108 protein-coding genes, 2 tRNA genes and 1 riboswitch (2 of these 111 only partly in view) are annotated in these 111705 nt (G+C 73.0%); of the genes, 56 read left to right on the top strand and 54 right to left on the bottom strand.

The window, feature by feature from the left end:
• The 3 genes in view from ACY0MR_RS13180 to nudC are tightly spaced (at most 35 nt apart) and all read left to right on the top strand, a layout consistent with a single transcriptional unit that may run on beyond the window.
• Positions 1–3321, top strand: partial view of a UvrD-helicase domain-containing protein gene (locus ACY0MR_RS13180; RefSeq protein ID WP_473560832.1) — the 3' portion only. It extends 144 nt beyond the left edge of the window; the window shows 3321 of its 3465 coding nt (coding positions 145–3465); its start codon lies beyond the left edge, outside the window; it ends in the stop codon at positions 3319–3321.
• A gap of 10 nt (positions 3322–3331) precedes the next feature.
• Positions 3332–4744, top strand: coding sequence for a dipeptidase (locus ACY0MR_RS13175; protein WP_473560830.1), 1413 nt, complete (start codon positions 3332–3334; stop codon positions 4742–4744).
• 35 nt (positions 4745–4779) lie between these two features.
• On the top strand, positions 4780–5727 hold the full coding sequence (nudC, locus tag ACY0MR_RS13170; RefSeq protein WP_361857573.1) for an NAD(+) diphosphatase: 948 nt from the start codon (positions 4780–4782) through the stop codon (positions 5725–5727).
• Positions 5728–5788: 61 nt separating this feature from the next.
• Here nudC and ACY0MR_RS13165 read toward each other — a convergent pair whose 3' ends face one another.
• Positions 5789–6865 (bottom strand): acyltransferase family protein, encoded by a 1077-nt coding sequence (locus tag ACY0MR_RS13165; RefSeq protein WP_473560828.1) that lies wholly within the window; start codon positions 6863–6865, stop codon positions 5789–5791.
• 457 nt (positions 6866–7322) lie between these two features.
• Complete coding sequence (locus ACY0MR_RS13160) at positions 7323–7565, bottom strand: mycoredoxin (RefSeq protein WP_073912119.1); 243 nt, start codon at positions 7563–7565, stop codon at positions 7323–7325.
• A gap of 148 nt (positions 7566–7713) precedes the next feature.
• On the opposite strand from ACY0MR_RS13160, the gene ACY0MR_RS13155 reads away from it, so the two are divergent.
• The 5 genes from ACY0MR_RS13155 (at position 7714) to ACY0MR_RS13135 (ending at position 11610) form a co-directional block, all read left to right on the top strand.
• Positions 7714–9891, top strand: a complete 2178-nt coding sequence (locus tag ACY0MR_RS13155) for an ATP-dependent DNA helicase UvrD2 (protein WP_473560826.1) — start codon at positions 7714–7716, stop codon at positions 9889–9891.
• A gap of 245 nt (positions 9892–10136) precedes the next feature.
• Positions 10137–10424, top strand: coding sequence for a hypothetical protein (locus ACY0MR_RS13150; RefSeq protein WP_473561785.1), 288 nt, complete (start codon positions 10137–10139; stop codon positions 10422–10424).
• Positions 10425–10597: 173 nt separating this feature from the next.
• The gene (locus tag ACY0MR_RS13145) at positions 10598–10969 is read left to right on the top strand and encodes a WhiB family transcriptional regulator (protein WP_361857582.1); all 372 of its coding nucleotides are present in this window, start codon (positions 10598–10600) and stop codon (positions 10967–10969) included.
• Complete coding sequence (locus ACY0MR_RS13140; protein ID WP_055600983.1) at positions 10966–11289, top strand: hypothetical protein; 324 nt, start codon at positions 10966–10968, stop codon at positions 11287–11289. The genes ACY0MR_RS13145 and ACY0MR_RS13140 overlap by 4 nt, the downstream gene beginning before the upstream one ends.
• A gap of 138 nt (positions 11290–11427) precedes the next feature.
• Positions 11428–11610, top strand: coding sequence for a hypothetical protein (locus ACY0MR_RS13135; RefSeq protein WP_473560824.1), 183 nt, complete (start codon positions 11428–11430; stop codon positions 11608–11610).
• A gap of 36 nt (positions 11611–11646) precedes the next feature.
• Here ACY0MR_RS13135 and ACY0MR_RS13130 read toward each other — a convergent pair whose 3' ends face one another.
• Together ACY0MR_RS13130 and ACY0MR_RS13125 are read right to left on the bottom strand one after the other, a co-directional pair.
• On the bottom strand, positions 11647–12990 hold the full coding sequence (locus ACY0MR_RS13130; RefSeq protein WP_404079093.1) for an ABC1 kinase family protein: 1344 nt from the start codon (positions 12988–12990) through the stop codon (positions 11647–11649).
• Positions 12991–13060: 70 nt separating this feature from the next.
• Positions 13061–14200 carry a TOMM precursor leader peptide-binding protein gene (locus ACY0MR_RS13125; protein WP_473560822.1) on the bottom strand — a complete coding sequence of 380 codons (1140 nt, stop codon included), beginning with the start codon at positions 14198–14200 and terminating at the stop codon, positions 13061–13063.
• A gap of 213 nt (positions 14201–14413) precedes the next feature.
• Between ACY0MR_RS13125 and ACY0MR_RS13120 the strand changes: the two genes are divergently transcribed.
• The 4 genes from ACY0MR_RS13120 to ACY0MR_RS13105 all read left to right on the top strand — a co-directional run bounded on the left by ACY0MR_RS13120 (position 14414) and on the right by ACY0MR_RS13105 (position 18285).
• Positions 14414–14989, top strand: a complete 576-nt coding sequence (locus ACY0MR_RS13120) for a M48 metallopeptidase family protein (RefSeq protein WP_361857594.1) — start codon at positions 14414–14416, stop codon at positions 14987–14989.
• A 179-nt stretch (positions 14990–15168) separates the two neighbouring features.
• Positions 15169–16815 (top strand): TerD family protein, encoded by a 1647-nt coding sequence (locus tag ACY0MR_RS13115; protein WP_473560820.1) that lies wholly within the window; start codon positions 15169–15171, stop codon positions 16813–16815.
• 14 nt (positions 16816–16829) lie between these two features.
• A complete protein-coding gene (locus ACY0MR_RS13110) occupies positions 16830–17510 on the top strand; it encodes an AIM24 family protein (RefSeq protein WP_361857939.1) in 681 nt (226 codons plus the stop codon).
• A 19-nt stretch (positions 17511–17529) separates the two neighbouring features.
• The gene (locus ACY0MR_RS13105) at positions 17530–18285 is read left to right on the top strand and encodes an AIM24 family protein (RefSeq protein WP_361857936.1); all 756 of its coding nucleotides are present in this window, start codon (positions 17530–17532) and stop codon (positions 18283–18285) included.
• A 53-nt stretch (positions 18286–18338) separates the two neighbouring features.
• Here the strand turns inward: ACY0MR_RS13105 and ACY0MR_RS13100 are convergent, their stop codons facing one another.
• Together ACY0MR_RS13100 and ACY0MR_RS13095 are read right to left on the bottom strand one after the other, a co-directional pair.
• Complete coding sequence (locus ACY0MR_RS13100; protein WP_388793297.1) at positions 18339–18860, bottom strand: NUDIX hydrolase; 522 nt, start codon at positions 18858–18860, stop codon at positions 18339–18341.
• Entirely contained in the window at positions 18857–20305 is a 1449-nt protein-coding gene (locus ACY0MR_RS13095) for a zinc-dependent metalloprotease (protein WP_361857930.1), read from the bottom strand. Before ACY0MR_RS13095 ends, ACY0MR_RS13100 begins: the two co-directional genes overlap by 4 nt.
• A 214-nt stretch (positions 20306–20519) precedes the next feature.
• Between ACY0MR_RS13095 and ACY0MR_RS13090 the strand changes: the two genes are divergently transcribed.
• The 4 genes from ACY0MR_RS13090 to ACY0MR_RS13075 all read left to right on the top strand — a co-directional run bounded on the left by ACY0MR_RS13090 (position 20520) and on the right by ACY0MR_RS13075 (position 23796).
• Complete coding sequence (locus ACY0MR_RS13090) at positions 20520–21629, top strand: SDR family oxidoreductase (RefSeq protein ID WP_361857927.1); 1110 nt, start codon at positions 20520–20522, stop codon at positions 21627–21629.
• Between the two features lie 103 nt (positions 21630–21732).
• The gene (locus tag ACY0MR_RS13085) at positions 21733–22194 is read left to right on the top strand and encodes a molybdenum cofactor biosynthesis protein MoaE (RefSeq protein WP_361857924.1); all 462 of its coding nucleotides are present in this window, start codon (positions 21733–21735) and stop codon (positions 22192–22194) included.
• Between the two features lie 216 nt (positions 22195–22410).
• A complete protein-coding gene (locus ACY0MR_RS13080) occupies positions 22411–22641 on the top strand; it encodes a hypothetical protein (RefSeq protein WP_388793299.1) in 231 nt (76 codons plus the stop codon).
• 66 nt (positions 22642–22707) lie between these two features.
• Complete coding sequence (locus ACY0MR_RS13075) at positions 22708–23796, top strand: YlbL family protein (RefSeq protein ID WP_388793301.1); 1089 nt, start codon at positions 22708–22710, stop codon at positions 23794–23796.
• An 85-nt stretch (positions 23797–23881) separates the two neighbouring features.
• On the opposite strand, the gene ACY0MR_RS13070 is transcribed toward ACY0MR_RS13075, so the two are convergent.
• On the bottom strand, positions 23882–24433 hold the full coding sequence (locus ACY0MR_RS13070; RefSeq protein ID WP_148006093.1) for a PPA1309 family protein: 552 nt from the start codon (positions 24431–24433) through the stop codon (positions 23882–23884).
• A gap of 135 nt (positions 24434–24568) precedes the next feature.
• Here ACY0MR_RS13070 and ACY0MR_RS13065 point away from each other — a divergent pair, with 135 nt between their 5' ends.
• From ACY0MR_RS13065 to ACY0MR_RS13050, 4 genes are all read left to right on the top strand, one after another.
• A complete protein-coding gene (locus tag ACY0MR_RS13065) occupies positions 24569–27472 on the top strand; it encodes a UPF0182 family membrane protein (protein WP_392862784.1) in 2904 nt (967 codons plus the stop codon).
• 45 nt (positions 27473–27517) lie between these two features.
• A tRNA-Met gene (locus ACY0MR_RS13060) sits at positions 27518–27591 on the top strand.
• A 204-nt stretch (positions 27592–27795) separates the two neighbouring features.
• A complete protein-coding gene (locus ACY0MR_RS13055; protein ID WP_388793303.1) occupies positions 27796–29763 on the top strand; it encodes an SEL1-like repeat protein in 1968 nt (655 codons plus the stop codon).
• Between the two features lie 63 nt (positions 29764–29826).
• Positions 29827–29900 (top strand) — tRNA-Met (locus ACY0MR_RS13050).
• 121 nt (positions 29901–30021) lie between these two features.
• On the opposite strand, the gene ACY0MR_RS13045 is transcribed toward ACY0MR_RS13050, so the two are convergent.
• The 3 genes from ACY0MR_RS13045 to hisN all read right to left on the bottom strand — a co-directional run bounded on the left by ACY0MR_RS13045 (position 30022) and on the right by hisN (position 32064).
• Positions 30022–30441 (bottom strand): Fur family transcriptional regulator, encoded by a 420-nt coding sequence (locus tag ACY0MR_RS13045; RefSeq protein WP_148006096.1) that lies wholly within the window; start codon positions 30439–30441, stop codon positions 30022–30024.
• A 243-nt stretch (positions 30442–30684) separates the two neighbouring features.
• On the bottom strand, positions 30685–31071 hold the full coding sequence (locus ACY0MR_RS13040; protein WP_388793307.1) for a CBS domain-containing protein: 387 nt from the start codon (positions 31069–31071) through the stop codon (positions 30685–30687).
• 183 nt (positions 31072–31254) lie between these two features.
• Entirely contained in the window at positions 31255–32064 is an 810-nt protein-coding gene (gene hisN, locus ACY0MR_RS13035) for a histidinol-phosphatase (RefSeq protein WP_361850247.1), read from the bottom strand.
• A gap of 121 nt (positions 32065–32185) precedes the next feature.
• Here hisN and ACY0MR_RS13030 point away from each other — a divergent pair, with 121 nt between their 5' ends.
• The gene (locus tag ACY0MR_RS13030) at positions 32186–32839 is read left to right on the top strand and encodes a TetR/AcrR family transcriptional regulator (RefSeq protein ID WP_388793309.1); all 654 of its coding nucleotides are present in this window, start codon (positions 32186–32188) and stop codon (positions 32837–32839) included.
• On the opposite strand, the gene ACY0MR_RS13025 is transcribed toward ACY0MR_RS13030, so the two are convergent.
• The 4 genes from ACY0MR_RS13025 to ACY0MR_RS13010 all read right to left on the bottom strand — a co-directional run bounded on the left by ACY0MR_RS13025 (position 32731) and on the right by ACY0MR_RS13010 (position 36236).
• On the bottom strand, positions 32731–33054 hold the full coding sequence (locus tag ACY0MR_RS13025) for a DMT family transporter (protein ID WP_266969090.1): 324 nt from the start codon (positions 33052–33054) through the stop codon (positions 32731–32733). The two genes, ACY0MR_RS13030 and ACY0MR_RS13025, sit on opposite strands and share 109 nt — an antisense overlap.
• A gap of 123 nt (positions 33055–33177) precedes the next feature.
• Positions 33178–34191 carry a ribosome small subunit-dependent GTPase A gene (gene rsgA / locus ACY0MR_RS13020; RefSeq protein ID WP_361850243.1) on the bottom strand — a complete coding sequence of 338 codons (1014 nt, stop codon included), beginning with the start codon at positions 34189–34191 and terminating at the stop codon, positions 33178–33180.
• A gap of 3 nt (positions 34192–34194) precedes the next feature.
• Positions 34195–35526: a 3-phosphoshikimate 1-carboxyvinyltransferase gene (aroA, locus tag ACY0MR_RS13015; RefSeq protein ID WP_392862128.1), complete on the bottom strand. Its 1332-nt coding sequence runs from the start codon at positions 35524–35526 to the stop codon at positions 34195–34197.
• Between the two features lie 20 nt (positions 35527–35546).
• On the bottom strand, positions 35547–36236 hold the full coding sequence (locus ACY0MR_RS13010) for a M50 family metallopeptidase (protein ID WP_388793314.1): 690 nt from the start codon (positions 36234–36236) through the stop codon (positions 35547–35549).
• Between the two features lie 49 nt (positions 36237–36285).
• Here ACY0MR_RS13010 and ACY0MR_RS13005 point away from each other — a divergent pair, with 49 nt between their 5' ends.
• From ACY0MR_RS13005 to def, 8 genes are all read left to right on the top strand, one after another.
• Entirely contained in the window at positions 36286–37101 is an 816-nt protein-coding gene (locus ACY0MR_RS13005; RefSeq protein WP_473561784.1) for an SOS response-associated peptidase, read from the top strand.
• 107 nt (positions 37102–37208) lie between these two features.
• Positions 37209–37841, top strand: coding sequence for an alpha/beta hydrolase family protein (locus ACY0MR_RS13000; RefSeq protein WP_392862785.1), 633 nt, complete (start codon positions 37209–37211; stop codon positions 37839–37841).
• A gap of 241 nt (positions 37842–38082) precedes the next feature.
• A complete protein-coding gene (locus tag ACY0MR_RS12995) occupies positions 38083–38739 on the top strand; it encodes a sigma-70 family RNA polymerase sigma factor (RefSeq protein WP_187282890.1) in 657 nt (218 codons plus the stop codon).
• The gene (rsrA, locus tag ACY0MR_RS12990; protein WP_361850237.1) at positions 38736–39053 is read left to right on the top strand and encodes a mycothiol system anti-sigma-R factor; all 318 of its coding nucleotides are present in this window, start codon (positions 38736–38738) and stop codon (positions 39051–39053) included. Before ACY0MR_RS12995 ends, rsrA begins: the two co-directional genes overlap by 4 nt.
• 144 nt (positions 39054–39197) lie before the next feature.
• Positions 39198–40616 (top strand): HD-GYP domain-containing protein, encoded by a 1419-nt coding sequence (locus ACY0MR_RS12985; RefSeq protein ID WP_473561781.1) that lies wholly within the window; start codon positions 39198–39200, stop codon positions 40614–40616.
• Positions 40613–41905 (top strand): HD domain-containing protein, encoded by a 1293-nt coding sequence (locus tag ACY0MR_RS12980; protein ID WP_361850235.1) that lies wholly within the window; start codon positions 40613–40615, stop codon positions 41903–41905. The genes ACY0MR_RS12985 and ACY0MR_RS12980 overlap by 4 nt, the downstream gene beginning before the upstream one ends.
• Positions 41906–41984: 79 nt before the next feature.
• A complete protein-coding gene (locus tag ACY0MR_RS12975; RefSeq protein WP_361850233.1) occupies positions 41985–42965 on the top strand; it encodes a tetratricopeptide repeat protein in 981 nt (326 codons plus the stop codon).
• A gap of 67 nt (positions 42966–43032) precedes the next feature.
• Positions 43033–43665 carry a peptide deformylase gene (def, locus tag ACY0MR_RS12970; protein ID WP_388793319.1) on the top strand — a complete coding sequence of 211 codons (633 nt, stop codon included), beginning with the start codon at positions 43033–43035 and terminating at the stop codon, positions 43663–43665.
• Positions 43666–43733: 68 nt separating this feature from the next.
• Here def and ACY0MR_RS12965 read toward each other — a convergent pair whose 3' ends face one another.
• From ACY0MR_RS12965 to ACY0MR_RS12875, 19 genes are all read right to left on the bottom strand, one after another.
• Entirely contained in the window at positions 43734–44750 is a 1017-nt protein-coding gene (locus ACY0MR_RS12965; protein ID WP_055600924.1) for a ribonucleotide-diphosphate reductase subunit beta, read from the bottom strand.
• The gene (locus ACY0MR_RS12960) at positions 44750–47128 is read right to left on the bottom strand and encodes a ribonucleoside-diphosphate reductase subunit alpha (RefSeq protein ID WP_388793325.1); all 2379 of its coding nucleotides are present in this window, start codon (positions 47126–47128) and stop codon (positions 44750–44752) included. Before ACY0MR_RS12960 ends, ACY0MR_RS12965 begins: the two co-directional genes overlap by 1 nt.
• Before the next feature lie 132 nt (positions 47129–47260).
• A riboswitch (cobalamin riboswitch) is annotated at positions 47261–47392 on the bottom strand.
• Positions 47393–47447: 55 nt separating this feature from the next.
• Entirely contained in the window at positions 47448–47948 is a 501-nt protein-coding gene (locus tag ACY0MR_RS12955) for a GNAT family N-acetyltransferase (protein WP_388793328.1), read from the bottom strand.
• A 121-nt stretch (positions 47949–48069) separates the two neighbouring features.
• Complete coding sequence (mctP, locus tag ACY0MR_RS12950) at positions 48070–49695, bottom strand: monocarboxylate uptake permease MctP (protein ID WP_388793330.1); 1626 nt, start codon at positions 49693–49695, stop codon at positions 48070–48072.
• Positions 49692–49946: a DUF3311 domain-containing protein gene (locus tag ACY0MR_RS12945; protein ID WP_361850221.1), complete on the bottom strand. Its 255-nt coding sequence runs from the start codon at positions 49944–49946 to the stop codon at positions 49692–49694. Before ACY0MR_RS12945 ends, mctP begins: the two co-directional genes overlap by 4 nt.
• A gap of 164 nt (positions 49947–50110) precedes the next feature.
• The gene (locus ACY0MR_RS12940) at positions 50111–51094 is read right to left on the bottom strand and encodes a LuxR C-terminal-related transcriptional regulator (RefSeq protein WP_361850219.1); all 984 of its coding nucleotides are present in this window, start codon (positions 51092–51094) and stop codon (positions 50111–50113) included.
• 91 nt (positions 51095–51185) lie between these two features.
• Complete coding sequence (locus ACY0MR_RS12935; RefSeq protein WP_473560810.1) at positions 51186–53165, bottom strand: MMPL family transporter; 1980 nt, start codon at positions 53163–53165, stop codon at positions 51186–51188.
• A complete protein-coding gene (locus ACY0MR_RS12930) occupies positions 53155–54120 on the bottom strand; it encodes an aldo/keto reductase (protein WP_388793334.1) in 966 nt (321 codons plus the stop codon). Before ACY0MR_RS12930 ends, ACY0MR_RS12935 begins: the two co-directional genes overlap by 11 nt.
• A 34-nt stretch (positions 54121–54154) precedes the next feature.
• Entirely contained in the window at positions 54155–55135 is a 981-nt protein-coding gene (locus ACY0MR_RS12925; RefSeq protein WP_388793336.1) for an endonuclease/exonuclease/phosphatase family protein, read from the bottom strand.
• Positions 55132–56256, bottom strand: a complete 1125-nt coding sequence (locus ACY0MR_RS12920) for an endonuclease/exonuclease/phosphatase family protein (RefSeq protein ID WP_473560808.1) — start codon at positions 56254–56256, stop codon at positions 55132–55134. The genes ACY0MR_RS12925 and ACY0MR_RS12920 overlap by 4 nt, the downstream gene beginning before the upstream one ends.
• Entirely contained in the window at positions 56249–57325 is a 1077-nt protein-coding gene (locus tag ACY0MR_RS12915) for a glycosyltransferase family 2 protein (protein ID WP_392862139.1), read from the bottom strand. The genes ACY0MR_RS12920 and ACY0MR_RS12915 overlap by 8 nt, the downstream gene beginning before the upstream one ends.
• Positions 57326–57337: 12 nt before the next feature.
• On the bottom strand, positions 57338–58393 hold the full coding sequence (locus ACY0MR_RS12910; protein WP_473561779.1) for an NAD-dependent epimerase/dehydratase family protein: 1056 nt from the start codon (positions 58391–58393) through the stop codon (positions 57338–57340).
• Between the two features lie 5 nt (positions 58394–58398).
• On the bottom strand, positions 58399–59829 hold the full coding sequence (locus ACY0MR_RS12905) for an aspartate aminotransferase family protein (protein WP_473560806.1): 1431 nt from the start codon (positions 59827–59829) through the stop codon (positions 58399–58401).
• Between the two features lie 2 nt (positions 59830–59831).
• Positions 59832–60830 carry a lysylphosphatidylglycerol synthase domain-containing protein gene (locus ACY0MR_RS12900; protein ID WP_473560804.1) on the bottom strand — a complete coding sequence of 333 codons (999 nt, stop codon included), beginning with the start codon at positions 60828–60830 and terminating at the stop codon, positions 59832–59834.
• Positions 60827–61789 (bottom strand): UbiA prenyltransferase family protein, encoded by a 963-nt coding sequence (locus ACY0MR_RS12895; protein WP_473560802.1) that lies wholly within the window; start codon positions 61787–61789, stop codon positions 60827–60829. The genes ACY0MR_RS12900 and ACY0MR_RS12895 overlap by 4 nt, the downstream gene beginning before the upstream one ends.
• Before the next feature lie 43 nt (positions 61790–61832).
• Positions 61833–62927, bottom strand: coding sequence for a glycosyltransferase family 2 protein (locus tag ACY0MR_RS12890; RefSeq protein WP_473560799.1), 1095 nt, complete (start codon positions 62925–62927; stop codon positions 61833–61835).
• A gap of 48 nt (positions 62928–62975) precedes the next feature.
• On the bottom strand, positions 62976–63254 hold the full coding sequence (locus ACY0MR_RS12885) for a hypothetical protein (RefSeq protein WP_361857430.1): 279 nt from the start codon (positions 63252–63254) through the stop codon (positions 62976–62978).
• Positions 63255–63280: 26 nt separating this feature from the next.
• Positions 63281–63487: a hypothetical protein gene (locus ACY0MR_RS12880; protein WP_388793352.1), complete on the bottom strand. Its 207-nt coding sequence runs from the start codon at positions 63485–63487 to the stop codon at positions 63281–63283.
• Positions 63488–63895: 408 nt separating this feature from the next.
• Positions 63896–64660: a GntR family transcriptional regulator gene (locus ACY0MR_RS12875; protein ID WP_361857445.1), complete on the bottom strand. Its 765-nt coding sequence runs from the start codon at positions 64658–64660 to the stop codon at positions 63896–63898.
• Positions 64661–64945: 285 nt separating this feature from the next.
• Between ACY0MR_RS12875 and ACY0MR_RS12870 the strand changes: the two genes are divergently transcribed.
• From ACY0MR_RS12870 to ACY0MR_RS12855, 4 genes are all read left to right on the top strand, one after another.
• Entirely contained in the window at positions 64946–66241 is a 1296-nt protein-coding gene (locus ACY0MR_RS12870) for an extracellular solute-binding protein (RefSeq protein WP_361857436.1), read from the top strand.
• A gap of 158 nt (positions 66242–66399) precedes the next feature.
• On the top strand, positions 66400–67422 hold the full coding sequence (locus tag ACY0MR_RS12865) for a carbohydrate ABC transporter permease (protein ID WP_361857439.1): 1023 nt from the start codon (positions 66400–66402) through the stop codon (positions 67420–67422).
• On the top strand, positions 67419–68285 hold the full coding sequence (locus tag ACY0MR_RS12860) for a carbohydrate ABC transporter permease (protein ID WP_388793355.1): 867 nt from the start codon (positions 67419–67421) through the stop codon (positions 68283–68285). Before ACY0MR_RS12865 ends, ACY0MR_RS12860 begins: the two co-directional genes overlap by 4 nt.
• Before the next feature lie 9 nt (positions 68286–68294).
• Positions 68295–69818, top strand: coding sequence for a glycoside hydrolase family 3 protein (locus ACY0MR_RS12855; RefSeq protein ID WP_388793357.1), 1524 nt, complete (start codon positions 68295–68297; stop codon positions 69816–69818).
• 85 nt (positions 69819–69903) lie between these two features.
• Here the strand turns inward: ACY0MR_RS12855 and nagB are convergent, their stop codons facing one another.
• On the bottom strand, positions 69904–70689 hold the full coding sequence (nagB, locus tag ACY0MR_RS12850; RefSeq protein WP_385867838.1) for a glucosamine-6-phosphate deaminase: 786 nt from the start codon (positions 70687–70689) through the stop codon (positions 69904–69906).
• Positions 70690–70873: 184 nt separating this feature from the next.
• Positions 70874–71668: an SDR family oxidoreductase gene (locus tag ACY0MR_RS12845; RefSeq protein WP_392040896.1), complete on the bottom strand. Its 795-nt coding sequence runs from the start codon at positions 71666–71668 to the stop codon at positions 70874–70876.
• Between the two features lie 84 nt (positions 71669–71752).
• Here ACY0MR_RS12845 and ACY0MR_RS12840 point away from each other — a divergent pair, with 84 nt between their 5' ends.
• Both ACY0MR_RS12840 and ACY0MR_RS12835 read left to right on the top strand, forming a co-directional pair.
• Entirely contained in the window at positions 71753–72406 is a 654-nt protein-coding gene (locus ACY0MR_RS12840) for a TetR/AcrR family transcriptional regulator (RefSeq protein WP_392862145.1), read from the top strand.
• Between the two features lie 398 nt (positions 72407–72804).
• Entirely contained in the window at positions 72805–74271 is a 1467-nt protein-coding gene (locus ACY0MR_RS12835) for a sensor histidine kinase (protein ID WP_361850830.1), read from the top strand.
• 204 nt (positions 74272–74475) lie between these two features.
• On the opposite strand, the gene ACY0MR_RS12830 is transcribed toward ACY0MR_RS12835, so the two are convergent.
• Together ACY0MR_RS12830 and ACY0MR_RS12825 are read right to left on the bottom strand one after the other, a co-directional pair.
• Positions 74476–74733, bottom strand: a complete 258-nt coding sequence (locus ACY0MR_RS12830) for a WhiB family transcriptional regulator (RefSeq protein ID WP_003953983.1) — start codon at positions 74731–74733, stop codon at positions 74476–74478.
• A 318-nt stretch (positions 74734–75051) separates the two neighbouring features.
• A complete protein-coding gene (locus ACY0MR_RS12825; protein ID WP_473560789.1) occupies positions 75052–76020 on the bottom strand; it encodes a diacylglycerol/lipid kinase family protein in 969 nt (322 codons plus the stop codon).
• A 381-nt stretch (positions 76021–76401) separates the two neighbouring features.
• On the opposite strand from ACY0MR_RS12825, the gene ACY0MR_RS12820 reads away from it, so the two are divergent.
• A complete protein-coding gene (locus ACY0MR_RS12820; protein ID WP_473560787.1) occupies positions 76402–76833 on the top strand; it encodes a hypothetical protein in 432 nt (143 codons plus the stop codon).
• A 77-nt stretch (positions 76834–76910) separates the two neighbouring features.
• Here the strand turns inward: ACY0MR_RS12820 and ACY0MR_RS12815 are convergent, their stop codons facing one another.
• The 3 genes from ACY0MR_RS12815 to ACY0MR_RS12805 all read right to left on the bottom strand — a co-directional run bounded on the left by ACY0MR_RS12815 (position 76911) and on the right by ACY0MR_RS12805 (position 78944).
• Positions 76911–77864 (bottom strand): RNA polymerase sigma factor SigF, encoded by a 954-nt coding sequence (locus ACY0MR_RS12815; RefSeq protein ID WP_473560785.1) that lies wholly within the window; start codon positions 77862–77864, stop codon positions 76911–76913.
• Positions 77865–77941: 77 nt separating this feature from the next.
• Positions 77942–78355, bottom strand: a complete 414-nt coding sequence (locus tag ACY0MR_RS12810; protein WP_019889334.1) for an ATP-binding protein — start codon at positions 78353–78355, stop codon at positions 77942–77944.
• A 328-nt stretch (positions 78356–78683) separates the two neighbouring features.
• Entirely contained in the window at positions 78684–78944 is a 261-nt protein-coding gene (locus ACY0MR_RS12805) for a UBP-type zinc finger domain-containing protein (RefSeq protein ID WP_392205975.1), read from the bottom strand.
• 39 nt (positions 78945–78983) lie between these two features.
• On the opposite strand from ACY0MR_RS12805, the gene ACY0MR_RS12800 reads away from it, so the two are divergent.
• Positions 78984–80579, top strand: a complete 1596-nt coding sequence (locus ACY0MR_RS12800; protein WP_361850822.1) for a Na+/H+ antiporter — start codon at positions 78984–78986, stop codon at positions 80577–80579.
• Here ACY0MR_RS12800 and ACY0MR_RS12795 read toward each other — a convergent pair.
• Positions 80555–81496, bottom strand: coding sequence for a 1-aminocyclopropane-1-carboxylate deaminase/D-cysteine desulfhydrase (locus tag ACY0MR_RS12795; RefSeq protein ID WP_473560782.1), 942 nt, complete (start codon positions 81494–81496; stop codon positions 80555–80557). The genes ACY0MR_RS12800 and ACY0MR_RS12795 overlap by 25 nt on opposite strands.
• Positions 81497–81542: 46 nt before the next feature.
• A complete protein-coding gene (locus tag ACY0MR_RS12790; RefSeq protein ID WP_361850818.1) occupies positions 81543–82133 on the bottom strand; it encodes an N-acetylmuramoyl-L-alanine amidase in 591 nt (196 codons plus the stop codon).
• Between the two features lie 295 nt (positions 82134–82428).
• Here ACY0MR_RS12790 and ACY0MR_RS12785 point away from each other — a divergent pair, with 295 nt between their 5' ends.
• Positions 82429–83847, top strand: a complete 1419-nt coding sequence (locus ACY0MR_RS12785) for a family 2B encapsulin nanocompartment shell protein (RefSeq protein WP_388793375.1) — start codon at positions 82429–82431, stop codon at positions 83845–83847.
• A 100-nt stretch (positions 83848–83947) separates the two neighbouring features.
• Positions 83948–84997: a family 2 encapsulin nanocompartment cargo protein polyprenyl transferase gene (locus tag ACY0MR_RS12780; RefSeq protein ID WP_473561777.1), complete on the top strand. Its 1050-nt coding sequence runs from the start codon at positions 83948–83950 to the stop codon at positions 84995–84997.
• A 15-nt stretch (positions 84998–85012) separates the two neighbouring features.
• Here the strand turns inward: ACY0MR_RS12780 and ACY0MR_RS12775 are convergent, their stop codons facing one another.
• Entirely contained in the window at positions 85013–85588 is a 576-nt protein-coding gene (locus tag ACY0MR_RS12775; RefSeq protein ID WP_451059384.1) for a TetR/AcrR family transcriptional regulator, read from the bottom strand.
• 122 nt (positions 85589–85710) lie between these two features.
• Here ACY0MR_RS12775 and ACY0MR_RS12770 point away from each other — a divergent pair, with 122 nt between their 5' ends.
• From ACY0MR_RS12770 to ACY0MR_RS12760, 3 genes are read left to right on the top strand one after another with little or no spacing between them, the layout of a single operon-like run.
• Positions 85711–86292: a dihydrofolate reductase family protein gene (locus tag ACY0MR_RS12770; RefSeq protein WP_473560779.1), complete on the top strand. Its 582-nt coding sequence runs from the start codon at positions 85711–85713 to the stop codon at positions 86290–86292.
• A gap of 43 nt (positions 86293–86335) precedes the next feature.
• Complete coding sequence (locus ACY0MR_RS12765; RefSeq protein WP_473560777.1) at positions 86336–86644, top strand: hypothetical protein; 309 nt, start codon at positions 86336–86338, stop codon at positions 86642–86644.
• 42 nt (positions 86645–86686) lie between these two features.
• Positions 86687–87106 carry a DUF6304 family protein gene (locus ACY0MR_RS12760; RefSeq protein WP_361850806.1) on the top strand — a complete coding sequence of 140 codons (420 nt, stop codon included), beginning with the start codon at positions 86687–86689 and terminating at the stop codon, positions 87104–87106.
• Positions 87107–87184: 78 nt separating this feature from the next.
• On the opposite strand, the gene snpA is transcribed toward ACY0MR_RS12760, so the two are convergent.
• Positions 87185–87841 carry a snapalysin gene (gene snpA, locus ACY0MR_RS12755; RefSeq protein ID WP_388793385.1) on the bottom strand — a complete coding sequence of 219 codons (657 nt, stop codon included), beginning with the start codon at positions 87839–87841 and terminating at the stop codon, positions 87185–87187.
• A 186-nt stretch (positions 87842–88027) separates the two neighbouring features.
• On the opposite strand from snpA, the gene ACY0MR_RS12750 reads away from it, so the two are divergent.
• Together ACY0MR_RS12750 and ACY0MR_RS12745 are read left to right on the top strand one after the other, a co-directional pair.
• Positions 88028–88996 carry a LysR family transcriptional regulator gene (locus ACY0MR_RS12750; protein ID WP_388793387.1) on the top strand — a complete coding sequence of 323 codons (969 nt, stop codon included), beginning with the start codon at positions 88028–88030 and terminating at the stop codon, positions 88994–88996.
• Positions 88993–89469 (top strand): GNAT family N-acetyltransferase, encoded by a 477-nt coding sequence (locus ACY0MR_RS12745; protein ID WP_388793389.1) that lies wholly within the window; start codon positions 88993–88995, stop codon positions 89467–89469. The genes ACY0MR_RS12750 and ACY0MR_RS12745 overlap by 4 nt, the downstream gene beginning before the upstream one ends.
• A gap of 50 nt (positions 89470–89519) precedes the next feature.
• Here ACY0MR_RS12745 and ACY0MR_RS12740 read toward each other — a convergent pair whose 3' ends face one another.
• The 3 genes from ACY0MR_RS12740 to sodN form a co-directional block, all read right to left on the bottom strand.
• Entirely contained in the window at positions 89520–90707 is a 1188-nt protein-coding gene (locus ACY0MR_RS12740; protein ID WP_473560773.1) for a hypothetical protein, read from the bottom strand.
• Positions 90708–90799: 92 nt separating this feature from the next.
• Positions 90800–91186: a VOC family protein gene (locus ACY0MR_RS12735; protein WP_388793393.1), complete on the bottom strand. Its 387-nt coding sequence runs from the start codon at positions 91184–91186 to the stop codon at positions 90800–90802.
• Positions 91187–91288: 102 nt separating this feature from the next.
• Positions 91289–91684, bottom strand: coding sequence for a superoxide dismutase, Ni (sodN, locus tag ACY0MR_RS12730; RefSeq protein WP_015036129.1), 396 nt, complete (start codon positions 91682–91684; stop codon positions 91289–91291).
• Positions 91685–91870: 186 nt separating this feature from the next.
• On the opposite strand from sodN, the gene sodX reads away from it, so the two are divergent.
• A complete protein-coding gene (gene sodX, locus ACY0MR_RS12725; RefSeq protein ID WP_388793395.1) occupies positions 91871–92296 on the top strand; it encodes a nickel-type superoxide dismutase maturation protease in 426 nt (141 codons plus the stop codon).
• Here sodX and ACY0MR_RS12720 read toward each other — a convergent pair.
• The gene (locus ACY0MR_RS12720) at positions 92209–92829 is read right to left on the bottom strand and encodes a CGNR zinc finger domain-containing protein (protein ID WP_361850790.1); all 621 of its coding nucleotides are present in this window, start codon (positions 92827–92829) and stop codon (positions 92209–92211) included. The genes sodX and ACY0MR_RS12720 overlap by 88 nt on opposite strands.
• Positions 92830–92923: 94 nt before the next feature.
• Between ACY0MR_RS12720 and ACY0MR_RS12715 the strand changes: the two genes are divergently transcribed.
• Entirely contained in the window at positions 92924–93673 is a 750-nt protein-coding gene (locus ACY0MR_RS12715; protein WP_404085525.1) for a class I SAM-dependent methyltransferase, read from the top strand.
• A gap of 17 nt (positions 93674–93690) precedes the next feature.
• On the opposite strand, the gene ACY0MR_RS12710 is transcribed toward ACY0MR_RS12715, so the two are convergent.
• Genes ACY0MR_RS12710 through ACY0MR_RS12700 form a run of 3 tightly spaced genes read right to left on the bottom strand, consistent with a single transcriptional unit; the run spans position 93691 to position 96423 of the window.
• Entirely contained in the window at positions 93691–94458 is a 768-nt protein-coding gene (locus tag ACY0MR_RS12710; RefSeq protein ID WP_388793399.1) for an amino acid ABC transporter ATP-binding protein, read from the bottom strand.
• Positions 94455–95402 (bottom strand): amino acid ABC transporter permease, encoded by a 948-nt coding sequence (locus ACY0MR_RS12705; RefSeq protein WP_361850784.1) that lies wholly within the window; start codon positions 95400–95402, stop codon positions 94455–94457. The genes ACY0MR_RS12710 and ACY0MR_RS12705 overlap by 4 nt, the downstream gene beginning before the upstream one ends.
• A gap of 55 nt (positions 95403–95457) precedes the next feature.
• Entirely contained in the window at positions 95458–96423 is a 966-nt protein-coding gene (locus ACY0MR_RS12700; protein ID WP_361850782.1) for an ABC transporter substrate-binding protein, read from the bottom strand.
• Between the two features lie 538 nt (positions 96424–96961).
• Between ACY0MR_RS12700 and ACY0MR_RS12695 the strand changes: the two genes are divergently transcribed.
• The 3 genes from ACY0MR_RS12695 to ACY0MR_RS12685 all read left to right on the top strand — a co-directional run bounded on the left by ACY0MR_RS12695 (position 96962) and on the right by ACY0MR_RS12685 (position 100975).
• A complete protein-coding gene (locus ACY0MR_RS12695; protein WP_388793401.1) occupies positions 96962–98173 on the top strand; it encodes an NAD(P)-dependent malic enzyme in 1212 nt (403 codons plus the stop codon).
• 321 nt (positions 98174–98494) lie between these two features.
• On the top strand, positions 98495–99460 hold the full coding sequence (locus ACY0MR_RS12690) for a zinc-binding dehydrogenase (RefSeq protein WP_361863696.1): 966 nt from the start codon (positions 98495–98497) through the stop codon (positions 99458–99460).
• Between the two features lie 90 nt (positions 99461–99550).
• Complete coding sequence (locus tag ACY0MR_RS12685) at positions 99551–100975, top strand: cellulase family glycosylhydrolase (RefSeq protein ID WP_392040843.1); 1425 nt, start codon at positions 99551–99553, stop codon at positions 100973–100975.
• Positions 100976–101170: 195 nt separating this feature from the next.
• On the opposite strand, the gene ACY0MR_RS12680 is transcribed toward ACY0MR_RS12685, so the two are convergent.
• Positions 101171–102070, bottom strand: a complete 900-nt coding sequence (locus ACY0MR_RS12680) for a PadR family transcriptional regulator (protein WP_361860410.1) — start codon at positions 102068–102070, stop codon at positions 101171–101173.
• 1 nt (position 102071) lies between these two features.
• The gene (locus ACY0MR_RS12675; protein ID WP_361860407.1) at positions 102072–102944 is read right to left on the bottom strand and encodes a DUF4097 family beta strand repeat-containing protein; all 873 of its coding nucleotides are present in this window, start codon (positions 102942–102944) and stop codon (positions 102072–102074) included.
• Positions 102945–103094: 150 nt separating this feature from the next.
• Between ACY0MR_RS12675 and ACY0MR_RS12670 the strand changes: the two genes are divergently transcribed.
• A complete protein-coding gene (locus tag ACY0MR_RS12670; protein ID WP_451060996.1) occupies positions 103095–103910 on the top strand; it encodes a hypothetical protein in 816 nt (271 codons plus the stop codon).
• An 84-nt stretch (positions 103911–103994) separates the two neighbouring features.
• Here the strand turns inward: ACY0MR_RS12670 and ACY0MR_RS12665 are convergent, their stop codons facing one another.
• On the bottom strand, positions 103995–104180 hold the full coding sequence (locus ACY0MR_RS12665) for a DUF6104 family protein (RefSeq protein ID WP_053640526.1): 186 nt from the start codon (positions 104178–104180) through the stop codon (positions 103995–103997).
• 94 nt (positions 104181–104274) lie between these two features.
• On the opposite strand from ACY0MR_RS12665, the gene ACY0MR_RS12660 reads away from it, so the two are divergent.
• The 6 genes from ACY0MR_RS12660 to ACY0MR_RS12635 all read left to right on the top strand — a co-directional run.
• Positions 104275–104799 (top strand): CU044_2847 family protein, encoded by a 525-nt coding sequence (locus ACY0MR_RS12660; protein ID WP_473560767.1) that lies wholly within the window; start codon positions 104275–104277, stop codon positions 104797–104799.
• A complete protein-coding gene (locus ACY0MR_RS12655) occupies positions 104796–106844 on the top strand; it encodes a VMAP-C domain-containing protein (protein WP_404085515.1) in 2049 nt (682 codons plus the stop codon). Before ACY0MR_RS12660 ends, ACY0MR_RS12655 begins: the two co-directional genes overlap by 4 nt.
• A 121-nt stretch (positions 106845–106965) precedes the next feature.
• Complete coding sequence (locus ACY0MR_RS12650) at positions 106966–107979, top strand: AAA family ATPase (RefSeq protein ID WP_361860394.1); 1014 nt, start codon at positions 106966–106968, stop codon at positions 107977–107979.
• 7 nt (positions 107980–107986) lie between these two features.
• Entirely contained in the window at positions 107987–111208 is a 3222-nt protein-coding gene (locus ACY0MR_RS12645) for an SAV_2336 N-terminal domain-related protein (RefSeq protein WP_473560764.1), read from the top strand.
• Between the two features lie 90 nt (positions 111209–111298).
• Positions 111299–111505 (top strand): hypothetical protein, encoded by a 207-nt coding sequence (locus tag ACY0MR_RS12640; protein ID WP_388793414.1) that lies wholly within the window; start codon positions 111299–111301, stop codon positions 111503–111505.
• A 90-nt stretch (positions 111506–111595) separates the two neighbouring features.
• Positions 111596–111705, top strand: partial view of an aKG-HExxH-type peptide beta-hydroxylase gene (locus tag ACY0MR_RS12635; RefSeq protein WP_473560762.1) — the start only. It continues 1168 nt past the right edge of the window; only the first 110 of its 1278 coding nucleotides appear in the window; it begins with the start codon at positions 111596–111598; the stop codon falls past the right edge of the window.

Below are 111705 nucleotides of genomic sequence, written 5' to 3'. Positions count from 1 at the left end.
GCCGCCCGAGTCGTCTGGCTGGTCGGCACCGGCCAGGTCGCACCCGAGCAGGTCCTCGGTCTCACCTTCACCAACAAGGCCGCCGGCGAGCTCGCCGAGCGCGTCCGCACCGCCCTCGTCCGCGCCGGTGTGACGGACCCCGACGTCATCGACCCGGACGACCCCCCGGGCGAGCCGCTGATCTCGACCTACCACGCGTTCGCCGGCCGGCTGCTCACCGACCACGGCCTCCGCATCGGCCTCGAACCCACCTCCCGGCTCCTCGCCGACGCCACCCGCTACCAGCTCGCCGCCCGCGTCCTGCGCGAGGCCCCCGGCCCGTACCCGTCGCTGACCCGGTCCTTCCCGACCCTCGTCACCGACCTGCTCGCCCTCGACGCCGAGCTCGCCGAGCACCTCGTCCCGCCGGCAGCCCTCCTCGCCCACGACTCCGCGCTGCTCACCGACCTCGCCGAGGCCAGGCTCAGCAACGCCGAACTGCGGAAGATCCCCGAGGCCGCCACCGCCCGCCGCGAACTCCTCGACCTCGTCGTCCGCTACCGGGCCGCCAAACGCTCCCGCGACCTGCTCGACTTCGGCGACCAGATCGCCCGCTCCGCCGAACTGGCCACCACCCGGCCCGAGGTCGGCGAGATCCTCCGCGACGAGTTCCGGGTCGTCCTCCTCGACGAGTACCAGGACACCTCCGTCGCCCAGCGGCTGCTGCTCTCCGGCCTCTTCGGCCAGGGCACCGGCCCGCACCCCACCGGGCACGCCGTGACCGCCGTCGGCGACCCCTGCCAGGCCATCTACGGCTGGCGCGGCGCCTCCGTCGCCAACCTCGACGACTTCCCCGAGCACTTCCCGCACGCCGACGGCAGCCCCGCCGACCGCTACTCGCTCTCCGAGAACCGGCGCAGCGGCGGCCGCCTCCTCGACCTCGCCAACGGACTCGCCGCCCCGCTCCGCGCCATGCACGCGGGCGTCGAGGCGCTGCGCCCCGCGCCCGGCGCCGAGGCCGCCGGCACCGTCCGCATCGCCCTCCTCCCCACCCACGCCGAGGAGATCGACTGGCTCGCCGACTCCCTCGCCCACCTGGTCCGCACCGGCCGGGAGCCCGGCGAGATGGCCGTCCTGTGCCGCACCGCCACCGACTTCCCCGCCCTCCACGCCGCCCTCGTCGCCCGGGACGTACCCGTCGAGGTCGTCGGCCTCTCCGGCCTCCTCCACCTCCCCGAGATCGCCGACCTGGTCGCCGTCTGCGAGGTCCTCCAGGACCCCGGGGCCAACGCCGCCCTGGTCCGCCTCCTCACCGGCCCCCGCTGGCGCATCGGCCCCCGCGACCTCGCCCTCCTCGGCCGCCGCGCCCGCCACCTCGTCCACCGCGGCGACGACCCCGACCCCGAGCAGCGGCTCGCCGCGGCCGTCGAGGGCGTCGACCCGGCCGAGGTCGTCTCCCTCGCCGACGCGCTCGACACCTTCCTCGACTCCGGCGGCGCGGTCGACGACGGCCTCGCCTTCTCCGCCGACGCCCGGGTCCGCTTCGCCCGGCTCGCCGCCGAGCTGCGCGCCCTGCGCGGCTCCCTCGCCGACCCCCTCATGGACGTCCTGCACCGGGTGCTCTCCGCGACCGGCCTCGAAGTCGAGCTCAGCGCCTCCCCGCACGCGCTGGCCGCCCGCCGCCGCGAGACCCTCGGCCACTTCCTCGACATCGCCGCCGGCTTCGCCTCCCTGGACGGCGAGGCCAGCCTGCTCGCCTTCCTCGGCTTCCTCCGCACGGCCGTCCAGTTCGAGAAGGGCCTCGACAACGCCCTGCCCGGCGGCGAGAACACCGTCAAGGTCCTCACCGCCCACAAGTCCAAGGGCCTCGAATGGGACGTCGTCGCCGTCCCCGGCCTCGTCACCGGACAGTTCCCCAGCAGCCGCGCCCGCGAGTCGTGGACCTCGCAGCCGCAGGTGCTGCCGCACGCCCTGCGCGGCGACGCGGCCACCCTGCCGGCCGTCGACACCTGGAACGCGAAGGCCCTCACCGCCTTCAAGAACGAGATGCGGGACCACCAGCACACCGAGGAACTCCGCCTCGGCTACGTCACCTTCACCCGCCCCCGCAGCCTCCTCCTCGGCTCCGCCCACTGGTGGGGCCCCTCCCAGAAGAAGCCGCGGGGCCCCTCGGACTTCCTCCACGCCCTGTACGACCACTGCGCCGCCGGCCACGGGGACATCGAGGAGTGGGCCGAGGAACCCGAGAAGGACGCGCAGAACCCGACGCTGACCGAGGACGAGGGCGACCGGGCCTGGCCGCTGCCGCTGGACGCCGACGCCCTGCGCCGGCGCAGGGACGCGGCCGAGGCCGTGAAGGCCCGCATGGCGGCCCTCGCCCCGCGGGACGAGGGCCGGCCCGCCGCGGCGCCGCCCGGCGCGGGGGACCCGCACCCGGAGGACCCCTGGCCGGACGAGGAGGAACCCGTCTGGGACGAGGACGAGGAGGCCCTCCCCGAGGACACCCACGCGGACGCGGTCCCCGCACCCCGGGAGCCCGAGGACGCCGCGGAACCGCACCACGGGCTCACCCCCGAGGACGCCCGTGCCGTCGCCTCCTGGGACCGCGACCTCACCGCCCTCACCGCCGAACTCCGCCGCGCCCGCGCCACCACCCGCGACGTGGTGCTCCCCGCGTACCTCTCCGCCTCCCAGGTCCTCCGCCTCGCCGCCGACCCCGACGGCTTCGCCCAGGAGCTGGCCCGGCCCATGCCGAAGGCCCCGCAGCCGGCGGCCCGCCGGGGCACCCGGTTCCACGCCTGGGTGGAGTCCCGCTTCGAGGAGCTGCCGCTGCCCTTCCTCGGCCCCGAGGACCTGCCCGGCGGGGAGGACTTCGCGGGCGAGCCGGAGATCCTCGACGAACACGACCTCGACGAGCTGAAGGAGGCCTTCGCCCGGACCGCGTACGCGCACCGCACCCCGTACCGCGTCGAGGTCCCCGTGCACCTCTCGCTCGGCGGCCGGGTCGTCCGGGGCCGCATCGACGCCGTCTACCGGGACCCGGAGACCGGCGCGTACGAGATCGTCGACTGGAAGACCAGCCGGGTGCGCAGCGCCGACCCGCTCCAGCTCGCCCTCTACCGGCTCGCCTGGGCCGAGCAGCACGGCCTCGCGCCCGAGGAGGTGGCCGCCGCCTTCGTCTACGTGCGGACGGGCGAGGTCGCCCGCCCCGCCCGGCTGCCCGGCCGCGCCGAGCTGGAGGCCCTGCTGCTGGGGGAGCCGGCGGCGGCCGAGGCCGGCGAGCCGCCGGGAGACCCCGGCCGGGCCCTCCTGCCGGGAGGGGCACCCCCGGGCGCCGGATAGGCTCGGGGGCATGAGCGAGACCCCGGACAGCGCCGTCCACGCCGTACGCACGTACATCGAGCAGCACCGTGCCGCCTTCCTCGACGACCTCGCGGAGTGGCTGCGCATCCCGTCCGTGTCGGCGCAGCCGGACCGGGCCGGGGACGTCCGGCGCAGCGCCGAGTGGCTCGCCGCCAAGCTCCGCGAGACCGGCTTCACCACGGTCGAGGTCTGGGAGACGCCCGGCGCCCCCGCCGTCTTCGCCGAGTGGCCCTCCGGCGACCCGGACGCGCCGACGGTCCTCGTCTACGGCCACCACGACGTGCAGCCCGCCGCCCGCGAGGACGGCTGGCGGACGGACCCGTTCGAGCCGACCGTGGTCGACGGCCGGATGTACGCGCGCGGGGCCGCCGACGACAAGGGCCAGGTCTTCTTCCACACCCTCGGCGTGCGCGCGCACCTCGCCGCCACCGGCCGCACCGCGCCCGCCGTCAACCTCAAGCTGATCGTCGAGGGCGAGGAGGAGTCCGGGTCCCCGCACTTCCGCGCGCTGGTCGAGGACCACGCCGGGCGCCTGGCCGCCGACGCCGTGCTCGTCTCCGACACGGGCATGTGGTCCGAGACCACGCCCACCGTCTGCACCGGCATGCGGGGCGTCGCCGACTGCGAGATCGAGCTGTACGGCCCCGACCAGGACATCCACTCCGGTTCCTTCGGCGGCGCCGTGCCCAACCCGGCCACCGTCGCCGGCCGGATCGTCGCCGCCCTCCACGACGCCGACGAGCACGTCGCCATCCCCGGCTTCTACGACGGGGTGACCGAACTCACCGACGCCGAGCGCGCCCTGGTCGCCGAGCTGCCCTTCGACGAGGCCGCCTGGCTGCGTACGGCGAAGTCCCACGGCACCCTCGGCGAAGCGGGCTTCTCCACCCTGGAGCGGGTCTGGGCCCGCCCCACCGCCGAGGTCAACGGCATCGGCGGCGGCTACCAGGGCCCCGGCGGCAAGACGATCGTCCCCGCCTCCGCCCAGCTCAAGCTGTCGTTCCGGCTGGTCGCGGGCCAGGACCCGGACAAGATCGAGCGCGCGGTCCGGGACTGGCTCGTCGGCCTCGTCCCCGCCGGCATCCGGTACGAGATCTCCTTCGGCGCCCCGACCCGCCCCTGCCTCACCCCGCTCGACCACCCGGCCCTCACGGCGGTCGCCGGGGCCATGAGCCGGGCCTTCGACGGCGCCAAGGTCCGCTACACCCGCGAGGGCGGCTCGGGACCGGCCGCCGACCTCCAGGACGTCCTGGAGGCACCCGTCCTGTTCCTCGGCATCTCCGTCCCGTCCGACGGCTGGCACGCCCCCGACGAGAAGATCGAACTCGATCTCCTCATGAAGGGCGTCGAGACCACCGCGTACCTGTGGGGCGACCTGTCCGCCCCTGCCGCCGAGCGCTGAACCCACACACCGAACCGGGGGAGTTGGAAGCACCTGTGAGCACCCTGAACAACGCGTCGCCGGACCGCCCGATCTCGCTGACCGCCCCGAGCGGGATCGACCGCGCCGCGCACCACCGCCTCGACGAGGCGTGGCTCGCCGCCGCCTGGAGCCACCCCACCACCCGGGTCTTCGTGGTCTCCGGCGGGCAGGTGCTGATCGACGACACCCCCGACGGACGCACCGAGCTCGTCATGACTCCGGCCTTCGAGGCCCCGGTCACCGAGACGCACCGCTACTTCCTGGGCACCGACGCCGACGGCGTCTCCTACTTCGCCCTCCAGAAGGACTCCCTGCCCGGCCGCATGGACCAGTCGGCGCGCCCCGCGGGCCTCCGCGAGGCCGGACTGCTGCTGTCGGACCGGGACGCGGCCCTCATGGTGCACGCGGTGGCCCTGGAGAACTGGCAGCGCCTCCACCGCTTCTGCTCGCGCTGCGGCGAACGCACGGTCATCGCCGCCGCCGGGCACATCCGCCGCTGCCAGGCCTGCGGCGCCGAGCACTACCCGCGGACCGACCCCGCGGTGATCATGCTGGTCACGGACGACGAGGACCGGGCACTGCTCGGCCGGCAGGTCCACTGGCCCGAAGGCCGCTTCTCGACCCTCGCCGGATTCGTCGAGCCCGGTGAGTCCATCGAGGCGTCGGTGGCCCGCGAGGTCTTCGAGGAGGCCGGTGTCACGGTGGGCGAGGTCGAGTACATCGCCAGCCAGCCGTGGCCGTTCCCGTCCAGCCTCATGCTGGGCTTCTTCGCCCACGCGACCTCCTCGGAGATCACCGTGGACGGCGAGGAGATACACGAGGCCCGCTGGTTCTCCCGCGACGACCTGGCCGCGGCCTTCGAGTCGGGCGAGGTGATCCCGCCGTACGGGATCTCGATCGCCTCCCGGCTGATCGAGCGCTGGTACGGCAAGCCCCTGCCGAAGCCGGGCGACGTGGTCTGAGACGGTCCCGCGTCCGCGGACCTCCTCGCCCGCGCGGCGGGCGGGGACGTCCGCGCGGTGCTCACCGACGGAGCAGGTGCCGCCTGAGGGTCCGGCCGAGCGGCCGCTCGACGAGACGGTGGACCAGGTACGACAGCACGAGCATCCCGAGCAGCACGGCGGTGAGCAGCACCCAGGGCGTGACCCGCCCCCCGAGGAGCGCGAAGAGCTCCCAGCCGATGACCTCGTGCAGCAGGTACAGGGGATAGGTCAGCGCCCCGGCCACCGGCAGCCACCGCCACCGGATGCCGGAGAGCCTGCCGGTCGCGACGAGCGCCATCAGCCCGAAGAAGACGGCGAGCACGACGACCATGGGCCACGTCGGGCGGTCGCCGAGGAAGGTGAGCTCCTTGGACCTCTCGACGGAGGGCGCGAGCGAGGCGCAGTAGCTGACCCCGACGACGCCGAAGAGCATCAGGTTCGGGCGGAACCGGTACATGAGGTAGAACGCCATGCCCGCGATGAAGAACCAGCTGTACCCGGGCATCAGCAGCAGCTTCAGGGGCCCCGGCTCGGCCGGGGACACCAGGACGCTCGCCGCCCCCCACACGCAGCAGAACAGCAGCACCCGGCGGTAGGTCAGGCCCCACCAGGCGAGCGCCGCGAACAGCAGGTAGAAGCGGAGCTCGGCGAAGAGGGTCCAGTAGACCGGATCGACGGACTCGGCGCCCAGCGGCTCCTGGAGCATCGTCAGATTGGTGAGGATGTCGTTCCAGGGCACGTGCTCGCGCCCGCCGGGGATCACCGCGACGGTGACGGAGGTCGCGACCACGGCGAACCAGTACGCCGGGTAGAGACGCGTCACACGGGAGACGAAGAACTCCTTCACCGGCCTTCCCCACCCGCTCATGCAGATGACGAAGCCGCTGATGAGGAAGAACAACTCCACGCCGAGGTAGCCGTACGAGGCCAGGTCGTAGGTGGCGGGGAAGAGTCGTTCGACCGGCTCGGGCCAGCCCTCCCCGAAGGCGAGGTAGTGGTAGCCGACCACCATGAGGGCGGCGACGAGCCGCAGGCCGTCGAGGACGTGGAGACGTCCGCGGCCTCGGCCCGCGGCGTCCGCCCCGGGGCCCGGCCCGCGGCTCAGGGAGACGGACACGGACACGGGAGGGGCGAGAGGGGCAGGGGCTGTCTGGTTGAGCACGAGGTATCCCACCTGGATATGCAGTCGCAAATCTCGGTCGGGAGGAGAGCATAGGTGCGCCGACGTAAGCCTTACAAAGACGGGGCGGCGTGTGACGCTCTTCACGGGCAGGGGCCGTTCATGGGGTTCGCGCAGGCGAAATCCCGGTCGTACGGTACCCCCCGACCGGTCCACGGTGCCGCCGATCCGCCCCTGTTCCTCGCGGTCTCCGCAAGGGCGTTTCGCGATCTTCACCCGAACCCCTCGGGACCTCCCCGCCGCGCCGGAGGCCCCGAACCCCTCGGGATCTCCCCGCAGCCCGGCCGCCCCCGCCCCCGGCGTCCCCTCGCCGCCCCGACGCCCCCCGGACGCACGGAACCCCCGACCGGTCGTGTCGCCGGTCGGGGGTTCCTCGTGCGCGGGGCCGGGAGGCTCAGACGCTGAGCGCCTGCTTCACCTGGGCGAGGCTCGGGTTCGTCAGGGTCGAGCCGTCCGGGAAGAGGACGGTCGGGACCGTCTGGTTTCCGCCATTCGCCTTCTCGACGAACGCCGCCGAGTCGGGGTCCTGCTCGATGTTGATCTCGGTGTACGCGATGCCCTCGCGGTCCATCTGGCTCTTCAGCCGACGGCAGTAGCCGCACCACGTGGTGCTGTACATCGTCACAGTGCCCTGCATGGCGAGGCGCTCCTTCTTGGTTCGCTGACGGGTGCCGAAGGCAAGAACGTACGTCCTGGTCCGGCCATTCCCGGAATTCGTATGACCGCGGCCACCGCCTGTGGACAAGCCTCCGCGGCGACTCCGGCGGACCTGGCAGCATTGGGGGGTGACAGCAGCAACGCACTCCACTCTCTTCCCGCAGGTCCCGGAGACGGCCGACGCGGTGCTCGACGGGCTCGACCCGGAGCAGCGCGAGGTCGCCCTGGCCCTGACCGGCCCGGTGTGCGTGCTGGCGGGTGCCGGCACGGGCAAGACGCGGGCGATCACCCACCGCATCGCCTACGGGGTGCGCTCGGGCAGACTCCAGCCCGCCAGCGTGCTGGCCGTCACCTTCACCAACCGCGCCGCGGGAGAGATGCGCGGCCGGCTGCGGCAGCTCGGCGCGGGCGGCGTCCAGGCCCGCACGTTCCACTCCGCGGCCCTCCGGCAGCTCCAGTTCTTCTGGCCGAAAGCAGTCGGTGGGGATCTCCCCCGGCTCCTGGAGCGGAAGATCCAGCTGGTCGCCGACGCCGCCGCGCGCTGCCGGATCCGGCTCGACCGCAACGAGCTGAGGGACGTCACGGGCGAGATCGAGTGGGCCAAGGTCACCCAGACCGTCCCCGCCGACTACCCGGCCGTCGTCGCCAAGTCCCACCGGGACGCCCCCCGCGACCCGGCGGAGATCAGCCAGATCTACGCGATGTACGAGCAGCTGAAGCGCGACCGCTCGGTGATCGACTTCGAGGACGTGCTGCTGCTCACCGTCGGCATCCTCCAGGACCGGCACGACATCGCCGACCAGATCCGGAGCCAGTACCAGCACTTCGTGGTGGACGAGTACCAGGACGTCTCGCCGCTCCAGCAGCGGCTGCTCGACCTGTGGCTCGGCGACCGGGACAACCTGTGCGTCGTCGGCGACGCCAGCCAGACCATCTACTCCTTCACCGGCGCCACCCCCGACCACCTGCTGAACTTCCGCACCCGCCACCCGGGGGCCACGGTCGTCAAACTGGTCCGCGACTACCGCTCGACCCCCCAGGTCGTCCACCTCGCCAACGGACTGCTCAGCCAGGCCCGCGGCCGGGCCGCCGAGCACCGGCTGGAGCTGGTCTCCCAGCGCGACCCCGGCCCCGACCCCGTCTACACGGAGTACGCGGACGAGCCGACCGAGGCCGAGGGCACCGCGCGCCGCATCAGGGACCTCATCGCCGCCGGCGTCCCGGCCGGCGAGATCGCCGTCCTCTACCGGATCAACGCCCAGTCCGAGGTGTACGAGCAGGCCCTGGCCGACGCCGGAGTGCCCTACCAGCTGCGCGGGGCCGAGCGCTTCTTCGAGCGCCAGGAGGTGCGGGAGGCCGGCGTCGCCCTGCGCGGCGCCGCCCGCGCCGGGGGCAACGACTCCCTCCTCGACGACGCCGAGGACCTGCCCGCACAGGTCAGGGCCGTCCTCTCGACCAAGGGCTGGACCCCGCAGCCGCCCGCCGGCTCCGGCGCCGTCCGGGACCGCTGGGAGTCGCTCGCCGCCCTCGTCCGGCTCGCCGAGGACTTCGCCCGCGCCAGGTCCGGAGCCACCCTCTCCGACCTGGTCGCCGAACTCGACGAGCGGGCCGCGGCGCAGCACGCGCCGACCGTGCAGGGCGTCACCCTCGCCTCCCTGCACTCCGCCAAGGGCCTCGAATGGGACGCCGTGTTCCTGGTCGGCCTCACCGAGGGCATGATGCCCATCACCTACGCCAAGACGGACGAGCAGATCGAGGAGGAGCGCCGCCTGCTGTACGTCGGCGTCACCCGCGCCCGGCTGCACCTCACGCTCTCCTGGGCGCTCGCCCGCTCCCCGGGCGGCCGGGCCTCCCGGCGTCCGAGCCGCTTCCTCAAGGGCCTGCGGCCCGGCTCGGGCTCCCTCGGCACCGTCGCCTCGGGCGCGTCCGGCTCGTTCGAGCGCGGCGCCGCCGCCGGACGGCGCAAGCCCCGCGGCCCCGTCCTCTGCCGGGTCTGCGGGACGACCCTCACCGAGGCCGGCGCCATGAAGCTGATGCGCTGCGAGGACTGCCCCTCGGACATGGACGAGGCGCTGTACGAGCGGCTCCGCGACTGGCGCGCCGACCAGGCCAGGGAGCTCGGCCAGCCGGCGTACTGCGTCTTCACCGACAAGACGCTCATGGCCATCGCCGAGCGGGTCCCCGGCAGCGGCGGGGAGCTCTCCTCGATCTCCGGCGTCGGCGCCCGCAAGCTGGACCGGTTCGGCGCCGACGTCCTGGCCATCTGCGCAGGTGAGGACCGAGGGACGGGCCTCGACGAGGACTGAGGAAAACTCGTCGGAAAAATAGTTTGCGCCTGCCCCGTCAAGCCCCATAGGTTCTTAACCACGGAAACAGCGGCTTCTGAGAAGCCCTGTCTCTGTGCTGTACTTGTCCAAATAAACATGAGGGTCCGGCTCGCACCCGAGCCCTCCGAGACGCCGAGAGGAGGCGATTCCACGTGATCAGCAACGTCATTCAGACCAGCACCGCCGGCTTCACCAGCCGCGCCGGCTTCGTCAGCACCGCCAAAATGACCGATCGCTCCGTCGTCTCCGCCTGCTCGCTCGGCCTCTCCGGCTCGGCGTTCATTGGCACCGGTCTGCCCGTCTCCGGCCTTGCCGGCGCCGGTCTGCGCCCTGCCGTGGAGCTTCGCAATGAGCGACCGACCAAGGCACTGGAAGCAGGAGCAGCAGGCAAGGCCAAGGCCAAGGCCTATGGCTTTGCGGCGACCGGTGCCGGAACCCAGCAGCAGACGACGACGCACCACCACATGATGTGGGCCTTCCGTGGGCTCGAACCCTGGAGTGATCCAGTCTGATCGATGATCAGACCGGCGCCTTCAGGGCCGCGGAACCCCACCCGGGATCCGCGGCCCTTTTGTTTGCCCCCGAACGGGGGCGACGACACGAGGACGCCTCGGGACAGACGCACCCCGGTACCAGCCGAAACCCCGGTCAACAGGCCGGAACGACCAGACGAGGAAAGACCACCGTGCAACTCGAAGCGCACGCCCCGTCCGTACCGCCTTCCGAAACGATCACCCAGCCCGGCCGCCCCACGGAGGACCCCGCTTTGACCCCCCTCAGCACGCTCACCGCGCTCGACGACGCCATCGAGAACCTCGGCGTCCCCGTCCCCTGTCGCGCCTACGACCCCGAGGTCTTCTTCGCGGAATCCCCGGCCGACGTCGAGTACGCGAAGTCCCTCTGCCGGACCTGCCCCCTCGTGGCCGCCTGCCTCGCCGGCGCCCAGGAGCGGCGCGAGCCGTGGGGCGTCTGGGGCGGCGAGCTCTTCGTCCAGGGCGTGGTCGTCGCCCGCAAGCGGCCCCGTGGCCGTCCGCGCAAGAACCCGGTCGCGGCATGAGCGCCACCGGAACCATCGACCGCCCCCTCACGCACGATCCCCAGAAGCAGGCCCCGATGACCTCTTCCACCAGCGAGCCCGCCGGCTCCGCGACCCCAGTCTTCTTCCCCTCCGCCGCGCCCACCGCGCGTCAGAACAGGACCCGTGAAATGCAACTCGCCCCAGAAGCCCTGGCCCGTGCCCATATGCACGAGCGACACCGCGAGGCCGACGCGGAACGCCAGGCCGTGCGCCTGGTCGCCGCCCGACGCATGCAGCGCCGCGCCGAGCGCGTCTCGCTGCGCGCCCGCCGCGCGCTGGCCATGGCCGTCATGCACTGACGACCTGCGCCGATGACAGCCACGCGCTGACCCCACCGCGCCCCCAGGGGCGCCCCCCGCGGGGGCCGGTCCGAACGGACCGGCCCCCGCGGTGCGTTGTCCGGACCGCGGACGCCGCACCGGGTTATCGTGACCAGGGTGAACGACGCCCGTACCCCCGAGGGGCCCCTGGTCTGCGATCGCTGCGGCAAGGCGGCCGACACCCTGCCGCTGACCTGGACCTGTTCGGTGGAGAACGGCCGGTGCTGCTACTACTGCGAGGACTGCGCCCGCGCCAACATCCGCGCGATCGAGGGCCGCCTCGACTCCTCCTGGTGGTGACCCCGCCCCGCGGCGGCCCCGTCCGGCGGGCCCCCGTCAGTCGACGGCCGTCGTGAAGCCCGGCAGCCACTCCTCCAGCTCGGCCCGCAGCCGCACCGTCGCGTTCAACTGGCACAGCACCCCGATGGTGCTCAGCGTCACCCGGTGTATCAGCAGGTACGACGGCGGCAGGTTGAGCTGCTTGCCCAACTGGTGGGCCGGCGAGCGCGGGTCCGCGATACGGGCCGCCTGGGTGCGCATCCAGCCGCGGGTGAACAGGAACGACTCCGCCTCGGCCGGCTCGATGATCGGCAGCAGGTACTCCAGGACCGCGTCGGGGTCGAGCACCACGCTCTTCCGCACGAAGCCGTCCGCCCGGAGCAGCTCGTACACGGTCTCCGCGTCCCCTTCGAGCGTCATCCGCAGACAGGTCCCGATCGTCTCCGGCAGCCCGCCCGGCAGCCGGTCGACCGTGCCGAAGTCGAGCACCCCGAGCCGCCAGCCCTGCGGCCCCTCGTCCCCGTCGCCCGGAAGCAGCCGGAAGTTCCCCGGGTGCGGATCGGCGTGCAGCAGCCCGGTGCGCGCGGGGCCCGAGAAGAGGAAGCGGGCCAGCAGCTGCCCCGCCCGGTCCCGCTGCTCCTCCGTACCGTCCGCGATCACCTCGGCGAGCGGGATGCCGTCCATCCACTCGGTCACCAGGACCTGGTCGCCCCGGTGGACCACGGCCGGCACCCGCACGTCGGGATCGTCCGCGAACTCCTCGGCGTGCTTCTGCTGGGCCGCCGCCTCCAGCCCGTAGTCCAGCTCCTCCGACACCCGGTCGCGCATCTCGGCGATCAGCGGCTTGATGTCCATGCCCGGAATCAGCGGCCCGAGGAGCCGCGCGAACCGGCTGAGCTGCGTCAGGTCGGAGAGCAGCGCCTCCCCGGCGCCCGGGTACTGCACCTTCACCGCGACCTCGCGCCCGTCGTGCCACACGGCCCGGTGCACCTGCCCGATCGAGGCGGCCGCCGCGGGCTTGTCCTCGAACTCCAGGAACAGCTCCCGCCACTCCGCGCCGAGCCGCTCCTCCAGGACGGCGTGCACGGTCCGCGTCGGCATGGGCGGCGCCGCGTCCTGAAGCCTGGTCAGGGCCGCCCGGTAGGGCCCGGCCACCTCCTCGGGGAGGGCCGACTCGAAGACGGACAGCGCCTGCCCGAACTTCATGGCCCCGCCCTTGAGCTCGCCGAGGACCTTGAACAGCTGCTCGGCCGTGCGCTGCTGGAGCTCGCGGGCGACGATCTCCGCCGATCTCCCGCCGATCCGCTTGCCCAGGCCCCAGGTGGCCCGGCCCGCGAAGCCCAGCGGCAACGCGGCCAACTTGGCGGTCCGGGTGACCGCCTTCCGGGGAAGATCAGACATGCGCGCCCCTCCAATGCCCAGACTGCCGAACCGCGCAGGGCGGTCGGCCCTGCCGTGCCGCGCAGGGCCGTTACCCCGCCATTGTGTCCTGCGCGCCTCCGGCCGCCGAGGCTCGCTCCCCCTCTCCTTCGCGGGCCGCCCCGCACGGGCAGGCCGGATGCGGTCTCAGCCGCTCCGCCCGCCACTCCGTCAACGGCAGTGACGCCTCCCACCGGGTGCCCGTGCTCGCCGGGAGGTCCCCGTCGAGGAAGGCCAGGGCATGGGCGGCGGCCAGCCCCGCCACCGCCGTCGCGAGCCCCAGGTCGCAGGCGGGCAGGGGGTGCGGGGCGCCGGAGCGCCACTGGACCAGCAACCGCGGCCAGTCCGGCTCGCGGTCCGTGCGCTCCTCCTGGAGACATCGCGCGCACGCCGTGCCGCCCGGCAGGACCAGCGGCCCGACGACCCCCGTCGCCTCCACGACCCCCGCGTACAGATGGGGGGTGCCCGTGGCGACCCAGCGCTGCGCCGGGAGCGGATCGGGGACGTACGCGCCGAGGCCGTCCCGCGGTGTCACCACCACGAGTGACAGCCCGAGTCCGCCCGAGCCCTCACCCGGGCCGCTCGGACAGCGCGATCTGCGCCACCGGCCGACCAGGCGGCGGGCCGCCGTCGCCCGCCGCTCGCCGACGGCCTCGGCCGACAGCCCGCCCGGCGCCGTCTCCCAGGGCTCCACCCGGCCCGAGTCGACGACCTCCACCCCGCCCACCCCCGCCGCCGTGAGCAGCGCGGCCACCGTCGCCCCCACCCGTCCCGCGCCCCGGACCTGCACGCGCGCCACCCGCCGGGCCGTCAGGGTCCGCAGCGCCCGGTCCGGCTCGGGGTGCACGACGGAGAGGGAGGCGAGGTCGGCGCGGAGCGGGTCGAGGGAGGCGTCCTCCGGGCCGCCCGCCGGTCCCGTCCTCCCCGGCCGCCCCGCCGAGGCGTCGACGAGCAGCCCCGCCGAACGGAGCCGTCCGAGCAGCCCTTCCAGGCGCCCCTGCGGCAGGCCGAGCCGGCCCGCCTCGGCGCGGAGCAGCTCGGTGCCGCGGGTCCCGTCGAGCAGTCCGAGCAGGGTGCCCGTCTCCTGGTCGACCGGATCGAGCACCACCGCGTGTGCCGGGGTCACCCCGAACTGCACGCGGCGCAGACTCCGCCAGGCGCGCCGCAGCGCCGGCTTCACCATCGGATGCATTTCCCCCGCCCCGCATTCATGATCGACAGTTCACGGTCGGCGACGGCCTTTCGCCGTCGCGGTTCGAGAATGCCCCGGCGCCGGGACGGCCGCCGAAAGTTGTCCACAGGCGGCGCGATTAGTCATTCGAATCGCGCGGGTCGTGAGCGGATCGTTGCCGAAACCACTCCGGAGGCGGGACTTCCCGTGCTGACAGCGGGTAACGTCGGGGCCGTGCCCGCCGACCCCCAGCGCAGCGTGACCGACACCCCGCACCGCGGTGCGGGGACGAGTGCGGTCGAGGTCCGCAGAAGTCCGCGGCGGCGGAGGACCGTCTCGGCGTACCGGGAGGGCGACCGGACGATCGTCCTCATCCCGGCCCGGATGTCCGAGGCCGAGGAGCGCCGCTGGGTCGGGGTGATGCTCGACAAGCTCGCCGCCCAGGAGAGCCGCGGCGTCCTCGGCGACCGCGAGCTGACCGACCGGGCGCTGCGGCTCTCCGAGCAGTACTTCGGCGGCCGGGCCCGCCCCGGATCGGTGCGCTGGGTCACCAACCAGAACACCCGCTGGGGCTCCTGCACCCCCTCGGAGGGCAGCATCCGCCTCTCCCACCGGCTCCAGGGCATGCCCGAGTACGTGGTGGACTACGTCCTCCTGCATGAGCTGGCCCATCTGCTGGTGCCCGGGCACGGCCCCGGCTTCTGGCGGCTCCTGGAGGCCTACCCCCGCACCGAGCGGGCCCGCGGTTACCTGGAGGGCGTGGTCGCCGCCGGCCGTCTCCCGCACCTCCCGGGGACCCGCGAGGACTGAGCGTCGCCGCTCGCTCGGAGTAACCCCTTCCGCTTGCGGGGAGTGACCCCCGGAGTGCGCTTGCGTGACCGGCGTTTCCCGATTCGGTACCGAAAACGACCTGCGCTGTCTCAATGTCGCACTCAGCGGCTAGCCTGGCGCGAGCATTCGCCATTCGGGATGGGGGACGGTCGTTACGCATGGCCAGGGAATTCCAACGCGGCCACAAGGCCAAGATCAGTGATCTCACCGCGGGTACCGATCTGTACGTCGGCGTGCAGATCGCGGCACCGGGACTGACCTTCGACATCAGCTGCTTCGGGCTGGACGCGGAGGAGCGTCTCTCCGACGACCGCTACTTCGTGTTCTTCAACCAGCCGACGACGCCGGAGGAGTCCGTCCAGCTGCTCGGGGCACAGTCCGGTGACACCGAGTCCTTCCGCGTGACTCTCGACCGCATCCCCGCGAACATCCACAAGCTGTCGTTCACCGCGACCATCGACGGCGCCGGCCAGATGTCGCAGATCGGCCCCGGCCACCTGCGGATCGTCGCGGGCGGCGAGGAGGTCGCGCGGTACGCCTTCACCGGCGCCGAGTTCACCACCGAGCGCGCCGTGATGCTCGGCGACTTCTACCTCAAGGACGTCTGGCGGTTCGCCGCGGTCGGCCAGGGCTTCGACGGCGGCCTCGACGCGCTCCTGCGGAACTTCGGCGGCGAGGTCGCCGAGGACGAGCCCGCCGCGCAGCAGCAGGCCGCTCCCGGCTTCGCCCCGCCGGCGCAGGCCGCGGCGCCCCCGGCGTTCGGAGCCCCCGCGGCCCCGGCGCCCGCGCCCGCCTTCGGCGCCCCTCCGGCACCGGCTCCCGCGCCCGCCCCGGCCCCCGCCTTCGGCGCGCCGCCGGCCCCGCCCGCGCCCGTGCCGCCGTCCCAGCCGGTGCACACGGCGCCGACGATGGTGGCCCCCATGGCCCCCGCCCCGGTCCCGCCGCCCGCCCCGGCCCCCGCGCCGTACGGGCAGCAGCCCCCGGCGTACGGCCAGGTCCCGGGACAGCCTCCGGGCCAGTACCCCGGCCAGGTCCCGCCGCAGGCGCCCGGCCCGTACGGCCAGCCGCCGCAGGCACCCGGATACGGCCAGCCCGCCCCCTACGGCCAGCAGCCCGGCGTCCCGCAGGGCGCGCCGGCGACCGGAGCCGGCCTCGACGCCGCGCTCGCGCCGTACAAGGAGACGCCCACCGGAGCCCGCTGGACCCCGCAGAACCAGCAGCTCATGCGGGTCGACCTGGCCATGGGCGCCACGCCCGTGCTCGCCCGCCAGGGCTCCATGGTCATGTACCAGGGCAAGGTCGACTTCTCCCACAAAGGCGCCGGCTTCACCGGCCGGATCGTCGGCAACGCCACCGGCCAGGAGATGCAGCTGATGCGCTGCACCGGCCGCGGCCAGGTCTTCCTCGCCGAGGAGGGCGCCCACCTGCACCCGATCGAGCTCCAGGGCGACGGCATCTGCGTCTCCGCGGAGAACGTCCTCGCGTTCGACGAGACCCTCCAGTACGAGGTCCGCCGCATCGAGGGCCACGGCATCCCCGGCGGCGCCCTGTTCACCATGCAGTTCCAGGGCACCGGCACCGTCGTCGTGAAGACGCACGGCGTGCCCGTCGTGCTGCCCGTCACGCCGACCACCTTCGCCGACTGCCAGGCCGTCGTCGCCTGGTCGTCCGCGTCCCAGGTCATCCTCTCCAGCCAGGTGCGGCTCCGCCGCAACGCCTACCCCGGCCACAGCGGGGAGACCGTGAACCTGCAGTTCCGGGGCGCCCCCGGCAACTTCATCGTCGTCCAGCCCTACGAGGTCTGAGGGAGCCCGAAGTCATGAACCAGCAACTCGCGGGCTACGCCCCGACCCCCGTCGCGGCCCGGATGGAGAACCACGGCCGCACCATGCTCAAGGTGGCCATGGCCTCCGGCCAGGACCTCTACGCCCGGACCGGCTCCATGGTCGCCTACGAGGGCTTCATCACCTACGAGCCCAACCCGCCCGCCGTCCGCCAGGTCGCCCAGCAGTGGGCCACCGGCGAGGGCGCGCCGATCATGAAGTGCTCCGGCGACGGACTGCTCTACCTCGCCGACTACGGCGCGGACGTCGTCGTGATCAACCTCCAGAACGACTCGATCTCGGTCAACGGCACCAACCTGCTCGCCTTCGACGCCCACCTCCAGTGGGGCGTCGAGCGGGTCAAGGGGCTCGCGAAGTTCGCCGGCCAGGGCCTGTTCAACGTCGAGATCGCCGGCACCGGCTGGGTCGCCCTGACCTCGCGCGGCACGCCGATCGTCGTCGACTGCGGCCGCGGCGACGACGAGACGTACGTCGACCCCGACGCGCTCGTCGCCTGGTCGCCGTCGCTCAAGGTCAAGGGCAAGCGCAGCTTCAAGGCCTCCTCCCTCATCGGGCGGGGCAGCGGCGAGGCCTTCCAGATGGCCTTCTCGGGCCAGGGCATCGTCGTCGTACAGCCGAGCGAGGACAGCACCGACCGCCTGCGGGTCCGGGGCTGAGGGGGAGCGAGAACACACCATGCAGAGCCCGCTTTTCAACCACGCCGAACAGCAGAGCCAGGAGCGGTACGTCATCCAGAACCCGCAGCTCCTGCGGGTCACCCTCACCGGGCAGGACGACATCCTGGCCCGCAAGGGCGCCATGGTCGCGTACCAGGGACTCGTCGACTTCGACGGCGAGTACAAGACCCCCGGCCAGCGGCGGGCCCAGGCCCGCACCGGTGAGGGCCTCGACCTCATGCGCTGCTCCGGCCAGGGCACGGTCTACTTCGCCAACCTCGCCCAGTACGTGCACATCGTGGACGTCGAGCAGGAGGGCCTGACCGTCGACAGCGCCTACGTCCTCGCGCTCGACTCGACCCTCCACACCGAGGTCATCGCCGTCGACAGCCAGTACGGCGTCTCCGGCACCGGCAAGTACCAGCTCAACATCTCCGGCCGCGGCCGGGTCGCCCTGATGACCTCGGGGCAGCCGCTGATGATGCACGTCACCCCCGAGAAGTACGTCAGCGTCGACGCGGACGCCATCGTGGCCTGGTCCACCGGTCTGCGCGTCCAGATGCAGGCGCAGACGCACAACTCGAACGTCCGCAGCCGCCGCGGCAACACCGGCGAGGGCTGGGAGCTCAGCTTCCTCGGCCAGGGCTTCGCGCTCGTCCAGCCCAGCGAGGTCATGCCCCCGCAGAACGCGGCCATCGGCCAGGGCCTCGCCGCGCAGTTCGGCGCCGGACAGCACGGATCCCACGCCCAGAACCAGAACAACGCCTGGAACTAGGCACGCGCACGGAAGAGGGGGCGGCCGCCGACCGCCCCCTCTCCCGCGTCGCGCTAGAGCCGCGCCAGCGCGCTCTCCACGAGGCGGACCACCGACGCGTCCGCCACGCCCGCCACCTCGTCGTAGGCGAACCAGCGCAGGTCCAGCGACTCCTCGCTGATCTGCTCCACCGCGCCGGCCGGGGCCAGCGCCGCGTACTGCACGTCCAGGTGCCAGTGGCAGGGCGCCGGGATCGCATGCCGGTCGAGCCGCACCGGGCCGCCCGGCAGCAGCGTCAGACCCGGGATCCCCGACTCCTCGGCGGCCTCCCGCAGCGCCGCCGCCTCGACCGTCGCGTCGCCCTCCTCGCAGTGGCCGCCCATCTGCAGCCACATGCCCAGCTTCCGGTGCAGCGTCAGCAGCACCCGCCCGCGCCCGGGATCGAGCACCAGCGCACTGGAGGTCAGGTGCCCGGCCCCGCAGGGCTTGTACATGCCGTCCGGGTGCGCGTCCAGGTGCTCCAGATAGAGGTCGCGCAGCTCCGGCTGGCCCTCGTACCCCTTGAGGACGAGGACCGCGTCGTCGTGCAGGGTCACTCCTTGCCGTCCCCGTCTTCCGGGGCGTCGCCCTTGGCGGCCTCGCCGAGCATCTTGTCGATCTCGGAGAAGTCCAGGTGCTCGCGGTGCACGAAACCGTCCGGGTCGTCCAGGTCGGTCGCCGTCGGCAGCATGTCCGGGTGCTCCCACAGACCGTCACGGCCGTCGACCCCGCGCGCGTCCGTCAGCGACGCCCACAGGCGCGCCGCGTCCCGCAGCCGCCGCGGCCGCAGCTCCAGACCGATCAGCGTGGCGAAGGTCTGCTCGGCCGGACCGCCCGAGGCCCGGCGCCGGCGCAGGGTCTCGCGCAGCGCGTCCGCCGACGTGAGGCGCGACTTCGCGGCCTCGTGGACCACCGCGTCCACCCAGCCCTCGACGAGGGCCAGGGCCGTCTCCAGACGGGCCAGGGCGGCCTTCTGCGCCGGCGTGTCCTCCGGCTGGAACATGCCCTGCTGAAGGGCCTCCTGAAGCTGCTCCGGGTGCGTCGGGTCGAGCTGCCCCACCGCCTCCTCCAGCTTCGAGGTGTCGACCTTGATCCCCCGCGCGTACCCCTCGACCGCGCCGAACAGGTGCGCGCGCAGCCACGGCACGTGGGCGAAGAGACGCTGGTGGGCGGCCTCGCGCAGCGCCAGGTAGAGCCGCACCTCGTCGGAGGGCACGCCCAGGTCCTTGCCGAAGGCCTCCACGTTCAGCGGCAGCAGCGCGGCCCGGCCCGCGGGCCCGAGCGGCAGGCCGACGTCGGTCGAGCCGACGACCTCGCCCGCGAGCGCGCCGACGGCCTGCCCGATCTGCTGGCCGAACATGGCGCCGCCCATGGAGCGCATCATGCCGATCAGCGGGCCGGCCATGGCCTGCATCTCCTCCGGCAGGACGTCGCCCATCGCCGTGCCGACCCGCTCGGCGACCGGGTCCACCAGCTGCTGCCAGGCCGGCAGCGTCGCCTCGACCCACTCCGCGCGGCTCCACGCCACGGCCGTGCTCGCCCCCGAGGGCAGCGAGGTCACGCCGTCCAGCCACAGGTCGGCCAGGCGCACGGCCTCCTCGACCGCGGACCGCTCCGCCGGGCCCACGCTGGAGTCCTTGGTGCCGTCGGCGGTGCCCTGGGCCACCACCTGCCGCGCGATCTGCTTGGCCATGTCCCAGTTCACGGGACCGCCCTCGTAGCTCAGCATCTGGCCGAGCTGCTGGAAGGCCGCCCCGAGGTCGTTGGGGTTCAGCGAGCCGAACATCGCCGCGAACGGATTGTCCGCACCGCCCTGACCGCCCGGCCCACCGAGTCCGCCCATGCCGGGCAGTCCGCCGAAGCCGAAGGGGTTCGCCCCGAAGGGGTTGCCGCCCTGGCCGCCGGACCCCTGGCCACCTCCGGCGGGGTCCTTCTTCTTGCCCTCGTCGCCGTTCTCCGGCTCCTCCGGCGGAAGGCCGAATCCGAATGGGGTGTCACTCACAGGTTTCCTCGGCTCGTAGGGCCGCCGGCCTCCTGCCGACGGCGACTGCCCGACCAGGGCCTGTCCAGACAGGCCCCGCACACCACCAGCGTAGACATCCGGGCCGGAAATGGGCTCGGTGCTCCGCCGGACCGTGCCCTGCGGCAGGATGGACGCCACCTGGTCCGTACGCGTCATCCGTGTACGTACTGAAGACAACCGCTGGAGACGCCCGGTGAGTTCCCCAGATCCACAGGTTCGCGGAGCGCGAAACCCCTCAACCCGGTCCGCCGGGCGCGGCCCCGTCGTCGCGGTCACCGGTGCCGCTTCCGGCGTCGGCGACCTGCTGACCAGGCGCCTCGCCGCGTCCGACGAGATCAAGAAGGTCGTCGCCCTCGACGAGCGACGGGGCGAGGTCGCCGAGGCCGAGTGGCACATCCTCGACGTGCGCGACCCGGCCATCGCCGAGAAGCTGCGCGGCGCGGACGTCGTCGTGCACCTCGCCGTCGACCTCGACCTGGAGACCGACCCCGCCGCCCGGACGGCCTACAACGTCCGGGGCACCCAGACCGTGCTGACCGCCGCGGCCGCGGCGGGGGTCCACCGGGTGGTGCTGTGCACCTCCGCCATGGTCTACGGGGCCCTGTCCGACAACGACATCCCGCTCTCCGAGGACGCCGAGCTCAGGGCCACGGCCGAGGCCACCGGCGTCGGGGACATGCTGGAGATCGAGCGGCTGGGCCGGCGGGCCCCCCGCGCGCACCCCGGCCTCAACGTCACCGTGGTCCGCCCCGCCGTCCTCGTCGGCGGCACGGACACGGCGCTGACCCGCTACTTCGAGTCGCCCCGGCTGCTCGTCGTCGCGGGCTCCCGGCCCACCTGGCAGTTCTGCCACGTCGACGACCTGGTCAGCGCCCTGGAGTACGCGGCCCTCGAAAAGGTCGAGGGCGAGTTCGCGGTCGGCTGCGACGGCTGGCTCGAACAGGAGGAGGTCGAGGAGCTCTCCGGGATCCGCCGCATGGAGCTGCCCTCCGCCGTCGCCCTCGGCGCCGCGGCCCGGCTCCACCGGATCGGGCTCACCCCGTCCCCGGCCGGCGACCTCGCGTACACGATGCACCCGTGGGTGGTCAGCGTCGGACGCCTGCACGACGCCGGCTGGCGGCCGAAGTGGACCAACGAGGAGGTCCTCGCGGCGCTCCTGGAGGAGGTCGAGGGCCGCCACACGGTCGCCGGCCGCCGGCTGGGCCGCAAGGACGCCACGGCGGCGGGCGCGGCCGGCGCGACGGTGGCCCTGCTGGGCACGGCGGCGCTGGTCCGGCAGATGCGGAAGCGGCGGGGCATCTGACCGGGGCGCGCACGGCGGCCTGTAGGACCCTCCTACGGGGGCCGCCGACGACCGGTCGAATCCGCTATTCCGGGATCTCGCGCGCGTACGGCACGATGGACGCATGGCACCGACGTCTGACCACCCCGGCGAGCAGGCCGCCGCCGACCCGATCAAGCTCCTCGCGATCCGGGACACCCCGCTCTCCCTCGACGAGGTCTTCCGGGCGGTCGGGGACGACGCCTCCGGCGGCACCACGCTCTTCGTGGGCACCGTGCGCAACCACGACGGCGGCGCCGACGTCGACCGTCTGGGCTACTCCAGCCATCCGACCGCCGAGGCCGAGCTGCGCCGGGTCGCCGAGAAGGTCGTCGCCGACTACCCGGTGCGCGCGCTGGCCGCCGTCCACCGGGTGGGGGACCTGGGCGTGGGCGACATCGCGGTCGTCGTGGCCGTCTCCTGCCCGCACCGCGGCGAGGCCTTCGAGGCCTGCCGCAAGCTCATCGACGACCTCAAGCACGAGGTCCCCATCTGGAAGCACCAGACCTTCTCGGACGGCACGGAGGAGTGGGTGGGGTCGTGCTGACGCCCGCCGCCCCCTGACCGGGGGCGCCCCCGGCCGCAGGCTCGGGGCCCGCTGACGCCCGCCCTTCCCGACCTGCCGGTTCTCCCCGGAGGGCAAGGCGACGCGCCGACGGCGCGTAGCCGAACGCCCGATTTGCGTAACCGCCCCCCACGCGCGAGCGTTGACCCCACGGATGACAGAGTCTGCTGATCAACTCACTGGGGATGGGAGGTCGGGATGGCAGCGCTGGCCTGGTTGCTGATTCCGCTTTTCGCAGTCGTCGGCGCGGCGATATGGGGAAGCTGGGCTTCGAGGAACAAGACGATAGGCGACGTGGCCGAGCTCGCCGGCTACGCCCGTTTCCGGGACGCGATGGAACGCGCCCACGCCACGCCCCCCGAATCCGTACGCCCCGAGCGCGAACCGGCCGCCGCCGCCGGTGGTGCCGCCGCCTCGCCGACGAGCTGACGCCGGGCCTCCTCGTACGGACCGCCCCGGGGGTGCACCCACAGGCGAGTCCCGTACTGTCGTTCCATGCCACGCCGCACCGCGACGATGCTCGCCTCCACCCTGGTCCTGATCTGCCTGCTGATCGCGGGCGTCCTGATCCCGGTGCCGTACGCGGAGATGAGCCCCGGCCCCACGGTCAACACCCTCGGCGAGGCCAGGGGAGAGCCCGTGCTGCACATCTCGGGACGCAAGACCTACCCGACCGACGGGCACCTCAACATGACGACGGTGCGGGTCACCAGCGCGGACTACAAGATGAACGCCGTCGAGGCCGTCTACGGCTGGCTGGCCCACGACAACGTGGTGGTGCCGCACGACACGCTCTACCCGGACGGCAAGACCGAGGAGGAGTCGACCCAGGAGAACGCCGAGGAGTTCAGCCAGTCCCAGGAGAGCGCCAAGGTGGCCGCCCTCAGGGAACTGGGCATCCCGGTCGTCTCCCGGGTCGTCGTCGGCAGCGTGATCAAGGGCTCGCCCTCCGAGGGCAAGCTGCACGCCGGTGACGTGATCAAGGCCGTGGACGGGGTGGCGATCACCGCGCAGGCGGACGTGGCCAAGCAGGTCGTCAAGCGGAAGCCCGGCCAGGACGTCGAGTTCACGATCGTCCCCGCCAAGGAGGCGGCCGCCGCCGAGAAGGCCCGCAAGGAGCCCACCGCCACCCGGAAGGTGGTCATCACGACCACCACCTCGGAGGAGGGGGACCGGGCCGTCGTCGGCATCCAGGCCGGCACCGATCACGTCTTCCCGTTCACCATCGACATCAACCTGGCCGACGTCGGCGGTCCCAGCGCCGGGCTGATGTTCGCGCTCGGCATCGTCGACAAGCTCACCCCGGAGAGCCTCACCGGCGGCCGCTTCATCGCCGGCACCGGCACCATCGACGACGACGGCAAGGTCGGCCCGATCGGCGGCATCGAGATGAAGCTGGTCGGCGCGCGGAACGCCGGAGCCCAGTACTTCCTCACCCCGGCCGACAACTGCGAGACGGCGGCGAGGGACATCCCGGACGGCCTCACCCTCGTCAAGGTGGACACCATCGAGGACGCCACGAAGTCCCTGGAGAAGCTCCGCGCGGGCGACACGAAGTCCCTGCCGAGCTGCTCGAAGAGCTAGCTCCGCCCCCCCGGGCACGACCCGGGAGCACGTGAGAAGGGGCGCCCGGTCACCGACCGGGCGCCCCTTCGCCGTCGTGCGGAGGTCAGCTCTCGAAGGTGGCCGTGAGTGCCTCGGCGAGGCCCGGCACCAGGTCGGGGCCGGTCAGGACCTCGGTGGCGGTGTCCTTCTCGCGCAGCCGGATGGCCGCCTCGCGGGCTCCGCCGCGCAGCACGGCCACCGTCATCCGGACCTCCTGGCGGTCCGGGTGGGCGGCCACCCACTTGGCGAGCTGCTTCTCGTTCAGTCCCTGCGGGACCTGCGCCTCGGCCGAGGGCGGCAGCATGAGCCGCTCCACCGTCATGGCGCAGCCGGCGACCCCGGCGGGCCAGGCGATCGTGCCGAGGAACTCGTCGAGGGGCTTCCCGCGCGGCAGCTTCTCCTGCTCGATCGGGGTGTAGGCGGTGGCGTCGTCGCCCAGGCCCAGCTGGGAGGCGAGCCTGGGCTCCTTGGCACGCAGCCGTGCGGTGTCGACCAGGGCGAAGAGGCGGGCCGGCTGGTCCCAGCCGAGGCCCGCCGCGTACTCGTCGATCTCGAGCACCGCGCGGGTGAGGGGGCTCGCGGCCATCGCCGGGCCGGAGGGGGAAACGTTGGACATGACCAATATCCTGCCTCCTCTTCCCCTGAATACGGGAACTAGGTAAAGCCTCAGTAAGTTGCACCATTGGGCTCTACGATCGCTGGGCCTGCTTTCAGACGCATCAACATCGAGGGGCGCACGTTGGCTTTCCAGATGCCGGACCGCGGCGGTAGCCCGTCCGGGCCGAGGATGAGAGTCGGCCGGCCGTCCCGGCGGGCCCGAACCCTGCTCATGACACTCGGGGTCCTGGCCGTGCTGGCCATGGCCTTCGTGATGTTCGCCGGGTTCTGGACGGACTGGCTCTGGTACCGCTCGGTCGACTACTCGTCCGTGTTCACCACCACCCTGTGGACGAAGATCGGCCTGTTCGCCGTCTTCGGCCTCCTGATGGGGCTCGCCGTCGGCCTGAACATCTGGCTGGCGTACCGGCTCCGGCCGCCGCTCAGCGCGATGTCGCTGGAGCAGCAGAGCCTCGACCGGTACCGGATGGGCCTCGCTCCGTTCAAGAAGTGGGTGCTGCTCGCGGTCACCGCCCTGGTGGCGCTGATCGCCGGCGCGTCCGCCTCGGGCCAGTGGCGCACCTGGCTGATGTGGGTCAACGGCGTGGAGTTCGGCCAGAAGGACCCGCAGTTCGGTCTCGACGTGTCGTTCTTCGCCTTCGACCTGCCCTGGTACCGCTTCCTGCTCGCCTTCGGCTTCGCCGCCGTCGTGCTGTCGCTGATCGCCGCCGCGCTGACGCACTACCTGTACGGCGGGCTGCGGATCACCAGCCCGGGCGCGCGGGCCACCGCCGCGGCCACCGGTCACCTCTCGGTGCTGCTCGGCGTCTTCGTGGCGCTGAAGGCCGTGGCGTACTGGCTCGACCGGTACGGCCTGGCCGTGAAGTCCAGCGACTTCAAGGCCACCGGCAACTGGACGGGCCTGCGGTACGTCGACGCCAACGCCTACCTGCCGGCGAAGACCATCCTGTTCTGCATCGCCGCGATCTGTGCCGTGCTGTTCTTCGCGACGCTGTGGCGCCGCACCTGGCAGCTGCCGGTGATCGGCTTCGGTCTGATGGTGCTCTCCGCGGTCCTGATCGGCGGCCTCTACCCGGCCATCGTGCAGAAGTTCCAGGTCCAGCCGAACGAGCAGGCCAAGGAAGCGGAGTACATCAAGAAGAACATCGACGCGACCCGCAAGGCGTACGCGATCGACGAGACGAAGCTGGAGAACTACTCGGGCAAGTCGACGGTGAAGGCGAAGGACCAGCTGCGCAGCGACGCCGACTCGGCGGCCAGCTACCGCGTCCTCGACCCGAACATCGTGTCGCCGACGTTCCAGCAACTGGAGCAGAAGCGGAAGTACTACCAGTTCCCGACCACCCTGGACGTCGACCGCTACCAGGGCAAGGACACGGTCGTCGGCCTCCGCGAGCTCAACATCAAGGGCATCCCGAAGCGGAACTGGATCAACGACCACTTCACCTACACCCACGGCTACGGCGCGATCATGGCCTCGGGCACCCAGACGGACGCCAACGGCTCGCCGGTCTTCACCGAGGCGGGACTGCCCACGAAGGGCATGCTCGGCAGCTACCAGCAGCGGATCTACTACGGCGAGAAGACCGACCAGTACTCGATCGTGGGCGGCCCGCAGAAGGAGCTGGACTACGAGGAGAACGGCGAGAAGACCACCAGCTACGAGGGCAAGAGCGGGGTCAACCTCTCCAGCACCTTCAACCGCGCGGCCTACGCCGTCGCGTTCAGCGAGCCGCAGATCCTCTACTCGGGAGCCATCGGCGAGGGCTCGCGGATCCTCTACAACCGCACGCCCAAGCAGCGCGTCGAGGCCGTCGCGCCCTGGCTGACCATCGACGGCGATGCCTACCCGGCGGTCGTCGACGGCCGGATCCAGTGGGTCATCGACGCGTACACGACGACGAACGGCTACCCGTACGCCTCGCGCACCACGCTCGGCGACACCACGGCCGACTCGCTGACCGTCGGCAACCAGCAGCGCGCCGTCGTCGCCCAGCAGAACCAGGTCAACTACATCCGCAACTCGGTCAAGGCCACCGTCGACGCCTACGACGGCACGGTGAACCTCTACCAGTGGGACACCCAGGACCCGGTCCTGAAGACCTGGATGAAGGCGTTCCCGGGCACGGTCAAGGCCAAGTCCGAGATCGGCGGCGACCTGATGCAGCACCTGCGGTACCCGCAGGACATGTTCAAGGTCCAGCGCGAGCTGCTGACCCGCTACCACGTCACCGACCCCGCGCAGTTCTACAGCGGCTCGGACGCCTGGCAGGTGCCGGACGACCCGACCAACAAGGACGGCAACGCGGTCCCGCCGTACTACCTGAGCATGAAGATGCCCGGGGACACGGCCCAGCGCTTCTCGCTGACGACGACGTTCACGCCGAACGGGCGGCCCAACCTGGGTGCCTTCATGGCGGTCGACGCCGACGCCACCAGCAAGGAGTACGGCCGGCTGAGACTGCTGCGGGTCACCGAGGACGTGCCGGGGCCGGCGCAGGTGCAGAGCAAGCTCAACGGTCTGCCCTCCGTCGCCACCTTCGTCCGGGACCTGAAGGGCGCCGACTCGGACATCCAGTACGGCAACCTGCTGACCGTCCCGCTCGACGGCGGATTCCTGTACGTGGAGCCGGTGTACGCCCAGGGACGCAACGCGCTCTACCCGCTCCTCAAGAAGGTCGCGGTGTCGTACGTGGACGCCGACCAGCCGGACGGTGACACGACCAAGGACACCACGGTGTTCGAGGACAACCTCACCAAGGCGCTGAACGCGGTCTTCGGGGTGGACGCGCCCACCACGCCGCCGCCGACCTCGCCGACGACCCCGCCGGGCACCGGCAACCCGCCGCCGGCGTCCAACGACGCCGCGCTCAAGCAGGCGATCGCCGACGCCCAGACGGCCTACGACGCGGGCGAGGCCGCCCTCGCGAAGGGCGACTGGACGGCCTACGGCCAGGCCCAGAAGGACCTCCAGGCGGCGCTCGACCGCGCCGCGGCGGCCGGGGCCAAGCTCAAGACGACGGGATCAAGCGGCTGACCTGAGGTTTTCCACCCCGCGTCCGTGATACGGTGGTTTCACCGACGCGGGGTGGAGCAGCTCGGTAGCTCGCTGGGCTCATAACCCAGAGGTCGCAGGTTCAAATCCTGTCCCCGCTACTCAGAGCACGAGGGCCCGGATCCATAAGGATCCGGGCCCTCGTCGTGTGTCGGCGTGCGCGGGGGGCCTGAAGAGCGGTAGGGAAGGGGCGAGTTGGCGTGAGTCGTGTTTGACTTGTCTCTCTGTGGGCATGTCGACAAAACGCTGAGTGACCTCACTGGCTGCGGTATACCAGGTGTGCTCGGGTTGCGGGTGGTGCGACGATGGTATTTATGGGGGACAGGGCAACTCTGTTGGAGACAGGGCGGTTTGTGCAGCGGCATGCCAGGAACGCCGCGGACGAGATCATCGAGGCAGTAGGGGCCGTCGATGCGGCCGTCGACACCGCCGCCGAGACCGATGCCGAGAACGAGACCGAGACCGAGGCCCGTCACCGGCGCGCCGCCGAGCGCGGCGACCTCGCCTCGATGAGCGCGCTCGGCGCGCTGCTGCTGCGCCGCGGCGACCTCGACGGCGCCGAGCCCTTCCTCCGCGCCGCCACCGCCGAGGGCGACCGGGCCGCCGCGAACAACCTCGGGGTCCTGCTCCACCAGCGCGGCTACGCCGACGAGGCCGCCGGCTGGTGGCGCGTCGCCGCCGTCGCCGGCTCCGCACCCGCCGCCCACGCCCTCGGCCGCCACCACCGCGAGCGCGGCGACGAGCCGGCCGCCGAGTACTGGCTCCGCCAGGCCGCCGAGCAGGGCCACGCCCTCGGCGCCTACGCCCTCGCCGACCTCCTGGAGCACCGCAGCGACGTCGGTGCCGAGCGCTGGCTCCGCGCCGCCGCCGAGCAGGGGCACCGCGAGGCCGCCTACCGCCTCGCCCTCGCCCTGGAGCGGCGCGCCACCGAGACCACCCGGGGCCCGCACGACACCGGCACCCGCCTCCGCGTCCCCGGCACCGGCGCCCTCGTGCCCACCGGCGCGCCCGCCGCCGCACCCGTCGGCGGCGCACCCGGACCGGCCGCCGGCGAGGGCGCCGGCGAGCCCTCCGAGGCCGAGCAGTGGTTCCGGCAGGCCGCCGCGCGGGGCCACCGGCGGGCCGCGCTCCACCTCGGCGCGATCCTGGAGCACCGCGGCGAGCTCAAAGAGGCCGGCCGCTGGTACCTCAGCTCCGCCAAGGAGGGCGAGGCCAAGGCGGCCTGCGCCCTCGGCTTCCTGCTCCGCGACGCGGGCGACGAGGAGAGCGCCGCCGTCTGGTGGCTGCGGGCCGCCCAGGACGGCGACGGCAACGCCGCCAACGCCCTCGGCGCGCTCCACGCGGCCCGCGGGGAGCAGCAGACCGCCGAGCGCTGGTACCGGGCGGCCATGGACGCGGGCGACGTGAACGGCGCCTACAACCTCGGGCTGCTGTGCGCCGCCCAGGACCGCATCCCGCAGGCCGAGCAGTGGTACCGCCGGGCCGCCTACGCGGGCCACCGCGAGGCCGCCAACGCCCTCGCCGTGCTCCTCCTCCAGGCCGGCGACGCCAACGGCGCCGAGCCCTGGTTCTCCAAGGCCGCCGAGGCCGGCAGCGTCGACGCCGCCTTCAACCTCGGCATCCTCCACGCCGGCCGGGACGACGACCGCACGGCCCTCGTCTGGTACGAGCGGGCCGCGGCCGCCGGGCACACCGAGGCCGCCCTCCAGGTCGGCATCGCCGCGCTCCGGGACGGCGACGAGCGCACCGCCGAGCGGCACCTGCGCTGTGCGGCCGGCGGCGGCAGCGCCGAGGCCGCCTTCCGGCTCGCCTCGGTGCTCGACGCCCGCCGCCCCGACCCGGGCCCGGCCGTCCTCGGCGCGCCCCGGGAGGAGAAGAGCGAGTGCGAGGAGTGGTACGAGCGGGCGGCCCAGCAGGGCCACCGGCGCGCCCAGGTGCGGGTGGGCATGCTCGCCGCCGGGCGCGGCGACCTGGCCGAGGCCGACCGCTGGTACCGCGAGGCGGCCGAGGCCGGCAGCCGCAACGGCGCCTTCAACCTCGGGCTGCTCCTCGCCCGCGAGGGCAGCGAGCGCGAGGCGTCGCTCTGGTGGACCCGGGCCGCCCGGGCCGGCCACGGCCGCGCCGCGCTCCGGCTCGCCCTGCTCGCGGCGCGCCGCGGCGAGCTGACCGAGGGGCGCCGCTGGTGCGCCCGCGCGGTGGAGCTGGGTCCGGCCGAGGTCGCGGAGCGGGCCGCGCGGCTCAGTGAGGCGCTCCACCAGGAGCTGACCGCGTGACGGTGGCGCCGTTCAATCGATTTGCACCGGCCGTGCGGCGTCCCGTAGAGTCGTGTCTACCGACGCGGGGTGGAGCAGCTCGGTAGCTCGCTGGGCTCATAACCCAGAGGTCGCAGGTTCAAATCCTGTCCCCGCTACTCAGTAGCACGAAGGCCCGGATCCAGTCACTGGATCCGGGCCTTCGTCGTGTGCGCGCGGGAGCCCGTGGCACGGGGAGAAGGCCCCCGCCGTGGCGGGGGCCTTCTCGGGGAGTCGTGCTCAGGCGGAGGTCGCGCAGCTCGGGCAGATGCCGCGGTACGTGACCTCGACGTTCGAGATCGTGAAGCCGAAGCGCTCGGTGTCGGGAAGGTCCGCCAGCGGGTCGCCCGCCGGATGGACGTCCCGGATCGCCCCGCAGCGGCCGCAGACCAGGTGCTGGTGCGGTCGGTGGGCGTTGGGGTCGTACCGCTTGGCGCGGCCGTCGGTCGCGACTTCGAGCACCTCGCCGAGGGTGACCATCTCGCCCAGCGTGTTGTAGACGGTCGCGCGCGAGATCTCGGGAAGCCGCGTCACGGCGCGGGCGTGGACCTCGTCGGCGGTCAGGTGTACGTGATCCCCGTCGAGGACCTCGGCCACGACGCGTCGCTGCGCGGTCATCCGCCAGCCGCGTCCGCGCAGTCGTTCCAACAGGTCGCTCATGGGGGCCAGGGTAACAGTCGGCGCCTCGGCTCCCCGAACGCGTGTGACTTTGGATGATCACTTGACCTGGACATTGTCCATTATAGGATCGTGTACGCCCACGGCGGTCATCGACGGCCTCCGAGGGCGGACGAGGACTTCGGCGGGCGGCTCGACGCCGCGATCCAGGCCCTGCGCGGCCGAGGGCGCCCGCCGAAAGAGGGGGCGGGCCGCGATCCGTACGGATCGCGGCCCGCCCCCGCGTCATCCCGCGACGCTGTGCAGCGGGACCCAGCAGCGGATGATGTCCCGGACCGAGACGATGCCGACGGGGCCGTGCCCGTCGAGCACCACGAGATGGCGGAAGCCGCCGTGCGTCATGGCCTCCGCCGCCTCCTCCAGGGTCCAGGTGGGGGCGGCGAAGACGACGTCGTGGGTGGTGTGGGAGTCGGCGGTCTCGGTGTCGGGGTTCTGGTCGCGGGCCAGCGACTTGAGGATGTCCCGTTCGGTGAGGATGCCGAGTCCGGCGTCCCCGTCCAGGACCACGGCCGCGCCGACGCGGCGCGCCGCCATCAGCCGGGCGGCCTGTCGAAGGGTGTGGGCGGGGCCGATGGTGAGGACCACGGTGCTCATGGCGTCACGGACGAGCATGGGCGGAGCCACCTCCTTGGTGAAGCGTTCCCGCCTTCAACGAGAACGGATTCACAAGTTCACAAGTGGGGGGACTCTCAGAGTGGCACCGGGGCAGGGGCTCGACAAGGGGGCGCGCGAGGCGCCCTCGGGGAGTGCCGAGGGCGCTCGAACGCCGAGGTTCCGGAGGCTCCGGCCGGGCGCTCAGCCCGCCGCGGCCTCCTGGTTGAGGTAGCTCAGCAGCTCGCCGTGGAGCAGGCCGTTCGACGCGGCCGCGTTCCCGCTGTGCGGACCGTGCCGGCCGTCCAGCCCCGTGTACGTACCGCCCGCCTCCTGCACCACGACCGCCACCGCGGCCATGTCCCACAGCGACAGCTCCGGCTCCGCGCAGATGTCCACCGAGCCCTCGGCGACCATCATGTACGGCCAGAAGTCGCCGTACGCCCGGGTCCGCCAGCACGCGCGCGTGAGGTCCAGGAAGCCGTCGAGGCGGCCCTGCTCCTCCCAGCCGTCCAGCGAGGAGTACGCGAAGGAGGCGTCCGCCAGGGAGGACACCTTCGAGACCCCGATCCGGGTCGCCGAGGCGAGACTGCGCCCGGTGTACGCGCCCAGGCCCTTCGCCGCCCACCAGCGCCGGCCGAGCGCCGGGGCCGACACCACGCCCACCACCGGCTGGAACCCGGTGTCCCCGGCCTCCATCAGGGCGATCAGGGTCGCCCAGACGGGTACCCCGCGCACGTAGTTCTTCGTACCGTCGATCGGGTCGATCACCCAGCGGCGCGGGCCGGAGCCCTCCACGCCGAACTCCTCGCCCAGGATCGCGTCGCGCGGCCTGGCCCGCTGGAGCTGCCCCCGGATCAGTTCCTCGGCTGCCTTGTCGGCCTCGCTCACCGGAGTCATGTCCGGCTTCGTCTCGACCTTGAGGTCGAGCGCCTGGAAACGGTCCATGGTGGCCGCGTCGGCGGCATCCGCGAGGACGTGGGCGAGACGCAGATCATCGTGGTAATCGGCCATGGTCGGCACTCTATCCCCGGGTGGTCCCGACGCGGCGAACCGTCCACGGGCGGCCCCTTGACAGTGCCCGGACGCCTGTCGACGCTGAGCACGGAGACGATTCCCCGGTCCGGAGGCGCCGATGCCGACTGCCCGCGAGGCCCTGCTCGACGCCGCGCTCGCCGCGCTCGCGCACCGGTCCTGGTCCACCGTGCGCATGGCGGACCTGGCCGTGGCCGCCCGGGTCTCCCGGCAGACCCTCTACAACGAGTTCGGCAGCAAGGAGGGCCTCGCCCGCGCCCTGGTGCACCGGGAGGCCGACAGCTATCTGCAGGGCGTCCGGCGGCTGCTCGCCGTGCCGGCCCCGCCCGAGCGGAACCTGGTCGCCGTCGCCGAGTGGATCGTCACCCGGGCCGCCGCCCGCCCCGTCCTGCGGTCCCTGCTCACCGGCGCCTGGGACGAGCGGCTGCCCGCACCCCGGCCCGCCCGGCCCGGCGCCCGCCCCGCGGCCGTCCCGGCCCAGCGCCGCGCCGACGAGGGCCCGCCCGCGCCCGGCGAGCTGGTCGCGGCGACCGCGGCCTGCGCGGGGGAGCGGTGGGCGGCGGGCTGCGAACTCGCCGTGCGGCTGGCCCTCAGCCATGTCGTGGCGCCCGCGGTCCCCACCGTCGACCAGGTGCGGGCGGGAGGTCAGTGCGCGGAGCCGGACAGCTGGAGTCCGATCACCCCGACGATGACCAGGCTGATCGAGATGATCTTGAGCGTCGAGACCACGTCGCCGAGGAAGATCATCCCGTAGATCGCCGTCCCCGCCGCCCCGATCCCGGTCCACACCGCGTACGCGGGACCCACGTCGAGCTTGCGCAGGGCGAGCGTGAGGAGGCCGAAGCTGCCCAGGGCGAAGGCGGCGAACGCGACCGTCGGCCACAGCCGGGTGAACCCGTGCGAGAGCTTCAGGCAGACCGCGAACCCCGTCTCCAGAAAGCCCGCCACCACCACCAGCAGCCACGCCATCGTCAGTGCCTCCCACGCCGTCGGTGACTGCTTCGTCGCACTTGGTGCGATTATGCCCTTACCGATCGTGGTCGTCCGTAAACGCGGACGGCGCGGCCGCCCGCAAACGCGGGCCGGCCGGGCTCAGTCGCCCTCGCGCCGCTCCCGGGTCGCGAGCAGCCGGCGCAGCGAGACGAGCCGCGCCGGATCGGCGTGTCCCTCAGCCACCCAGGCGTCCAGCGCGCAGTCCTGCTCGTCGTGGCTGCACGCGCGCGGGCAGTTCTCCGTCCCCGGCACCAGGTCGGGGAAGGCGAGGATGACCCGGGACGGGTCGACGTGGTGCAGGCCGAAGGAGCGGACGCCCGGGGTGTCGATGACCCAGCCGCCCTCCTTGTCGTTGAGCGGCAGGGCGAGCGCGGAGGTGGTGGTGTGCCGGCCGCGGCCCGTGACCGCGTTCACGACACCGGTGGTCCGCCGGCGCTCCGGCGGCACCAGGGCGTTCACCAGGGTCGTCTTGCCGACGCCGGAATGCCCGACGAAGGCGGTGGTCCGCCCCTTGAGGTGCTCGTGGACCCGCTCGGCGGCCACCCCGTCGACGAACTCGTCGCGGGTGGTGACCACGTGCGGCACGCCCAGCGCGCCGTACATCTCCAGGAGGGAGTCCGGCGGCGCCAGGTCGGACTTGGTGAGCACGAGCAGCGGGCTGAGACCGCCGTCGTACGCGGCGACCAGGCACCGGTCGATCAGCCGCGGGCGCGGCTCGGGGTCGGCGAGGGCGGTGACGATGGCCAGCTGGTCGGCGTTGGCCACGACCACCCGCTCGTACGGGTCGTCGTCGTCGGCCGTGCGCCGCAGCACCGAGCTGCGCTCCCCGATCCGCACGATCCGGGCCAGCGTGTCCTTCTCGCCGGACAGGTCGCCGACGAGCGACACGCGGTCGCCGACCACGGCCGCCTTGCGGCCCAGCTCGCGCGCCTTCATCGCGGTCACCGCCCGGTCGTCGACCAGGACGGTCAGCCGGCCGCGGTCGACGGTGAGGACCATCCCCTCCACGGCGTCCTCGTGCTTCGGACGGATCGTGGTGCGGGGGCGGGTGCCCTTGCGGTTGGGCCGCTGGCGGATGTCGTCCTCGTCGGTGTGCTTGCCGTAGCGCCGCATGGTTCAGGCCCCGAGCATTTCGGTCCACATCCTGGGGAAGTCGGGCAAGGTCTTCGCCGTCGTGGCCACGTCCTCGATCTCCACGCCCTCGACCGCCAGGCCGATGATCGCGCCCGCCGTCGCCATGCGGTGGTCGTGGTACGTGCGGAAGACGCCGCCGTGCAGCGGGCGCGGGCGGATGTGGAGACCGTCCTCGGTCTCGGTCACGTCGCCGCCCAGCTCGTTGATCTCCTTGGTGAGCGCCGCCAGCCGGTCCGTCTCGTGCAGCCGGAGGTGGGCGACCCCGCGCAGGGTCGACGGGGAGTCCGCGAGGGCCGCGACCGCCGCGATGCCGGGCGTCAGCTCGCCCACCTCGCCGAGGTCGACGTCGATGCCGTGGATCCGGCCCGTGCCGGTGAAGGTCAGACCGGCCTCGGTCAGCTCGCAGGATCCACCCATCTCGGTGAAGATCGTCCGCAGCGCGTCACCGGGCTGGGTGGTCCGCGCCGGCCAGTCCGGCACCGTCACCCGGCCGCCGGTGACCAGGGCCGCCGCCAGGAACGGCTGCGCGTTCGACAGGTCGGGCTCGACCACCAGGTCCCGGCCGCGCAGCGCGGAGGGCGCCACCCGCCACACGTTCGGGGCACCGCCGTGCTCCGGCTCGTCGACCTGCGCGCCGACCGCCCGCAGCATGTCGACGGTCATCCGGATGTGCGGCAGCGAGGGCAGCCGCGATCCCACGTGCCGCACCTCCACGCCCTGGTTGAAGCGGGGCGCGGAGAGCAGCAGGGCGCTCACGAACTGGGAGGACGAGGAGGCGTCGATCTCGACGGTGCCGCCGTCCAGGCCGCCGGCGCCGTGCACCGTCAGGGGGAGGGCGCCGCGCCCCTCGTCGTCGATGCGGGCGCCGAGCGCGCGCAGGGCGTCGATCACGCCGTGCAGCGGCCGCTCGTGGGAGCGGGGGTCGCCGTCGAAGCGCACCGGGCCGTCGGCGAGCGCCGCGACCGGGGGCAGGAAACGCATGACCGTGCCGGCGTTGCCGACGTCGACGGTCGCCGGGCCGCGCAGCGGCGAGGGGATGATCCGCCAGGCCTCGCCCGAGCCGTCCGGGCCCACGCCCTCCTCGATCCGCACGCCGAGGGTGCGCAGCGCCTCGGCCATCAGGAGGGTGTCGCGGGAGCGCAGCGGGCGGCGGAGCCAGCCGGGCTCGGACGCCAGCGCGGCGAGGACCAGGGCGCGGTTGGTGACCGACTTCGATCCGGGCACGGTGACGGTCGCGTCGACGGCGCCGCGGGCATACGGAGCGGGCCAGAGGTCGGTGGGCGGGTCGATGTGCGCGGAGGTGGCTGCGGTCATGGACTCACTGTACGGGGGAGTCAGAAGCCCAGGAGCCAGCGCCCGCCGCCGATCAGGGCCGAGATCGCGACGGCGTGGAAGAAGACCAGCCACACTCCGGCGGGCACATGGGTGAGCCGCGCGAGCTGGTCCGCGTCCGAGTCCGGTGTCCCGCCGTGGCGCCGCTTGAACTGGAGCTCGAAGGCCGGGCGGACGCCGCCGAGCAGCAGGAACCACACCACGGCGTACGCGAAGGCCGACTGGACCTCGGGGGAGGTCAGCCAGGACACGAGGAGGAAGGCGGCGCCGGTGAGCAGGACGGTGAGGATCCCGTAGGCGTTGCGGACCATCACGAGCATCGCGAGCAGCAGGGCCGTCGCCACCCACAGCAGCAGGGTCACCCGGTGGGTGCCGAGCAGGGCGGCGCCGCCGAGGCCGAGCAGCGGGGCCGCGGGATAGCCGGCGGCCAGGGTGAGGACCACGCCGAGACCGGTCGGCCGGCCGCGGCTCACGGTCAGTCCGCTGGTGTCCGAGTGCAGCCGGATCGCTTCGAGCCGCCGGCCGGTGGCGAGGGCGACCAGTCCGTGGCCGCCCTCGTGGGCGATGGTGATCGCGTTGCGGGCGAGCAGCCAGACGCGGCGGGGCACGGTGACGGCCAGGGCGGCGACGCCGGTGGCGATCACCAGCCACTCGGGCGGCGCGGCCTGCGCGCCGAAGAGGTCGAGGTCCATCGTTCGGGCCGCTCCTCGGGGGGTCGGGGATCGTGGCAGTGTGGCACGTATGTGCGGACGGTTTGCAGCGAGTCGGCGGCCCGAGGACCTCGTCGAGGCCTTCGGCATCGAGAAGTGGGAGCCGGAGGAGGCCCTGGCACCGGACTGGAACGTGGCCCCCACCAAGGAGGTCTGGGCCGTACTGGAGCGTCCTCTGAAGGACGCCGGATCCCGGCGTCCGGTTCGCCAGCTCCGCGCACTGCGCTGGGGCCTGGTGCCGTCCTGGTCGAAGACCCCGGAGGGTGCCGCCCGGATGATCAACGCACGGGCCGAGACCCTGGACGAGAAGCCCTCCTTCAAGGGGGCCTTCGCGGCCCGCCGGTGCATCCTGCCCGCCGACGGCTACTACGAGTGGGTCACCGGCGCGGGCGAGCGGGAGCTGGAGGTCGAGGGGAAGCGGAAGCGGGCCCGCAAGCAGCCGTACTTCGTGACCCCGGCCGACGGCTCGGTCTTCGCGATGGCGGGCCTGTACGAGTTCTGGCGGGACCCGACCCTGCCCGACGGCGCCCCCTCGGCCTGGTGGGTCACCTGCTCGGTGATCACCACCGAGGCCGAGACCGGGCCGCTGGGCGTGGCCCCGGCCGAGGGCCCCCGCTCGCTCGCCGACATCCACCCCCGGATGCCGCTGATGCTCACCGAGGACCGCTGGGACGCCTGGCTCGACCCGGCGATCACCCGGCCCGAGGAGCTGCGCGGGCTGCTCGCCGCCCCGCCGGAGGGCCTCATGCGGGCCTATCCGGTGGCGACCGCGGTCAGCAACGTCCGCAACAACGGGGCCGAGTTGCTGACGGAGCTGGACGGCCCGGAGGTCGGCACCCTGTTCTGACCGGTCGCCACACGCCTCGGCGCCCTCCCGCCCGCGGGGTTCGCCCGACACCCTCCGGGCGGCGCGGCCCGGACCGCCGGCGGGGGCAGGATGGGGGCGTGACCGACGTGACACAGTACGAGACCGTCCCCACCGACGCCGGGGACGCCCGCATCGCCTGGCACGAGGCGCCCGCGCCCCGGGCCGTCCTCGCCCTGGGCCACGGCGCCGGCGGCGGCATCGAGGCCCGCGACCTCCGGGCCCTGGCCGCAGCGCTGCCCGCCCGGGGCGTGACCACCGCGCTCGTCGAGCAGCCCTGGCGGGTCGCGGGCAAGAAGGTCGCACCCGCCCCCAAGACCCTGGACACCGGCTGGCGCGGACTCTGGCCGGCGCTCGCCCGGCCCGGTCTGCCGGTCGTCGCGGGCGGCCGCAGCGCCGGCGCCCGGGTCGCCTGCCGCACCGGGCGGGAGCTCGGCGCGCACGCCGTCCTCGCCCTGAGCTTCCCCCTGCACCCGCCCGGCAGGCCGGAGCGGTCCCGCGCCGGTGAACTCCTCGGCAGCGGCCTCCCGACGCTCGTCGTCCAGGGCGGCAACGACCCCTTCGGACGGCCCGCGGAGTTCCCGGACGGCCCGTACCGCCTCGTCGAGATCCCTTACGGGGACCACGGTTTCGCGCTCCCCAAGCGGGCCCCGCTCGGCCAGGAGGAGGCACTGGAGATCCTCGTGGCCGGCGTCGCCGACTGGATCGGCTCCCTGGGCTGACGGACCGGGAATGCCGAGCGGGGGAGCACTGTTGTTCCGTGCGTCGGTGTGAAGCAAGGAAGAGGGAGTCCGTCGCATGGGTTCGACCATCTGCCCGGAGCGCGCGCAGGCCGCTGACCTCGACTGGACAGTGCTGCCCGCTCCCCAGGGAGCCCGGATTCGGGCGGCGGGCGGAGCGGTTCCTCGTCTATCCTCCGAAACGAGCGGGTCCGCCCTCGGGCTCGCCGCCGCGCTGGAGGAGGTGGGTCCGGTCACTGGGACCGACACAGGGACCGACGACGGCCCCGAGGAGACGACCGAGGAGCGCAACGCGCGCTTCGAGCGGGACGCCCTCGGCTTCCTCGACCAGATGTACTCGGCCGCGCTGCGCATGACGCGCAACCCCGCGGACGCGGAGGACCTGGTGCAGGAGACCTACGCCAAGGCGTACGGATCCTTCCACCAGTTCCGCGAGGGTACGAACCTCAAGGCCTGGCTGTACCGCATCCTCACCAACACCTTCATCAACTCGTACCGGAAGAAGCAGCGCGAACCCCAGCGCAGCGCCGCCGAGGAGATCGAGGACTGGCAGCTCGCGCGCGCCGAGTCGCACATGTCGACCGGTCTGCGCTCCGCCGAGTCGCAGGCGCTCGACCACCTCCCGGACTCCGACGTGAAGGAAGCGCTCCAGGCGATTCCCGAGGAGTTCCGCATCGCCGTCTATCTCGCGGATGTCGAGGGCTTTGCGTACAAGGAGATCGCGGACATCATGGGGACACCCATCGGTACGGTGATGTCACGACTGCACCGGGGACGCCGCCAGCTGCGCGGCATGCTCGAGGACTACGCTCGCGACCGCGGGCTGGTACCCGCGGGCGCCGGAGAGTCGTCGAACGATCTGAAAGGCTCGGGCTCATGAGCTGCGGAGAGCCGCACGAGACGGATTGCTCGGAAGTCCTGGACCATCTGTACGAGTTCCTCGACAACGAGATGCCCGACAGTGACTGCACCAAGTTCGAGGTGCACTTCGAGGAGTGCTCCCCCTGCCTGGAGAAGTACGGCCTGGAGCAGGCCGTGAAGAAGCTCGTCAAGCGCTGCTGCGGCAGCGACGACGTCCCCACCGACCTGCGGTCCAAGGTCATGGGCCGGATCGACCTGATCCGCTCCGGGCACCCGGTGCCCGAGCAGGAGATCACGCCGATCGTGCCGACGACCCCGGCGACCCAGGAGTAGACCTCCCCGCCGGAGCGGGACACGGAGGCCGCCGCGATCCGATCGCGGCGGCCTCCCGCGTATATCAGCTTGTATCACCCGTTGGTGCGAATCCGCTCCAGCCCGCCGCCCCGGACCGCCCGACTCGCTAGCGTGACCCGCGTGATGGGCGTCAAGGTCATTCCGCGCGCGGCCCGCGTGTACATCGGCTGCGCCGTGCTGGGCACCGGGGCGGCCGTCCTGCCCGCCCTCCGCCCCGGCGCGGCCACCCCCTGGGGCACGGTCGCCCTCCTCGCCGCCCTGTCCGCGCTCTGCGAGCTGCCCTCCCGCTGCCGCCTCCTCGGCCGCGCCACCGGCGGATCCGTCCCCTTCGGCGCCGGCTCCTTCTTCCCCGTCCTCCTCGCCGCCGCCCTCCTCCTGCCCCCCGCGGCCGCCGCGCTCACCGCCCTCCCCGGCAGCCTCCTCGCCCGCGTCGAGGAACCCCCGGCCGCCCCCCGCCGCGCCTGGCGGGCCGCCGCCACCGCCCTCGCGGTCTGGGCCGCGGCGCGCACCGCCGAGGCCCTGGGCTGCGCCCGCGCCCTCGGACACGGGCCCGACGCCCCCGACTTCCCGTACGCCCTGCTGCCCGCCGGCGCCGCCGCGCTCGCCTTCTGCCTCGTCCTCACCGCCCTCGACGGCGGCATCCGGGCCACCGCCGACGGCCTGCCGCTGCGGGCCGCCTGGCACGGCCTCCTCGGCCGGGCACTCGCCCCGCACGCCGTGCACGGCCTCGCCGGACTCATGATGGCCGTCCTCTGGCGCAGCACGTACGGGCCGGTGTCGGCCCTCTTCGTGCTCCTCCCCATCCACATCTCCTGCTGGGTCTTCGCCCAGTACCACCGCGAGCGCGCGGCCCACCAGGCCACCATCCGCGCCCTCGTCCAGGCCGTCGACATCAAGGACCGCTACACCCGAGGCCACGGCGAACGCGTCGGCCACGCCTCCGTCCTGATCGCCCGCGAGCTGGGCATGCCCGAGGACCGGCTCGACGTCGTACGGTTCGCCGGCATCCTCCACGACGTCGGCAAACTCGGCGTCCCCACCCGGATCCTCCGCAAGGACGGGCCCCTCACCCCCGAGGAGCGCCGGATCATCGAGCTGCACCCCGAGTACGGCCACGAGATCGTCCGCGGCATCGGCTTCCTCGGCGAGGCGCGGGGCGCGATCCTCCACCACCACGAGCGCATGGACGGCAGCGGCTACCCCTACGGCCTGCGCGGCGACGAGATCCCCGAGTACGCCCGGATGGTGGCCGTCGCCGACGCCTTCGACGCCATGACCTCCACCCGCTCCTACAGCCGGGCCCGCCCGGTGCCGACCGCCGTCGCCGAACTGGAGCGGTGCGCCGGCAGCCACTTCGACGCCACCATGGTCGCCGCCCTCGTCCGCGCCCTCGACCGGCACGGCTGGCAGCCCGCCGTCACCGCCGACGAGACCCTCCCGGCCGGCCCGCCCGGCGGGAACCTGCCCCCGCCGCGCGGAACCGGCACGCCGGGCCGGGCACCCGGAGCCGCCGAGGGCCCCCGGTCCAGGGAGCGCGCATGAGACCCGGCGCCCCCACCGTCGGAGCCGTCCGCGGAGCGGCCCTCCTGCTGAGCCTCGCCGGATTCGCCTCCACCCTCTGGTACGGCGTCGACGAACCCGGCAACGCCCTCGCCTTCGGCACCCTCGTCGCCCTCGGCGAACTCACCCGCTGGGGCACCGCACCCGCCGCCGGAGCCCTCCCCGCGCGCGAGACCCCGGGCGCCGGCGAACCCGCCCCGCTCGCCGCCGCCGGGGCCCTCGCCTACGCCCTGCTCGGGTCCAGCGCCGGCACCGCCACCACCCACGGCGTCCTCCAGATCGTCGCCGTCGTCGTCGCCGCGGGCCTCGCCGGAATCGTCCCCCACCTCGCCCGGGGCCGGGAGCCCGGCCTCGACCACCTCGCCCGCCGCGTCCTCACCGTCGGCTTCGCCGCGCTCTGCTTCCAGCCCCTGTACAACTCCGGCACCGTCGTCCGGCACCTGGGCGAAGGCCCCGCCTACGCCCTCTTCCTCGTCCTGCTGCTCGGCCTGACCGCCCTGTGCGACGCCGTCCTCGCCGCCCTCCTGCTCCGCGCCCGCACCGGGTTCCCGTACGGCCCCCTCCTCCGCGACGAACTGCGCGCCCTCCGCGGCATCGGCTCCGCCGTCGGCGCCACCGGCACCGTCATGGCACTCGGCGTGGCCGCCGCCGGGCTCTGGGCCCTGCCCGTACTCGCCGTGCCGCTGCTGCTCACCCAGGTCTCCTTCCGGCGGTACGCCGCCGTGCGCACCGTCAACCGGCAGACCATCGCCTCCCTCGCCCGTGCCACCGAGATCGCCGGCTGCACCCCGCCCGGGCACGCCCACCGGGTCGCCGCCCTCAGCGCCGCCGTCGGCCGCGAGCTCGGGCTCTCCGGGACCGAGCTGGCCGTCCTGGAGCACGCGGCCCTCATGCACGACATCGGCCAGCTCTCCCTCGTCGACCCCGTCGCCGGCGGCGCCACCGCCCTGCTGCCCGCCGAGGAGCAGCGCCGGATCGCCCTGCTGGGCGGCGAGGTCGTCCGCAGGACCGGGGTCCCCGAGGCCGTCGCCGTGGTCGTGGAGCGGCAGGCCGACCCGTACCGTGAGCAGCCGCTGCCCGCCCGGATCGTCCGGACCGTGAACGCCTACGACGACCTCGCGGGAGGCGAGGGGGCGGCCGCCGCCCTCGACGCCCTGGAGCGGCTCCGGCTCGGCATCGCCCGCGACCACCACCCGGACGTCGTCGAATGCCTGGCCAGGGTCCTGGCGCGGGGCGGAGCGACTGGGGTGACCTCCGTCGCTACGGGGTAACCCATGGGTAATGAGCGCGCGTCCGACCGGGCATGGTTGGATGCGAACAAGAGGGTGAAGCGACCGGCAGGCGGGAATCGTGAAGATCTTCGGGAAGGTACGGCATCGGCCCTCCGCCTCATGGCGGCAGGCCACGGACCGCGCGTTCACGCTGATCGGCGACGGCCGGTACGAGGACGCGGGCGCACTCCTGACACGCGCGGCGGACCTGGAGCCCTGGCTCTCCGAGTCCTGGTTCAACCTGGCGCTGCTGCACAAGTTCCGGCACGACTGGGAGCAGGCGCGGGCCGCCGGGCTCCGTGCCGTCGCGCTGCTCGACAAGGAGAGCGGCGCCCCCGACTGGTGGAACGTGGGCATCGCCGCGACCGCGCTCCAGGACTGGCCGCTGGCCCGCCGGGCCTGGCAGGCGTACGGACTGAAGGTGCCGGGCGCCGCCGCGGGCACCGGCGAGCCCGCCGGCATGGAGCTGGGCAGCGCCGCCGTCCGGCTCTCGCCCGAGGGCGAGGCCGAGGTCGTGTGGGGCCGCCGGCTCGACCCGGCCCGCATCGAGGTCCTCTCCATCCCGCTGCCGTCCTCGGGGCGCCGCTGGGGCGAGGTGGTCCTCCACGACGGCGTGCCGAACGGCGAGCGCACCACCACGGCCGGGCCCGCCTACCCGGTCTTCGACGAGATCGAGCTGTGGGCCCCCTCTCCGGTCCCCACCTGGGTGGTCCTCCTGGAGGCGGCCACCGAGGCCGACCGGGACGCCCTGGAGCAGCTGGCCGCGGAAGCGGGGTTCGCCGCCGAGGACTGGTCGTCCTCCGTGCGGCTGCTCTGCCGGGCCTGCTCCGAGTCGACCATGCCGAGTGCCGAGGGCGAGGGCGAGCACTCCGACCCCCACGACCACAGCGAGCCGGGCCATCCCGGGCCGCTCGGACACCGCTCGCCCGGCGAGCTGTGGGTCCCCGAGCGGGAGTGCGGCATCGCGGCTCCCGCGGGCCTGGTCCGCGGGCTCCTCGACGGCTGGGTGGCGGACAGCCCCGACAGCCGCGAGTGGCGGGATCTCGAAGAGGTCTGCTGAGCGGACGCCGGGGGGCCCGTAGGCTGTCCTCCGACGGAATCGGGTTTTCAGGAAGGCGCGGCCGGACATGGCGCAGCAGGAGACGGACGAGCAGACGATCAACGACGGCTTCGTCGTGGACACGGAGGACTGCGAGGCGCGCGAGCTCGCCCACCGCGAGCGCGGAACGGCCCGTCCGATCACGGTGGTCGGCAACCCGGTGCTCCACAAGGAGTGCAAGGACGTCACCGAGTTCGACGACTCGCTCGCGGCGCTGATCGACGACATGTTCGCCAGCCAGAAGGCCGCCGAGGGCGTGGGCCTGGCCGCGAACCAGATCGGTGTGGACCTCAAGGTCTTCGTGTACGACTGCCCGGACGACGAGGGCGCCCGGCACACCGGCGTCGTGGTCAACCCGGTCCTCCAGGAGCTCCCGGCCGAGGCGCGCGTCCTCGACGAGTCCAACGAGGGCTGCCTCTCCGTGCCGACCGCCTACGCCGAGCTGGCCCGCCCCGACTACGCGGAGGTCCACGGCCAGGACGCGCAGGGCAACCCGATCAAGGTGCGCGGCACGGGCTACTTCGCCCGCTGCCTCCAGCACGAGACGGACCACCTGTACGGCTACCTGTACATCGACCGCCTCTCCAAGCGGGACCGCAAGGACGCCCTGCGCCAGATGGAGGAGGGCACCCCCCGCTACGAGACGGTGCCGAACGCCTGATCGCCCGCGCCGTACGAGAGGGGCCCCGCACTCGACCGAGTGCGGGGCCCCTCTCGTCGCGCCGGGTCCTAGAAGTCCTCGTCCAGGTCCACCGAGCCCTCGACCGCCACCTGGTAGGCGGACGGACGGCGCTCGAAGAAGTTGGTGAGCTCCTGGACGCCCTGGAGCTCCATGAACGAGAACGGGTTCTCGGAGCCGTACACCGGGGCGAAGCCGAGGCGCTGGAGGCGCTGGTCGGCGACGCACTGGAGGTACTCGCGCATCGACTCGGTGTTCATGCCGGGCAGGCCGTCGCCGCACAGGTCGCGGCCGAACTGGAGCTCCGCCTCGACGGCCTCCTTCAGCATGTCCGTGACCTGCTGCTGGAGCGCGTCGTCGAAGAGCTCGGGCTCCTCCTTGCGGACGGTGTCCACGACCTCGAAGGCGAAGTTCATGTGCATCGTCTCGTCACGGAACACCCAGTTGGTGCCGGTCGCGAGGCCGTGGAGCAGACCGCGGGACCGGAACCAGTACACGTAGGCGAAGGCGCCGTAGAAGAACAGGCCCTCGATGCACGCGGCGAAGCAGATCAGGTTGAGCAGGAAGCGGCGGCGGTCGGCGGCCGTCTCCAGGCGCTCGATCTTCTCGACCGAGTCCATCCACTTGAAGCAGAACTGGGCCTTCTCGCGGATGGAGGGGATCTCCTCGACCGCGTCGAACGCTGCGGCGCGGTCGTCCGGGTCGGGCAGGTAGGTGTCGAGCAGCGTCAGGTAGAACTGGACGTGCACGGCCTCCTCGAACAGCTGGCGCGACAGGTACAGGCGCGCCTCCGGGGAGTTGATGTGCTTGTAGAGCGTCAGCACCAGGTTGTTCGAGACGATCGAGTCGCCGGTCGCGAAGAACGCGACCAGGCGGCCGATCATGTGCTGCTCGGCCGGCGTGAGCTTGGCGAGGTCGGCGACGTCCGAGTGGAGGTCGACCTCCTCCACGGTCCAGGTGTTCTTGATCGCGTCCCGGTAGCGCTCGTAGAAGTCCGGGTAGCGCATCGGACGGAGGGTCAGCTCGAAGCCCGGGTCGAGGAGGTTCTTCTTCTCGTTGGTGCTCATTACTGGCAGGCCTCGCAGGACTCGGGGTTCTCAAGGGAGCAGGCGAGGGCGTCCGCGTCGGGAGTCGCCTGCTGGACGGGGATGGTGGCGGCGGCCGGCGTCGCGGCCTGGGCGGCGCGGGCGATCCGGGTCGCCGGACGGGAGCGCAGGTAGTACGTCGTCTTCAGACCCTGCTTCCAGGCGTACGCGTACATCGACGACAGCTTGCCGATGGTCGGCGTCTCCAGGAACAGGTTCAGCGACTGCGACTGGTCCAGGAACGGGGTCCGGGCGGCGGCCATGTCGATGAGACCGCGCTGCGGGATCTCCCAGGCCGTGCGGTACAGCTCGCGCACCTCGGCCGGGACCCAGGTGAAGCCGGCCACCGAGCCGTTGGAGTCGCGCAGCGCCTCACGGGTCTGCGCGTCCCACACGCCGAGCTTCTTCAGCTCGTCGACGAGGTACGAGTTGACCTGGAGGAACTCGCCGGACAGCGTCTCGCGCTTGAAGAGGTTGGAGACCTGGGGCTCGATGCACTCGTAGACGCCGGCGATCGAGGCGATCGTCGCGGTCGGCGCGATGGCGAGGAGCAGGCTGTTGCGCATGCCGGTGACGGCGATCCGCTCGCGCAGCGCGGCCCAGCGCTCGGGCCAGTTGAGCTCCACGTCGTAGTGGTCGGGGTGCAGCACGCCGCGGGCGGTGCGGGTCTGCTCCCAGGCGGGGACGGGGCCGTTGCGCTCGGCGAGGTCGGCGGAGGCCTCGTAGGCGGCGAGCATGATGCGCTCGGCGATCCGGGTGGACAGTGCGCGTGCCTCGGCCGAGTCGAACGGCAGCTTCAGCTGGAAGAAGACGTCCTGGAGGCCCATGGCGCCCAGGCCGACCGGACGCCAGCGGGCGTTGGAGCGGCCCGCCTGCTCGGTCGGGTAGAAGTTGATGTCGACGACCCGGTCGAGGAAGGTGACGGCCGTGCGGACGGTGGCGTCGAGGCGCTCCCAGTCGATGTCCCCGCCGGTCACGAAGGACCCGAGGTTGACCGAGCCGAGGTTGCAGACGGCCGTCTCGCCGTCGTTCGTGACCTCGATGATCTCGGTGCAGAGGTTCGAGGAGTGGACGACGGTGCCCGGCTCGGCCGTCTGGTTGGCGGTCCGGTTCGAGGCGTCCTTGAAGGTCATCCAGCCGTTGCCGGTCTGGGCCAGGGTCCGCATCATCCGGCCGTACAGGTCGCGGGCCGGCATCGTCTTGCGGGCCAGGCCGGCGGCCTCGGCCTTGCGGTAGGCGGCGTCGAACTCCTCGCCCCACAGGTCGACCAGCTCGGGCACGTCCGCCGGGGAGAACAGCGACCACTCGCCGTCGGCGTTGACCCGGCGCATGAACTCGTCCGGGATCCAGTGCGCGAGGTTGAGGTTGTGCGTGCGGCGCTGGTCCTCGCCGGTGTTGTCGCGGAGCTCCAGGAACTCCTCGATGTCCGCGTGCCAGGTCTCCAGGTAGACGGCGGCGGCGCCCTTGCGGCGGCCGCCCTGGTTCACCGCGGCGACGGAGGCGTCGAGGGTCTTCAGGAACGGGACGATGCCGTTGGAGTGCCCGTTGGTGCCGCGGATCAGCGAACCGCGGGCCCGGATGCGGGAGTAGGAGAGGCCGATGCCGCCGGCGTGCTTCGAGAGGCGCGCGACCTGGTGGTAGCGGTCGTAGATGGAGTCCAGCTCGTCCTGGGGGGAGTCCAGGAGGTAGCAGGAGGACATCTGCGGGTGGCGGGTGCCGGAGTTGAAGAGCGTGGGGGAGGACGGCAGGTAGTCGAGCCGGCTCATCAGGCCGTAGAGGGCGGCGACCTCGTCGAGCGCGCGGACGCTGTCGTCCTCGGCGAGGCCGCAGGCCACGCGGAGCATGAAGTGCTGGGGGGTCTCGATCACCTTGCGGGTGATCGGGTGGCGCAGCAGGTAGCGCGAGTAGAGGGTGCGCAGGCCGAAGTAGCCGAAGCGGTCGTCGCCGGCCGCGTCGATCGTCGAGTCGAGCCGGTCCGCGTGCTGCGCCACGAACTCCGCGGTGCGGTCGGCGATCAGGCCCTCGCGGTGGCCGACGGCGACGGAGGCCGAGAAGGAGAACGAGCCCTGGCTCGCGGCCTCGTCGGCGATGGTGATGGTCAGGAGCCGGGCGGCGAGCCGGGAGTACGCCGGGTCCTCGGCGATCAGACCCGCGGCCGCCTCGGTGGCCAGCTCGCGCAGTTCCGCCTCGTCCGCGGCGGCGCTGCGGCCGCGGAGCGCGGCGGCGGCGACCCTGCCGGGGTCGGTGTCGGGGAGGTCGGCGGTGAGGTCGGTCAGGGTCCGCAGCAGCACGGTCCCGGGGCCGTCGCTCTCGACCGCGGAAGCCTCGGCGGAAGCCGGATCGGCAGGCGCGATGGTCACGTGGGGGCTCTCCCTCGCTCGGCTCGGGGCCGCGGCGGGGGGAGGAGGGCACGCGGGGGTCCGGACGCCGGACGCGCTGTGTCCACCGGCCCACTCCGCGAGGCCCGGAAGTCATCGGCACCCGGAACGATCGGACCGGGTGCGCTGCCGGCAGGTCCTCGGACTCACCTCGTCCGAACACGTCGTATCCGTACGAAGCACACCGTTGCGGGACAGTTCCGGATTCGCGCCGGATTCCCCTGCGTCGACAGCGAGCACGAGCATACATGTGGGGGGCTCCGCTTGCGGAACCCCCCACATGTTGTGTCGCGCCGGGGAGTCAGAACTCCAGGGCGTAGGTGCGCAGAGAGTGATCGGGGATCGGTTCCCAGTCCCGGTGGGGCGTGCGGACGAAGCCCAGGCGCTCGTAGATCCGGTGCGCGGAGACCATCGTGGCGTCCGTGGACAACACGATGCGGCGGCACCCCGGGAGGGCCTGCGCCCGCTCGATGCAGGCCCGTACGAGGGCCTCCCCGACGCCCCGGCCGCGGGCCTCCCGGGAGACCACGAGCATCCGGAACTCGGCCTCGCCGTCCACGGCGATGTCCGCCCACGGGGTGTTGCCGGTGGCGAAGGTCACCCCGCCGAGCAGCCGGTCGTCGGCGTCCTCGGCGAGCAGCACCTCGCTCTCCCGGGCCCGCCGGGCCGTGTCCCGGAGCACGTGCAGATACGAGTCCTCCGCCCCGTACTTCAGCAGCCCGTCGCTCAGATAGGTCCCCGCGGTGAGCTCACCCAGCGCCTCGTAGTCCTCGGGCCGTACCGCCCTGATCGTGAAGTCCATGAGGGCAGTGTGCCTCCGGCGGGCCGACCGGCGTCAGGGCGGTCCACGGGACGGGCCGCCCCGCCTCCGGGGAGGCGGGGCGGCCCGTGGGTGCCGCGACGGCCGGGGTCCGGCCGGGCGGTCAGTGGGTCTCGGCTCCCACCTTCGGGAGCTTCGTGTCGACCCCGCGGTCGCCCGCGTCGGCCGTGTAGTCCTCCGGGGAGGTCTCGTCGACGCCCTCGGGGGCCTTCACGGCCTTGAGGACGAAGGTCAGGACGACCGTGACGAGGACGTTGAGGAGGAAGGCGGTGAGACCGATGTAGCCGATCTCGCCGATGCCCGGGATCTCGGCGGAGGAGCCGCCGAAGTGCTTCTGGGTCGGGCTGGCGACCCCGTACGCGGCGACCGTGCCGTAGACCATGCCGACGGCCCAGCCGCCGAGCAGCGCCCAGCGGTGGAACCAGCGGGTGAACAGGCCGCCGACGAGGGCCGGGAAGGTCTGCAGGATCCAGATGCCGCCGAGCAGCTGGAAGTTGATCGCGACCGTCTTGTCCATGGTGAGGACGAAGGCGAGGGCGCCGACCTTCACGAGGAGCGAGACCAGCTTGGAGACCTTGGTCTCCTGGGCCGGGGTCGCGTCCGGCTTGATGAAGTCCTTGTAGATGTTCCTCGTGAAGAGGTTGGCCGCGGCGATCGACATGATCGCCGCCGGGACGAGCGCGCCGATGCCGATGGCGGCGAACGCGACGCCCGCGAACCAGTCGGGGAACATCGTCTCGAACAGCTGCGGGATGGCGAGCTGGCCGTTCTTCACCTGGATGCCGGCGGCGATCGCCATGAAGCCGAGCAGCGCGAGCAGACCCAGCATCAGCGAGTACAGCGGCAGGATCGTGGTGTTGCGGCGGATGACCTCGCGGCTCCGGGACGACAGGGTCGCCGTGATGGAGTGCGGGTACATGAAGAGCGCGAGCGCCGAGCCGAGCGCCAGGGTCGCGTAGGTCCACTGGCCGGCCTCGCCCGGGACGAGCGAGCCCCGCGGCTTGTCGGTCGCCGGGTTGACCTGCGCGTAGGCCTCGCCCGCCTTGGCGAAGATCTCGTCGAAGCCGCCCAGCTTGATCGGGATGTAGATGATCGCCACCGCGATGACGATGTAGATCAGGGTGTCCTTGACGAAGGCGATGAGCGCCGGGGCGCGCAGACCCGAGGAGTAGGTGTAGGCCGCGAGGACGCCGAAGGCGATGAGCAGCGGCAGGTCCTTGATGAACCAGTGGGTGTTCTCGCCGCCGCCGACGCCCATCACGTCCAGGACGGCCTGGATGCCGACGAGCTGGAGCGCGATGTACGGCATGGTGGCGAGGATGCCGGTCACCGCCACCGCGAGGGACAGGCCCTTGGAGCCGAAGCGGCCGCGCACGAAGTCCGAGGTGGTGACGTACCCGTGCTTGTGCGAGACGGACCAGAGCCGCGGCAGGAAGGTGAAGATCAGCGGGTAGACCAGGATCGTGTACGGCACGGCGAAGAAGCCGGCCGCGCCCGCCGCGTAGATGGCCGCCGGGACGGCGACGAAGGTGTACGCGGTGTAGAGGTCGCCGCCGAGCAGGAACCAGGTCACCCAGGTGCCGAACGACCGGCCGCCCAGGCCCCACTCGTCGAGGCTGTGCTCGTTCTCGGCCTTGCGCCAGCGCGCGGCCAGGAAGCCCATGACCGTGACGGCCAGGAAGAAGAAGATGAAGACGGCGAGTGCGACGCCGTTCACGCCGTCCTTCATCGCGCGTCACCGCCCTTGCGGCCGCGCTGGTCCAGCTGCCAGAGCTTGTACGCCACCATGGTGAGCGCGGTGGACACCAGCACCCAGAGCATCTGGTACCAGTAGAAGAACGGGATGCCCGCGAAGAGCGGTTCGACCTTCGCGTACGAGCCCACCCAGAGCATCGCCACGAACGGCGCGAACAGACAGAGCGCGATCACCACCCTCAGGGGCGTGATGGTGGGTTGTTTCCGTTGTGTCGCTTCTGACATGGCGATTCCGGTCCCCTCACTGATCACCTCGGTAATGCTGGGGAAATCTAGGGGACGGTTCCGCTGCACGGAACCCCTGTCCGCATAACGGATGGGACTCCGTCAGCTGTGCGTGTGGGAGCGGTCCCCCGGCACGGGGCGGGACGGGGGTCAGGCGACAGGCCCTAGAGCCAGCCCTCCTTGGCGGCCCGCACGCCCGCCTCGAACCGGCTGCGCGCGCCGAGCCGGTTCATCAGTTCGGAGCTCATCCGGCGCACGGTCCGCAGCGACACCCCGAGCCGCCGGGCGGCGATGTCGTCGGTGCAGCCGATGCCGAGCAGCATGAGCAACTCCCGCTCCTGCGGCGAGAGGTCGTGCGCGTCGCGGCGCGGGCTCTCGCCGAACGGCGTGCCCGCGTCCCACAGCCGGTCGAAGAGCACCAGGAGCGCGTGTACCAGGCCGGGGCTGCGGACCTCCAGGGCGCCCGCCCGCCCGTCCTCGGGATCCACCGGGACCAGCGCGGCCTCCCGGTCGACGATCACCATGAGCATCGGCACCACGGGCACCGTCCGCGCCTCGCCGCCGAGGTCGCAGTACCAGCGCACGTACTCGACGGTCGGCGGGTCGTTGCGGAAGCTCTCCTGGTAGATCGAGCGGATCCGCACACCGCGTTCCAGGGCGAGTTGGTCGAGCGGCTGGCTCGCGTCCATGGTGTCGGGGAGCTGCGCCCCGCCGGGGAGCAGCGAGAGGCACTCGGTCCTGGCGTTCGCGGCCAGGTCCTCCAGGCGCTCCCGGACGTTGTCGAGGCCGGTGATGCGGTCCACCAGGTCGTGCCGCACGCCCGGTTCGGCGTGGTCGGCGTACGAGGCGAGGATGCCGGCCACGGCCCGGCCGGCCTGCTCGACCTGGCGCTTCCGCTTGCTCAGCTCGGCCTCGGCCCGGGACAGCAGGAAGGAGAAGCCGACGTCCGGATGGAAGGGTTCGACCTCGCCGGACGAGTCGTCCATCAGGACCAGCTTGAGGTCCGCGAGGCAGGCGAGCGCCTCGCGGACCTCGGGCTCGGGGCGGCCCAGCTGGGCCGCCATCTCCGCCACGTCGAACTCGGGTCGCTCCAGCAGCAAGCGGTAGACGGCCTCCGTCGACTCCTTTATGCCGAGCGCCTCCAGCATCCCCTGTCTCCCCCTCGTCACGTTCCGTACCGCGACCGCCCCGCATTCGTGATCGCGGTCGTCGATGCTAAGCGGGAGAACCCGTCTAGGTCTAGACCAATTGGAGTGAACTCCGGGATGTGGGACGGGCCGGGACCGCGGGCGGGGTGCGGCGGCGTCCGGCCGCCGCGTCGAGCACCGCCGCCATCGCGAACCCCGACACCAGCAGCGCCAGTTCGACCTGCGGACCGATCCCGACCGCGAGCACCGCGAGCGCGCCCGCGCCCGCCGCCGCGAGCCCCGCCCCCGGGGGGCCGCCCGCCGCCGACGCCACCGAGCGGTCGAGCGACACGCAGAAGGCGAACACCCCGACGACCAGGGGGACCCAGCCGGTGACCGCCCCGGTGCCGGCCGGACCCCATTGCCACAGCACGGTCAGCGCGCCGGCCGAGGCGAGGGCGGCCAGGACGGCGCGGAGCACGGCGCCGGCCGCCGCCCCCGCACCCGGGAAGCCGGACGGCACCGGGAGCAGGACCAGAACGGCCAGGGCGGCGAGGGCGGCCGCGGGGACCGCGAAGGGCAGCAGCCCGTAGACCCCGTCCACCAGATCGCGGTCGACCACGCCCGAACCGCCGACCGCCGCGGATGCGGGCCCCGCCGCGAAGGCCGACCGCACCGCCGACACCGTCGCCGCGCCCGCCGCCGTCATCGGCTCCTCCTCCGGGACGACCACCACCACGGCCGTGCCGTCGCGCCGCCACTCGTCGCCGCGCGGCGCCGCCGCGAGCAGCACCCCCGGCACCCGGGCCGCCCGCGCGGCCGCCGCCCGCGGATCGGCGCCCTCGGGGAGCAGGACCTCCAGGGGGTTGAGGACCCCCGAGGGCACCCCGGCCGCCGCCAGCCGGTCCAGGCCGTCGCGGGCCGGGCCGCTCGCCACCAGGGCGGTCGCCTCCGGATTGCCCACCCGCAGCTGCGTGGCCGCGCCGGCCGCGAGGACGAGGAGGATCAGACCGCACACCGCGGGCACCGGACCCGAACGTCCTCCGCCCCGCCCCGCCGCCCCCGCGGCCCGGGGCGACCGCCCCGCCGCCGCGGGCCCCTCCGTCCGCCGCGACCGCGTCGACCGCGTCGCCACCGAGCGGAGCACCGGCACCAGGGTCAGGGCCGCCGCCGTGCCCACCGACCACACCGCCAGCCCCGCGACCCCGACCGAGCGCAGGAACGACGCGGGGAAGAGGGCCAGGACCGCGCAGGCCGCCGCCCCCGCCGCACCGGCCGCCGCCGCCGACCGCTCGCCCGCGCCCGGCGGCTGGGCCCACCGGTGCACGGCGAGCACCAGGGCCGTCACCGGCACCAGGTAGACCACGACGAAACTGATCTCGGTGAACCCGGCCACCGCCTCCACCAGGACCAGCGCCCCCACCGACGTCACCCCGGCGAGCAGCAGCGGCGCGAGGACTCCCGCCGCCGAGCGGAACACCGCCGCCAGCAGCACCAGCAGCCCGAGCGCGCACGCCGCCTTCACCGCCAGGGCCACCGGCCCCGGCCCCGCCACCGCGCTGTCGTGCTGGAGCGGGAGCACCCCGGTCACCTCGACCCGGGCCTCCGGCAGCGCCGACCGCAGATCCGCGCGCAGGGCGACCGCCGCCTCCTCCACGGCCGTGAGCCCCGCGAGGTCCGGCTCGCCGGCGCCCGGGTACACCAGCGCGTACACCGTGCGGCCGTCCCCGCCCAGGAACCCCTCGTCGCCCGTGCCCGCGTACGAGACCGTCCGCGCGCCCGGGCCCGCCGCGTGCCGGACGGCGTCGCCGAACCGCCCCGCCGCGCCCGGGGCGCGCACGTCGGCGCCCGCCGGCCAGCTCGCGACCGCGACCAGCGGGGCGACGGCGGCGCCGTTCCCGTAGCGCTCCTGGACCTCCTGGTTCGCGCGGTGGCCCGGCCCGCCCGAGGCCGTGAACGACTGGTCGAGCCGGCCGAGGCACAGCACCGCCACCGCGCCGCCGATCAGCAGCACGAGCAGCCAGGCCACCCCCACGGCCGTCCGGTGGCGGAGCGCGAGATCCCGCGTCCGTGCGGTCAGGTCAGTCGACATCGTCGAGCCGCTTCCTCAGCTCGTCGTCCAGACGCAGCCCGACCGCGCCGAGCGTCTCGTCCAGCTGGGCCGTCGAACTCGCCCCGATCACCGGGAGCACGGGCAGCTCGCCGCCCAGTGCCCAGGCCAGCACCACCTGGTTGGCGGTCACCCCCAGCTCCGCCGCGACCTCCGCGAGCACCTTCAGGCGCCGCTCCGAACCCTCGTGCCGGTACTGCTCGGGAACCTCCTTGCCGGCATCGGTGTACGCCCCCGTCAGCTGGGTCGTGTACGCCGTGAACGTCAGCTCCGGACGCGTCCCCAGATAGTCGAGCAGCTCCTCCGAGGCATGCGGGTTCACCCCGAACTCCGCACCGGGGCGCGGCCGCAGATAGGTGTACCGCTGCTGCACCGCCGCGTAGTCCGGCACCCCGGCGGCGACCGCCGCGCCCCGCGACTCCTCGATCCGCCAGGCCGCGAAGTTGGAGCAGCCGGCCCGGCCGATCTTCCCCGTGTCCTCCAGCTCGCCGAAGGCGGCCATGGTCTCGGCGACCGGGGTCCGCCGGTCGTCGATGTGCGCGTAGTAGAGGTCGATCCGGTCGGTGCCCAGGTTCCGCAGGCTCTCCTCCACCTGGCGGCGCAGCACCGGGGCCGACAGCCCCTCCGCGCACTCGGGCCAGGCCGAGCCGGGCGGGTCGGGCAGCGCCCCGACCTTGGTGGCCAGCACCATCTCGTCCCGGACGCCCCGGCTGCGCAGCCAGCGGCCGATCAGCAGCTCGCTCTCGGCGCCGGTCGCGCCGGGCTCCCAGAACGCGTAGGTGTTGGCGGTGTCGATGAAGGTGCCGCCGGCCTCGTGGAAGCGGTCGAGGACGGCGAAGGCGGCGGCCTCGTCGATCCGGGTGCCGAACGGCAGGGTGCCCAGGCACAGGGTGCTCACACGGGGGCCCTCGGGGCCGCCCAGGTGGGTGTATTCCATGGTTTCTTCCCTCTTTCTCATCGGTGGGGGGTGCTCACAGGTGGGGGGTGGTGACGGTCAGTTCCTGGACCAGGTGGTCCGACAGGCCCTCCGCCGAGCGGAAGCGGTACGAGCCGACCCGGGCGCCGCCCCCGGTGAACGCCCAGTCGATCCGCCACAGCCGCAGCCGCGCCCGGGCGTTCCAGCTGGCCGGCAGGAGCGAACGGCAGGCGCCGATCGCGTCGCGCAGCGAGCGCGGCATCCGCCGGATGTCCCCGATGGCGGCGCTCGTGTTGAAGTCGCCGGTGACCAGCACCGGGTGGGGGTTGTCCCGCAGGTCGGCGACGAGGGCCGCGTACTCCCGGTCGCGGGCGGCGGCCCGGCGCCGCATGTCCCGCAGGAAGGCCGGACGCAGCGGGTTCATCACGGTCAACTGCACCGGGATGTGGACGTTGTACGTGGACAGGACGCCGGCCCCGACCCGCAGGTCCACCCGGAGCGAGCAGGCGCCGACCGGCACGGGCGGCCCGGCGGGCGGGAACCGGGACAGCGTCACGGAGTTGTTGTCCACGGAGAGGTGGTGCCCGGGGAACGCGGTGCGGATCCGCTCCTCGTCGTCGATGTCCCAGACCTCGCCGCCCTCGAAGCCGTTCAGGTATTCCTGGAGCACGTAGACGTCGGCCGCGAGGGAGCGCAGGAAGGCGTAGAAGCGGTCGGGGTCGCCGCCCTGGTTCCAGTGCTGGGTGTTCCAGGAGACCAGCCGCAGCCCCTCCGCCGGCTCCGGCCGGCGCCCCAGCGCGCGCAGGTTGATCCCGTTCTGCGTCCAGCCCGCGAGCAGGCAGCCCGCGGCGATCGCCCCCGCCGTCCCGCCTCCGGTCGCCGCGGCGGCCGCGAGCAGGACGAGCGGCACGGCGGCGAAGGCGAGCGGGGGCAGCAGGGAGACCGCGAGCCAGGGCCACCAGCGCCCGTTCAGCACCAGGTGCAGGGCGAGGAGGACCGCCCAGACCAGGGCGCAGGACAGCAGCACGTCGGTCACCCGTTCTCCGGCAGGGACACCCACAGGTCCTGCACGGCGTGGTCGGACAGCTTCTCGGGCTCGTTGAACTCGTACCGCTCGGCCTTCGCCCCGTTCCCGGTGAACGCCCAGTCGGTCCGCCAGAAGGGCTTCCAGCCGCCCTCCTCCCAGCTCGTGGGGTACGGGTCGGTGCTCACGTCCGCCGCGTCGTCGAGGCGGTCCCGGAGCGGGTCGAGGTCGGACATCGCGGCGGTCGCGTTGAAGTCGCCGGCCACCACCACCGGGTTGCGGTTGGCGGCCACGTCGGCCTCCAGGCCCGCGTACTGGGCCCGGCGCGGGGCGAACCGCTCCCGCATGTGGCGGTAGAAGGCGACGGACAGCAGCCCGTCCGGCATGCTGTTCCACACCGGCATGTGCACGTTGTAGAACGACACCGTCCGGCCCTTCACCCGCACGTCGGTCCGCAGCACCTTGTTCTCCTTGTACTCCGTCTGCCAGTCCGCGCCCGGCGGCAGGTCGCCGGCCGGGCCCACGGCCGGCTGCCGCAGGATCGGGAAGCGGGAGAGCGTCACCAGTTCGCCGCGGACCGCGACCTCGTAGCCGGGGAACTCCCGGCGCAGCCGCGCCAGGTCGTCGATCGGCAGCTTCCCCTTCCGGTCGGCGGTCACGTGCTGGTACTCGTGCAGCAGGTAGACGTCCGCGTCCTTCGCCTTCAGGAAGGCGTAGAAGTGGTCCTGGGTGCCGAGGAGCTGGTTCCACGAGTTGGTGTTCCAGGCGAAGACCCGTACGGAGTCCGGTCCGGTCCCCGGCTGCGACCGCCACAGGGCCGCCGGGTCGAGGCCCGACTGCCCGAAGCCCACGAGCAGGGCGAGCGCGGCCGCCGCCAGGCTCCGCCGGCGGGCGGCGCCGCGGGCGGGCAGGGAGAGCGCGGCGAGCAGCAGCGGGACCAGGGCGAAGGCGGCCGGTGGCACGATGCCCACCAGGTGCCCGAGCCAGATCCGCCCGTCCGCCGCCCACTCGACGAGGAGGAGGACGAGCCAGCCGAGAGCCGCGCCGAGGGCCAGCCGGCCGCGGCGCCGCCGGGTGGGGGCGACCCGCGCGGTCCCGGCCGGCGCCTCGGGGGGAGCGAGCGTGTCAGCCACGGGACGCCCCCGCGGCCGCCCCCGCGGCCGTGCCCGTGGTTCCCGCCGTGCCCGCCGCCAGGTCCGGCCGGGGCTGCGGGTCGTACAGGTGCCGGAACCGCTTCGAGCAGAGCCACTGCACGCCCGCCACCCCGATCGCCGCGAACACCGTCAGGTTCACCAGGAAGTTGACGGCCACGAAGTACCCCAGGAAGAGCCGCCCCCGGTGCCGCCGCACCTCCCGGTACATGTCCAGGTCGCCCCACACGCCGAGCGCGAACAGCGCGAGCGGCAGCAGCGCCCACACCGCGCCCCACAGCGCCGGCGCCGCGAGCGCGGCCACCGTCAGGGGCGCGGCGAGGCTGGCCCCGGCGCGCGGGCCGGTGACGAAGCCGCCCTGGAGGTGCCGTCTGCCGAGGATGAGCGGGACCGCGAGCCGAGCCCGTGCGAAGACCTTGTCGAGGACGATCCGCACGGTGTCGTCGTGGTCGTGCCGGCCCCGTACCTCCAGGGAGCTCAGCACCGTGTACCGCTCCGAGATGCGGCGCCCGTAGTCCTGGTCCTCGGTGTGCCGCAGGATCGGGTTGAACGGCCCGACCTCGTCGAAGACCCGCCGGGGGATCGCGAGGATCGCCGTGTGGACGGTGTCGATGACCCCCTCGGACCTGAGCAGCAGGTAGTACTGCTGGAGCGAGCGGTACTCCTCGATCAGGCTGTCGCGGATGAGCGGCTCCGGCTCGTAGGTGCCGCAGATCGCCCCGTACCCCTGGCCGGAGTCGAGGAGTTCGACGGACCGGGCGACGGCGTCGGGGTGCATGGCGACGTCGGAGTCGAGGAAGACCAGGACCTCGCCCGAGGACAGTTCGGCGCCGAGGTTGCGGGCGACCGCGACCCCGCTGTTGACGCCGGTGGAGACCACCCGGGCGCCGGCCGCCGCGGCGACGGCGGCGGAGTCGTCGGTGGAGCAGTCGTCGACGACGATGACCTCGACGTTCGGGTACGTCTGGGCGAGGGCCGCCTCGACGCACAGGCCGATCGAGCGGCCGTAGTTGTAGTTGGGGACGATGACGGAGACCAGCGGAGCGGACATGATCGGGTTCTCCTAGAAAAGGACCTTGGCGAGGGAGAGGGCCCCCTGCCGCCACGGTTCGACACTGGTGACGCCCTCGCCCTTCTTCGCGGGGCGGGAGCCGGCGGGGAGCGCGGCCGCGGTGCGCTGCTGCTCGCGCCACCAGGCGAAGGTGCGCAGGATCGCGTCCTGGTTGGAGTACCGGGGCCGGAAGCCGAGGACGTCCCGGGCCTTGTCGGTGGAGACGAAGCTGTCGTCGAGGAGCTTGTGCAGGAGGCGTCCGTAGACCGGGGAGAGCCCGGAGCGCTGGAGCATGCTCAGCGCCGCGAGCGCCGGCTTCGCGGGCATGGACCGCACCCGCTTGCCGTGCCCTGCGGCGTCCAGGACGGCTTGGAAGTCCTCGCGGATCGTGCCGAACGACGTGGCCCCGAGGTTGAAGGTGTCGTCGGCCGTCTCGGCGGGTGCGTCCATCGCGGTCACCACCGCGTCGACGAGGTCGTCCACGTCGAACATCTGGATGCGGACGTCGCCCCGGCCGAGGACCGGGAAGTTCCGGCCCTCCTCGGCCCACTCGAAGAGCATCGCGAAGAGTCCCATCCGGCCCGGCCCCAGGAAGGTCTTCGGCCGGAGGATCGGGACGCACATCTCCCGTCCCCGGAACCGCTCGGCGACCTCCTCGGCCTCCGCCTTGGCGGCGCTGTACGTGTCGACGGGCTCGCGGGGGTACTCCTCCGGCGTGGGCACCACCTTCGGCAGTCCGTACACGGCGGTCGAGGAGATGTGCACGACCCGGGGCACGGCGTTCGCCTCGGCGGCCGTCAGGACCGCCTCCGTCCCGCCGACGATCACCGAGCGGATCATGTCGGCCGGGTAGCTGGGCAGCGCGGCGGCACAGTGCACCACCACGTCCGCGTCCGCCGTGACCCGCTTCATCGTCACCGCGTCCCGGACGTCCGAGACGGTGTGCGTGAGGTTCGCGTGCTCCGTGCGCGGGGCCCGCAGGTCCACGCAGTGCACCTGGCGGCCGTCGCCGAGCAGCCGGTCGATCAGGGTCGAACCGAGCATCCCGGCACCGCCGGTCACCACCATGCGCTCTACCACAGCGACGACACCTTCTCCTTGACGAAACGGGTGAGCAGACGGGGCAGACCCTGGGCGAGGGTCTTGTCGAGGCAGTCCAGGAAGAACTCGACCTCGTGCGGCTCGGCGACCAGCGAGGGGGCGACCATCAGCGGGTTGTCGCCGTTGAGCGTGTAGTACGTGTAGATGCCGTGGTCCCGGTACAGGGCGTTGACCACGGACGAGGTGATGAGCTTCGTGCGGAAGCGCGGGTCCTTCGTCATCGCTCCCGGCACCAGCTTCGTCACCAGCTCCAGGACCTTCGGGCCCTTGTGCAGGAACACCCCGTGGAGCGCGCCGTGGCCGCGGACCTCGGCCACCACGTCCGGGTACTCCTTGGCGATCCGCGCCAGACCGGGCGCGAGGATCCGCTCGATGTCCCGGGCGCGGGCCGGGTAGTCGTCCTCCACGGCCACGTTGACGGCCTCGATGGCGGTGACCGCCTCCTCGCCGAAGCCGTAGTAGGTGGTGGACGTCGACTGGAGGAGGGCGTCCGTGAGGTTGTCGTAGGCCTCGCGGAAGACCGGCTCGCGGGCCACGAAGGCGGAGATCGAGGACTTGCCGCCGCCGAAGGACTTGGAGGTGGTGAGGATGTCCGGGACCAGGCCCTCGTACCGCATGAAGTGGAAGAGGGTGCCCGTCTTGCCCCAGCCGGTGTAGATCTCGTCGAAGAGCAGCACGATGTTCTCGGCCGTGCACAACTCCCGCAGCCCGCGCAGGAACTCCTCCGAGCACTCGTTCATCGTCGACGCCGACAGCGGCTCGATGAGGATCGCGTACACGTCCGACTCGCCCTTGTCGGTGCGGAGTTCGGCGACCAGCGTACGGACCGACTCCAGGTCCCCGTACCGGAAGATCCCCACGCCGGGGATGCCGGGGAACTGGAACCCGGACTGGTTCTGGCCGGTGAGGCTGCCCGAGCCGAGCAGCTTGCCGTGGAAGGAGATGTCGGCCCGCAGCACCCGGGAGCGCCGGCCGCCGTGGTACTTGTACGCCAGCTTGACCGCGCCCTCGACTGCCTCCGCGCCGGAGTTGGGGAAGAACGACATGTTCAGGTCGCCGGGCAGCAGCTCCGCCAGGTTGTGGCCGAGGGCCGCGACGTACGGGGAGAAGTAGGTCTTGTGGACCTCCATGCTCTTCCGCTCCTGGAAGCGCTGCCGGGCGGCGAGGATCCGGGGGTGGTTGTGCCCGTGGTTGAGGACGCCGACGCCCCCGGTGAAGTCGAGCACGCGGCGGCCGTCGCGCTGGGTGATCCAGACGCCCTCGGCGCTCTCGACGAGCTCCTGGCCGAAGCCGAAGGAGGTCATCAGGGAGACCTGGCTCTTGTTGACGTGGTCCTTGTACAGGCCGTGGACCTGCTTCGTCGTCAGCGACTCGCAGTCGTCGACGGAGTACAGCGCGGGCATGGTCAGTCCTTCGCGGGGATCGGTGGGGCGGGGGAGGGGGAACTGCGGGGGAGGGTCAGCAGGAGCGCGGCGCCTCCGACGAGGACCTCGCTGAGGGTGCAGACCACCCGGCTGGCGACGGCGACGGCGGTCGCCTCCTGCCAGGGCAGTACGGCGGTGAGCGCCAGGAGCAGCAGGGCCTCGCGGGCTCCCCAGCCGTCCGGCAGCACCACCACGAGGCTGGCGGCGGCGGTGGCCAGGGCGAATCCGCCCACGCAGACCGGCAGCGCGGTCAGCGGCGGGGCGCCGAGCATCACGGCCAGCGCCCACAGGTGCAGTCCGCCGACCGCCCAGGAGGCGGTGGCCGAGGCGAGTGCCCGCCGCATCCCGCGGTCGCTCGCCCGGGTGGCGGGCGCCGGCCGGCGGGCGAGCCTGGCGGCGGCCGCCGCCAGGTGGTGGAGCAGTCCGGGCCGTACGGCGAAGGCGACGGTGACCGCGCCCGGCAGGACGAGCCACCACGCCTCGGCGCCGATCGTCCAGGGCGCGGCGAGCGGGCCGACGGCGAGGCCGGTGAGGACGGCCACGATCAGGTTCAGCAGGAAGACGGCGAGCACCACCGGCCCCGGCACCCCCGCCGCGCCGCCCATCCGCAGCTGGGCGAGGACGCCCCAGACGGCCCCCGGCACGTACTTGCCGAGGTAGGAGGTGAAGTAGATCCGGCTCGCGGTCCGCCCCGGGATCCCGGGGCCGAGGTCGGCGAGGAGGGTCCGCCAGGTGGCCATGGAGAACAGGACCGCCAGGGCGTTGGCGGCGAGGGCCGCGAGGAGGTACGGGAAGGAGTCGGGGCGCAGGACGAGGGCGGCCAGTTCGCCGGCCCGGTCGTACAGGGCGAAGCCGATGCCGGTGACGACGGCGACCGGGAAGAGGACGGGGAGGGCGCGGCGGAGGAGGCCGCGGGGGGCCGGGGGAGACCCGGCCGCGCCGGCGGGCGTCGGCGCCGGGGCGGTGGTCGTGGCCGTCATGAGCCGAGGTGGCTCAGCGGCCACGCGCCGGCCAGCAGCGCCGACCAGAGCAGGGCGTTGGTGACGGTCATGCGGTCGCTGAACAGCGCCCGTGAGGGGTTGCCGCCCCCGGAGTCGACCACGAGCAGTTGCAGGTAGCGGGCGAGGCCGAACAGCGCGAACGGGGCGGTGAGCACGGCGACCAGCGGTCCGTGCGGGCCGAAGACCGGGCTGGCCTGCACCTGGAGGACGTAGCTGACCGCCGTGAGCACCGCGGTGAAGGCGAGCAGCTGGTCGAGGAAGCCGAGGGTGTACCCCCGCAGCGCGGGCCGGTGGAGCACCCCGCCGACCGCCATCTCGTGGCGCCGCTTGCCCAGGATCAGCAGCAGGCAGAGGGAGAAGACGCAGAGGGTGAGCCAGCTGGGCACGGGGTTGCCCGAGGCCAGGCAGCCCTGGGCCAGCCGGAGGACGAAGCCGAGGGCGACGATGAAGACGTCGAGCAGCGGGACGTGCTTGAGCCCTTTGCTGTAGGCGGCGTTGAGGGCCACGTACGCGGCGACCGGCCACCAGTCGACGATCGAGGCCGTCCCGGTGAGGACCGTGAGGGCGACCGTCGCCGCGAGGAGGACGGCGAGGGCGCCGGCGAAGGAGACGGCGGTCTTGACGCCGATCCGTCCGGCGGCGATGGGCCGGTGCCGCTTCTCCGGGTGGCGGCGGTCCCGGTCCCGGTCGCCGAGGTCGTTGACCAGGTAGATCAGCGCGGAGGCGAGGGTGAAGACGCCGATCGCGGCCAGCGCCCCGGCGAGCGCGGCACCGTCGAGGCGGGGCGCGCCGAGCAGGCCGAGGGGGACGACGACCAGGTTCTTCGTCCACTGTCCCGGGCGGACGAGGGAGGTGAGGTCGGCGAGCCGACTGGGAGGGCGGGAGGCCGGCGGGCGGGCCGGCGGCGCCTGTCGGCCGGTGAGCGTGGGCGTGGCCATGAACGGACTCCTGGGGGGAGGTGCGGACGGAGGTGGGCGGCGGTCATCCGGTGGAGGCGGGCGAGGAGGAGGCGGCGGTGGGGACGCCGGCGGTGGGGACGGCCGCCGGGGCCGGGGCGGCTTCGGTCCGCTCCGCCGGGCGGTCGTCGCGGCGGCGGACGCTGGGCCCGAAGTCCGGATCGGTGAGCCAGCGGACGGTGCCGCGGGCGGCGCCGAGCACGATCGCCTGGTGCAGGACGAAGTGGACGGCGGTGAAGTAGAGGAGGAAGCCGGGGCCGCGGGTCCGCAGCGCGAACCGGCTCAGGCCCGGATCGGCGCAGGCGAAGACCAGCGCGCAGAGGGCGGGCACGAGGAGCAGCCACGGGCTGAGCAGGCCGAGGAGGAGCGCGGGCAGGGTGAGCGCGGCGGCGAGGACGCCGAGCGGCCGGTTGGCGGTGAGGCCGCCCTCGCGCAGCTGGCCGACGGCCGCGATGAGCAGTTGGGAGCGCCGGTACTGTTCCCGGAGCATCGCCCCGAGCCGGTCGACGTCGTCGTGCCGGCCGCGGATCGCCTCCGTCATCACGATCCGGTGGGTCCTGACGAGGCGGCCGCTGTACTCGACGTCCTCCGAGTCGCGGAGGTTCTCGTCGAAGGGCCCGGTCGCCTCGAAGACCTCCCTGCGGATCGCGCCGAGCGCGAAGAACGCGGTGCGGACCTCGCCGACGGCGCGGCGGCGCCAGAAGTGGGCGTGCAGGGCGTGGTAGCGCTCGACGGGTCCGTCGTCGAAGAGCGGCTCGGGGTCGAGCACCCCGTGGACGCAGCCGAGACCGGGGTCGTCCCGGAGCAGGTCGGCGGCGTTCGCGAGGGCCTCGGGGTGGAGGGCCGTGTCCGAGTCGAGGAAGAAGAGGACGTCGCCCCGGGCTGCCGCGGCGCCGAGGTTCCGGGCGGCGGACACCCCGCTGTTGCGGGGGTTGGCGATCAGGACGACGCCGAACTCCCGAGCGATGTCCCGGGACCTGTCGGTGCTCGCGTCGTCGACCACGATGACGTCGAGCGGGGCGTGGGTCTGGGCGAAGACCGAGGCCAGGCAGGCGTGCAGGGTCTTCTCGTAGTTGTAGTTGGGGATGACGACGGACACGCTGGGACGAGCCCTGGACATGGGGGTTCCTTGGGAGGGCGGTCGGGGGATCGCGGTGCGTGGGGGCCTTCAGAGCAGCCGGAAGTCCGCGATGCGGTGGCGGGAGAGCTCGGGGGAGTGGCCGAGGAGGCGTCGGCAGAGGAGCAGCGCGTGGCCGACGGCCTCGATCTCGTCGGGGCCCCGGATGTAGAGGGCCAGGCGGACCGTTCGGTCGAGAACCAGCGCCCGTGCGGACTCGAAGCGGTCCTGCGGACGGGCGACGCGGTGCAGCGTCTCGACGAGGAGTGCGGCGGACGGGGCCGGTGGGGGGTCGGCGTCCGGGGCGGGTTCGTCGTCCGATGCCCTCATCGAGATGCCGACGAGGTAGATGGAGATCAGCCCCAGGAGAAGCCGTTGTCGCCCTCGTTCGTCTGCGCCGCCGCGACCGTCTGTACGCCGGCGGCGGTCGCGGACGAGACCTCGGCGGGGGCCGGCTCCGCGGCGAGGACGAGGGTCAGCGCGGCCGCGGCGGGTACGAGCAGGGCGAGGACGGGGCGGACCTGAATGCGGGCGAAGGTGGCGAAACGGGCGCTGCTGGGCATGGCGGGACTGCCTTCCTGGCGAATCGGGCGCGGGATGTCGGGGCGGGGTCTCCCGGTGCCGTTTCCCGGGTTCCTCCGGGCGGCTCCGACAGGTCCAAGACTGGCCCGCCGGGGGTGCCCTGTCATCGGAGATCGGCTGGCGCCAAGTGCGTGGCCGTTAGGAGCCAGCCGGTTCGTACGGCCGCCGCGCGCCGCTGATCAGGGGGTTTCGCGGACGCGTCACGTTGCTGCCAGGCGGAAGGTGCCGGGGGGTCGTCATCTCGCTGTGCGGACCCCCGGGGGAGGGCGGCCGCGGGCTCCCCCGGAGGGCGCCGCTCCGGGTCCCGCCGGGGGTGGCGGAAACGCCGGACGGCCGCACCCCGTGGGGGTGCGGCCGTCCGGCTCTCTCGTGGATGCCCTGCGGTGTTCTCAGCCGTTGGGGCGCTGGAGGCGCGCCACGAACTTGTAGCGGTCGCCGCGGTAGACCGACCGCACCCACTCGACCGGCTCGCCGTCGGCGTCCAGCGAGTGGCGGGAGAGCATCAGCATCGGCAGGCCCACGTCCGTGCCGAGCAGTCCGGCCTCGCGCGGGGTGGCGAGGGAGGTCTCGATGGTCTCCTCGGCCTCGGCGAGGTGCACGTCGTACACCTCGGCGAGCGCGGTGTACAACGAGGTGTACTTCACGAGCGAGCGGCGCAGCGCGGGGAAGCGCTTCGCGGAGAGATGGGTGGTCTCGATCGCCATCGGCTCACCGCTCGCGAGGCGCAGGCGCTCGATGCGGAGCACCCGTCCGCCGGCCGAGATGTCGAGCAGTCCGGCGAGCGTGTCGTCGGCGGTGACGTAGCCGATGTCCAGGAGCTGCGAGGTCGGCTCCAGGCCCTGGGCGCGCATGTCCTCGGTGTACGAGGTGAGTTGCAGCGCCTGGGAGACCTTGGGCTTGGCCACGAAGGTGCCCTTGCCCTGGATGCGCTCCAGGCGCCCCTCGACGACCAGCTCCTGCAGGGCCTGGCGCACGGTGGTGCGCGAGGTGTCGAACTCGGCGGCGAGCGTCCGCTCCGGAGGGACCGGCGTGCCGGGCGGCAGCGTCTCCGTCATGTCGAGCAAATGCCGCTTCAGTCGGTAGTACTTGGGCACGCGCGCGGTACGCGTGGGCGTCCCGCCCTCCGGTTCCGTGCTGCCCGCGTCCGTGGCCATGGCCTGCCTTCCCGACTCCTGTGCTGCTGCCGTCACCGGCTCCTCCGTCTGTCGCGGCTCACATGGTGGCACGGACCGGTCACGGGTCGTCGCCCTCCCTCAGGTGTCGGTCCGATAACGGACGCGACTGCCCTTCTTATACACCCTTGACACCCCTAAAGGTCTAGGCCAAGCTCCGGGTACTGGTCTAAACCATTAAAGACCAGGTCCCAGCCCCACGAGCACTACCCGACGTATGTCTTCGCGCGGTGGGCAGGGGTTGCAGGCATCCCTGAGGAGGGTGGCGTGAAGCGCAAGCTCATCGCGGCGATCGGCGTCGCAGGCATGATGGTCTCTATCGCTGCGTGCGGTTCCGACAGTGACAAGGGTAAGGACGGCGCCAAGGCGTCGGCCGGGGGCGACAAGACTCTGACCGTCTGGGTCATGGACGGTTCCGCGCCGGACGCGTGGATGGCCGAGGTGAACAAGGCCTTCGAGGCCAAGCACCCGGGCGTCAAGGTCAAGGTCGAGAAGCAGATCTGGAACGGCATCCAGGAGAAGGTCACCACCGCCCTCTCCGAGGACACCCCGCCGGACGTCCTGGAGCTCGGCAACACCCAGACCGCGGGCTACGCCGTGACCGGCGGTCTCGCCGACCTCTCCGGCGACAAGGCCACCCTGGGCTACGACGCCTGGAACAAGGGCATGGTCGCCTCCAACGAGCTGGACGGCAAGCTCTACTCCGCCCCGTGGTACGCCGCCAACCGCGTCGTCGTCTACGACAAGGCCGCCTTCAAGAAGGCCGGTGTCACCCCGCCCAAGACCCGCGCCGAGTGGATCGACGGCCTGAAGAAGCTCAAGGCCTCCGACCCGAAGTCGCAGGCGATCTACCTGCCGGGCCAGTCCTGGTACGTCCTCGCCGGCCTCATCTGGGACGAGGGCAGCGACCTCGCGGTCAAGGACGGCGACAAGTGGAAGGGCAACCTGTCCTCCCCCGAGGCCGTCAGCGCCATGAACTTCTACAAGGAGCTGGCGTCCTACTCCACCGCTCCGAAGGACAAGGACGAAGCGACCCCGCAGCAGTCCACCGACATCGTCCCCAAGGGCGGCGTGGCGTCCTGGATCGGTCTCGGCTGGGAGGCCGGCGGCGCGATCGACGCCATGAAGAAGGCCGGCAAGACCGCCGACTTCGGTTACTTCCCGATCCCGGGCAAGACGGCCGACAAGCCCGGCTCCGTCTTCCTCGGCGGCTCGAACCTCGCCATCGCCGAGCGGTCCCAGAACAAGGACCTCGCGAAGGAGTGGCTGGCCCTCGCCGCCGGCAAGGACTTCATGACGAAGTACGCCACCGCCACCGAGGGCGCGCTGCTTCCGAACACCGACGCCGCGCAGTTCAAGCCCGCCGCCGGCTCCTTCGCCGAGGCCATGGCCGCCTCCTCCGCCTCCGGCAAGGTCACCCCGGTGACCCCGGGCTGGGCGAACGTCGAGACCGCGCCGAACCCGATCAAGGACTTCATGACGAAGGTCCTGAAGGGCGAGGACGCCAAGGCCGCCGGTGAGGCCGCTGACAAGGTCATCAACGAGCGCATCAACCAGCAGTAGTCAGCAGCACCCGAAACACCAGCAGTAATCCGTAGCCCGGTGGTGCGGCCGGTCCCGCACCGGCCGCACCATCGGCGCTTCACGAGTGATCAGCGGCCCGCTCCCCCGGGCCGCGCCCCGGTGGGCGCGGGAGCCCCAGAACCGCGAGGAATAAGACCATGACCGTGGACTCCCAGGGGACGGCGACCGCCGATCCTCAGGACGCGCCCGGGAGGGCGGCAGGGAAGTCTCAGACTCCGCCACCCCCTTCGGGCCCGAAGGAAGTCCGTAAGCCTTCGCGCGGCAGACGCTCCCTGCCCAGCGGCTGGCTGCCGTACCTGCTCGTCGCGCCGGCCCTGCTGTCCATGGCGGTGCTGCTGCTCTACCCGCTGGTCCGCAATGTGATCCTCTCCTTCCAGGAGCTCAACCGGAAGGAGTTCATCACCCGGGAGACCGTCTGGACCGGCTTCGACAACTACACGGAGCTCCTGGGCGACCCGGACTTCTGGACCGTCGTCGTCCGAAGCGTCGTCTTCACCGCCGTCAACGTCGCCCTCATCATGGCGATCGGCACGGGCATAGGCCTGCTGCTCAACCGCCTCGGCAAGAAGATGCGCCTGGTCCTCTCCCTGGCCCTGATGTTCGCCTGGGCCATGCCGATCGTCGCCTCCGTCACGGTCTTCCGCTGGCTCTTCGACGAGCAGTTCGGCGTCGTGAACTGGCTGATGCGCACGCTCGGCTTCGACGGCTACGAGCAGCACAACTGGTTCGAGACCGGGTTCTCCACCCTGGTCATCATCATGATCCTGCTGGTCTGGGGTTCCATCCCGTTCGTCGCCCTCAACATGTACGCCGCCCTGACCACCATCGGGTCCGAGCTGTACGAGGCCGCGAAGATGGACGGCGCGAGCGGCTGGCGCACCTTCTGGGCCGTGGTCTTCCCGAACCTCAAGTCCTTCTTCATGATCACGACCTTCCTGGAGATCATCTGGATCTTCAAGGCGTTCGCCCAGGTCTACGCCATGAACCAGGGCGGCCCCGACCGCGGCTCCGAGACGCTGCCGGTCTTCGCCTACATCGAGGGCGTCGGCCAGTTCCACTACGGTGTCGCCGCCGCCATCTCCATCCTGACGATCGTGATGCTCATCGCGGTCATGTCCTTCTACTTCCGCCTGATCCTGAAGCAGGAGGAGGAGCTGTGAGCGCCACCACCGAGACTCCGCAGAAGCTGCGCACCAGGAGGCCGCTCACGGTCGGCTCGGTCGCCAAGAACCTCACCGCCCTCGTGCTCGCGGTCGTGTTCGTCTTCCCCGTCTACTGGATGTTCTCGTCCTCGCTGAAGCCGCAGCACGAGATCATGACGAAGGACCCCGTCTTCGTCTTCACCCCGACGCTGGAGAACTACTCGACCGCCACCGGCGTCGACCTGTTCTGGACCTACGTCACCAACAGCCTCATGGTCACCGTCGGTGCCGTGGTGCTCGCCCTCCTCGTCGCGCTGGCCGCGAGCTTCGCGATCGCGCGCATGAGGTTCAAGGGGCGCAAGGGCATCGTCCTCATCGTGATGATGGCGCAGATGGCCCCCTGGGAGGTCATGGTCATCGCGATGTACATGATCTCCCGCGAGAACGACCTGCTGAACAGCATCCCGATGCTGACGCTCATCTACTTCGTCATGGTCCTCCCCTTCACGATCTGGACCCTGCGCGGCTTCATCGCCGCCGTCCCGGTCGAGCTGGAGGAGGCCGCGCAGATCGACGGCTGCACCAGGGGCCAGGCGTTCCGCAAGGTGATCTTCCCGCTGCTCGCCCCCGGCCTGATGTCGACCTCGCTCTTCGGCTTCATCACCGCCTGGAACGAGTTCGCCATGATCCTCATGCTGAACAAGGACAAGGAGTCGCAGACCCTGACGCTCTGGCTCACCCAGTTCCAGACCGCGTTCGGCAGCGACTGGGGCGCCACCATGGCCGCCTCGACGCTCTTCGCACTTCCCGTGCTCGTCGTGTTCCTCTTCCTCCAGCGCAAGGCCGTCGGCGGCATGACCGCCGGCGCGGTGAAGGGATAAGAGCTCCCCATGACCACACTCCTCCACGGCACGGACACCCTGACCCGTGACGCGCTCACGGTGCTCCAGCCCGGGTTCGTCGGCACCACCGCGCCCGACTGGCTGCTCCGCCGCATCGGCGAGGGCCTGTCGTCCGTCGGCCTCTTCGGCCGGAACATCGTCAGCCCCGAGCAGCTCACCGCCCTCACCGCGCAGTTGCGGGCCGAGCGGGACGACGTCCTCGTCGCCATCGACGAGGAGGGCGGCGACGTCACCCGCCTCGAGGTCAAGCAGGGCTCCTCGTTCCCCGGCAACTACGCCCTGGGCAGCGTCGACGACGTCGAGCTCACCCGGGCCGTGGCCCGTGAGCTCGGCCGCCGGCTCGCGGCCTGCGGCGTCGACCTCAACTGGGCCCCGTCCGCCGACGTCAACTCCAACGCCGAGAACCCGGTCATCGGCGTCCGGTCCTTCGGGCCGGACCCCGACCTGGTCGCCCGGCACACCGTGGCGTACGTCGACGGCCTCCAGGGCGTCGGCGTCGCGGCCTGCACCAAGCACTTCCCCGGACACGGCGACACGAACGTGGACTCCCACGACGCGCTGCCCCGGATCGATGTGGACCTCGCCACACTGCACGCCCGTGAGCTGGTGCCTTTCCGCGCGGCCGTCGCCGCCGGTACCAAAGCGGTCATGAGCGCGCATATTCTTCTCTCCGCGCTCGACCCCCACCGCCCGGCCACCCTGAGCCCGCAGATCCTCACCGGTCTGCTGCGCCAGGAGCTGGGCTTCGAGGGGCTGATCGTCACCGACGGCATGGAGATGCAGGCCGTCGCGGCGACGTACGGCATCGAGCGCGGATCGGTCCTCGCCATCGCCGCGGGCGCCGACGCGATCTGCGTCGGCGGCGGGCTGTGCGACGAGGACACCGTGCTGCAGCTGCGCGACGCGCTGGTGAACGCGGTACGGACCGGTGAACTGCCCGAGGAACGGCTGGCCGACGCCGCGGCGCGGGTACGCGCCCTGGCGACCTGGACCCAGGCGCACCGGGCCAGGGGGGCTGAATCGGTGTCGGGCGCGGCAGTGCAGGAGGGGACCGCGCCCGGCGCCGACATCGGACTCGTCGCCGCCCGCCGGGCCCTGAAGGTGACCCGCGGGCCGGGGTCGTACACCCCCGTGGACAGCGCGCCCTACGTGGCCTCCTTCACTCCGGTCGCGAACTTCGCGGTCGGCGACGAGACCCCCTGGGGCATCGCCGCCGAGCTGGAGCGGCTGCTCCCCGGCACGGAGACCGGCTCCTACGCCGACTCCTCGGTGGACGCCCTCCTCGCCGCGGCGGGGGAGCGCCGGATCGTGGCGGTCGTCCGCGACCTCCACCGGCACGTCTGGATGACCGAGGCCCTGGATGCCCTGGTCGCTGCCCGCCCGGACACCGTCGTGGTCGAGATGGGCCTCAACGAGGCGGAGCCCCGCGGGGCCCTGCACATCGCCACCCACGGCGCCGCCCGGGTCTGCGGCCGCGCGGCCGCCGAGGCCGTGGTCGGCACCGGAGCCTGACGGACCCGCGCGAAGGGGCCCGGCACCTGACCAGGTGCCGGGCCCCTTCGCCGTACGCGGTCCGCGACCGGGGGATCCGGGCGGATCAGATGCCCTGCCAGGAGGGCTTGTTCGCGAAGGTGTGGCGGAAGTAGTCCGCGAGCTTCAGCTTGGAGGCGGCGGCCTCGTCCACCACGACCGTGGCGTGCGGGTGCAGCTGCAGCGCGGAGGCCGGCACGAGCGCCGCGACCGGGCCCTCGACGGTCTGCGCCACGGCCTCGGCCTTGCCCTCGCCGGTGGCCAGGAGCACCAGGTGGCGGGCCTCCAGGATGGTGCCGATGCCCTGGGTGATGACGTGGTGCGGCACCTGCTCGATGTCGTTGTCGAAGAAGCGGGCGTTGTCCACGCGGGTCTGCTCGGTCAGCGTCTTGATCCGGGTGCGGGAGGCGAGCGAGGAGCACGGCTCGTTGAAGCCGATGTGCCCGTCGGTGCCGATGCCGAGGATCTGCAGGTCCACGCCGCCGGCCTCGGCCAGCGCGGTGTCGTAGGCCTCGCAGGCCGCCAGGACGTCCTCGGCGGAGCCGTCGGGCCCCATGAAGGCCTCCTGGGAGAGCCCGAGCGGCTCGACGACCTGGCGGAGCACGGTGGAGCGGTAGGACTCGGGGTGACCCGAGGGCAGCCCCACGTACTCGTCCAGCTGGGCGATCCGGGCGCGGGAGGCGTCCACGGAGCCGGCCTCGACCTGGGCGATCAGGGCGTCGTAGATGGGCAGCGGAGTCGAGCCGGTGGCCACGCCGAGCAGCGCGTCGGGCTTGCGGCGCAGGAGGTCGGCGATGCCACCCGCGATGAGCTCGCCGCCTGCCTTGGCGTCCTTGACGATGACAACTTCCACGCTGGGCCTGCCGATCTGGTGAGGGGCTGCCGGTGAGGAGCCATGTGGTATAGACCAATCAAAGCCCAATCTAGCAGAGGAGAGGCCTTCCCCTCATGCCGTTCCGCCCCGCGGACGTGCCCGCCGCCTCCATCGTCGGCCGCCCGTGTCCCACCAGCCACTCGAACCCGCCGGACCCCGGAGATCAGGCGAGGGAGCCTCCCGTGGCGTCGATCCACTGCCCGGTCACCCAGCGCGCGTCGTGCGAGGCCAGGAAGGCCACCACGTCGGCTATGTCCTCCGGGGTGCCGACCTTCCCCAGGGCCGACATCGCCGCCGCCCCCGCCCAGGCCTCGTCGTTCCCCCGGAGCCAGGCCGCGTTGATGTCGGTGTCCACGATGCCCGGCGCCACCGCGTTGACCGTGATCCCGCGCGGACCTAGCACCTTCGACAGGTAGCGGGTGAACACGTCGAGCGCGCTCTTCGACATCGCGTACGCCATCAGTTCCGGCATCAGGGCCGCGTGCGAGAGGCCCGTCGAGACGTTCACGATCCGGCCCCCGTCGCGCAGCCGCTCCGCACCGAGCTGCGCGAGGAAGAACGGCGCCCGGGTGTTGACCGCGAAGACCCGCTCGTACTCCTCGGCGGTGATCGTCGCGAACGGGGCGGAGACGCCGATCCCCGCGTTGTTCACCAGGATGTCCAGCCCGTCGGCCCGGGCGTCGAACGCGGCCCAGAGCGCCTCCGCGTCCCCCGGGACCCCCAGCTCCTGCCCGATGGCGAAGGCCTCCCCGCCGGCCGCCTCGATGGTCGCGACCGTCTCCTTCGCCGCCGCCTCGTCGGCGCCGTAGTGCACCGCGACCCGGGCGCCGTCCCGGCCGAGCCGCTCGGCGATCCCCCGTCCGATGCCCCGGCTGCCGCCCGTGACCAGCGCGGTCCGGCCGGCCAGCCTCCCCGTCGTCGCTCCCGCGGTCCTGTCGTCCAGCCCGAGCACGCCCATGGCGACGCCCCCCTCATTTCTGTAGCGGTCGTTAGGAAAAGACCGTACCCCACTTTCCGTAGCACCCGCTATAGAATTCACTCCATGGTGACGACACAGCGCGGCCGCCCCCGCTCCTTCGACCGCCTCACGGCCCTGGAGAAGGCGACCCTGGCCTTCTGGGAGCACGGCTACGAGACGACCTCGGTCGCCGACCTCACCCGCGCCATGGGCATCAGCGCCCCCAGCCTCTACGCCGCCTTCGGCGACAAGAGGACGCTGTTCGAGGAGGTCGTCGAGGCCTACGCGGGCTCCTACGGGGCGTACGGAGGCCGGGCCTTCGCGGAGGAGGCGACCGCCCGCGGCGCCGTCGGCCGGGTGCTCGCCGAGGCCGCCGAGCTCTTCACCGAGCCGGGCCTGCCCCGCGGCTGCCTGATGATCTCGGCCGCGACCAACTGCTCGACCCCCGAGGTCGAGGAGACCCTGCGCGAGCGCCGGAACCGCAACCTGGCCACCTTCGAGACCCGCATCCGCCAGGACGTCGCGGCGGGGGAGCTGCCGGCCGACACCGACGCCCGGGCCCTCGCCCGGTTCAGCGGCGCCGTCCTCCAGGGCATGTCCCAGCAGGCCCGCGACGGGGCCACGAGGGAGGAGCTGGCGGCCGTGGCCGCGGCCGCGATGCTGGCCTGGCCGCCGCACCGCCCGGAGGCCGTGGCCGCGCCGGGCGCGGACCCCGGGCCCGCCGACCCCGGAGTCTGAGCGCGCGGGGAGGTGCAGGGGGCGGTGCGGGCGGGTGGCCCCGCCGAAACCCGAGAGGCGGAGGGCGGGCGGCCCCGGAAAGACCCGCGGGCCGCGGCGCCCGGCGGGACCCTCAGCCCGCCCGGCACCGCAGCCCGGAGTGTGCTCCGGCCGGGGGTGTGCGGTCCCTCGGCCGTGTGGGAGGTCTCGGCGCAGTCAGGGCAGAGAGCGCCGGGTACCTCGTTCCATCCTCCTGTGCGGGGAGGATGGAGGTCTATCGCTTTCATTGTGGACTAGACCATTCTTGTCTGTCCATCCACAGGAACGCGGTCCTTCCTGGCCCATCCTCCAGCACGGAGCGCCGGAGATCCAGGTTCACCGCCCCTTTATTCCGCGGGTACGCTCGCACCGTGCCCTCCATGAACGACCTCGTGCGCCAGCACACCGCCCTGAGCGACTCGGACCTCGAGTGGCTCCACCTGCTGGTGTCCGAGTGGCAGCTGCTCTCCGACCTCTCCTTCGCGGACCTCGTCCTCTGGGTGCCGACGCTCGACGGCACCCGGTACGTCTCCGTCGCGCAGATGCGGCCGAACACCGGCCCCACCTCGTACCAGGACGACATGGTCGGACATCTGGTGCCGCGCGGCCGCCGACCGCTCCTCGACGCCGCCCTGGACGAGGGCAGGATCGTGCGCGAGGGCGATCCGGAGTGGCGCGAGGAGGTCCCGGTACGGGTCGAGTCGATCCCCGTCCGCCGCGAGGGCCGCGTCCTCGGCGTCATCGCGCGCAATACCAACCTGCTGACCGTCCGCACCCCCTCCCGGCTGGAGCTCACCTACCTCCAGTCGGCCTCCGACCTCGCCCAGATGATCGCGGCCGGGACCTTCCCCTTCCCCGGCGAGCAGGTCGACATGGACTCCTCGCCCCGCGCCGGCGACGGACTCGTCCGCCTCGACGCCGAGGGCATCGTCCAGTACGCCTCGCCCAACGCCCTCTCCGCCTACCACCGGCTCGGCCTCGCCGCCGACCTGGTCGGCCAGCACCTCGGCCAGATCACCGCGGAACTCGCCCCCTCCCGCGGCCCCGTCGACGAGGCCCTGGTCACGCTGGCCTCCGGCTACGCGCCGCGCGAGTTCGAGGTCGAGGGGAACGGCGGCGTCATCCAGCTCCGGGCCATCCCGCTCAAGCCCAAGGGCACCCGGATCGGCTCGCTCGTCCTGCTCCGGGACGTCACCGAACTGCGTCGCCGCGAGCGCGAGTTGATCACCAAGGACGCCACCATCCGGGAGATCCACCACCGGGTGAAGAACAACCTCCAGACGGTGGCCGCCCTGTTGCGCCTCCAGGCCCGCCGGATGGACTCCGACCGGGGCCGCGAGGCCCTGAACGAGGCGGTGCGGCGGGTCGGTTCGATCGCGATCGTCCACGAGACGCTGTCCCAGAACCTGGACGAGCGGGTGGAGTTCGACGAGATCGCCGACCGCGTGATCGCCATGGTCGCCGAGATCTCCCCGGGCCGGGTGACCTGCCGGCGCAACGGCCGCTTCGGCATCCTGGACGCCGAGGTCGCGACCCCGCTCTCGATGGTCCTGACCGAAGTCCTGCAGAACGCCCTGGAGCACGCGTTCGCCCCGGGCGACGAGGGCGCCGTCGAGGTCACCGCCGTGCGCGGCGAGCCCAGGCCCGACGCCCGGCTGCTCATCACGGTCAAGGACGACGGCCGGGGCCTGCCCGAGGGGTTCGACCCGCAGCGGGCCGGAAACCTCGGCCTGCAGATCGTACGAACCCTGGTGGAGGGGGAGTTGGGCGGAACCTTCGACATGCTGCCGGGCTCCGAGCGCGGTACGAAGGTGGTCCTCGACATTCCGGTGCAGCCGCTGAAGTAGCGGCGGAGGGAGGGTGGTTCCGTCGTGGAGCCGCCCCCCCGGAAGCCCGCTGCCGGCGGATTCGGGCGCGGACGGCAGCGAGCCCCGGACCGAGGAATTCGGTCCGGGGCTCGAATGCTGTGGGTTACTGCTGCGCGCTGCGGCTCAAGGGCGGTGAATGCATACGCGATGTATGCGCCGCTCGCCTCAGGCTGTCGGTGGGCGTCAGGCGCTGGCGTTACGCGCCCGGTTGCGAGCGGCACGGCGCTTCATCGCGCGGCGCTCGTCCTCGCTGAGGCCACCCCAGACGCCGGAGTCCTGGCCGGACTCGAGCGCCCACTGCAGGCACTGCTCCATGACGGGGCAGCGGCGGCAGACGGCCTTGGCTTCCTCGATCTGCAGCAGCGCAGGACCGGTGTTGCCGATGGGGAAGAACAGCTCGGGGTCTTCCTCACGACAAACGGCGTTGTGACGCCAGTCCATGGCTGCTACCTCTCTAGGGTGTTACAAGCTGGTTGCTTGTGAATGTGAACGCTTTCACGAATCCCCCCGCAAGGGAAGGGCCGACTGCCAGATGAACTGGTGTGGTCCTAAGACTGAGGAGGGGTTCTGGCTCTCAGTGGAGGCCGGTGTTGCGGGCCGTCCCGATCGCCAAGAAGAGACTCCCAAACCCCAGCAACGGATACAACCCCTTCCGGAAAGTTTTTTTTGATTCCTCGGTGTCGGCTAGGTCACAGCCGTACTTCTAAGGGGTGGATGCGCGCCTAAACGTTCGAGTGAAAGGACTTTGGGCCCTTCCACTCACACAATCACACGCAGTGCACGGCGTACGCCTGTGAACGTCACGCTCGTACGCAGTCCCAGGTGGTCTCCGTCCATCTGTAGAGGGAGGGGGACCTTGGAATGCAAGGTGAAGTCGGTCAGGTCGTGCAGAGTCGTCGCGTGCTTGCCGCGAGGGCCTCGTTCCGGGGTCGAGGTGAGCAGCTGGGTGGCGTACCGGGCCACCGCCGGAGTGGACAGACGGCGCAGTCCGAGCACGTCGAGCGCGGTGTCGAAGGAGGCCTCCGGGGACGCGTACACCGGGCGATTGCCCAGGTAGGTCCAGGGGGAGGTGTTGCAGATTATGGAGAGTACGAGATCCTCGACCGGCTCGGCCCCGGGGCGCTCCAGGGTGATCGTCCCGTGCCGGCGGTTGGGCTCCTCCAGGAACTGGCGCACCACCTGCCGGAGGTAGAGGGCGTGGGTCGACCGCTTCCCGCGCTCCCGCTGCTGTTCGACCCGGCCGATGACGCTCGCGTCGAATCCCAGTCCGGCGCAGAAGGTGAACCAGCGGGACGGGACGGCCTCGTCCTCCGTGCCCGGGGTTCCCGAGGCGAGTCCGAGGCTCACCGTGCGTGCTCTCCGCTCACGCAGCGCGTCGAGCAGTGCGCCGGTCGCCTCCACGGCGTCGTTCGGCAGTCCGAGGGCGCGGGCGAACACGTTCGTCGAACCGCCGGGGACGACCGCGAGCCCGGGCAGCCGGTCGGGATCGGGGCCGCCGTGCAGCAGTCCGTTGACGACCTCGTTCACCGTGCCGTCGCCGCCGAGGGCCACGACCAGGTCGATCGTTCCGGAGTCCGCGGCCCGCCGGCCGAGGCCCCGCGCGTGCCCGCGGTACTCGGTGGTGACCGCCTCCAGCTTCATCTCGCTCGCGAGCGCGTGGATGAGCACGTCACGGGTGCGGGCACTGGTGGTGGTGGCTGCCGGGTTGACCACGAGAAGTGCGCGCATGAGCGCCAGGGTACCTACCCGGCGGTACCGGGCCCAGTCCAGCCCGGTCCGCGGACACCTCCACCCGACGCCCCGAGAGGCGTCCGCCCGGGACTCACGGCCGCGGATCCGCGGCTCTTGCCGCGATGGATGCCCGGGGCCGGACGCCTTGCCTCCCCGGCCCTGACGCCGTGGCCCCCCGGGTCCGCCCGCCCTGCGTCCGCGGGCTCGGCGCCGTGCCTCCCCGGGTCCGTCCGCCTTGCGTCCGCGGGCTCGGCGCCGTGCCTCCCCGGGTCCGTCCGCCTTGCGTCCGCGGGCTCGGTCGCCCCGGCTCCCCGGCCCCGTCGGCTCGTCCCCGCCCGGCTTCGGCCCGGGCGTCCGGCCCCCGCTACCCTGCCCTGTATGAGCAGTCCCGCTGAGAGCAGCACGGAGCAGACCCCCCGCCCCGCCCGACTCGCCGCCGCGGCGGCCGTGGCCGGTGTCGAGGCCCTCGGCCTCTTCGCCGGGGGTGTCTACATGCTGGTGCACGCGCTGACCGGGACGTCCGGGGACCTCACCGGCGCGGCGACGGGCGCCGTGACGCTCGTCGCACTCGGGCTGATCCCGCTCGCCGCCGCCCGCGGGCTGTGGGCGCGCCGCTCCTGGAGCCGCGGCCCGGCCGTGATCACCCAGATCCTGGCCCTGCCGGTCGCCTGGCAGATGCTCCAGGCGGACAGCGCGCTGATCCCGGCCGGCATCGTCCTCGGCGTGCTGGCCGTCACCGGGCTCGTGCTCCTGGTGAACCCTGCCACCACCGAGGCGCTCGGCATCCGGCGCCCCGGCCAGGAGGGCTGACCCGAAGCGCCCTCGGGGGAGCGCCCGGTGCGTGACGTCCGGCGCCTCTCGTTCGGCGGGGCCCGCCCCGCCGTCGGTCACTCCTCGACGAGGAGCTTCTCCCGCAACTGCGCGAGGGTCCGCGCGAGCAGCCGGGAGACGTGCATCTGCGAGATGCCGACCTCCTGCGCGATCTGCGACTGGGTCATGTTCCCGAAGAAGCGGAGCAGCAGGATCCGCTTCTCCCGGGGCGGCAGGTCCTCCAGCAGCGGCTTGAGGGACTCGCGGTACTCGACCCCCTCCAGGGCCTCGTCCTCCGCGCCGAGGGTGTCCGCGACCGCGGGCGACTCGTCGTCCGTGTCGGGGACGTCCAGCGAGAGCGTCGAGTAGGCGTTCGCCGACTCCAGACCCTCCAGGACCTCCTCCTCGGAGATCCCGAGGCGCTCCGCCAGCTCGTGCACCGTCGGCGAGCGGCCGTGCTGCTGGGAGAGCTCCGCCGTCGCCGTGGTCAGCGAGAGCCGCAGCTCCTGCAGCCGGCGCGGCACCCGGACCGCCCACCCCTTGTCGCGGAAGTGGCGCTTGATCTCGCCGACGACCGTCGGGGTCGCGTACGTCGAGAACTCGACACCGCGCTCCGGGTCGAACCGGTCCACCGACTTGATCAGACCGATGGTCGCGACCTGCGTCAGGTCGTCCAGCGGCTCGCCGCGGTTGCGGAAGCGCCGGGCCAGGTGCTCGACCAGCGGCAGGTGCATCCGCACCAGCTGGTTCCGCAGCTCGGCCTTCTCCGGGGAGCCCTCCGGCAGCTCGCGGAGCGTGACGAAGAGAGCGCGCGCGCCGCTCCGGTCGTGCGGGTCGGGGACGGCGGGGACGTCCTCGGACTCGTCTCCGTCCTCCGGCTCCTCCTTCTCCGCGGACGTCCCGGTCCCGGCGGCCGTGGCCGCCGCGGTCACGCCCGCCCCGGTGGAGCCCTCCGCACGCCCGGGGCCCCGGGGGGCCCCGGAGGCGCCCGGTGTCTCGGGAACCTCGGGGTGCTGCTCGTGCTCGCTCATCTGGTCCGCCTGCTCCGTAGCGACCTCATACGGCCGTGCCTGCTGCTCAGGGATGCCGGCCGTCGCGTCCCCGCGCCTCACGCCGGGCCTGGCCCCGCGCCGCGCTGTTTGTACAGGCTGATCGAGACCGTGCGGTCGTCGGCCACCGACGACTCCACCTTCCCGGCCAGTGCCGACAGCACCGTCCAGGCGAAGGTGTCCCGCTCGGGCGCCCGGCCGTCGGTGGTCGGGGCGGAGACGGTCACGTCGAGGGAGTCGTCGACCAGCCGGAAGACACAGCTGAGGACGGATCCCGGCACGGCCTGCTGGAGCAGGATGGCGCAGGCCTCGTCGACCGCGATCCGCAAGTCCTCGATCTCGTCGAGGGTGAAGTCCAAGCGCGCCGCGAGGCCGGCCGTGGCCGTACGCAGCACGGACAGATAGGCACCCGCAGCGGGCAGCCGGACTTCCACGAAGTCCTGGGTCCCGGGCTCGCCTGCGATCTGGGACACCCTCACCTCCAAGGTGGCACAAGCTCATTCGGGGTTCGGGGGGAGAGGCCCCCGAACCGGGCGGTACGCAGGGGGCTGCGCGGTCCGCCGTGACGCTATCGCGATCCGTCCCGTCGTGTCGCCGCGAACCCCTGCCCCCACCGGCCCCCGGTCACCGGTCGTCACCCATGGTAGGCCCATGGGTGCGGACGGTGGGCGGGGGTCTGCGGGGGTCGGAGGCGTGCGACCGGCGGAGGGGTGACGTACCCAACCGCGGGGCGGGCGAATCGTCGAACGGCCGAATCGCCATATCGCCGGACCGTCGGACGACCGGACCGGCCTCGGGGACTCAGACGATCGACCCGTCCACGAAGCACCAGCGCCAGGCCTCGCCCGGCTCGAAGGTCCGCATCACCGGGTGGCCCGTCCCGGCGAAGTGCCGCGTCGCGTGCTGCCCCGCCGAGGAGTCGCAGCAGCCCACGTGCCCGCAGGTCAGGCAGAGCCGCAGCTGGACCGGATGCGTGCCGTCCGCCAGGCACTCCGGACAGGTGTCGGCCAGCGGCGCCGGTTCGGGGCGCGGCATTTCGGCAACGTGCGGGCACTCGCTCATGATGGCCAGGTTACGTTGCGGGACGAGACGGGGACGGGCATGGACGCTCTACAGCTGGTGGCACTCGTGGCGGCGAGCGCCGCGGTCGCGGGACTCGCCCGGCGCACCCCGGTGCCCGCGCCCCTCCTCCTGGTCGCGGTCGGCCTCGCCGCCGCCTACGTGCCCGGGGTGCCGGACTACACCCTCGATCCGCACATCGTGCTGCCGCTGATCCTCCCCCCGCTCCTCTACACGGCGGCCGTCGACTCCTCGTACCTCGACCTGCGCGCCAACATCCGGCCCGTCGCGCTGCTCTCCGTCGGGTACGTCCTGTTCGCCACCGTGGCCGTGGGCTGGCTCGCGTACGTCCTCGTGCCCGACCTGCCGCTCACCGCCGCCCTGGTGCTGGGCGCGGTGGTCGCCCCGCCCGACGCGGTCGCCGCCACCGCCATCGCCCGCAAGCTCGGCCTGCCGAACCGGATCACCACGATTCTCCAGGGCGAGTCCCTGGTGAACGACGCCACCGCCATCACCGCGTACAAGGTCGCCCTCGCGGCGGCGGTCGGCGAGGGGCTGAGCTGGGCCGGCGGACTCGGGGAGTTCGCGCTCGCCGCCCTCGGCGGCATCGGCGTCGGCCTGCTCCTGATGGTCCCCATCCACTGGCTGCGGCGGGGCCTCGGGGACTCCCTCCTGCAGAACACCCTCTCCCTCCTCATCCCGTTCGTCGCCTACGCGGCGGCCGAGGAGGTGCACGCCTCCGGTGTCCTCGCCGTCGTCGTGGTCGGCCTCTTCCTCGGCCACCGCGCCTGGCAGGTCGACTTCGCGACCCGCCTCCAGGAGGAGGCCGTCTGGAAGATGGTCGCCTTCGTGCTGGAGTCGGCCGTCTTCGCCCTGATCGGCCTCCAGCTGCCCTACGTCGTCCGGGAACTCGGGCCGTACGGGATGGGCGAGGCGACCTGGTACGCGGTCGGGGTCTTCGTCGCCGTGGTCGTGGTCCGGTTCGTCTGGGTCTATCCGGCGACCTTCCTGCCCCGGCTCTCCGCCCGCGTCCGGGAACGCGAACCGGGGGTGGACTGGCGGGCGCCCCTCATCGTCGGCTGGGCCGGGATGCGCGGCGTGGTCTCGCTCGCCATCGCCTTCTCCATCCCCGTGGCGACCGACGGCGTCGAGTTCCCGGCCCGCAACCTCGTCCTCTTCCTCACCTTCACCACCGTCATCGGCACGCTGGTCGTCCAGGGCCTCACCCTGCCGCCGCTCATCCGGCTCCTGAAGCTCCCGGGGAAGGACCGGTACGCCGAGACGCTGGCCGAGGCGCAGGCCCAGAGCGAGGCCTCGCAGGCCGCGGAGGCCCGTCTGGACGCCCTCCTCGCCGACGAGCGGAACGCCCTGCCCCAGCCCCTCGCCGACCGGCTCCGCACGGTCCTGGAACGCCGGCGCAACGCCGTCTGGGAGCGGCTCGGCGCCGTGAACGAGGTCACCGGGGAGACCGCGGACGACACCTACCGGCGGCTCTCGCGGGAGATGATCGAGGCCGAGCGCGAGGTCTTCGTGCGGCTGCGCGACGCCCGGCGGATCGACGACGAGATGATGCGGACGCTGCTCCGCAGGCTCGACCTGGAGGAGGCGGCCGCCTATCGCGAGGAGGCCGCGGACTGAGGCCCGGCGTCCTGCCCCGTCGGGTCCGGCGCGCCCGTGACGACGGCCACGAGGCGGGTGCCCGCGGGGAACGCGCCCTCCTCCGCGAGGGTCGTGAGCCCCAGCAGCATTTTGGCCACATACAGTCGCTCGATGGCGAGTTCATGCCGCGCCTCGAAGTCGCGTGCGAAGGCGTCCAGGGCCGGGGGCACGCGCGCGTAGCCCCCGCAGTGGAAGCGCTCGTCGAGTGCCCAGTCGCCGCGCGGCCCGCCGAACGCCGCCTCCTGGAGGGCGCGTACCTCCCCGCCCAGGAAGCCGCCCTTGAGGACCGGGACGCCCAGCGCCCGCGTCCCGGGGCCGAGGCCGGCCGCGAGGCCCGCCAGGGTGCCCCCGGTGCCGCAGGCCACGGCGACCGCGTCGGCCGCCCCGGCGAGCTCCCGGCCGAGCTCCACGCACCCCTGGACCGCCAGGACGTTGCTGCCCCCCTCCGGGACCGCGTACGCGCCCGCGGGGGCGGCCCGCTCCAGGAGCATCGCGCGCGTGGCCGGGTCGTTCTTCGCGCGGTACGCGGCCCGGTCGACGAACACGAGCCGCATCCCGTCCGCCGTGCACCGCGCGAGCGAGGGGTTGAGCGGCCGCCCGGCCAGCTCGTCGCCCCGCACGATCCCGACCGTGGGGAAGCCCAGCAGCCGGCCGGCGGCCGCCACCGCGCGCAGGTGGTTGGAGTAGGCGCCGCCGAAGGTGACCACGGGACGCCCGCCCGCCGCCTCCAGGTTGAGCGCCAGCTTGCGCCACTTGTTGCCCGGCAGATCGGGGTGGATGAGGTCCTCGCGCTTGAGCGCCAGCGTGAGGCCGCGCCGGGTGAAGCGCTCGTCCTCCACCGGCTCCAGGGGCGAGGGGAGCCGGGGCCGCAGGCGGGAGAGGTCGAACGCGTTCACCGGGCCATTGTCCGCGCCCGGCGCCCCGGTCCGCGCGGCCGGGGCGTCAGCGCAGCAGGTCGGCCACCCGCTCGCGCATCGAGGCCATCGTGAAGCCCCGCGGGTCCACCTTCCCCGGCTGCCACTCCAGGTGCCCGATGACCGAGCGCTGGTTCCAGCCGTGCACCCGGCACACCGCGGCCGCCGCCTTCGCGATGGCGTCCAACTGCACCTTCGGCCACGGGTCCACGCCGTCGCCGAGGTTCTCGCACTCGAAGCCGTAGAAGTACCGGTTGCCGTCCGTGGTGGCCTCGTCGTCCCGCGGCAGGCCCTGCTCGGCGATGACCGCCCGCAGCACCTCGTCGTCGCCGAGGCCCGCGTGGTTGGCCCGGCCGTAGCCGACGAGGTGGACGGTGCCGTCCTTGGCGATCACGCCGTGGCAGAGCGGTCCCGGCAGGCCCTCGTAGCCGTTGCGGCAGACCCGGACGGTGTTGGCGGTCCCACGGGTCACGGTGTGGTGGATCATCACGCCGTGGACGGGGCCCCACGGACCCTTGTGGTTGCGGTTGTGGGTGGACCAGGCGCCGACCTGGACCACCTTGAGGCCCGCGTCGCGCAGCGCGTCGAGGAACCTGCTCGCCGACATGGGTGTGGACATGACCGACTCCCTTCGGAGGACGGGTGGGGGCTTCCGGATTACCGGAGCTGGGCGTTCCGGAGGTTCCGGAGTACCGGAGTACCGGAGTCCGCGAACCCGCCGCCATCCGTTCGGACCGTGTGCGAGCCGATCCGGACAGTGGCCCGCGAGGCGGGTGGGGCTCCGCTGTTCGGATGGAAATCACGTGACATGCCCCGAAGATCGTCGAACAGTCCCACTCGATTGTGTAATGGCGCGGGCACGCTCCGTGCTGAAAGGCTTCCCCTCGCAACTCAGTCATACGAGAGGGAGTTCCATGTCCGTTGGTTCGGTTGGTGACGAGGTCCGCGTCGCGGAGCAGCAGGCGCCGCAGCAGAGTCTCGGCACCGCTGCCGCGCGGAACCTCGCCACGACCACCAAGTCGGCGCCGCAGATGCAGGAGATCACCTCGCGGTGGCTGCTGCGGGCGCTGCCGTGGGTCCAGGTGCAGGGCGGTACGTACCGGGTGAACCGGAGGCTCAGCTACTCCGTGGGCGACGGGCGGGTCACCTTCGTCCAGACCGGGGAGCGCGTCGCGGTCATCCCCGCCGAACTCGGCGAACTCCCCGCCCTGCGCGGCTACGAGGACGAGGAGGCCCTGGCCGAGCTCGCGTCCCGCTGCCGCCAGCGGGAGTACGCGGCGGGCGAGGTCGTCGCCGTCGCCGGCGAGCCGACCGACCGGGTCCACCTCCTCGCGCACGGCAGGATCGAGCAGATCGGCGAGGGGCCGTACGGCGACGAGGCGGTCCTCGGGGTCCTCGCCGACGGCGCCTACTTCGGCGACCGCGCCCTCGTGGACGCGGACGCCACCTGGGAGTGGTCCGCCCGCGCCGCCACCGCGTGCACGGTCCTGGAGCTCACCCGGGACGACGTGCGGAACCTCGCGGAGCGGGCCGGTTCGCTCGCCGCCCACCTCGCGGGCGTGGCCGCCCTGCCCGACCAGCGGACCAACAAGTACGGCGAGGCCGCGATCGACCTCTCCGCCGGCCACGTCGGCGAGGCCGTCGTCCCGCACACCTACGTCGACTACGACGCCTCGCCCCGCGAGTACGAGCTGAGCGTCGCCCAGACCGTGCTGAAGGTGCACAGCCGCGTCGCCGACCTCTACAACCAGCCGATGAACCAGACCGAGCAGCAGTTGCGGCTGACGGTCGAGGCGCTTCGCGAGCGCCAGGAGCACGAGCTGGTCAACAACAAGGAGTTCGGCCTCCTCGCCAACTGCGACTACGGGCAGCGCCTCCAGCCCCACGACGGCGCCCCCAGCCCGGACGACATGGACGAGCTGCTCTCCCGCCGGCGGGGGTCCAAGCTCTTCCTGGCCCACCCGCGCGCCATCGCCGCCTTCGGCCGCGAGCTCAACAAGCGCGGTCTGGTGCCCGAGACGATCGACATCAACGGCAACCGCATCCCGACCTGGCGCGGTGTGCCGATCTACCCGTGCAACAAGATCCCGGTCTCGGACGCCCGGACCACCTCGATCATCTGCATGCGCACCGGCGAGGCCGACCAGGGCGTGATCGGTCTCCACCAGACCGGCATCCCGGACGAGATCGAGCCGAGCCTGTCCGTGCGCTTCATGGGCATCGACGAGCAGGCGATCATCTCCTACCTCGTCACGGCCTACTACTCGGCGGCCGTCCTCGTCCCGGACGCGCTCGGTGTCCTGGAGAACGTCGAGGTCAGCCGCTGGCGCTGAGCCGGCGGAGCCCGGGGGCGGGGACCGAACCGTCCCGCCCCCGGGCGCTCCCGGCCCGTCGCCGCGCAGCATCGCCACGGAGGATACGAAGGAAGTGACCTTGACCATTGCCGGCGGGGACGCCGTCACCGACGGTCAGGGGGCCGTGCAGCTCCTGGACCGGACGCGGACGGTCGTCCATCCCCAACTGCGCTCGACCGTCGAGACCCTGCCGGGCTCGATGCGGCGGGTCGCGATGTATCACTTCGGCTGGGAGCACGCCGACGGCACCCCGGCCACGGAGCAGCCGGGCAAGGCGATCCGCCCCGCCCTGGTCCTCGCCGCGGCCCGTGCGCTCGGCGCCGACGAGGCCCGGGCGGTGAGGGCCGCGGCGGCGGTGGAGCTCGCGCACAACTTCACCCTGCTCCACGACGACATCGTCGACGAGGACGTGACCCGGCGGCACCGCCCCACCGCCTGGACGGTCTTCGGCATTCCGGACGCGCTGATCGCCGGGGACGCGATGAGCGCGCTGGCTCTGCGGATGCTCGCCGAGGATCCGGACCCGGCCTCGGCGGCCGCGTCCGCGCGGCTCGCCGCCTGCATCATCGAACTCTGCGCGGGGCAGCAGGCGGACTGCGCCTTCGAGCAGCGGGAACCGCGAGAGGTCTCCCTCGACGAGTGCCTGGCGATGGCCACCGCGAAGACCGGCGCGCTGCTCGGCGCCTCCTGCGCCATCGGCGCGCTCTACGCGGGCGCGGGGGAGGAGGAGGTCGCGGCGATGGACGCGTTCGGCCGGGAGGCCGGTCTCGCCTTCCAGCTGATCGACGACCTCATCGGGATCTGGGGCGATCCGGACCGGACGGGCAAGCCCGCCGGGGCCGATCTGGTCGCCCACAAGAAGTCGCTCCCGGTGGTGGCGGCGCTCGCGTCGGGGACGGCGGCGGGCGACGAGCTGGCCGAGCTGTACGCCCGCCCGGTCCTCGACGCCGGGGCGGTGCGGGCGGCCGCGGACGCGGTCGAGCGGGCCGGCGGGCGCGACTGGGCGCAGGACCAGGCGGCCGAGCGGATGGGCCGTGCCGTGGAGCACCTGGCCCGGGCCGTCCCGGACCTGGCGGCGGCGGGGGACATGCTGGCGCTCGCGGAGTTCGTCACGCGGCGCACGCGCTGAGGCCGCGGGGCCGGGTCACATGTCGGGGACGACGCGGGTGACCACGGTCTCGATCAGGTCGTCGAGGTCCCGGTCGCCGTGCAGTTCCGGGACCGTGAAGTGGTCGACCAGCAGTCCGGTGAGGGCGAAGTAGAGCAGCCGGACGGTGTCCGCGTCCCCGGGCATCCCGGCCTCCAGGTGCCCCTGGATGTTGGCGTCCAGGTCGCTCCTGAGCACCCTGGTCAGCTGGGTCCGCAGCTCGGGTCGGCGCACGGCCTCGAGGCGCAGCTCGAAGAGGCCGAGGTAGCAGGTGCGTTCGGCGGCGAGCCGCTGGGCGACCTGGCGCATCAGGTCGATGACCAGGGCGCGGCTCGGCCCCGGCAGGAGGGCGTTCGCGAAGTCTCCGGGCTCGGGCGTCAGCCGTTCGAAGATGCGGTCGGCGACCTGGGAGAGCACCTGGTCCCGGTCCCTGAAGTAGTTGGACGAGGTGCCCGTGGGGACTCCCGCCCGGGCGTCGACCGCGCGGAAGGTCAGCCCGCGGGCGCCCTCGTCCGCCAGGACCTGGATGGCGGCGTCGAGCAGCGCCGTGCGTCGTTCGGGGTTCCTCGCCATGCCGGATCCTCCTCCTTCTCGCGCTCCCCCCGGAAAAGGGGCTTGCGCAACCACTACAGGTGAAGCACTATAGCCGTCGTGGTTGCGGTCGCAGTCACGACCTGACGGGGAAGAGGACCGGTTTGCGCAAGCTCACGTACTTCATCGCCTGCACCATCGACGGCTTCATCGGCGACCCCAAGGGCGACGCCACCTCCTTGTACTCCTTCGTGGACGCCGAGTTCCTGGAGTTCCTGACCGCCGAGTACCCGGAGACCATCTCGGCGCAGGGCCGCGAGGCCCTCGGCATCGACCGCGAGAACCAGCGGTTCGACACCGTCGTCCAAGGGCTGGGGTCGTACCGGCTCGCCCTGGACGTCGGCCTCACCAGCCCGTACGGCCACCTGCGGGAGCTCGTCGCCACCCGCTCGCTGACCGAGTCGCCCGACGCGAACGTCGAGCTGATCGCCGACGACCTCGTCGGCCGGGTCCGCGAGCTCAAGGCCGAGGACGGCCCCCTGGACATCTGGCTCTGCGGCGGCTCCGTGATCGCCGGCGAACTCATCGACGAGATCGACGAGCTGATCATCAAGACCTACCCGCAGGTGTACGGCTCCGGCATGCCGATGTTCGGCGCCGACTTCGAGCCCCGCGACTTCGAGCTGAAGGACCTGCGCGTCTTCGGCAACGGTGCCTTCGTCCGTACGTACACCAGGAAGCGCTGAGCGGCGACGGGCGCTCGCGTGCGCGCCGTCCTAGTCTGGATCCATGGGTGACGAGGAGCCGCACACGACGCGTGACCCCCGGTCCGAGCACGGCTGCCCCGTCTGCGGGCAGCCGCGGACGGTGACGGCCGCCCGGCACAAGGTCCTCGGGGCCTGGGTGCCCGAGTGGGAGGTGCAGCCCTGCCGCAACCCGGACTGCACGCTCCACCGGGGTGCGGAGGCGGACCTGGCCGGAGGCGCGCAGACGCCCGCCGACGTGGCCGCGGGCACGCGCCCCGCCGGCGCGGATGCCGCGAGCGCGCACGTGACCGGCAAGAACGGCGAGATCGGGAGAAGTCAGGCCACGGGGTGACCGGACGCGCGCCGGAGCCGTTCGTGGGGCTACAGTCCGCGCATGTCATCGGAGTCGACGGAAGTCTGGACCGGCTGGTACCGGGACCGCAGCGGCGCGGAAGCGATCGTCATCACGGCCGACGGGCGGCACGTCGCCACCCGGATCAGGGGGATCGAGTACACGGGTGAGGGCTTCGCCGCGCTCAGCGCGGCCGCGGAGGGCGGGCAGGCCCTCACCGCCTGCGTCCTGGAATGGGACCTGCCGCTCCCCGTCGTCACCGACGGGGTCTCCCAGCAGGCCACGCTCAGCTGCCTGCTGACGCTCGGTGAGCGGGGCGACCTCAGCCTGACGCTGCACTACGGCGGCGCCGCCTTCGAGGCCTGCGTCGCCGGGGGCGACTTCGACGGGGCGCTGGAGCGGGTCAGGCGCCAGCTGCCGCCCGGCGCCGACTTCGGGCGCCGGCTGCTCCAGACGGCCTGAGGCCGCCCGTACCGGAACGGAGAACGAGGAGGCGGCGCCCCGGGGAGGGGGCGCCGCCGATGCCTCGTCCTCGCGCGGTCAGTCCTTGAACGCGGAGGCGAGGCCGTAGCGCCACAGCTGGTCCACACGGGACCGCTCCTGGGCGTTCGGCTGGGCGTTCTGGCAGGACGTGCCGGGGCCGCCGCCCGACATCAGCTCGCTGCACGGACCGCTGTAGTGGTCCGGCAGCCCGAGGACGTGCCCCGTCTCGTGGGCGGTCACACGGGTCGAGTTGTACTGCTGGTTCTGCCGGTAGTCGAGGAAGATGTAGCCGCCGCCGTGGCCGTCGGTGCTCGCGTACGAGCCGCGGGAGTCGTTGCCCTCGTAGTAGCGGAAGTCCGGGTTGCTGCCCTCGACGAGCCGGACGTTCGCCACCGAGCTGTTCCATATCTGGGCCGAGCGGGAGATCTGGGTGCGGAAGCTCGGCGCGTTGGAGGCGCTGTAGACGACCGTGACGGCGGCCGCGCCGGGAGCGGCGGCCCGCTTCTTCGCCACCGACTTCACGACGGCGTCGAAGAAGGCCTGGTTGGCCTTCGCCTCCTCGGCCGAACCGGCGTACGCGACGGCGGCGCCGCCGGCGGTGGGGACGCCGGTGGGGGCGCTCGCGGCCACGGCCGGAGCCGCGCCGAGCGAGGCGGCGAGACCCAGGCCGAGGACGGTGGCCAGGGCGGAGGTGAGGACCTTGGGATGACGCATGGGGGGCTCCTCCTGTAGGGGATGGGAGAGAGTCTCGGGGGAGCCGGGGCGTGCGGGGATGATGTCAACCGGCGATAACATCACCGCATCACCCGGTCGAAACACCCCCAACTGCCTTGTAATCAAAGGTGATTGAGGGGTTCCGGGTATCTGGTGCGAGCCAGGGAGCCGTCCTACCCTCGGGGCATGGAGCTGGAGGTGAGACACCTGCGCGCGCTCTGCGCCATCGCGGACACGGGCAGCCTGCACAAGGCGGCCCGTCAACTGGGCATGACCCAGCCGTCGTTGACCACCCAGCTGCGCCGCATCGAGAACTCCCTGGGAGCCGAGCTGTTCTCCCGCGGCCGCACCGGCTGCCGGCCCACCCCGCTCGGCCGCTCCCTGCTCAGCCGGGCCCGCCCGCTCGTCGCCGACATGGCGGCGCTCGTCACCGAGGCCCGGGCCGCGGCCGCCCGCACGGGCGGTCCCGGGCTCCGCGTCGGCTCCACCGCGAGCCGGGCGCTCCCGGGCTGGCTGCGCCGGCTCCGCCAGCGGCTGCCCGGCACCGACATCGGCCTGCGGATGGACGTCTCCGCCAACGCCCTGCTGCGCGGCGTCGCCGCCGGGCAGCTCGACGTGGCCTTCGTGCACGAGGTGGAGGGCTGCCCGTTACGGGTCCCCGAGGGCATCGAGGAACGCGTCCTGCTCGCCCGCGAACCGCAGTTCGTCTCCCTGGCCCGCGACCACCCGGCCGCCGCCCTGCCCGTCGTCGACCTCGCCGACCTCGCGGACGACCACTGGATGGTCGACCCCACCGTGGACGGCGAATGGGACGGCCTCCGCCGGGTCCTGCACGCCGCCGGCATCGACCCGCCGCTGCTGCACGGCGACTACCACACCGCCGCCTCCCTCATCGTCCTCGGCGAGGCCGTCGCCCCCTGCCAGCCGACCTCGGTCCCGCGCGAGGACATGGCCGTCCGCCCGCTGCGCGGCGACCCGCTGGCCGTCCGGCTCCTGCTGTACGCCCGCCCCGGAGCGCCGGTCGACACCCTGTACGCGGAACTCGCGGCGGCCTACCGGGAGGTGGCGCTGCGGGCGGCCCCGTACCGCGAGTGGCTGCGCCGCCAGGGCACCGCCGCCGCCCTGCCGCTGGGACCGTGCATGATGACGGCATGAGCGAACACCCCGCACGGGCCCTGGTCAGGCACGCCCGCCCCGAGGACCTGGCGCGGGTCGTGGAACTCGTCGCCGAGCACGCGGCGTACGAGAAGGCGGCGCCCCCGGCCCCCGGCCTCGCGGAGCGCCTCGCCGGCCTCCTCTTCGGCCCCGCGCCGGCCCGTCTGCGCTGCCTGCTCGCGGTCCTCCCCGACGGCACCCTCGCCGGCTACGCCAGCTGCGCGCCCGAGATCTCCACCTGGGACGGCACGGAGTACCTGCACATGGACTGCCTCTACCTCACGGAGTCCAGCCGGGGGCACGGCCTGGGGCCCCTCCTGATGGCGGCGGTCCGCGCCGAGGCGGCCGGCCTCGGCTTGGCGGAGGTCCAGTGGCAGACCCCGGCCTGGAACGAGGGCGCGATCCGCTTCTACGACCGGCTGGGCGCGACGTCGAAGGAGAAACTCCGCTACAGCCTCCGCGCGGAGGCGTAGGCGGTCAGCGGGGCGCGGCGGGGCAGCGGGGCCGGGCAGGCCCGGGGGGCTCAGCCGCGGGGCGGCGGCCAGGGTCCGGCGAGCAGCCGCTCGGCCTCGGCGGTGATCGCCGCGGCGAGCCGCTCGCGCGTGCCCTCCCGGGCGGCCGCCCCGCCGTAGGAGGCATCCGTCGCGTCGACCAGCGGCCGCAGCGCCGACGGCCGGGCCAGGGCGTGCCACCCCTCGTACGCGATGAGGTCGCCCCCGGCCCCGGGGGCCAGACTCCCGTTCACGATCAGCCGCAGCCACCAGTGCACCAGCTCCCAGCGGGCGGCCTCCCAGGGCAGGTCGGAGTCGTCCGGGGGCAGGGTGTCGACAAGGCCCAGCTCGCCGAGCACCCGCTCGAAGAGCTCTCCGGCGCGTGCGTGCTCGTGCCGGCCCAGACCGGCGAGCAGCGGAAGGGACTCCGCCTCGACGTCGAGGAGCAGCGCGCCGAGGCCCGCCTCGATCAGCTGCTCCGGCGAGGGCCGGCGTCCGACGAGCCGCTCGACGGCCAGCATCCGGAGGCACGCCACGGCCTCCCGCGGGCTGTCGGCGTAGGGGGTGTACGGGGTGGGGGCGGTGACGTCGATGCCGGGACCGCCGCTGACGAAGTACGCCCAGAAGTCGACGGTCGTACGGGCGGGGGCGCTGCTCGCCCGGCCCGTGAACTCGTGCCGGAGGTAGTCGGCGAGGTCGTTCCCGTAGACGATGACGTCGGACTGGACGACGGACAGCACGGGGTGCCCCCAGTCGCCCGGTGTGCCGGGCAGGTAGCGGTGGCCGTAGAGGGGGACCAGCGGGGGGACGCCCGTCAGCTCGGCCCGCGCGAGGCGCAGTGCCTCTGCGACCCGGGAGGGCCTGTGGCCCCAGGCGGGATGCCAGAAGCCGTTGTGCTCCACGTCGAAGAGAAGGCCGTCCGCGGGCCGGGCGAGCCGGTCGGCCAGGTCGTCGGGGTCGCCGCCGCGCCAGTCGGGCCAGTGCGGCGACCCCAGGGGCAGCCCCGCGGCGAGGAACACCCGGTGGTCCGCCGCGAACCGGAACCCGAACCGCTCCTCGACCGCGTCGAGTTCCGCCTCGCCGAGACCGGGCGCGATCTCGGCCGGGATCAGGCGCAGAAGGGCCCGGGCGTCCTCGGCGGTCAGCCGCGGGGGCGGGACGGCCGGAGCGGACGGCGGGCCCGGAGCGGAGGCGGAGGACGGCAGGTGGGGCGTGGTCATGCCGGGAAGCCTAATGACGCACACGCGTGGACGGGCCGGGGCGGGCCGGCTCCGGCCACGGCCCCGCGCCGCTCGCGGAGGGGCGGGAGGCCCTACTCCGTGACGTCCTGCGGGTACCAGCGCAGCTCGACCGTGTTTCCGTCCGGGTCCCTGACGTAGACCGACTGGGCCGAACCGCGGGCGCCCCAGCGGGGGACGGGGCCCTCGATGACGTCGAACGTCCCGGCGTCGAGGACCTCCTGCCAGTCGAGGGGGTCCACGACGAGGCATATGTGGTCGACGTTGGACTCGCCGCGCGGGCGCGAGAACAGGTCGATGACCGTGCTCTCGTCGATCCGCACGGACGGGAACGACACCTTCCCGGCCCGCCATTCCTCGACCCGCTCGCCCGCGAGCCCCAGCGGCCCGGTGTAGAACGCGAGGGCCTCCTCGACGTCGGTCACGTTGAGTACCAGGTGGTCGAACGCCTTGACGCGCATGGTGCATCACCCTTCTTGCAGGAACGTCGGAACTGCGGCGGAAAAGTCCGAAGGGGTACGACCGCCGGGCGGTCGTACCCCTTCGGAAGGGAGGAGAGAAGGTCAGGCCTTCTTCGTCTCCCAGAAGATGCGGTCGATCTCGGCGATGAGCTCCAGCGCCTTCTCGCCCGTCTTCGGGTCCGTCGACGCCTTGGCGGCCGAGAGGGCCTTCAGGGTGTCGTTGACCAGCTGGTTGAGCTCGGGGTACTTCTCGAAGTGCGGGGCCTTGAAGTAGTCGCTCCAGAGCACCGACACGTGGTGCTTGGCGAGCTCCGCGCGCTGCTCCTTGATGACCGTGGCACGGGCGCGGAAGTGCGCGTCCTCGTTGGCCAGGTACTTCTCCTGGACAGCCTTGACCGACTCGGCCTCGATGCGGGCCTGGGCCGGGTCGTACACGCCGCACGGGAGGTCGCAGTGGGCGCTGACCTTCACCTTGGGGGCAAACAGGCGGGAGAGCATTGAGCCGTCCTTCCTCGTGATCGTCTTCTCAGGTGGGACATTACTCGGTGAGAAGGGCGATTTCGCGGGCGCCCCCTGGGGCTTAGGTCAAAAGTCCAGGGTCACCATGGGACTCGTGTACGAGTGAACGAGTGGATGTACGGGTGGGAGGCGCGGGTGGACCGGCGGGCGGAGCGAGGGGTGCCGATGAGGGAACCGGGGCGCGAGGGGACGGCGGAGGCCGGGCCTCCGTTCGGGCTCGCCGAGGTGACGGGGGTGTCCATGGTGCCCACGCTGCTCCACGGGGACCAGCTGCTCGTGCACTACGGCGGACGCCTGCGGCCGGGGTGCGTGGCGGTGGTGCGCCATCCCCTCCAGCAGGATCTGCTCATCGTGAAACGGCTGATCGAGCGACGGGACGGGGGCTGGTGGGTGCTCGGCGACAACCCGGACGCCGAGGGCGACAGCCGCGTCTTCGGGGCCGTACCGCCCGAGCTGGTGCTCGGGCGGGTGCGGGCGCGCTACCGGCCGCCGACGCCGGGGCGTCAGCGGTCGCCGGGGGTGACGCTCTCCTGGCTGTTCTCTGCGGTGAGGCCCGTCCGGTCGGCCTCCAGGCGCTTGCGGGCCCGGTAGGCGGCCACGTTGGCGCGGGTCGCGCAGCGGTCCGAGCAGTAGCGGCGGGAGCGGTTGGTCGAGGTGTCCAGGTAGGCGTTGCGGCAGGGCGGTGCCTGGCAGAGGCCGAGCCGGTCGGCGCCGAACTCGGTCAGGTGGAAGGCCAGGCCCATGGCGCAGATCGCCGCGTACCCCGTGGTCGCGTTCGAGGAGTGGTCGGCGAGGTGCATGTGCCACCGGGGGCGGCCGTCCTCGTCGAGGATGTCGTGGCCGGAGATCTGGGGGCTGACCGGGAACTCCAGGAGCAGGGAGTTCAGCAGGTCGACGGCGCCCGTGTGGTCGCCCTCGTCGGCCAGGGCGAAGACCGCCCGCAGCCGGGTCCGTACCGCGCGGAAGCGGGGCAGGTCCGCCTCCGTGACCCGCCGGGCCATCTGGGAGGCGGCGCCGAAGAGGTCCCGGACCACCTCGACGGAGGTGAGGGAGTCCTTGCCGCGGGCCGGCTCCTCGGTGTTGACCAGACGTACGGCGAAATCCGAGTAATGGGCCAGTTCCACTTGTAGTCCTTACTGCGGCGGGCTAGTGTCTCGGTCGGAAGGGGTAATAACTGTCTACCCATAGAGGGTATTACAAAGAGGGGCAGGGGCGGCGATGACCGGAACCGACTGGGCGGCCTGGCAGCAGAGCTGGGACCGTCAGCAGGAGTGGTACATGCCCGACCGCGAAGAGCGCTTCCGGGTGATGCTGGACATGGTCGAGGCCTTGGTGGGGCCCAGGCCCCGCGTCCTCGACCTCGCGTGCGGTACGGGAAGTATCACGGATCGGCTCCTCCAGAGGTTCCCGGAGGCGACGAGCACCGGTGTGGATCTCGACCCGGCGCTCCTCGCCATCGCCGAGGGCCACTTCGCCGGCGACGCGCGCGTCACCTTCGTGACCGCCGACCTCAAGGACCCCGACTGGGCCGCCGGGCTGCCCCACGACTCGTACGACGCCGTCCTCACCGCGACCGCGCTCCACTGGCTGCACAGCGAGCCCCTGACGGCCCTCTACGGGCAGCTCGCCGGCCTCGTCCGGGACGACGGCGTCTTCATGAACGCCGACCACATGATCGACACGACCACCCCCCGGATCAACGCCGCCGAGCGCGCGCAGCGCCACGCGGTCATGGACCGCGCGAAGTCCGGCGGCGCCCTGGACTGGGCCGAGTGGTGGGCCCTGGCCGCGAAGGACCCCGTCCTCGCCGAGCCGACCGCCCGCCGCTTCGAGATCTACGGCGAGCACGCCGACGGGGACATGCCCTCCCCGCGGTGGCACGCCGACACCCTGGTCGCCGCCGGGTTCGGCGAGGCCAGGGCCGTCTGGGCCTCGCCCTCCGACACCCTGCTGCTCGCCGTGAAGTAGCCCGCGCGTCACCGGCCCTACAGCACCTTCGACAGGAACGCCTTCGTCCGGTCGTGCTGCGGGTTGCCCAGGACGTCGCGCGGGTTGCCCGCCTCGACGACCACGCCGCCGTCCATGAAGACGAGGGAGTCGCCGACCTCGCGGGCGAAGCCCATCTCGTGCGTGACGACGATCATCGTCATGCCCGACTCGGCCAGGTCCCGCATGACGTCGAGGACGTCACCCACGAGCTCCGGGTCGAGCGCCGAGGTGGGCTCGTCGAAGAGCATCAGCTTCGGCTCCATCGCCAGCGCGCGGGCGATGGCGACGCGCTGCTGCTGGCCGCCGGAGAGCTGCGAGGGGTAGTTCCCCATCTTGTCCCGCAGGCCCACCCGGTCGAGCAGCCGCTCGGCACGCTCGCGCGCCACCGCCTTCGACTCGCCCTTCACCTGGATCGGGGCCTCCATGACGTTGGCCAGGGCCGTCATGTGGGGGAACAGGTTGAAGCGCTGGAAGACCATGCCGATGTCACGGCGCTGGACCGCGACCTCGCTGTCCTTCAGCTCGTACAGCTTGCCGTTCTTCTCCTTGTAGCCGACCAGCTGGCCGTCCACCGAGAGCCGGCCGCCGTCGACCCGCTCCAGGTGGTTGATGCACCGGAGGAAGGTCGACTTGCCGGAGCCGGAGGGGCCGACCAGGCAGAAGACCTCTCCGTTCTGGACCTCCAGGTCGATGCCCCGGAGGATGTGGGCCGCGCCGTAGGACTTGTGGACGCCTTCGGCCTTGACCATGGGCTCGCCGGTCATCCGGACACCGCCGATCGCTTGAAGGTGGTCAGGTTCGCGCGGATCCGCTGCCAGGGGGTGGGCGGCAGGTTACGCGTCGAACCGCGGGCGAAACGGCGCTCCAGGTAGTACTGGCCGACGCTGAACACGCTGGTCAGCGCGAGGTACCAGATGGAGGCGACGAAGAGCATCTCCATCACGGCGCCGGCCGTGCTTCCGATGTTCGACGAGGCCCGCAGGAGTTCTGTGTACTGCACGGCCGAGACCAGGGACGAGGTCTTCAACATGTTGATGAACTCGTTGCCCGTCGGCGGCACGATGACCCGCATGGCCTGCGGCAGCACGACCCGGCCCATGGTCTTGGTCTGGGACATGCCGAGCGCGTGCGCGGCCTCCGTCTGGCCCTCGTCGACGGACTGGATGCCCGCCCGGACGATCTCCGCCATGTAGGCGCCCTCGTTGAGGCCGAGACCGAGCAGCGCGACCATGAACGGCGTCATGACGTCGACGGTCTCGTTCTTGTAGATCGGCCCGAGGTTGATGTACTCGAAGATCAGCGAGAGGTTGAACCAGACCAGCAGCTGCACGTACACCGGGGTGCCGCGGAAGAACCAGATGTAGAGCCAGGCGACGGCGCCGGTCACGGGGTTCCTGGACAGCCGCATCACCGCGAAGACGATGCCGAGGACGAGGCCCAGGGCCATCGAGGCGATGCTGATGATGACGGTGTTCGCCAGGCCGTCGAGGATCGACGGGTCGAACAGCTTGTCCCACACCGTGTCCCAGATGATGTTGCCCTGGGAGAAGGCGTAGACGAGCCATCCGAGCAGGACGACGACCACGACGGCGCTGACCCAGCGCCCGTAGTGCCGCACGGGGATGGCCTTGATCGCCTCGTACGGGGAACCCGAGGCGCCGGGCCCGGCCGGAGCGGCGGCCGGGTCCTTGGAGATCTTGTCAGTCATGACGACTGCCCTTCAGTGGAGCGGGGAGGTCACTTGCCGGTGATGACGGGAGGGGTCACTGACCGGCGTTGACGGTGGCCGCCTTGACGGCGCTGTCCGAGACGTCCCACTTCTTCAGGGCATCGGCGTAGGTGCCGTCCTTGATGATCGCGTCGAGCGCTTCCTTGATGGCGTCGCGCAGCTGCGTGTTGTCCTTCGAGACGCCGATGCCGAAGAGGCCGACGTCGCTCTGGTTGCCGACGACCTCGAAGTCGTTGCCGCCGCCCGAGGTCTTCGCGATGTACGCGGCCACCGGGTAGTCGTTGAGGTCGGCCACGGCGCCGCCGGCCTTGACGCGGGTCTGCGCCTCGGCGTCGGTGTCGAAGGCCTGGATCGTCAGCTTCTTGTCGCCGCACTTCGTGGCCTGGGCCTTGAAGGTGTCCTCGTAGATCGTGCCGCGCTGGACGGCGACGGTCTTGCCGCAGAGGTCGTCGAGCGAGTTGACGCCCTGCGGGTTGCCCTTCTTGACCAGGAGGGAGACGCCGGAGCTGAAGTAGTCGACGAAGTCGATGCCCTTGCCGATCTTCTTCCCGTTGTCGTCCAGACCCTCCTGGCGCTTCTTGTTGTCCGTCATCGAGGACATGATCACGTCCTGGCGACCGGTGTAGATCGAGGTGATCAGACCGTCGAAGGTGCCCGAGGTGAACTGGAACTCGACGCCGAGCTGCTTGCCCAGGGCCGCGGCGATGTCGGGGTCGACACCGACGATCTTGCCGCCCTCGGTGAACTCCATCGGGGCGTACGAGGCGTCGGTGCCGACCTTGATGACACCGGCCTTCTGGATGTCGGCGGGGAGCTTGGAGAACAGCGGGGCGGCGTTGGCGGAGCCGCCGTCCTTCGTCGGGGTGGCGGAGGAGCCGCCCTCGGTCTGGTCGCCACAGGCGGTCAGCAGCACGGAGCCGACGACCGCGGCGGCGGCGACCGCGGCAAGACGGGAGGTGCGGGTCTTGGCGGTCGTACAGCGCGTGGAGCGTGCGGTCATGATCGGGTTCCTCCGGCGTGTGAGGGAGTTGCCAGGTGGGCCACGTACGCGTCTTCGAGTGTCGTGACCTCGTGTGATTACGGCATCTTGCCATTCGGACCGCCTCAAACCGACGGCCATGGATGTCAAAATCGGATAACGGGTGACCCCCGAATGCCAACAGGCCGGTACATCAGGGCCGGATCTTCTACTGGATCCCTTCCACGCCACCGAAGAATTTCCTGTTGATCTCGCCATTCGGACGACGCGAAGGCCACCAATCGGGTGCTTGAAGCACCTATATGGACATCGGGTGACGTGTCGTCCTCCGTGCGTGTCCGGCTGCACTCGGTATGAGTCGCGTCACCGAGCGGATATGGACTCGTCGGCGGTGCCGTCTGTCCGGTAAGAAGGATCCTTACACCCCTCATCCGGGGCTCAGGGCGCGTTGTGCGGCGCGCCCGCGCGGCTGCCAGACACGGCGGCCGCGGGACCCGCCCACCGCTCCACACCAGGAGCGGCCAACCCTCAATTGCAGCAGACTTAAGGGGTCAACCCAATGGCAGCGGAGATCGTCAATCCTCGCAATGACAGCGGTACGGAAGAGGCTCCGGAGGAGCCCTTCGATCCTGTCTTCGCCCTCCACCGGGGCGGCAAGATGGCCATTCAGGCCACCGTCCCCGTCCGTGACCGGGACGACCTGTCCCTCGCGTACACGCCCGGCGTCGCCAAGGTGTGCACCGCGATCGCCGAGCAGCCCGACCTGGTCAACGACTACACCTGGAAGTCCCAGGTCGTCGCCGTCGTGACCGACGGCACCGCGGTGCTCGGCCTCGGCGACATCGGCCCGGAGGCCTCCCTCCCGGTCATGGAGGGGAAGGCCATCCTCTTCAAGCAGTTCGGCGGCGTGGACGCGGTCCCGATCGCCCTCGCCACCACCGACACCGACGAGATCGTCGAGACCGTCGTCCGGCTGGCCCCGTCCTTCGGCGGCGTCAACCTGGAGGACATCTCGGCGCCGCGGTGCTTCGAGATCGAGCGCAAGCTCCAGGAGCGCCTCGACATCCCGGTCTTCCACGACGACCAGCACGGCACGGCCATCGTCACCCTCGCCGCCCTCCGCAACGCGGCGAAGCTGACCGGCCGGACCCTCGGCGAGCTGCGCGCGGTCATCTCCGGCGCCGGTGCGGCCGGTGTCGCGATCGCCAAGTTCCTCCTGGAGGCCGGGCTCGGCGACGTCGCCGTCGCCGACCGCCGGGGCATCGTCAGCCGTGACCGGGACGACCTCAACCCGGTCAAGCGCGAGATCGCCGACCTGACCAACAAGGCGGGCCTCAGCGGCTCCCTGGAGACCGCCCTCGCCGGCGCCGACGTCTTCATCGGCGTCTCCGGCGGCACGGTCCCCGAGGCGGCCGTCGCCTCCATGGCCCCGAACGCCTTCGTGTTCGCCATGGCCAACCCGAACCCCGAGGTCCACCCCGACGTCGCGCACAAGTACGCGGCCGTCGTGGCGACCGGCCGTTCGGACTACCCGAACCAGATCAACAACGTCCTCGCGTTCCCCGGCATCTTCGCCGGCGCGCTCCAGGTCCGGGCCTCCCGGATCACCGAGGGCATGAAGATCGCCGCGGCCAACGCGATCGCCGACGTCGTCGGCGACCAGCTCGCCGCCGACTGCGTCATCCCGTCGCCGTTCGACGAGCGGGTCGCCCCGGCCGTCGCGGCCGCGGTCGCCGCCGCCGCCCGTGCGGAGGGCGTCGCGCGCCGCTGACGCACCGCCACCCCGTGAGGGCCCCGTCCTGGTTCCAGGACGGGGCCCTTTCGCGCGGGGCCGGATGCGGTCGGGGTCGGGTCCGGGGTCGGGTCCGGCCGGTCCAGGCCGCGGGTCCGGCCGGTCCATGCCTGTTCCGGCCGCGCGGGTTCCGGGCCGTCTCGGCCGCCGCGACCGCACTCGGCCCCGTCGCTCCCCGCCCGCGGGTTCCGGGCCGCCGGGGTCCGGGCGGCGGTCCGTCCCGGGGCGGTCGGGGGAGGGACATGCGTCACACGGGCGCGTGGTTCCGCGTCCGGCCCGGGGCCGCCTAGGGTCGGGGCCATGTTCGCTGCCTACGCTGCCCGAATCGACCGCGACCAGCCCCTGAACGGCCTCGAATTGGGCGAACGCCCCGAGCCCGAGGTGCGGCCCGGGTGGACCACCGTCACCGTCAAGGCCGCCTCGCTCAACCACCACGACCTGTGGTCGCTGCGCGGGGTCGGGCTGCCCGAGGAGAAGCTGCCGATGATCCTCGGCTGCGACGCGGCCGGGATCGACGAGGACGGCAACGAGGTCGTCCTGCACTCCGTGATCGGCCAGAGCGGCCACGGCGTCGGCCCGGACGAGCCCCGGTCCATCCTCACCGAGCGCTACCAGGGCACCTTCGCCGAGCGGGTGACCGTGCCCCGCTGGAACGTGCTGCCCAAGCCCAGGGAGCTCTCCTTCGAGGAGGCCGCCTGTCTGCCGACCGCCTGGCTGACGGCGTACCGCATGCTCTTCACCAACGCCGGTGTGCGGCCCGGGGACTCGGTCCTCGTGCAGGGCGCGGGCGGTGGCGTCGCCACCGCCGCGATCGCCCTCGGCAAGGCCGCCGGCCTGCGGGTCTTCGCGACCAGCCGGGACGAGGAGAAGCGCAAGCGGGCCGTCGAACTCGGCGCCGTCGAGGCGTTCGAGCCGGGCGCGCGGCTCCCGCAGCGGGTGGACGCGGTCATCGAGACCGTGGGCGCCGCGACCTGGTCCCACTCGGTCAAGTCGCTGCGGCCCGGTGGCACCCTCGTCATCTCGGGCGCCACCAGCGGCGACCGGCCGGCGCACGCCGAGCTGACCCGGATCTTCTTCCTCGAACTCAAGGTGGTCGGCTCGACCATGGGCTCCAAGGACGAGCTGGAGGACCTGCTGTCCTTCTGCGCGGCCACGGGCCTCCGGCCGGTCGTCGACCAGGTCCTGCCGCTGGACCGGGCGCGCGAGGGCTTCGAGCGGATCGCCGCCGGCGACCTCTTCGGGAAGATCGTCCTGAAGACCTCGTGACGACCCCTTGATGACCCGTCGGTGGGCCTGATGGTATTTCCGGCACGCGAAACGTGAACAACGCTCACTTCCTCGTGCCGGAGGTCCACCTTGTCGCGATCCACCCCCGCCTGGCGCACGGCCCTCGCCGCCGTCGCCCTCGCCACCGCGCTGATCGCCCCCGCGGTCCCCGCCGCCGCGGCCCCCGCGGCGGCCGCCCCCGCCGCCCGGCCGCAGGCCGGCGGGGGCACGATCCCCGTCCTCACCGACGAGCGCGGACGCGCCCTCACCCTGCGCGGCTGGAACGTCGAGGACAAGGCGAACCGCGGTGACGCCGCCCTCTCCGCGATCACCGAGAAGCACTTCCGCGACATGCGGGCCAAGGGCTTCAACTTCGCCCGGCTGCTCGTCTTCTGGGACGACCTGGAGCCCCGGCCGGGCCGGTACAGCCAGGCCTACCTCCGGAAGATCGAACGGATCCTGGACTGGGCGGCGAAGCACGACGTCAAGGTCCTCCTCGACGCCCACCAGGATGTCTTCGGGCCCGCCTTCGGCCATCGCGGCGTGCCCGCCTGGGCGACCAGGACCGACGGACTGCCCTTCACGCCCCGCCCGGACGACTGGTTCTCCGAGTACTTCGAGCCCGCCGTCCAGCGGGCGTTCACCCACCTCTACGAGGACGAGGACCTGCGGCGCGCCCAGGCCCGGATGTGGCGGGTGCTCGCCGACCGCTTCGAGGACCATCCCGCCGTCCTCGGCTACGACCTGATCAACGAGCCGATGGGCGAGCTCCGGGAGGGCGAGGACCTGCCGGCGGCGGCCCGGCGCATCGAGCGGGACCAGCTCACCCCGCTCTACAACCGGCTCGCGGACGCGATCCGTTCGGTCGACCCGTCCACCTGGATCTTCGTCGAGCCGACGCCGATCGTGGGCGAGGGCGTGCCCACCGGGCTCGGCAGGATCGACGACCCGAAGGTGGTCTACGCCCCGCACTTCTACAACACGGCCATGGAGGCCGGCGCCGACTACGACCCGGCCGCCCGCTGGATCGAGACCTACGAGCAGGCCGTCACCCGGTACCCCGAGGAGTACGGGGTCCCGGTGGTGGTGGGCGAGTGGGGCCCGCTCAACAACTCCCTGCCGCACATGAACCGCTTCTACCGCGAGGCCATGGCCTCCCTCGGACGCTACGGCTCCGGCTGGGCGGGCTACGTCTGGTGCTACGGAGGCGGCTACTGCGCGGTGGACGGCGCCGGGAACTTCCGTACGAACAAGGAGCTGACCGCAGAGCCGTACGCGGAGGCGGTCGCGGGCACGGTGCGGTCCGCCGGCTACGACGCGGGCGCCGGGGTCTACCGCCTGGCGTACGACGCGGCGGACCGCCGCGGCTCACGGGTCACCGAGCTGTCCCTGCCGCCCGGCGACTGGCGGGTCTCGGCCCGGGGCGGGGCGCTGGTCCTCCGCACGACCCCCGGCCGGGCCCTGGTCCTCGCCGCCCCCGGCCACCGGGTGACGGTCACGGCCACCCGGGGCTGAGCCCCGGGGCGAACGCGCCGCGGGTGCGCGGGCCCGCGCCGGGCCGCCGCGTGCCCGGCGCGGGCCCGCGGCGGCCCGAGTCGGCAGGCGTGCTCGGGCGGCACCCGCAGCGCGTGCGGCCCGCCCGCCCCGGGCCGACGGGCGCGCTCGGGGCACGCGCCCGTACGGCCGGGCCGCCCCGGCCGTACGCCCGCGTCACGCCTCCCGGCGGGACCGCAGCAGGCCCGTGATCCGGATCGCCGCCGCCGACAGCTGGTCGCGGGTCTCGGCCAGCTGCTCCTGGCCGACCCCGTGATCGCGGGCCGCGTCGCGGATCTCGTCGCGGAAGCGGTCGAGGAGCCGGTCGAGGTCGCGGGCCGGGTCGCCCGAGCCCTCCGTGTCCCGCGCCCACTCCGGTGCCTCGCCGGCCGGGGCCGCCGCGAACGGCGGCTCCTGGCCCGCCGCCTTCGGGTGGGTGGTGCCCGCCACCAGGCCGCCGAGCTGGGCCGTGATGTCCGAGAGGCCCTCCCAGACCCCCTTGGGCCAGTCCCCGCGCGAGAAGCGGTCCTGGACCTCCTCCTGCACCTGCTGCGCGATCCGCTGGAACTCCTTCGCCTGGTGGCGGGCGGACTTGGCCTCGGCGCGGGCCTGGCGGGCCTGCTCCTTCCACTCCTGCCCGACCCGGCGCAGCTCCTCCTTGGCCTCGGAGAACGAGGAGGGGTCCGCGGTGCGGGCCCGGCCCGCCGCGGCGCGCATCTCGCTGCGCACCCGCCCGGCCGCCCCGCGCACGTCGTCGCGGATCTCCGCCGCGAGCTCCGACACCGACTCGCGGATCTCCCGCTCCAGGTCGTCCAGTTCGGCGTCCCGCCCGGCCAGCTCGGCCCGGCCGGCGTCGGTGATCGAGTAGACCTTGCGGCCGCCCTCGCTGGCGTGCGTGACGAGGCCCTCGGCCTCCAGCTTGGCCAGGCGCGGGTAGACCGTGCCCGCCGAGGGCGCGTACAGCCCCTGGAAGCGCTCCTCCAGGAGGCGGATCACCTCGTAGCCGTGGCGGGGCGCCTCGTCGAGCAGTTTGAGCAGGTAGAGGCGGAGGCGGCCGTGCGCGAAGACGGGCGGCATGTCAGAGCACCTTTCCGGTCGCGGAGGGGGCGGGGGAGGGGGTCGAGCCGTCCTCGTCGGAATCGGGGCGGCGGAGCAGCGCGATGGACCCGGAGACGGTGGTCGCCTTCAGGGTGCCCCGGCCCGAACCGAGGGTGCCGGTGACGGACTTGGTGCCCCACTGCCCGGCCACGCGGAGGTCCTCGAAGGCGTTCGACACGGAGCCCGTCGTCGTGTTGGCCTCGACGCGGGCGTCGGCCGGGTGGGGGAGCCGGATGGACACCTCGCCGGAGAGGCTGGAGAGCCGGATGTCGGCGGGCGGGCCGTCGAGCTCGGCCGGGTCGAGGTCGATGACCATGTCGCCGCTGACGGTCTCGGCCCGCACGGAGGCGCCCGCGCCCTCGATCACCGTCACGTCGCCGGTCACCGAGTTGATCCGGAGCGAGCCCGTGACCGACTGGGCCTCCAGGCTGCCCGAGACGCTCTCGGCGCGGACGGGGCCGGAGAGCCGGAGGAGGGTGGTGTCGCCGGAGACGCCGCGCACCTCCGTGCGTCCCGTGATGCCGGTGACGACCGCCTCGGCGCCGACCGCGGTCACCTCGACGTCGACGCCCGCGGGGACGGCGACGGAGACGACCGCACGGCGCCTGAACTCCTTGCGGTCGAGCCACTTGAGGGCGCTCTTCCACTGGAGGTCCTCGTAGCCCACGGTCAGGGTGGAGCCGTCCTGGGACACCAGCAGCGGCGGGCCCTCGACCTCGGAGACCTCCACGCGGGCGGAGCCCTCGTCCGTCCCCACCACGTTCACCGCGCCGTTGACGATGCGGACCCGCAGGCGGCTCACGGGGTCGCCGGGGGCCAGCTTCGTCGGCTCGGTGACGGACCACTCTGTCATGGTGCTGACCTCCCGTTCGACAACGCAACATATCGTGTTTCTCGATAGACACGATATATCGCGGTGAGGGGAAGTCAACCCTGACTCTCCCCTGACAGGGATGGGGGCAATGAGCCTCGAATGCGGACAAACTGTCCTAGCGTAGGGCCCATGAACGCGACATCCGGACCGAGCCCCGTCGGGGCGCTGCTCCTCTGCCGTGCCGATCCGCCGACGGTCCGGCCCCCCGCCCAGCTGCTCCGCGAACACCTGCTCCTCGCCCCCGCGGGCGAGGACTGGAGCGTGCTCGTACCGGAGGGGAAGCCCTGGCTCCACGGCGGCGAGTCCGTCGAACGGGTCGTCACCGGCTGGGCCACCGCCCTCGCCGTCTCGGCGGCCGGCTGGCCCGTCGTCGCCCTCTGGTGGGACCGCGACCGGGCCGGCCTGACCCTCGCCGCCGGCTTCCGCCGCACGGTCGGCTACACCTGGCTCGCGGACGGCACCCCCGTCGGCGAGGACGAGGCCATGCGCACGTTCGCCGCCCGGCTCTCCCTCGACCCCGTCCTGGACGTCCAGGCACTGGAGCCGCTCACCGCACCCGACCCGGACGCCGACGCCCACGCCCGGCTCCTCGGCGTCGTCGCCGTCCTCGGCCGCGTCGGCCTCGCCCTGCCGACCGGGCTGCTGCCCGGCGAGAACGCCGACCGGCTCCGCTCCGTGGCCCTGGCCCAGGGCGCCGAGCAGCTCGACTGGTCGGGCTGGAAGGACGTCGTGCGCGCCGAACTCGACGTGGTGGAGGAGGGCCCCCTCGGCCCGTACCTGCGCGGCCCGCGGGCGCGCGTGCTGGGCGGGGCGCAGCTGGCCGCGGGGGTGCCGCTGCTGCTCTGGGGGCTCGGCCGGCGCAGCGGCGGGTGGACGGCGGCCGGAGCGCTGCTCGTCGTCCACGGAGCACTCGGCCTGGCCTACGACCGACTGCGGGAGGGGTGACCACGCCCGCGCGTGATCACCCCTCCCGCCGGACGTCTCCGCGAGCCGCCCCGCCCGTCGCCCGTCCTGCCGGCCCCGGGCTTCCTACTCGTCGTCGTCGTCCTCGTCGTCGAGACGGGCCAGCCAGGTCGCGAGGCGCTCTACCGGCACCTCGAAGTCGGGGTTGAGATCGACGAACGTCCGCAGCTGCTCGGCGAGCCACTCGAAGGTGACCTCCTCCTCGCCGCGCCGCTTCTCCAGTTCCTCGATGCCACGGTCGGTGAAGTACATGCGATCAGGATAGGCCGAAGCCCCCGCGTCCCCTGTCGCCCGTCAGGCTCTCCGACTAGCCTTCCTCATCATCGTTTCGGGGAGCGGGGGCGCTGTGACGCACGGGATCGCGCGTATTCGGCTGGACGACGGCACGCCCGTGTGGGCCCGGGTCAGTGACGTGCAGGAACTCGGCAGGGGCGGCGGCTTCCAGGACACCGGCGTCAAGGACCGGGTGGTCTCGATGGCCGGCGGCCTCACCGACGTGGTGCGCGGGGTGGTCGGCTCGCTGCGGGCCGGGCTCGACCCGCAGGGAGCCGTGGAGGTCGCCGTCAGCTTCGGCATCGAACTGTCGGCGCAGTCCGGCAAGGTGATCGGCGTCCTCGCGGACGGCTCGGGCAAGGCCTCCGTGAACGTCTCCCTGACCTGGACCGAACCGGGCCGCGCCACCGAACCGGGCCGCGCCACCGGACCGGCCGCCCCGGAGGCCGCCGGACAGGCCGCCCCGGACACCGCCGGGACCGCCGCCCGCGGGGAGTCCCGCGCGGAGCCCGGCGCGCGACCGGCGGCCGTTCCCGCGCCCCGGCCGCCCGCACCCGATCCCTCCGCACCGGGACCGGCGGCCGACGGACCCGCATGAGCGCCTTCGACGCTCTCGTGCGCCCCGCCCTGGTACGCATCGCCGCTCCCGACTGCGGGTATGACCCGCACGGCGACCGGTACTGGGGCACCGGCTTCTTCATCGCCCCCGGCTGGGTGCTGACCTGTGCCCATGTCGTGGCCGAGGGGGGAAGCGCGGTGTGGAGGAGCGAACCCGCCGTCGGCATCACCTGGGAGGACGGCAAGACCTCCCGGGAGACCACCGGCACCGTCGTGCTCGCCCTGCCGCGCCCCGACCGGCCCGACGACCCGCCGGACCGGTGGGCCTTCCCCGACATCGCGCTCGTCCGCGTGCCCGGCGCGACGAAGGCGTCCTGCGTGCGCCTCGGCGAGCGCCCGCCCGTCCCGCCGACCTCCGTCGGACTGCACGGCTGGTCCCGGGAGACCGGCGAGCTCGGCATCCGCCACGTCCACGGCACCCTCATCGGCACCGACGGCAAGGCCCTCATCACCGACTGGGTGATGCCGGTCGAGGGCTGCTCCGGCGGCCCCGTCGTCGACCACCAGCAGGGCGCCGTCGTCGGCCTCAACAAGGGACGCGGCCGCGACGGCGGCGCCGTCGTCCCCGTCACCGCCCTGCGCCGCCTCCACGACCTGCCCGGCGGCGAGGCCATGGGCGAGGCGCTGCGCGCCCACGACCGCTACCACCTCGCCCGCTACCGCTCCCTGGACGACCGGCCCGACTGGACCCGCGCCCAGGGACGCCTCGCCGAGCCCGCGGGCATCGGCCCGGGACCGCGCACCCTGCTCTACGGACACCTCGCCGAACTGCCCGCGCCCACCGCGCCCGGCGAGATCATGGACCTCGTCGACCAGGTCAAGGCCTGGATCAGGGACGACGAACTGCCGGACGTCCTAGAGGACGACCCGCGCACCTGGAGCGAGGGCGCCGGACTCCTGCGCGGCCTGCGGGCGCCCCGCAGGGACGGCGTCCGCGACCTCGAACCGGACGCGGTCCTGCTGTACGCGGCCCACGTCGCCCGGCACGTGCGCGGCCGGTACGGCGAGCGGGTCGACACCGCCGACCTCACCCGCTGGATCATCGACGAGTCCGGCGACGCCGACCGGCACCTCCGCCGCGAGATCGACCGCCTCGTCAGCCCCGGCCGGCCGGCGCCCCTCTCCGTACGCGAGCCCCGCGCGCGTGCCGACGTCCTCCTGGAGATCGACGCCCCGATCTACGACCGGCGCTACCCGTGGCGGGTCAAGCTCCTCCACGACGGGCACACGGTCAGCCCGCTCCACTTCGACGAGCGGGGCGTCGAGCGCGCCCGGCTCGGGGAGGCCCTGCGCGAGCCGCTCGCCGACGCCCTGCGGCGCGGCGACAGCGGACGGCACCTGGCGGCCGTCGAGGCCGTGCTGCCCCTCGAACTCTTCGACGAACCCCTCGACACCTGGCGGCTCGAACCTCTCCAGGGCGGCCCCGAGGACGCCTGGGCGACCACGCTCGGCCAGCGCAGGTTCGTCGTCGTCCGCGACCGCCGCCGCTACGACCGGGAGCCCACCCCCGAATGGCGCGAGCGCTGGGAGGCCGCGGAGGGCGGCCCGCTGCGGGCCGCCCCGCTCCGCGCCGAAGTGCCCGGCACGGGCCCGGACGCCCACACCGCGCGCGCGAGCCGGGAGACCTGGGCGGAGACGTACGACCGGCTCCGCGAGGCCGCGGGCGGCACCGTCCCCGTCTACTGCGGCCGGGTGAGCACCGGCGACGGGCTCATGGCGATGCACGCGGCGCTCGCCGCCGGGCACCCCCTCGCCCTCTGGCGGACCGGCCCCCACGACCACACCGACTGCGCGGAGTTCCACGAGCGAGCCGACCGGCTGCTCTCCGCCGCCCCCACCGCCTGGGACCTCCGAGGCCCCGTCAGATCCCTGCGCACGCGCGCGACGGACCGGGCGGCGGGCCCCGAGGCGCTCGCCGCGTACGCCTGGGCCGAAGGCGTCGCCCTCCTCCTGGACCCGCCCGACCGGCCCCCGCACGGCGGCCGGCTCGAACCCCCGCCGCTGCTCGGGGAGGGGGAGCAGTGACCCGTGCGCCCACCGGGACGACGGCCCCGCGATCCGTCCGATTAAGCCGTCGGCAGGCCCCGCTCCCGGGCGGTACCGTCGACGGGCCCGGCATCGACACCACAGCCAGGAGGAGTCACTCGTGAACGATTGGCGGATCTACCGTGGTGCCGGCCTGCCGCACGACGAGATACAGCGGCTGCCCGCCCCGCCGCCCTGGCGCGACTTCTCCACCGGCGGCGCCGACGACACCCTGGCCGGCTCCGACCGGCGACTCGGCGTCAAACGCCGACTCGTCCAGAACCACCACCCCAGGCCCGCGGAGACCGACGCCGTCAACGCCGCGCTGTACCTGAGGCGCCCGCTCCTCGTCACCGGCAACCCCGGCACCGGCAAGTCCACCCTCGCCCACGCCGTCGCCCACGAACTGCGCCTCGGCCGTGTCCTGCGCTGGCCGATCGTCAGCCGGACCACCCTCCAGGACGGGCTCTACCGGTACGACGCCATCGGCCGCCTCCAGGACGTCCAGCTGGAGCGCGCCCAGGCCGGAGCGCCCGGCTCCGCCGCCGCGCCGGCCGGCATCGGCTCGTACATCCGGCTCGGCCCGCTCGGCACCGCGCTGCTCCCCTCCGACCAGCCCCGCGTCCTGCTCATCGACGAGCTCGACAAGAGCGACCTGGACCTCCCCAACGACCTCCTGAACGCCCTGGAGGAAGGCGAGTTCGCCATCCCCGAGCTGGAACGGCTCGCCGACCGGGAGCCCGCCGTCGAGGTGCTCACCGACGACGGGCACAAGGTGGCGGTGCTCGGCGGCCGGGTCCGCTGCACCACCTTCCCGTTCATCGTGCTCACCTCCAACGGCGAACGGGACTTCCCCGCCGCCCTGCTCCGCCGCTGCATCCGCCTGGAGCTGGAGGCCCCCGGCGAGGAGCAGCTCCGCGCCATGATCGAGGCGCACCTCGGCAGCGAGGCCGCCGGCGGCGACGGGGAACAGGGCCTCGTCCAGCGCTTCCTCGACCGCGAGCCGGGCGAGGTCATCGCCACCGACCAGCTCCTCAACGCCCTCTACCTGACCCAGCACGCCTCCCGCGCCGAACGGGTCACCAGGGAACGCATCGCCGACATGCTCATGCAACCGCTCGATCAGCCGAGGTGACGATCGGATGCACCGGATGCATCTGGAGGAACTCACCCGCAGACTGCGGGCCGGCGGCCAGGACCCCACCGCCGAGGACGTCGCCGACGCCCTGTGGCTGGCCCAGTGGCTCCCCGGCCCCTCACCGGACCGGGAGAGACCCGACGGACCGCAGGACCCGCCGGCCGACCCCCCGGACGAGGCCGACGGGGACGCCTCCACCGGCGGCCCGGACGGCGCCGGCACGGATGCCGCGGCGGGCGGAAGCGGCGGCGCAACGGCCGCCGGACCCGGGAGCCCGCACGAGTCCGTCTCCCTCCACATGGCCACCGGAGCCACCGGGACGGCCGACGCGGTCGCCGAGGAGGCGCGAACCGCCCGCGCCGACCGCCCTCCGGCGTCCCGCGGCGCCCGGCCCGACCGGGGCGCCGGCCTGCCCGTCCGCGCCCCCGGCGCCAACGCCCTGCCGGGCCTCCTGGGACTGCAGAAGGCCCTCCGCCCCCTCCGCGCCTACGCCCTCGCCGCCCGACGCCCCGAGGAGGGCGTCCTCGACGAGGAGGCCACCGCCGAGCGCAGCGCCGCCGCCGGCATGCTCACCCCCGTGATGCGCCCGGCGGCCGGCCGCCGCCCCGACATTCAGCTCCTCATGGACACCGGACCCGCCATGGTCGTCTGGAACCGGATGGTCGAGGAACTCCGCCAGGCCTGCCAGCAGTCCGGCGCCTTCCGGGACGTCCAGGTGCACCGCCTGTACGACACCGGCGACGGCCCCCCGCTCGTCACCACCACCTCCGGCGCCGACGGCCGCCCCCGGCTGCGGCCCGTCGACCAGCTCCACGACCCCACCGGCCGCCGTCTCACCCTGATCGTCAGCGACTGCGTCGGACCCCTCTGGCAGCGCGGCGCCGCCCAGCGGTTCCTGCGCCAGTGGCCCCGCAACTCCCCGCTTGCCCTCGTCCAGCCGCTCCCCCCGCGCCTCTGGCCCCGCACCGCGCTCCCCGCCGAACCCGGCACCTTCCAGCGCTCCGCCACCCCCGGCGGCCCCACCGCGTTCGTCTCCGACGACGAGCCCTGGGGGCCCGCCGCCCCCGGCCGCCGGGCCGTCCCCGTGCTCACCCCGACCCCCGAGGCCTTCGCCTCCTGGACACGGCTCCACACCGGCCACGGCGGCAACGCCGTCCGCGGCTGGGCGGCCTGGCTCGCCCCCGGGCCCGCGGCGCCGCGCCCGTCCGGCACCGCCCGCGGCACCCGGAGCGACGACGAACTCCTCCGCGCCTTCCGGGCCGCGGCCTCACCCGGCGCGCTCCGGCTCGCCGTCCATCTCGCGGCGGCCCCGCTGACCCTGCCCGTGATGCAGCTCGTACAGCGCGCCATGCTCCCCGACACCGGCCCCATGGAGCTGGCGGAGGTCCTGCTCAGCGGAGTGCTGCGACGACTGCCCGGACCCACCCCGTACCCCTGCTTCAGCTATCCGCCCGGCATCCAGCAGCACTTCCTGGGCTCCCTCGACCCCAGCGCCGCCGCCCTCGTCCTCAAACACTGCTCGGCCTACGTGGAGCGCCACTTCGGCCAGGGCATGCGCAACTTCCCGGCGCTCGCCGCCGCCCGCCTCGCGGGCGCCGACGCCCCCGCCGACGCCGACGGCGGGGCCGGTCCCGCGACCCACCGCGGACCAGGCCGGGCCACCGACCTCCCCGCCGAGACCGAGGCGACGGACGAACCCCTGGGGCCCGACAGCCCCGAGACCGAGCTCTTCGCCCGCATCCCCGCGCGCGTGCTCCGCTTCTACCACCCCGACCTGGTCACCCCGGACCCGCTCACCGAGGCCCGCCGGCTCCTCGCGCAGGGCCGCGCCCAGTCCGACCCCGCGCTGCTCGCCGGGGCGCACGAGCGCGCCGAGGCGGCGCTCCCCGCCGAACCCGTCGAGGCCCGGATCGTCCTCGCCCGCGCCCTGTACGCCGAGGCCGGCACCGCCGCGGCCCGCCGCGCCGGCCGCCGCCCCGAACTCCTCGGCAGGGCCGCCGACACGCTCGTACGGGCCGGGGAGCTCGCCCGCGCCGGCGGAGAGGCCTGGGCCGAGGCCCGGCTCGAACTCGCCGTCGTCCACCACGCGCTGTGGCGGGACGGCGACGGGGCCGACCACCTCGACGCGGCCCTCGACGCCCTCGCCGAGGACGCCGACCGCTGGCCGGAATCCGCCCGCCCCACCCTCCACCTGCGACGCGGCCGGCTGCTCCTCGCGCGCGGTGACGGCGCCGGAGCGGCCGCCGAGCTCACCGCCGCCCTCGCCCTGCACGAGAGCGCCGCCGCGCTCCTCGACCTCGCCGACGCCCTCCACCTCGCCGAGGCCGAGCCGGACCGCATCGGCCCCGTGCTCGACCGCGCCGAACCCCTCCTCGGCGACGCCCGCGCCCTCCGGCTCCGCTTCACCACCGCACGCGCCCGGCTGTACGACGCCCAGGGCGACGGCGCCGCCGCCGACGCGGCGTACGAGGAGGCCACCCTGCTGGCCCCCGCCGACAGCGAACAGCGCGGACCGCTCCTCCTCACCTGGGGCGGCTCACTGCTGCGGCGCGCCGCGACGGCCACGGGCACGGAACCGGTGGACCGGGCGGAGGGGGTCCTGCGGGAGGCGCTGACCTGCCTGCCCGCCGGAGCGGCCGACCGCGCGCAGGCGCAGATCCTCATCGGCAGCGTCCTCGCGCTGCGTTTCGACCGCGCGGGCTTCCTGCCGGACCTGTACGAGAGCCGCCACCTCCTCGACGAGGCCGTCCGCACCGCCCGCGACCCGGAGGTCCGGGCCGAGGTCTGGCTCCACATGGGCTGGGTCCAGACGCAGCTGAGCGAGGCGGCGCGGGACGGACAGCTCGTCGGCGCCCTCACGGCCTTCCAGCGCGCCGCCGAGGTCATCCGCGCCGCCCGCGGCGACACCCCCGGCACGGTCACCCTGGCGCGGGCGCTGCACGCCCAGGGAGCGGTGCTGTACCTGATGGACCGGGTCGGGCAGGCCGCGACCGTCCTGGCGGAGGCCGCCGAGCAGTGGCGGCGGCTGGACGGCGAACTGGTGGCCGTGGACTGGGCGGACGTGGAGCGGACCCGGGCCCTGCTGGCCGAGGTCGGCTCCGTCCCCCGCCCCCGGCCGGACCGGTTCTCCCGCGAGGAGCGGCGCAGGATCACGCCGCCCTGGTGGCCGTGGCGGGCGGGGAAACCGGAACGGCTGGATCACGGGGGCGCGCATGGGCGCAGTTGAGTCGAACGGGTTTCCGTCTCTGAGGCGTAGGGAAGAACCGCTCCGCCGCTACGACCGTGGGGGGCAAAGGCCGGTGAGGAGGAGCCGAGGGTGTTGGAGCACACGAAGCGGGTCGCAGGCGTCGACCGGGCCGAGGACCGGCCCCGGCGCCTGCCCGACCTCACCGGAGTGGACCTGCGGACCTTGCGCTTCATGGACGATCCCGACCTGGAGGCCGCCGTCGAGCGGGTGTTCTGGCGGACGCGGGAGCTCAACGACTCCTGGCTGGAGAGCAACGGGGACGGTTCCCTCGGCTGATCTCCCCGGGAGGGGCGCCGACCGGCCGTTTCCGGCCAGATGCCCTCCCGTCGACGGCGGCACGGCGCGGCGACGCGCAGGGGGGCGGACGTGAACGTCGCGTCCCTTCCGGCGTCCGCCTTCGCCGACCTGGCCCGGACCAGCCCTGCCCCGGCCGGACTGACCCTGCTGCGGTCCGCCCTCCATACGCGGCGGCTGCT

This window comes from Streptomyces sp. JN8, from assembly GCF_055808075.1.
The sequence above is the reverse complement of the archived record's forward strand: the minus strand, read 5'-3'. Positions and strand labels throughout refer to the sequence as shown.

Bases quoted from the DNA above. Each gene is read 5' to 3' on its own strand.
- ACY0MR_RS13175 (WP_473560830.1), top strand. From the start codon at position 3,332: ATGAGCGAGACCCCGGACAGCGCCGTCCACGCCGTACGCACGTACATC.
- ACY0MR_RS13160 (WP_073912119.1), bottom strand. From the start codon at position 7,565: ATGCAGGGCACTGTGACGATGTACAGCACCACGTGGTGCGGCTACTGC.
- ACY0MR_RS13150 (WP_473561785.1), top strand. From the start codon at position 10,137: ATGACCGATCGCTCCGTCGTCTCCGCCTGCTCGCTCGGCCTCTCCGGC.
- ACY0MR_RS13140 (WP_055600983.1), top strand. From the start codon at position 10,966: ATGAGCGCCACCGGAACCATCGACCGCCCCCTCACGCACGATCCCCAG.
- ACY0MR_RS13130 (WP_404079093.1), bottom strand. From the start codon at position 12,990: ATGTCTGATCTTCCCCGGAAGGCGGTCACCCGGACCGCCAAGTTGGCC.
- ACY0MR_RS13125 (WP_473560822.1), bottom strand. From the start codon at position 14,200: ATGCATCCGATGGTGAAGCCGGCGCTGCGGCGCGCCTGGCGGAGTCTG.
- ACY0MR_RS13115 (WP_473560820.1), top strand. From the start codon at position 15,169: ATGGCCAGGGAATTCCAACGCGGCCACAAGGCCAAGATCAGTGATCTC.
- ACY0MR_RS13110 (WP_361857939.1), top strand. From the start codon at position 16,830: ATGAACCAGCAACTCGCGGGCTACGCCCCGACCCCCGTCGCGGCCCGG.
- ACY0MR_RS13105 (WP_361857936.1), top strand. From the start codon at position 17,530: ATGCAGAGCCCGCTTTTCAACCACGCCGAACAGCAGAGCCAGGAGCGG.
- ACY0MR_RS13085 (WP_361857924.1), top strand. From the start codon at position 21,733: ATGGCACCGACGTCTGACCACCCCGGCGAGCAGGCCGCCGCCGACCCG.
- ACY0MR_RS13080 (WP_388793299.1), top strand. From the start codon at position 22,411: ATGGCAGCGCTGGCCTGGTTGCTGATTCCGCTTTTCGCAGTCGTCGGC.
- ACY0MR_RS13075 (WP_388793301.1), top strand. From the start codon at position 22,708: ATGCCACGCCGCACCGCGACGATGCTCGCCTCCACCCTGGTCCTGATC.
- ACY0MR_RS13070 (WP_148006093.1), bottom strand. From the start codon at position 24,433: ATGTCCAACGTTTCCCCCTCCGGCCCGGCGATGGCCGCGAGCCCCCTC.
- ACY0MR_RS13065 (WP_392862784.1), top strand. From the start codon at position 24,569: ATGCCGGACCGCGGCGGTAGCCCGTCCGGGCCGAGGATGAGAGTCGGC.
- ACY0MR_RS13055 (WP_388793303.1), top strand. From the start codon at position 27,796: ATGGTATTTATGGGGGACAGGGCAACTCTGTTGGAGACAGGGCGGTTT.
- ACY0MR_RS13045 (WP_148006096.1), bottom strand. From the start codon at position 30,441: ATGAGCGACCTGTTGGAACGACTGCGCGGACGCGGCTGGCGGATGACC.
- ACY0MR_RS13040 (WP_388793307.1), bottom strand. From the start codon at position 31,071: ATGCTCGTCCGTGACGCCATGAGCACCGTGGTCCTCACCATCGGCCCC.
- hisN (WP_361850247.1), bottom strand. From the start codon at position 32,064: ATGGCCGATTACCACGATGATCTGCGTCTCGCCCACGTCCTCGCGGAT.
- ACY0MR_RS13030 (WP_388793309.1), top strand. From the start codon at position 32,186: ATGCCGACTGCCCGCGAGGCCCTGCTCGACGCCGCGCTCGCCGCGCTC.
- ACY0MR_RS13025 (WP_266969090.1), bottom strand. From the start codon at position 33,054: ATGGCGTGGCTGCTGGTGGTGGTGGCGGGCTTTCTGGAGACGGGGTTC.
- rsgA (WP_361850243.1), bottom strand. From the start codon at position 34,191: ATGCGGCGCTACGGCAAGCACACCGACGAGGACGACATCCGCCAGCGG.
- aroA (WP_392862128.1), bottom strand. From the start codon at position 35,526: ATGACCGCAGCCACCTCCGCGCACATCGACCCGCCCACCGACCTCTGG.
- ACY0MR_RS13010 (WP_388793314.1), bottom strand. From the start codon at position 36,236: ATGGACCTCGACCTCTTCGGCGCGCAGGCCGCGCCGCCCGAGTGGCTG.
- ACY0MR_RS13005 (WP_473561784.1), top strand. From the start codon at position 36,286: ATGTGCGGACGGTTTGCAGCGAGTCGGCGGCCCGAGGACCTCGTCGAG.
- rsrA (WP_361850237.1), top strand. From the start codon at position 38,736: ATGAGCTGCGGAGAGCCGCACGAGACGGATTGCTCGGAAGTCCTGGAC.
- ACY0MR_RS12985 (WP_473561781.1), top strand. From the start codon at position 39,198: ATGGGCGTCAAGGTCATTCCGCGCGCGGCCCGCGTGTACATCGGCTGC.
- ACY0MR_RS12980 (WP_361850235.1), top strand. From the start codon at position 40,613: ATGAGACCCGGCGCCCCCACCGTCGGAGCCGTCCGCGGAGCGGCCCTC.
- def (WP_388793319.1), top strand. From the start codon at position 43,033: ATGGCGCAGCAGGAGACGGACGAGCAGACGATCAACGACGGCTTCGTC.
- ACY0MR_RS12965 (WP_055600924.1), bottom strand. From the start codon at position 44,750: ATGAGCACCAACGAGAAGAAGAACCTCCTCGACCCGGGCTTCGAGCTG.
- ACY0MR_RS12955 (WP_388793328.1), bottom strand. From the start codon at position 47,948: ATGGACTTCACGATCAGGGCGGTACGGCCCGAGGACTACGAGGCGCTG.
- mctP (WP_388793330.1), bottom strand. From the start codon at position 49,695: ATGAAGGACGGCGTGAACGGCGTCGCACTCGCCGTCTTCATCTTCTTC.
- ACY0MR_RS12945 (WP_361850221.1), bottom strand. From the start codon at position 49,946: ATGTCAGAAGCGACACAACGGAAACAACCCACCATCACGCCCCTGAGG.
- ACY0MR_RS12940 (WP_361850219.1), bottom strand. From the start codon at position 51,094: ATGCTGGAGGCGCTCGGCATAAAGGAGTCGACGGAGGCCGTCTACCGC.
- ACY0MR_RS12935 (WP_473560810.1), bottom strand. From the start codon at position 53,165: ATGTCGACTGACCTGACCGCACGGACGCGGGATCTCGCGCTCCGCCAC.
- ACY0MR_RS12930 (WP_388793334.1), bottom strand. From the start codon at position 54,120: ATGGAATACACCCACCTGGGCGGCCCCGAGGGCCCCCGTGTGAGCACC.
- ACY0MR_RS12915 (WP_392862139.1), bottom strand. From the start codon at position 57,325: ATGTCCGCTCCGCTGGTCTCCGTCATCGTCCCCAACTACAACTACGGC.
- ACY0MR_RS12910 (WP_473561779.1), bottom strand. From the start codon at position 58,393: ATGGTGGTGACCGGCGGTGCCGGGATGCTCGGTTCGACCCTGATCGAC.
- ACY0MR_RS12905 (WP_473560806.1), bottom strand. From the start codon at position 59,829: ATGCCCGCGCTGTACTCCGTCGACGACTGCGAGTCGCTGACGACGAAG.
- ACY0MR_RS12900 (WP_473560804.1), bottom strand. From the start codon at position 60,830: ATGACGGCCACGACCACCGCCCCGGCGCCGACGCCCGCCGGCGCGGCC.
- ACY0MR_RS12895 (WP_473560802.1), bottom strand. From the start codon at position 61,789: ATGGCCACGCCCACGCTCACCGGCCGACAGGCGCCGCCGGCCCGCCCG.
- ACY0MR_RS12890 (WP_473560799.1), bottom strand. From the start codon at position 62,927: ATGTCCAGGGCTCGTCCCAGCGTGTCCGTCGTCATCCCCAACTACAAC.
- ACY0MR_RS12885 (WP_361857430.1), bottom strand. From the start codon at position 63,254: ATGAGGGCATCGGACGACGAACCCGCCCCGGACGCCGACCCCCCACCG.
- ACY0MR_RS12880 (WP_388793352.1), bottom strand. From the start codon at position 63,487: ATGCCCAGCAGCGCCCGTTTCGCCACCTTCGCCCGCATTCAGGTCCGC.
- ACY0MR_RS12875 (WP_361857445.1), bottom strand. From the start codon at position 64,660: ATGGCCACGGACGCGGGCAGCACGGAACCGGAGGGCGGGACGCCCACG.
- ACY0MR_RS12865 (WP_361857439.1), top strand. From the start codon at position 66,400: ATGACCGTGGACTCCCAGGGGACGGCGACCGCCGATCCTCAGGACGCG.
- ACY0MR_RS12855 (WP_388793357.1), top strand. From the start codon at position 68,295: ATGACCACACTCCTCCACGGCACGGACACCCTGACCCGTGACGCGCTC.
- ACY0MR_RS12845 (WP_392040896.1), bottom strand. From the start codon at position 71,668: ATGGGCGTGCTCGGGCTGGACGACAGGACCGCGGGAGCGACGACGGGG.
- ACY0MR_RS12840 (WP_392862145.1), top strand. From the start codon at position 71,753: ATGGTGACGACACAGCGCGGCCGCCCCCGCTCCTTCGACCGCCTCACG.
- ACY0MR_RS12835 (WP_361850830.1), top strand. From the start codon at position 72,805: ATGAACGACCTCGTGCGCCAGCACACCGCCCTGAGCGACTCGGACCTC.
- ACY0MR_RS12830 (WP_003953983.1), bottom strand. From the start codon at position 74,733: ATGGACTGGCGTCACAACGCCGTTTGTCGTGAGGAAGACCCCGAGCTG.
- ACY0MR_RS12825 (WP_473560789.1), bottom strand. From the start codon at position 76,020: ATGCGCGCACTTCTCGTGGTCAACCCGGCAGCCACCACCACCAGTGCC.
- ACY0MR_RS12820 (WP_473560787.1), top strand. From the start codon at position 76,402: ATGAGCAGTCCCGCTGAGAGCAGCACGGAGCAGACCCCCCGCCCCGCC.
- ACY0MR_RS12815 (WP_473560785.1), bottom strand. From the start codon at position 77,864: ATGAGCGAGCACGAGCAGCACCCCGAGGTTCCCGAGACACCGGGCGCC.
- ACY0MR_RS12805 (WP_392205975.1), bottom strand. From the start codon at position 78,944: ATGAGCGAGTGCCCGCACGTTGCCGAAATGCCGCGCCCCGAACCGGCG.
- ACY0MR_RS12800 (WP_361850822.1), top strand. From the start codon at position 78,984: ATGGACGCTCTACAGCTGGTGGCACTCGTGGCGGCGAGCGCCGCGGTC.
- ACY0MR_RS12790 (WP_361850818.1), bottom strand. From the start codon at position 82,133: ATGTCCACACCCATGTCGGCGAGCAGGTTCCTCGACGCGCTGCGCGAC.
- ACY0MR_RS12785 (WP_388793375.1), top strand. From the start codon at position 82,429: ATGTCCGTTGGTTCGGTTGGTGACGAGGTCCGCGTCGCGGAGCAGCAG.
- ACY0MR_RS12775 (WP_451059384.1), bottom strand. From the start codon at position 85,588: ATGGCGAGGAACCCCGAACGACGCACGGCGCTGCTCGACGCCGCCATC.
- ACY0MR_RS12765 (WP_473560777.1), top strand. From the start codon at position 86,336: ATGGGTGACGAGGAGCCGCACACGACGCGTGACCCCCGGTCCGAGCAC.
- ACY0MR_RS12760 (WP_361850806.1), top strand. From the start codon at position 86,687: ATGTCATCGGAGTCGACGGAAGTCTGGACCGGCTGGTACCGGGACCGC.
- snpA (WP_388793385.1), bottom strand. From the start codon at position 87,841: ATGCGTCATCCCAAGGTCCTCACCTCCGCCCTGGCCACCGTCCTCGGC.
- ACY0MR_RS12750 (WP_388793387.1), top strand. From the start codon at position 88,028: ATGGAGCTGGAGGTGAGACACCTGCGCGCGCTCTGCGCCATCGCGGAC.
- ACY0MR_RS12745 (WP_388793389.1), top strand. From the start codon at position 88,993: ATGAGCGAACACCCCGCACGGGCCCTGGTCAGGCACGCCCGCCCCGAG.
- ACY0MR_RS12740 (WP_473560773.1), bottom strand. From the start codon at position 90,707: ATGACCACGCCCCACCTGCCGTCCTCCGCCTCCGCTCCGGGCCCGCCG.
- ACY0MR_RS12735 (WP_388793393.1), bottom strand. From the start codon at position 91,186: ATGCGCGTCAAGGCGTTCGACCACCTGGTACTCAACGTGACCGACGTC.
- sodN (WP_015036129.1), bottom strand. From the start codon at position 91,684: ATGCTCTCCCGCCTGTTTGCCCCCAAGGTGAAGGTCAGCGCCCACTGC.
- sodX (WP_388793395.1), top strand. From the start codon at position 91,871: ATGAGGGAACCGGGGCGCGAGGGGACGGCGGAGGCCGGGCCTCCGTTC.
- ACY0MR_RS12715 (WP_404085525.1), top strand. From the start codon at position 92,924: ATGACCGGAACCGACTGGGCGGCCTGGCAGCAGAGCTGGGACCGTCAG.
- ACY0MR_RS12710 (WP_388793399.1), bottom strand. From the start codon at position 94,458: ATGACCGGCGAGCCCATGGTCAAGGCCGAAGGCGTCCACAAGTCCTAC.
- ACY0MR_RS12705 (WP_361850784.1), bottom strand. From the start codon at position 95,402: ATGACTGACAAGATCTCCAAGGACCCGGCCGCCGCTCCGGCCGGGCCC.
- ACY0MR_RS12700 (WP_361850782.1), bottom strand. From the start codon at position 96,423: ATGACCGCACGCTCCACGCGCTGTACGACCGCCAAGACCCGCACCTCC.
- ACY0MR_RS12695 (WP_388793401.1), top strand. From the start codon at position 96,962: ATGGCAGCGGAGATCGTCAATCCTCGCAATGACAGCGGTACGGAAGAG.
- ACY0MR_RS12690 (WP_361863696.1), top strand. From the start codon at position 98,495: ATGTTCGCTGCCTACGCTGCCCGAATCGACCGCGACCAGCCCCTGAAC.
- ACY0MR_RS12680 (WP_361860410.1), bottom strand. From the start codon at position 102,070: ATGCCGCCCGTCTTCGCGCACGGCCGCCTCCGCCTCTACCTGCTCAAA.
- ACY0MR_RS12675 (WP_361860407.1), bottom strand. From the start codon at position 102,944: ATGACAGAGTGGTCCGTCACCGAGCCGACGAAGCTGGCCCCCGGCGAC.
- ACY0MR_RS12670 (WP_451060996.1), top strand. From the start codon at position 103,095: ATGAACGCGACATCCGGACCGAGCCCCGTCGGGGCGCTGCTCCTCTGC.
- ACY0MR_RS12665 (WP_053640526.1), bottom strand. From the start codon at position 104,180: ATGTACTTCACCGACCGTGGCATCGAGGAACTGGAGAAGCGGCGCGGC.
- ACY0MR_RS12655 (WP_404085515.1), top strand. From the start codon at position 104,796: ATGAGCGCCTTCGACGCTCTCGTGCGCCCCGCCCTGGTACGCATCGCC.
- ACY0MR_RS12645 (WP_473560764.1), top strand. From the start codon at position 107,987: ATGCACCGGATGCATCTGGAGGAACTCACCCGCAGACTGCGGGCCGGC.